The organism is Pseudomonas sp. COW5, assembly GCF_026240005.1.
Lineage (GTDB): Bacteria > Pseudomonadota > Gammaproteobacteria > Pseudomonadales > Pseudomonadaceae > Aquipseudomonas > Aquipseudomonas kribbensis.
Genome location: NZ_JAPHVP010000001.1, coordinates 2,009,571 through 2,124,913 on the forward strand (window position 1 = coordinate 2,009,571; position 115,343 = coordinate 2,124,913).

At 60.6% G+C, this 115,343-nt stretch carries 103 protein-coding genes and 1 tRNA gene (1 of these 104 only partly in view); 47 read left to right on the forward strand and 57 right to left on the reverse strand.

The features are described 5' to 3' along the window. The 4 genes from OQ248_RS09110 to OQ248_RS09125 form a co-directional block, all read left to right on the forward strand. Window positions 1–554, forward strand: partial view of a LysR family transcriptional regulator gene (locus tag OQ248_RS09110; protein ID WP_085712727.1) — the 3' portion only. The gene continues 334 nt to the left of window position 1, outside the view; 554 of the gene's 888 nt are visible here — the last part of the coding sequence; its start codon lies off the left edge, out of view; its stop codon occupies window positions 552–554. A gap of 92 nt (window positions 555–646) precedes the next feature. After that, window positions 647–1,486, forward strand: coding sequence for a formate dehydrogenase accessory sulfurtransferase FdhD (gene fdhD / locus OQ248_RS09115; RefSeq protein ID WP_265812639.1), 840 nt, complete (start codon window positions 647–649; stop codon window positions 1,484–1,486). After that, window positions 1,483–3,831, forward strand: coding sequence for an FdhF/YdeP family oxidoreductase (locus OQ248_RS09120; RefSeq protein ID WP_114881025.1), 2,349 nt, complete (start codon window positions 1,483–1,485; stop codon window positions 3,829–3,831). The genes fdhD and OQ248_RS09120 overlap by 4 nt, the downstream gene beginning before the upstream one ends. A gap of 210 nt (window positions 3,832–4,041) precedes the next feature. Further along, on the forward strand, window positions 4,042–4,521 hold the full coding sequence (locus OQ248_RS09125; RefSeq protein ID WP_265812640.1) for a glycine zipper domain-containing protein: 480 nt from the start codon (window positions 4,042–4,044) through the stop codon (window positions 4,519–4,521). A gap of 64 nt (window positions 4,522–4,585) precedes the next feature. Here the strand turns inward: OQ248_RS09125 and OQ248_RS09130 are convergent, their stop codons facing one another. From OQ248_RS09130 to OQ248_RS09145, 4 genes are all read right to left on the reverse strand, one after another. Continuing rightward, window positions 4,586–5,017 (reverse strand): thioesterase family protein, encoded by a 432-nt coding sequence (locus tag OQ248_RS09130; RefSeq protein WP_265812641.1) that lies wholly within the window; start codon window positions 5,015–5,017, stop codon window positions 4,586–4,588. A gap of 31 nt (window positions 5,018–5,048) precedes the next feature. Continuing rightward, window positions 5,049–6,272, reverse strand: coding sequence for a 3-hydroxyacyl-CoA dehydrogenase (locus tag OQ248_RS09135; RefSeq protein ID WP_265812642.1), 1,224 nt, complete (start codon window positions 6,270–6,272; stop codon window positions 5,049–5,051). A gap of 109 nt (window positions 6,273–6,381) precedes the next feature. Next, window positions 6,382–8,310: an ATP-dependent DNA helicase RecQ gene (locus OQ248_RS09140; RefSeq protein WP_265812643.1), complete on the reverse strand. Its 1,929-nt coding sequence runs from the start codon at window positions 8,308–8,310 to the stop codon at window positions 6,382–6,384. A 386-nt stretch (window positions 8,311–8,696) separates the two neighbouring features. Further along, window positions 8,697–9,200, reverse strand: coding sequence for a polysaccharide deacetylase (locus OQ248_RS09145; protein ID WP_265812644.1), 504 nt, complete (start codon window positions 9,198–9,200; stop codon window positions 8,697–8,699). Between the two features lie 303 nt (window positions 9,201–9,503). Here OQ248_RS09145 and OQ248_RS09150 point away from each other — a divergent pair, with 303 nt between their 5' ends. The 5 genes from OQ248_RS09150 to OQ248_RS09170 all read left to right on the forward strand — a co-directional run bounded on the left by OQ248_RS09150 (window position 9,504) and on the right by OQ248_RS09170 (window position 12,724). Next, window positions 9,504–9,785, forward strand: a complete 282-nt coding sequence (locus OQ248_RS09150; RefSeq protein WP_265812645.1) for a hypothetical protein — start codon at window positions 9,504–9,506, stop codon at window positions 9,783–9,785. A 102-nt stretch (window positions 9,786–9,887) separates the two neighbouring features. Continuing rightward, a complete protein-coding gene (locus tag OQ248_RS09155; protein WP_265812646.1) occupies window positions 9,888–11,015 on the forward strand; it encodes a hypothetical protein in 1,128 nt (375 codons plus the stop codon). Window positions 11,016–11,362: 347 nt separating this feature from the next. Then, the gene (locus OQ248_RS09160) at window positions 11,363–11,662 is read left to right on the forward strand and encodes a hypothetical protein (protein ID WP_265812647.1); all 300 of its coding nucleotides are present in this window, start codon (window positions 11,363–11,365) and stop codon (window positions 11,660–11,662) included. 292 nt (window positions 11,663–11,954) lie between these two features. Then, entirely contained in the window at window positions 11,955–12,125 is a 171-nt protein-coding gene (locus OQ248_RS09165) for a YhfG family protein (protein ID WP_096821911.1), read from the forward strand. Then, entirely contained in the window at window positions 12,125–12,724 is a 600-nt protein-coding gene (locus OQ248_RS09170; protein ID WP_265812648.1) for a Fic family protein, read from the forward strand. Before OQ248_RS09165 ends, OQ248_RS09170 begins: the two co-directional genes overlap by 1 nt. 121 nt (window positions 12,725–12,845) lie before the next feature. Here the strand turns inward: OQ248_RS09170 and OQ248_RS09175 are convergent, their stop codons facing one another. After that, window positions 12,846–14,387, reverse strand: a complete 1,542-nt coding sequence (locus tag OQ248_RS09175; RefSeq protein ID WP_265812649.1) for a phosphoenolpyruvate carboxykinase — start codon at window positions 14,385–14,387, stop codon at window positions 12,846–12,848. A 181-nt stretch (window positions 14,388–14,568) separates the two neighbouring features. Further along, window positions 14,569–15,471 (reverse strand): Hsp33 family molecular chaperone HslO, encoded by a 903-nt coding sequence (hslO, locus tag OQ248_RS09180; protein WP_085712714.1) that lies wholly within the window; start codon window positions 15,469–15,471, stop codon window positions 14,569–14,571. Window positions 15,472–15,575: 104 nt separating this feature from the next. Here hslO and OQ248_RS09185 point away from each other — a divergent pair, with 104 nt between their 5' ends. Further along, entirely contained in the window at window positions 15,576–16,376 is an 801-nt protein-coding gene (locus tag OQ248_RS09185; RefSeq protein ID WP_265812650.1) for a phosphatase PAP2 family protein, read from the forward strand. A gap of 69 nt (window positions 16,377–16,445) precedes the next feature. Here OQ248_RS09185 and OQ248_RS09190 read toward each other — a convergent pair whose 3' ends face one another. Beyond that, window positions 16,446–16,853, reverse strand: a complete 408-nt coding sequence (locus tag OQ248_RS09190) for a S4 domain-containing protein (protein ID WP_119428614.1) — start codon at window positions 16,851–16,853, stop codon at window positions 16,446–16,448. Window positions 16,854–17,104: 251 nt separating this feature from the next. On the opposite strand from OQ248_RS09190, the gene OQ248_RS09195 reads away from it, so the two are divergent. Together OQ248_RS09195 and rimK are read left to right on the forward strand one after the other, a co-directional pair. After that, window positions 17,105–17,551, forward strand: a complete 447-nt coding sequence (locus tag OQ248_RS09195) for an ATP-dependent zinc protease (RefSeq protein ID WP_169432582.1) — start codon at window positions 17,105–17,107, stop codon at window positions 17,549–17,551. Then, a complete protein-coding gene (gene rimK, locus OQ248_RS09200) occupies window positions 17,548–18,453 on the forward strand; it encodes a 30S ribosomal protein S6--L-glutamate ligase (protein WP_007949201.1) in 906 nt (301 codons plus the stop codon). Before OQ248_RS09195 ends, rimK begins: the two co-directional genes overlap by 4 nt. A gap of 233 nt (window positions 18,454–18,686) precedes the next feature. Here the strand turns inward: rimK and OQ248_RS09205 are convergent, their stop codons facing one another. Further along, the gene (locus OQ248_RS09205; RefSeq protein WP_085712711.1) at window positions 18,687–20,000 is read right to left on the reverse strand and encodes an ATP-binding protein; all 1,314 of its coding nucleotides are present in this window, start codon (window positions 19,998–20,000) and stop codon (window positions 18,687–18,689) included. 114 nt (window positions 20,001–20,114) lie between these two features. Next, window positions 20,115–20,855 carry a two-component system response regulator OmpR gene (gene ompR, locus OQ248_RS09210; RefSeq protein WP_007952694.1) on the reverse strand — a complete coding sequence of 247 codons (741 nt, stop codon included), beginning with the start codon at window positions 20,853–20,855 and terminating at the stop codon, window positions 20,115–20,117. A 360-nt stretch (window positions 20,856–21,215) separates the two neighbouring features. Here ompR and OQ248_RS09215 point away from each other — a divergent pair, with 360 nt between their 5' ends. From OQ248_RS09215 to OQ248_RS09255, 9 genes are all read left to right on the forward strand, one after another. Next, on the forward strand, window positions 21,216–23,540 hold the full coding sequence (locus OQ248_RS09215) for a Tex family protein (RefSeq protein ID WP_265812651.1): 2,325 nt from the start codon (window positions 21,216–21,218) through the stop codon (window positions 23,538–23,540). Then, window positions 23,540–23,923: a PaaI family thioesterase gene (locus tag OQ248_RS09220; protein WP_085712709.1), complete on the forward strand. Its 384-nt coding sequence runs from the start codon at window positions 23,540–23,542 to the stop codon at window positions 23,921–23,923. Before OQ248_RS09215 ends, OQ248_RS09220 begins: the two co-directional genes overlap by 1 nt. 317 nt (window positions 23,924–24,240) lie before the next feature. Further along, complete coding sequence (gshA, locus tag OQ248_RS09225) at window positions 24,241–25,824, forward strand: glutamate--cysteine ligase (RefSeq protein ID WP_265812652.1); 1,584 nt, start codon at window positions 24,241–24,243, stop codon at window positions 25,822–25,824. A 327-nt stretch (window positions 25,825–26,151) separates the two neighbouring features. Further along, entirely contained in the window at window positions 26,152–27,129 is a 978-nt protein-coding gene (gene tauA / locus OQ248_RS09230; protein WP_114881015.1) for a taurine ABC transporter substrate-binding protein, read from the forward strand. A gap of 16 nt (window positions 27,130–27,145) precedes the next feature. Then, window positions 27,146–27,940, forward strand: coding sequence for a taurine ABC transporter ATP-binding subunit (gene tauB / locus OQ248_RS09235; protein WP_265812653.1), 795 nt, complete (start codon window positions 27,146–27,148; stop codon window positions 27,938–27,940). Further along, window positions 27,937–28,776 carry a taurine ABC transporter permease TauC gene (gene tauC / locus OQ248_RS09240; protein WP_265812654.1) on the forward strand — a complete coding sequence of 280 codons (840 nt, stop codon included), beginning with the start codon at window positions 27,937–27,939 and terminating at the stop codon, window positions 28,774–28,776. Before tauB ends, tauC begins: the two co-directional genes overlap by 4 nt. Before the next feature lie 57 nt (window positions 28,777–28,833). Further along, window positions 28,834–29,676, forward strand: coding sequence for a taurine dioxygenase (gene tauD, locus OQ248_RS09245; protein WP_265812655.1), 843 nt, complete (start codon window positions 28,834–28,836; stop codon window positions 29,674–29,676). A gap of 134 nt (window positions 29,677–29,810) precedes the next feature. Next, the gene (locus OQ248_RS09250) at window positions 29,811–30,488 is read left to right on the forward strand and encodes a hypothetical protein (RefSeq protein WP_085712703.1); all 678 of its coding nucleotides are present in this window, start codon (window positions 29,811–29,813) and stop codon (window positions 30,486–30,488) included. A gap of 3 nt (window positions 30,489–30,491) precedes the next feature. Next, complete coding sequence (locus tag OQ248_RS09255; protein WP_085712702.1) at window positions 30,492–31,694, forward strand: XRE family transcriptional regulator; 1,203 nt, start codon at window positions 30,492–30,494, stop codon at window positions 31,692–31,694. 73 nt (window positions 31,695–31,767) lie between these two features. Here OQ248_RS09255 and mgrA read toward each other — a convergent pair whose 3' ends face one another. From mgrA to OQ248_RS09270, 3 genes are read right to left on the reverse strand one after another with little or no spacing between them, the layout of a single operon-like run. After that, window positions 31,768–32,805 carry an L-glyceraldehyde 3-phosphate reductase gene (gene mgrA, locus OQ248_RS09260; protein ID WP_265812656.1) on the reverse strand — a complete coding sequence of 346 codons (1,038 nt, stop codon included), beginning with the start codon at window positions 32,803–32,805 and terminating at the stop codon, window positions 31,768–31,770. Window positions 32,806–32,844: 39 nt separating this feature from the next. Continuing rightward, the gene (locus OQ248_RS09265) at window positions 32,845–34,164 is read right to left on the reverse strand and encodes an LLM class flavin-dependent oxidoreductase (RefSeq protein WP_265812657.1); all 1,320 of its coding nucleotides are present in this window, start codon (window positions 34,162–34,164) and stop codon (window positions 32,845–32,847) included. A 1-nt stretch (window position 34,165) separates the two neighbouring features. After that, window positions 34,166–36,391, reverse strand: coding sequence for a TonB-dependent receptor (locus OQ248_RS09270; protein WP_265812658.1), 2,226 nt, complete (start codon window positions 36,389–36,391; stop codon window positions 34,166–34,168). A gap of 206 nt (window positions 36,392–36,597) precedes the next feature. Between OQ248_RS09270 and OQ248_RS09275 the strand changes: the two genes are divergently transcribed. Further along, window positions 36,598–37,635 carry a LacI family DNA-binding transcriptional regulator gene (locus OQ248_RS09275; RefSeq protein WP_265812659.1) on the forward strand — a complete coding sequence of 346 codons (1,038 nt, stop codon included), beginning with the start codon at window positions 36,598–36,600 and terminating at the stop codon, window positions 37,633–37,635. Window positions 37,636–37,657: 22 nt separating this feature from the next. On the opposite strand, the gene OQ248_RS09280 is transcribed toward OQ248_RS09275, so the two are convergent. Next, a complete protein-coding gene (locus OQ248_RS09280; protein WP_085712796.1) occupies window positions 37,658–38,059 on the reverse strand; it encodes a type II toxin-antitoxin system HicB family antitoxin in 402 nt (133 codons plus the stop codon). Window positions 38,060–38,118: 59 nt separating this feature from the next. Further along, window positions 38,119–38,301, reverse strand: coding sequence for a type II toxin-antitoxin system HicA family toxin (locus OQ248_RS09285; RefSeq protein WP_065261145.1), 183 nt, complete (start codon window positions 38,299–38,301; stop codon window positions 38,119–38,121). Between the two features lie 269 nt (window positions 38,302–38,570). On the opposite strand from OQ248_RS09285, the gene OQ248_RS09290 reads away from it, so the two are divergent. After that, window positions 38,571–38,831 (forward strand): hypothetical protein, encoded by a 261-nt coding sequence (locus tag OQ248_RS09290; protein WP_265812660.1) that lies wholly within the window; start codon window positions 38,571–38,573, stop codon window positions 38,829–38,831. 24 nt (window positions 38,832–38,855) lie between these two features. Here the strand turns inward: OQ248_RS09290 and betT are convergent, their stop codons facing one another. Further along, a complete protein-coding gene (gene betT, locus OQ248_RS09295) occupies window positions 38,856–40,817 on the reverse strand; it encodes a choline transporter BetT (RefSeq protein WP_265815078.1) in 1,962 nt (653 codons plus the stop codon). A 464-nt stretch (window positions 40,818–41,281) separates the two neighbouring features. Continuing rightward, window positions 41,282–42,208, reverse strand: a complete 927-nt coding sequence (gene epsC / locus OQ248_RS09300; protein ID WP_265812661.1) for a serine O-acetyltransferase EpsC — start codon at window positions 42,206–42,208, stop codon at window positions 41,282–41,284. 190 nt (window positions 42,209–42,398) lie between these two features. On the opposite strand from epsC, the gene OQ248_RS09305 reads away from it, so the two are divergent. The 11 genes from OQ248_RS09305 (at window position 42,399) to OQ248_RS09355 (ending at window position 53,806) form a co-directional block, all read left to right on the forward strand. Further along, window positions 42,399–43,403 (forward strand): D-cysteine desulfhydrase, encoded by a 1,005-nt coding sequence (locus OQ248_RS09305; protein ID WP_265812662.1) that lies wholly within the window; start codon window positions 42,399–42,401, stop codon window positions 43,401–43,403. Window positions 43,404–43,717: 314 nt separating this feature from the next. Beyond that, a complete protein-coding gene (gene tcyJ / locus OQ248_RS09310; protein ID WP_085712693.1) occupies window positions 43,718–44,518 on the forward strand; it encodes a cystine ABC transporter substrate-binding protein in 801 nt (266 codons plus the stop codon). Further along, entirely contained in the window at window positions 44,518–45,183 is a 666-nt protein-coding gene (gene tcyL, locus OQ248_RS09315; RefSeq protein ID WP_114881003.1) for a cystine ABC transporter permease, read from the forward strand. The genes tcyJ and tcyL overlap by 1 nt, the downstream gene beginning before the upstream one ends. A gap of 4 nt (window positions 45,184–45,187) precedes the next feature. Then, window positions 45,188–45,937 (forward strand): L-cystine ABC transporter ATP-binding protein TcyN, encoded by a 750-nt coding sequence (gene tcyN, locus OQ248_RS09320; protein ID WP_114881002.1) that lies wholly within the window; start codon window positions 45,188–45,190, stop codon window positions 45,935–45,937. Window positions 45,938–46,410: 473 nt separating this feature from the next. Further along, window positions 46,411–47,175 (forward strand): hypothetical protein, encoded by a 765-nt coding sequence (locus OQ248_RS09325; RefSeq protein ID WP_265812663.1) that lies wholly within the window; start codon window positions 46,411–46,413, stop codon window positions 47,173–47,175. Between the two features lie 209 nt (window positions 47,176–47,384). Continuing rightward, entirely contained in the window at window positions 47,385–48,626 is a 1,242-nt protein-coding gene (locus OQ248_RS09330; protein ID WP_265812664.1) for an SfnB family sulfur acquisition oxidoreductase, read from the forward strand. Window positions 48,627–48,664: 38 nt separating this feature from the next. Continuing rightward, window positions 48,665–49,858: an SfnB family sulfur acquisition oxidoreductase gene (locus OQ248_RS09335; RefSeq protein ID WP_265812665.1), complete on the forward strand. Its 1,194-nt coding sequence runs from the start codon at window positions 48,665–48,667 to the stop codon at window positions 49,856–49,858. Further along, a complete protein-coding gene (locus tag OQ248_RS09340) occupies window positions 49,858–51,210 on the forward strand; it encodes an LLM class flavin-dependent oxidoreductase (RefSeq protein WP_265812666.1) in 1,353 nt (450 codons plus the stop codon). Before OQ248_RS09335 ends, OQ248_RS09340 begins: the two co-directional genes overlap by 1 nt. A gap of 25 nt (window positions 51,211–51,235) precedes the next feature. Further along, a complete protein-coding gene (locus tag OQ248_RS09345) occupies window positions 51,236–52,045 on the forward strand; it encodes a MetQ/NlpA family ABC transporter substrate-binding protein (RefSeq protein WP_265812667.1) in 810 nt (269 codons plus the stop codon). Between the two features lie 2 nt (window positions 52,046–52,047). Next, the gene (locus tag OQ248_RS09350; protein WP_265812668.1) at window positions 52,048–53,172 is read left to right on the forward strand and encodes an ATP-binding cassette domain-containing protein; all 1,125 of its coding nucleotides are present in this window, start codon (window positions 52,048–52,050) and stop codon (window positions 53,170–53,172) included. Beyond that, window positions 53,162–53,806, forward strand: coding sequence for a methionine ABC transporter permease (locus OQ248_RS09355; protein WP_096821885.1), 645 nt, complete (start codon window positions 53,162–53,164; stop codon window positions 53,804–53,806). Before OQ248_RS09350 ends, OQ248_RS09355 begins: the two co-directional genes overlap by 11 nt. A 12-nt stretch (window positions 53,807–53,818) precedes the next feature. Here the strand turns inward: OQ248_RS09355 and OQ248_RS09360 are convergent, their stop codons facing one another. Next, entirely contained in the window at window positions 53,819–55,138 is a 1,320-nt protein-coding gene (locus tag OQ248_RS09360) for a hypothetical protein (RefSeq protein WP_265812669.1), read from the reverse strand. A 274-nt stretch (window positions 55,139–55,412) separates the two neighbouring features. Here OQ248_RS09360 and OQ248_RS09365 point away from each other — a divergent pair, with 274 nt between their 5' ends. Next, window positions 55,413–56,039 (forward strand): class I SAM-dependent methyltransferase, encoded by a 627-nt coding sequence (locus tag OQ248_RS09365; RefSeq protein WP_265812670.1) that lies wholly within the window; start codon window positions 55,413–55,415, stop codon window positions 56,037–56,039. A 34-nt stretch (window positions 56,040–56,073) separates the two neighbouring features. On the opposite strand, the gene OQ248_RS09370 is transcribed toward OQ248_RS09365, so the two are convergent. The 3 genes from OQ248_RS09370 to OQ248_RS09380 are packed head-to-tail and all read right to left on the reverse strand — an operon-like array spanning window position 56,074 to window position 61,282. Then, window positions 56,074–59,121, reverse strand: coding sequence for an efflux RND transporter permease subunit (locus OQ248_RS09370; RefSeq protein WP_265812671.1), 3,048 nt, complete (start codon window positions 59,119–59,121; stop codon window positions 56,074–56,076). Then, on the reverse strand, window positions 59,118–60,182 hold the full coding sequence (locus OQ248_RS09375) for an efflux RND transporter periplasmic adaptor subunit (protein ID WP_265812672.1): 1,065 nt from the start codon (window positions 60,180–60,182) through the stop codon (window positions 59,118–59,120). The genes OQ248_RS09370 and OQ248_RS09375 overlap by 4 nt, the downstream gene beginning before the upstream one ends. Then, complete coding sequence (locus tag OQ248_RS09380) at window positions 60,179–61,282, reverse strand: efflux RND transporter periplasmic adaptor subunit (RefSeq protein WP_119428589.1); 1,104 nt, start codon at window positions 61,280–61,282, stop codon at window positions 60,179–60,181. The genes OQ248_RS09375 and OQ248_RS09380 overlap by 4 nt, the downstream gene beginning before the upstream one ends. A 144-nt stretch (window positions 61,283–61,426) precedes the next feature. Here OQ248_RS09380 and OQ248_RS09385 point away from each other — a divergent pair, with 144 nt between their 5' ends. Then, complete coding sequence (locus OQ248_RS09385) at window positions 61,427–62,587, forward strand: AAA family ATPase (protein WP_119428588.1); 1,161 nt, start codon at window positions 61,427–61,429, stop codon at window positions 62,585–62,587. A 207-nt stretch (window positions 62,588–62,794) separates the two neighbouring features. Here OQ248_RS09385 and OQ248_RS09390 read toward each other — a convergent pair whose 3' ends face one another. From OQ248_RS09390 to OQ248_RS09450, 13 genes are all read right to left on the reverse strand, one after another. Next, entirely contained in the window at window positions 62,795–63,673 is an 879-nt protein-coding gene (locus OQ248_RS09390) for a transporter substrate-binding domain-containing protein (RefSeq protein ID WP_265812673.1), read from the reverse strand. Next, window positions 63,670–64,467: an amino acid ABC transporter ATP-binding protein gene (locus tag OQ248_RS09395; RefSeq protein WP_265812674.1), complete on the reverse strand. Its 798-nt coding sequence runs from the start codon at window positions 64,465–64,467 to the stop codon at window positions 63,670–63,672. Before OQ248_RS09395 ends, OQ248_RS09390 begins: the two co-directional genes overlap by 4 nt. Beyond that, window positions 64,464–65,123, reverse strand: coding sequence for an amino acid ABC transporter permease (locus tag OQ248_RS09400; RefSeq protein WP_265812675.1), 660 nt, complete (start codon window positions 65,121–65,123; stop codon window positions 64,464–64,466). The genes OQ248_RS09395 and OQ248_RS09400 overlap by 4 nt, the downstream gene beginning before the upstream one ends. Beyond that, window positions 65,104–65,769 (reverse strand): amino acid ABC transporter permease, encoded by a 666-nt coding sequence (locus tag OQ248_RS09405; protein WP_248738688.1) that lies wholly within the window; start codon window positions 65,767–65,769, stop codon window positions 65,104–65,106. The genes OQ248_RS09400 and OQ248_RS09405 overlap by 20 nt, the downstream gene beginning before the upstream one ends. 471 nt (window positions 65,770–66,240) lie before the next feature. Next, window positions 66,241–67,038 (reverse strand): MetQ/NlpA family ABC transporter substrate-binding protein, encoded by a 798-nt coding sequence (locus tag OQ248_RS09410; protein WP_007952772.1) that lies wholly within the window; start codon window positions 67,036–67,038, stop codon window positions 66,241–66,243. A gap of 167 nt (window positions 67,039–67,205) precedes the next feature. After that, window positions 67,206–68,138 carry a sigma 54-interacting transcriptional regulator gene (locus OQ248_RS09415; RefSeq protein WP_248744109.1) on the reverse strand — a complete coding sequence of 311 codons (933 nt, stop codon included), beginning with the start codon at window positions 68,136–68,138 and terminating at the stop codon, window positions 67,206–67,208. A gap of 56 nt (window positions 68,139–68,194) precedes the next feature. After that, entirely contained in the window at window positions 68,195–68,776 is a 582-nt protein-coding gene (locus tag OQ248_RS09420; RefSeq protein WP_265812676.1) for an alpha/beta hydrolase, read from the reverse strand. Window positions 68,777–68,945: 169 nt separating this feature from the next. Next, complete coding sequence (locus OQ248_RS09425; RefSeq protein ID WP_003220570.1) at window positions 68,946–69,347, reverse strand: biopolymer transporter ExbD; 402 nt, start codon at window positions 69,345–69,347, stop codon at window positions 68,946–68,948. Window position 69,348: 1 nt separating this feature from the next. Next, window positions 69,349–70,074: a MotA/TolQ/ExbB proton channel family protein gene (locus OQ248_RS09430; RefSeq protein ID WP_007952775.1), complete on the reverse strand. Its 726-nt coding sequence runs from the start codon at window positions 70,072–70,074 to the stop codon at window positions 69,349–69,351. 45 nt (window positions 70,075–70,119) lie between these two features. Further along, on the reverse strand, window positions 70,120–70,932 hold the full coding sequence (locus OQ248_RS09435; RefSeq protein WP_265812677.1) for an energy transducer TonB: 813 nt from the start codon (window positions 70,930–70,932) through the stop codon (window positions 70,120–70,122). Window positions 70,933–71,312: 380 nt separating this feature from the next. Continuing rightward, complete coding sequence (locus tag OQ248_RS09440; protein ID WP_007952780.1) at window positions 71,313–71,639, reverse strand: hypothetical protein; 327 nt, start codon at window positions 71,637–71,639, stop codon at window positions 71,313–71,315. Between the two features lie 181 nt (window positions 71,640–71,820). Beyond that, on the reverse strand, window positions 71,821–73,164 hold the full coding sequence (locus tag OQ248_RS09445; RefSeq protein ID WP_265812678.1) for an aryl-sulfate sulfotransferase: 1,344 nt from the start codon (window positions 73,162–73,164) through the stop codon (window positions 71,821–71,823). 23 nt (window positions 73,165–73,187) lie between these two features. Beyond that, window positions 73,188–75,548 (reverse strand): TonB-dependent receptor, encoded by a 2,361-nt coding sequence (locus OQ248_RS09450; protein ID WP_265812679.1) that lies wholly within the window; start codon window positions 75,546–75,548, stop codon window positions 73,188–73,190. Window positions 75,549–75,713: 165 nt separating this feature from the next. Here OQ248_RS09450 and OQ248_RS09455 point away from each other — a divergent pair, with 165 nt between their 5' ends. After that, window positions 75,714–76,658: a LysR family transcriptional regulator gene (locus tag OQ248_RS09455; protein ID WP_265812680.1), complete on the forward strand. Its 945-nt coding sequence runs from the start codon at window positions 75,714–75,716 to the stop codon at window positions 76,656–76,658. 191 nt (window positions 76,659–76,849) lie between these two features. Next, entirely contained in the window at window positions 76,850–78,460 is a 1,611-nt protein-coding gene (locus tag OQ248_RS09460) for an alkaline phosphatase family protein (protein ID WP_265812681.1), read from the forward strand. 215 nt (window positions 78,461–78,675) lie between these two features. Here the strand turns inward: OQ248_RS09460 and OQ248_RS09465 are convergent, their stop codons facing one another. Beyond that, complete coding sequence (locus tag OQ248_RS09465; protein WP_265812682.1) at window positions 78,676–79,584, reverse strand: TauD/TfdA family dioxygenase; 909 nt, start codon at window positions 79,582–79,584, stop codon at window positions 78,676–78,678. A gap of 180 nt (window positions 79,585–79,764) precedes the next feature. Here OQ248_RS09465 and OQ248_RS09470 point away from each other — a divergent pair, with 180 nt between their 5' ends. Continuing rightward, window positions 79,765–80,685, forward strand: a complete 921-nt coding sequence (locus tag OQ248_RS09470; protein ID WP_265812683.1) for a LysR family transcriptional regulator — start codon at window positions 79,765–79,767, stop codon at window positions 80,683–80,685. A 96-nt stretch (window positions 80,686–80,781) separates the two neighbouring features. Here the strand turns inward: OQ248_RS09470 and OQ248_RS09475 are convergent, their stop codons facing one another. Then, window positions 80,782–81,795 carry an ABC transporter substrate-binding protein gene (locus tag OQ248_RS09475; protein ID WP_265812684.1) on the reverse strand — a complete coding sequence of 338 codons (1,014 nt, stop codon included), beginning with the start codon at window positions 81,793–81,795 and terminating at the stop codon, window positions 80,782–80,784. Window positions 81,796–82,099: 304 nt separating this feature from the next. Between OQ248_RS09475 and OQ248_RS09480 the strand changes: the two genes are divergently transcribed. From OQ248_RS09480 to OQ248_RS09490, 3 genes are read left to right on the forward strand one after another with little or no spacing between them, the layout of a single operon-like run. Further along, the gene (locus OQ248_RS09480) at window positions 82,100–83,698 is read left to right on the forward strand and encodes an ABC transporter permease (RefSeq protein ID WP_265812685.1); all 1,599 of its coding nucleotides are present in this window, start codon (window positions 82,100–82,102) and stop codon (window positions 83,696–83,698) included. After that, window positions 83,695–84,510, forward strand: coding sequence for an ABC transporter ATP-binding protein (locus tag OQ248_RS09485; protein WP_265812686.1), 816 nt, complete (start codon window positions 83,695–83,697; stop codon window positions 84,508–84,510). Before OQ248_RS09480 ends, OQ248_RS09485 begins: the two co-directional genes overlap by 4 nt. A gap of 14 nt (window positions 84,511–84,524) precedes the next feature. Continuing rightward, window positions 84,525–86,135, forward strand: coding sequence for an arylsulfatase (locus tag OQ248_RS09490; protein WP_265812687.1), 1,611 nt, complete (start codon window positions 84,525–84,527; stop codon window positions 86,133–86,135). 234 nt (window positions 86,136–86,369) lie between these two features. On the opposite strand, the gene OQ248_RS09495 is transcribed toward OQ248_RS09490, so the two are convergent. Then, the gene (locus OQ248_RS09495; protein ID WP_265812688.1) at window positions 86,370–87,443 is read right to left on the reverse strand and encodes a fatty acid desaturase; all 1,074 of its coding nucleotides are present in this window, start codon (window positions 87,441–87,443) and stop codon (window positions 86,370–86,372) included. A 100-nt stretch (window positions 87,444–87,543) separates the two neighbouring features. On the opposite strand from OQ248_RS09495, the gene OQ248_RS09500 reads away from it, so the two are divergent. Further along, the gene (locus OQ248_RS09500) at window positions 87,544–88,548 is read left to right on the forward strand and encodes an AraC family transcriptional regulator (protein WP_265812689.1); all 1,005 of its coding nucleotides are present in this window, start codon (window positions 87,544–87,546) and stop codon (window positions 88,546–88,548) included. Between the two features lie 3 nt (window positions 88,549–88,551). Here OQ248_RS09500 and OQ248_RS09505 read toward each other — a convergent pair whose 3' ends face one another. The 3 genes from OQ248_RS09505 to OQ248_RS09515 all read right to left on the reverse strand — a co-directional run bounded on the left by OQ248_RS09505 (window position 88,552) and on the right by OQ248_RS09515 (window position 90,803). Continuing rightward, on the reverse strand, window positions 88,552–89,775 hold the full coding sequence (locus OQ248_RS09505; protein WP_265812690.1) for a type II toxin-antitoxin system HipA family toxin: 1,224 nt from the start codon (window positions 89,773–89,775) through the stop codon (window positions 88,552–88,554). Then, entirely contained in the window at window positions 89,768–90,016 is a 249-nt protein-coding gene (locus tag OQ248_RS09510) for a helix-turn-helix transcriptional regulator (protein ID WP_265812691.1), read from the reverse strand. The genes OQ248_RS09505 and OQ248_RS09510 overlap by 8 nt, the downstream gene beginning before the upstream one ends. A gap of 94 nt (window positions 90,017–90,110) precedes the next feature. Continuing rightward, window positions 90,111–90,803 carry a Crp/Fnr family transcriptional regulator gene (locus tag OQ248_RS09515; RefSeq protein ID WP_265812692.1) on the reverse strand — a complete coding sequence of 231 codons (693 nt, stop codon included), beginning with the start codon at window positions 90,801–90,803 and terminating at the stop codon, window positions 90,111–90,113. Window positions 90,804–90,888: 85 nt separating this feature from the next. On the opposite strand from OQ248_RS09515, the gene OQ248_RS09520 reads away from it, so the two are divergent. Further along, window positions 90,889–91,413 (forward strand): Mpo1-like protein, encoded by a 525-nt coding sequence (locus OQ248_RS09520; RefSeq protein ID WP_265812693.1) that lies wholly within the window; start codon window positions 90,889–90,891, stop codon window positions 91,411–91,413. A gap of 53 nt (window positions 91,414–91,466) precedes the next feature. On the opposite strand, the gene OQ248_RS09525 is transcribed toward OQ248_RS09520, so the two are convergent. The 6 genes from OQ248_RS09525 to dibA form a co-directional block, all read right to left on the reverse strand. Continuing rightward, on the reverse strand, window positions 91,467–92,456 hold the full coding sequence (locus OQ248_RS09525; protein ID WP_085733384.1) for a sulfate ABC transporter ATP-binding protein: 990 nt from the start codon (window positions 92,454–92,456) through the stop codon (window positions 91,467–91,469). Between the two features lie 3 nt (window positions 92,457–92,459). Continuing rightward, a complete protein-coding gene (cysW, locus tag OQ248_RS09530; RefSeq protein ID WP_085733385.1) occupies window positions 92,460–93,332 on the reverse strand; it encodes a sulfate ABC transporter permease subunit CysW in 873 nt (290 codons plus the stop codon). 13 nt (window positions 93,333–93,345) lie between these two features. Beyond that, entirely contained in the window at window positions 93,346–94,164 is an 819-nt protein-coding gene (gene cysT / locus OQ248_RS09535; protein ID WP_007952818.1) for a sulfate ABC transporter permease subunit CysT, read from the reverse strand. Window positions 94,165–94,234: 70 nt separating this feature from the next. Further along, window positions 94,235–95,248, reverse strand: coding sequence for a sulfate ABC transporter substrate-binding protein (locus OQ248_RS09540; RefSeq protein ID WP_265812694.1), 1,014 nt, complete (start codon window positions 95,246–95,248; stop codon window positions 94,235–94,237). Between the two features lie 132 nt (window positions 95,249–95,380). Continuing rightward, window positions 95,381–95,563 carry a sulfur starvation response protein OscA gene (oscA, locus tag OQ248_RS09545; RefSeq protein ID WP_085712654.1) on the reverse strand — a complete coding sequence of 61 codons (183 nt, stop codon included), beginning with the start codon at window positions 95,561–95,563 and terminating at the stop codon, window positions 95,381–95,383. Window positions 95,564–95,753: 190 nt separating this feature from the next. After that, window positions 95,754–97,673, reverse strand: a complete 1,920-nt coding sequence (gene dibA / locus OQ248_RS09550; RefSeq protein WP_265812695.1) for a phosphodiesterase DibA — start codon at window positions 97,671–97,673, stop codon at window positions 95,754–95,756. A 146-nt stretch (window positions 97,674–97,819) separates the two neighbouring features. Here dibA and desA point away from each other — a divergent pair, with 146 nt between their 5' ends. Both desA and OQ248_RS09560 read left to right on the forward strand, forming a co-directional pair. Continuing rightward, the gene (gene desA / locus OQ248_RS09555) at window positions 97,820–99,004 is read left to right on the forward strand and encodes a delta-9 fatty acid desaturase DesA (RefSeq protein WP_265812696.1); all 1,185 of its coding nucleotides are present in this window, start codon (window positions 97,820–97,822) and stop codon (window positions 99,002–99,004) included. 144 nt (window positions 99,005–99,148) lie between these two features. After that, window positions 99,149–100,138, forward strand: a complete 990-nt coding sequence (locus OQ248_RS09560) for a sensor domain-containing diguanylate cyclase (RefSeq protein WP_265812697.1) — start codon at window positions 99,149–99,151, stop codon at window positions 100,136–100,138. A 25-nt stretch (window positions 100,139–100,163) separates the two neighbouring features. On the opposite strand, the gene OQ248_RS09565 is transcribed toward OQ248_RS09560, so the two are convergent. The 3 genes from OQ248_RS09565 to gabD form a co-directional block, all read right to left on the reverse strand. Then, on the reverse strand, window positions 100,164–101,375 hold the full coding sequence (locus OQ248_RS09565) for a response regulator (protein WP_114880967.1): 1,212 nt from the start codon (window positions 101,373–101,375) through the stop codon (window positions 100,164–100,166). 141 nt (window positions 101,376–101,516) lie between these two features. Beyond that, window positions 101,517–102,794 carry a 4-aminobutyrate--2-oxoglutarate transaminase gene (gene gabT, locus OQ248_RS09570; RefSeq protein WP_085684283.1) on the reverse strand — a complete coding sequence of 426 codons (1,278 nt, stop codon included), beginning with the start codon at window positions 102,792–102,794 and terminating at the stop codon, window positions 101,517–101,519. Window positions 102,795–102,980: 186 nt separating this feature from the next. Then, the gene (gabD, locus tag OQ248_RS09575) at window positions 102,981–104,423 is read right to left on the reverse strand and encodes an NADP-dependent succinate-semialdehyde dehydrogenase (RefSeq protein WP_085712649.1); all 1,443 of its coding nucleotides are present in this window, start codon (window positions 104,421–104,423) and stop codon (window positions 102,981–102,983) included. A gap of 444 nt (window positions 104,424–104,867) precedes the next feature. Between gabD and OQ248_RS09580 the strand changes: the two genes are divergently transcribed. Further along, a tRNA-Arg gene (locus OQ248_RS09580) sits at window positions 104,868–104,944 on the forward strand. A 66-nt stretch (window positions 104,945–105,010) separates the two neighbouring features. Here the strand turns inward: OQ248_RS09580 and OQ248_RS09585 are convergent. From OQ248_RS09585 to pgaA, 9 genes are all read right to left on the reverse strand, one after another. Then, on the reverse strand, window positions 105,011–105,280 hold the full coding sequence (locus OQ248_RS09585) for a hypothetical protein (protein ID WP_265812698.1): 270 nt from the start codon (window positions 105,278–105,280) through the stop codon (window positions 105,011–105,013). A 20-nt stretch (window positions 105,281–105,300) separates the two neighbouring features. Then, entirely contained in the window at window positions 105,301–105,912 is a 612-nt protein-coding gene (locus tag OQ248_RS09590) for a hypothetical protein (protein ID WP_265812699.1), read from the reverse strand. Beyond that, window positions 105,909–106,490: an RNA polymerase sigma factor gene (locus tag OQ248_RS09595; protein WP_265815080.1), complete on the reverse strand. Its 582-nt coding sequence runs from the start codon at window positions 106,488–106,490 to the stop codon at window positions 105,909–105,911. The genes OQ248_RS09590 and OQ248_RS09595 overlap by 4 nt, the downstream gene beginning before the upstream one ends. 29 nt (window positions 106,491–106,519) lie before the next feature. Further along, the gene (locus tag OQ248_RS09600; protein WP_265812700.1) at window positions 106,520–108,211 is read right to left on the reverse strand and encodes a VWA domain-containing protein; all 1,692 of its coding nucleotides are present in this window, start codon (window positions 108,209–108,211) and stop codon (window positions 106,520–106,522) included. 88 nt (window positions 108,212–108,299) lie between these two features. After that, the gene (locus tag OQ248_RS09605; RefSeq protein ID WP_085712643.1) at window positions 108,300–108,860 is read right to left on the reverse strand and encodes a YbhB/YbcL family Raf kinase inhibitor-like protein; all 561 of its coding nucleotides are present in this window, start codon (window positions 108,858–108,860) and stop codon (window positions 108,300–108,302) included. 103 nt (window positions 108,861–108,963) lie between these two features. Further along, window positions 108,964–109,494 (reverse strand): poly-beta-1,6-N-acetyl-D-glucosamine biosynthesis protein PgaD, encoded by a 531-nt coding sequence (gene pgaD, locus OQ248_RS09610; RefSeq protein WP_114880962.1) that lies wholly within the window; start codon window positions 109,492–109,494, stop codon window positions 108,964–108,966. Further along, window positions 109,491–110,846, reverse strand: a complete 1,356-nt coding sequence (gene pgaC / locus OQ248_RS09615) for a poly-beta-1,6-N-acetyl-D-glucosamine synthase (RefSeq protein ID WP_265812701.1) — start codon at window positions 110,844–110,846, stop codon at window positions 109,491–109,493. The genes pgaD and pgaC overlap by 4 nt, the downstream gene beginning before the upstream one ends. Window position 110,847: 1 nt before the next feature. After that, a complete protein-coding gene (pgaB, locus tag OQ248_RS09620; protein WP_265812702.1) occupies window positions 110,848–112,845 on the reverse strand; it encodes a poly-beta-1,6-N-acetyl-D-glucosamine N-deacetylase PgaB in 1,998 nt (665 codons plus the stop codon). Window positions 112,846–112,857: 12 nt separating this feature from the next. Then, entirely contained in the window at window positions 112,858–115,341 is a 2,484-nt protein-coding gene (gene pgaA, locus OQ248_RS09625; RefSeq protein WP_265812703.1) for a poly-beta-1,6 N-acetyl-D-glucosamine export porin PgaA, read from the reverse strand. Window positions 115,342–115,343 lie beyond the last annotated feature (2 nt).

Below are 115,343 nucleotides of genomic sequence, written 5' to 3' on the forward strand. Positions count from 1 at the left end.
TGCACGCTGCACACCCGGAGCTGCGTTTCGAACTGTCGGCACTGAGCTCCGAGCAGATCCTCGAACAACTGGCGGACAACCGGATCGACATCGGCGTGTCCTATCTGGATCGTCTCGACAACGAACGTTTCGAATCCCTGGCCTTTGACGAAACCCGCATGGGCCTGCTTTACGATCAGCGTTCCTTCAGTTTCGGCGAAGCACCGCTGAGCTGGCAGGCGCTGATCGAACTGCCGCTGGGCATGCTCACCAGCGGCATGCACTTTCGCCAGTCCATCGACCACAACTTCCACAGCCGCGGCCTGACACCGCAGCCACTGTTACAGACCGACGCCGTGCATCAATTGTTACAAGCTGTGCACGGCGGATTCTGCTGCGCGATCATGCCGCTGGACGGCGGCCTCGAAAGCCTCACCGATCACCTGCGCCTGCAACCGATTGAAAACGCCCAGACCCTCGCCCGTCTGGGCCTGATCATGCGCCGTGGCGCCCCGCGCTCGGCGCTGGCCGAGGCCTGTTTCGCGCTGTATCAGAAATCGCCAGCGGCCGCTTGATCGACGGCATCTATCGATAGATCGACACTAGCGATTAGACGCGACAAGTTGCCGCGCCTAGTCTTAACGTTGATCAATCCGTCGGTGATGCCATGAACGCCAAGCGCCCGGCCTGCGCGGCGCCTGCACTCGAAACGCCCGCGCCCGCCGCCAGTCAGACCTACAGCTACAGCGACCTGCCCCTGGCGGAGTCGGCCAGCACCGCGCTGGCCGAGGAAGTCGCACTGGCGATTGCCTATAACGGCATCAGCCAGGCCGTGATGCTGGTGACACCGACCGACCTCGAAGACTTCATCGTCGGCTTCAGCCTCGGCAGCGGCATCATCGAAGACGCCACCGACATCTATGACCTGCAACTGACCGGCTCAGGCTCGGCGCAGTACGCCCAGGTGACCATCGCCAACCGAGCCTTCTGGAACCTCAAGCAACAACGTCGGCAACTGGCCGGCACCAGCGGCTGCGGTTTGTGCGGCGTGGAGGCGGTGGAACAGGCGTTGCCCGATCTCAAGGTCTTGCCCGGCGCGCCTTTGCCGCCGGTCGAATGGCTCGACGGTCTGCGCCAGCGCATCAGCGCCTTCCAGCCGCTCGGCCAGCATTGCGGCGCTGTACACGCGGCGGTGTTCATGAACGCCAGCGGTGAATTGCTGCTGGGCCGTGAAGACATCGGCCGGCACAACGCTCTCGACAAACTGATCGGTGGCCTGATCCGGCAAAAGATATCCACAACCGGCGGCCTGGCGATTGTCACCAGCCGCTGCAGCCTCGAATTGATCCAGAAAGTCCTGCGCGCCGGGATCCAGACCCTCGTCAGTCTGTCCGCACCCACCGGCCTCGCCGTGCAATGGGCCCGTCGCCACAACCTCAATCTCATCCACCTGCCGCAGAAGAATGCGCCGCGGGTGTATAGCCCAGAAATGGAGAAACACCCGTGAGCCAACACCATCAAGCCGACCAGAAACCCGTCCCGCGCTACAAGCCTTACAAGGGCGCAGCCGGCGGCTGGGGCGCACTGATCAGCGTGGCCCAGGCCTGGTTGACCAGCGATAACGCGCTGAAAAACCTGCGCATGATGCTCAAGACCAACCAGAACGGCGGCTTCGACTGCCCGGGCTGCGCCTGGGGCGATTCGCCGGAAAGCGGCATGGTCAAGTTCTGCGAGAACGGCGCCAAAGCGGTGAACTGGGAAGCGACCAAGCGTCGAGTGGACGCAAAGTTCTTCGCCAAGCACAGCGTCACCGCTTTGCTGGAACAGAGCGACTACTGGCTCGAGTATCAAGGTCGCCTGACCGAGCCGGTGGTGTATGACGCCGAAACCGATCGCTACAAACCGATCAGCTGGGACGATGCCTACGCGCTGATCGGCAAACACCTGCAAGCGTTGTCGAGCCCGGACCAGGCCGAGTTCTACACCTCGGGTCGCGCCAGTAACGAAGCGGCGTATCTGTATCAGCTGTTCGTCCGCGCTTTCGGCACCAACAACTTCCCCGACTGCTCGAACATGTGCCACGAGGCCAGCGGCGTGGCGCTCGCGCAAAGCGTCGGTGTCGGCAAAGGCACCGTGACCTTCGACGATTTCGAACACGCCGATGCGATTTTCGTCTGGGGCCAGAACCCGGGGACAAACCATCCGCGCATGCTTGAACCGCTGCGCGAAGCGGTGAAACGCGGTGCTCAGGTGGTCTGCATCAACCCGCTGAAAGAGCGCGGTCTGGAACGTTTCCAGCACCCGCAGCACCCGATCGAAATGCTCACCAATGGTGACAAGCCGACCAACACTGCCTATTTCCGCCCGGCACTCGGTGGCGACATGGCTGTGCTGCGCGGCATGGCCAAGTTCCTGCTGCAATGGGAGCGGGATGCGCAGAAGGCCGGTGCGCCGGCAGTGTTCGATCACGACTTCCTCAATGAACACAGCGTCAACGTCCTGGAATATCTCGGCGTCGTCGATGACACGCCGTGGGAGCAGATCGTCGCGCAGTCCGGCCTGACCCTGGTCGAGATCGAGCAAGCGGCGCGCATGTACGCCAAAGGCAAGAACGTGATCATGTGCTGGGCGATGGGCATCACCCAGCACCGCCATTCGGTGCCGACCATCCAGGAAATCGCCAACCTGATGCTGCTGCGCGGCAACATCGGCAAGCCCGGCGCCGGTCTGTGTCCGGTGCGTGGCCACAGCAACGTGCAGGGCGACCGCACCATGGGCATCAACGAGCGTCCGCCGGTGGCGTTCCTCGATTCCCTGGAACGGCGCTTCCAGTTCAAGGTGCCGCGCCACAACGGGCACAACGTGGTCGAAGCGATCCACGCGATGGCCGAAGGTCGCGCCAAGGTGTTCATCGGTCTGGGCGGCAACTTCGCCCAGGCCACGCCGGACAGCCCGCGCACCTTCCAGGCCCTGCGCAACTGCGACCTGACCGTGCAGATCAGCACCAAGCTCAACCGCAGCCACCTGGCCCACGGCAAGGACGCATTGATCCTGCCGTGCCTGGGCCGTACCGACATCGACATCCAGACCGAAGGCCCGCAAGCCGTCACCGTGGAAGACTCGTTCAGCATGGTGCACGCCTCCAACGGTCAGTTGCAGCCGCTGTCGAACCAGATGCGCTCGGAGCCGTCGATCATCGCCGGCATCGCCGCCGCGACCCTGGGCAGCAAACCGGTGGACTGGAACTGGCTGGTGGCCGACTACCGGCGCATCCGCGAACTGATCGCCGACACCATCCCGGGCTTCAAGGACTTCAACGAGAAGGTCAAGAACCCGGGCGGCTTCTACCTCGGCAACAGCGCCGGCGCGCGCAAATGGAACACCACGTCGGGCCGGGCCAACTTCAAACCGAATATGCTGCCAAAAGACCTGATTCACGAGCGCACCCGCGCCACCGGCAAACTGCCGGATCTGATCCTGCAATCGATGCGTTCTCACGATCAGTACAACACCACGATTTATGGTCTCGACGACCGTTATCGCGGGGTGAAGGGACAGCGTGATGTGCTGTTCGCCAACGAGGCGGACATCATTCGCCTGGGCTTCAAACCGGGGCAGAAGGCAGACATCGTGTCACTGTGGGACGATGGCCGCGAGCGTCGGGTAAAAGGCTTCACGCTGCTCGCGTTCGATATTCCGGCGGGTCAGGCAGCTGCCTACTATCCAGAGGTGAATCCGCTGGTGCCGCTGGAAAGTACCGGTGACGGCAGCCATACGCCGACGTCGAAGTTCATCGCCATTCGTTTGGAAGCGGCGAGCGAGACGGGGCTGATCATGGCCAAGTCGGCCTGATACAAAACTTTTCTACGCCCACAAAAAAGGCCGCTTTTGCATAAAAGCGGCCTTTGTGAAGTAGCTAAAGACCGGCCAAAATCGGTTAAGTTCCACCCAAAAATCAGTAACTTGCATAATTGTATACAAGTCGTGTTATTCGTCGGATTTCGATTGTCAGCCTTGTTACACAGCCTCAGGATCGCGCCGTCATCCCTTTGAGGCTCCTCTATGAAGTTCTCCCAGATTCTCTTGTTGTCCCTTGGCCTGGTCAGTGGCTTCGCTTCTGCCGGAGGCACCACCGAAGCAGGTGTGGGCGGCGCATTGGGCGGGGTTCTTGGCTCGGTCGTCGGTCAGTCTTTGGGCGGCAGCACAGGTTCAACCATTGGCGCGGCCCTGGGCGGCGCGGGTGGTAGCGCGGTTGGCGCCAACAAACACAGCCGTGGCGAAGCCGCCATTGGCGGTGCGCTGGGCGCAGCCGGCGGTAACGTGGTCGGCCGCAGCATGGGCGGCACCACCGGCAGCCTGATCGGCGCCGCAGCAGGTGGCGGCGCCGGTGGCGCGCTGGGTAACTACATGGGCAACGAGAGCAATCGCGAAGACCGTCATTACGATCGCGGTCGTGACCGTGGCCGCTACTACCGCGACGACCACCGTGGTCGTGGTCATGCCTACGGCCATCGCAAGCATCACCGCTACTACCGCGACTGAGGTCTGACCTCGTTGCCGGTACAGCCAGATCGCAGCTCCCCCGAGCTGCGATTTTTTTTGCCTGTCAGACCGCCAGCCGTTCCAGCGCTCCACGCAAGCCCGCCGGAATCGCCACCGGCTGGTTCGACGCACGATCAACGAATACATGCACGAAACGCCCGGCCGCACAGGCTTCATGCTCGCCAGCCTTGAACACCGCCAACTCGTACTGCACTGAACTATTGCCCAGTTTGCCGACCCGCAAGCCGACTTCGATCAAGTCCGGAAATGCAATCGAGGCGAAGTAATCGCAGGACGAACTCACCACAAACCCCACCACCTCGCCATCGTGGATATCCAGCCCACCGACCTGAATCAGGTAGGTGTTCACGGCCGTATCGAAAAAGCTGTAGTAGGTGACGTTATTGACGTGACCGTAGGCATCGTTGTCGTGCCAGCGCGTGGTGATCGGCTGGAAATGCGGGTAGTCGGTGCGTTGCGGCATCGGGTTGGACATCAGTGTCGATTCCTTGAGTGATCGGGCCAGTCTAAAGGTAAAAACCCTTTCCTCGCGCCGCCAGCTCCCCAATCAATTGTGCCGGCCGCCATTGATCGCCCTGCCGCGTTTCCAGTGCCAGCAACCGCTTGTGAATGTCTGCCAGCCCCTGATCGTCCGCCCAGGCCATCGGCCCGCCCCTCTCTGCCGGGAAGCCATAGCCGTTCAGGTAAACCTGATCGATGTCATGGGCCGACTCGGCAATCCCTTCCTGCAGGATTTTCGCGCCCTCGTTGACCAACGCCAGAAGGCAACGCTCAAGGATCTCCTCGGACCCGATGTCACGGCGATGAAACCCCAGACCTTCGCTGACGCTCAACACCAGCGCGTCCACCTCGGGGTCATGCTCGGCCTGACGACTGCCCGGCTCGTAGTGGTAGTAGCCGTTACCGGACTTCTGTCCGAACCGCCCCAGCTCGCACAAACGGTTATCCACTTGAACCTCTGGCGCGTCCTGGCCCTTGCCGGCCAGCTCCCGGGCACGCCACTCCAGGTCGATGCCAACCACGTCGTACATGCGAAACGGCCCCATGGCAAAACCGAAGCCCTGCAACGTCACGTCGATCTGCTGTGGCCAGGCCCCCTCGAGCAGCATCTTGCGCGCCTCGAGCACGTAAGGATGAAGCATGCGGTTGCCGATGAACCCGTGGCAGTTACCCGACACCACACTGACCTTGCCCATACGCTTGCCCAGCTCGAGAGCCGCTTCCAGCACGGCTGGCGAGGTTCGCGCACCACGGACTATTTCCAGCAGTTTCATGATGTGCGCCGGGCTGAAGAAATGCAGGCCCAGCACTTGAGTCGGCCGTCGTGTCGCGGCGGCAATTGCATCGATGTCCAGCGCCGAGGTATTGCTTGCCAGCAGCGCCTCCGGCTTCAGCAAGCCATCGAGCTCACGGAAGATCTTCTGCTTGAGCTCGAGATTCTCGTACACCGCTTCGATCACCAGATCGACATTGCGGATCGCCACATAATCCGCCGCCGTGCTGACCCTGGCGATTCGCGCATCGGCCTCGACCTGATCGATCCGCCCCTGACGCACGTTATGCGCATAGGTATCGGCGACCGCCTTCAGCGCCTGTTCGAGCATCTGCGGATTGTTGTCGACCCATTGCACTGACACGCCGGCGTTGGCCAGGCACATGACAATGCCGCGGCCCATGGTGCCTGCACCGATCACGGCAGCCTGGCGGATTTCGAAGGATGTCTGGCTCATGTTGTTCTCTTGTTGGAGATCCAAAGACAGCCTTCACCATAGTCAGCCACCGGGCATTTTTGAAGTTTATTGCCGTGATGATCGACATTCAGCGGATGGATTCGCCGCTTCAGAGATGCGCCTGAGCCCACGTCCGAACACTCGCGTAGGGATACTCCTCAAGCGCCGCATACCCGGCAATCGTCCGCGCCTTGAGCCTGGTGAACAGCGGCACACTGATCCCGCACAGAAACCGCGTCAGCCGCTCCGCCGAAGGCGCACTTCCGGTCTGTTGCTCGTGCCTGTGGATAAAATCGCCGCATAACGCCGGGAAACTTTTATCCACAAGCGCCGGCAATTCCGGAGGCGCCGGCAACCGGGCAATCTGCCCGTGACACACCGAGCAATGCCCGCACTGCTCGGGGGCGTTGTGATCACCGAAGTACTCCGCCAGTCGATAGCCCAGGCATCGCTCGGTGGCGAACAATTCGAGCATCGCGTGAATCCGCGCCACTTCGGTCTGTTCGTGGCGGGAGAAGTAATCATGCAGTTCGCCACTCAAGACCTGGCTGTCGAAGCTGCTGTGCAGCACGTTGTAGACCTCGGTCATCTGTTTGCTTTCCAGCTCGACCCAGCCCTTTTCCTGGAAGTAATCCAGCGCCTTCACCACGCGGTTGCGCTCAGCGGAATATTGCGTGTACATCGCCTCGAAATTCACCGTGGCCCAGGTCCGTGCGCGGCTCGAAGTCTGGATGATCGCTGCGACGAAATCCCTGCGCTCGCCCTCGAAACGCTCAAGCAACGCCTCGGGTTCCAGCAGGTATTTGAAGCGGTATTCGGCGTAGTACGCGTAGCGCGGGGCAATCAGCCCTCGCAGCTCCAGCTGCACCAGCAACGTCTTCAATGGCAGCGCACGGATGTTGCTCTGATCCGCCAGCGGCCCGAGCAAAAACTCCCACTGACCTTCAGGTGCAGCGGCCTGCAACTCGTCCAGCACATGGCGAATGCCATCGCGCTCCGGCGTGTCGCCGTAGACGAAGTTTTCCAGCACATTGAGGCTGTCACGGTTGGCCAGCACCAGGCAGTCGGAAGGTTGCCCGTCACGCCCGGCGCGGCCGATTTCCTGGCTGTAGTTTTCGATGGATTTGGGCAGGTCGAAATGCACCACGTTGCGGATGTCGCTCTTGTCGATGCCCATGCCGAACGCGATGGTCGCAACGATGCAATTGGACTGCCCACCCATGAAGCGCTTCTGGATCGCTTCCCGTTGTTCGTGGGGCAACCCGGCATGGTAAGCCTCGGCCTGAATGCCATGGCGCCCCAGATGCTCGGCAATGTGTTCGGCGGTTTTTTGCAGGGTGACGTAGACGATGCTCGGCTGGCCCTCCCGCTCGGCCATCCACTGCACCAGCCGTCGACGCTTGTCCTCACCGCGCACCGGCTCCACCAGCAGATTGAGGTTGGGCCGATAGAAACCGGTGGTCACCACATCCTCGGCGGCGATAGCGAATTTCGCCTGCATGTCGGCGATGACTTTCGGCGTTGCCGTGGCAGTCAGCAGCAAGGTCTGCGGGATGTTGAACTGGCGCTGGTAGTCCGGCAGCTTGAGGTAGTCGGGCCGGAAGTTGTGGCCCCATTCGGAGATGCAGTGCGCCTCATCCACCACCAGCAACGAGATCGGCACCTGCTGCAAAAAGTTGCGGAAGCGCTCGTTTTTCAGGCGCTCGACGGAAATCATCAGGATCTTCAGCTCACCCGAACGGGCACGGGCCATCACATCATTGGCGTCTTCACGGCTCTGTGCCGAGTCGATGCTCCCCGCCGAAATGCCGTGACGACGCAAGAATTCGAGCTGGTCCTGCATCAGCGCCAGCAACGGCGAGACCACCAGCGTCAGGTGTGGCAGCAGGAGCGCCGGCACCTGGTAACAAAGGGATTTGCCGGAGCCGGTGGGAAAGATCGCCGCCGCCGAACGCCCGGCCAACACAGCGCTGATCGCCGCTTCCTGTCCGGGTCGAAATTGTGGATAACCGAAAACCTGTTCCAGGGTGTTGTGCATTCGCTGTCACTCCGTTGACCGCTGTGATGCCAACAGCCTAGCGGGCGATCGCAGCGAATCGAGAAAAGGTCGGGGGGCAAATCGATACGGGATGATACAGCGTCGGCGGCCACGCCACGGGATCAAACAAATGAAACACTTTGTTCATCGCCGCATGAATCGAACCAAGGGTAATGTCCGTCACGCCTCGAGCCAGGACGGCCGATGCCCATGGATTTTTATCAAGGAGTGAACATGTCGAACCGTTTGAAACTGCCCTTCGCCCTGATCTTTGCATCCCTGTTACTGAGTGGATGTACGCCCTCTCCCGACAACTTCCCACCGCCGTGGGCGTCCGCCGTGACAACGGGTGAAACCTCTTCGGCCTGACACCCGCAAAAGCAACGTCAGGGCCGCAGGACGGCCACCCGCAGTTGCTCATCCAGTACCCGCTCATGCACGTCCAGGCTCTTGCTTGCCCATTGTGCATGGGCCGGGCTGATATCACCGGTGAATGCTGCCGCCAGTTGGCGCAGATCGGCGACGCTGCGCACCCGCGGGCAAAACGCCTGTTCGTCGCAATTCTGACTGGCGTTGCGATAGTTAGTGAGCAAGCGATCCCACAGACCGTCGCGCACTTGCCGGATCGACTTGAGCTGCATTTGCTGCACGCCCAGTCGTTGCTTGAGTCCCGTTTCGTCCAGCGCTTCGCTTGCCAACAGGGCCTTGCCGAAGATCAGCACTTCCGCGCGGGAAGCCGTATCGATGTCGTCCCGAGTGGTGAGCGCGTCCGGCCAGCCGCTGCGTTCCAGATTGGCAAGCGCCAACCCGTTGGCCGTATCGGAGGCCACTGCCACGCGACAACCACTGGCCCACAGCAAAATGATCGAGGCCATTCGTAGCCACTGCATACCTAATTCCCTTTAAGCGTGTGTCGGACATCTGGAAACGCCCTACGGATTCTGGCGCGCACCATACAGAGGTTTAACGGGAATCGCCCGACAAACACGTGGGAAATTTCGTAGATCAGGGTTTGGCTGTGAAAAAGCTTGAAAAATGCGTAGGGCAAATGCCCGAACCCCGGAAAAACCCCTACGAATTCTGTCCATCGTGGCTGTCTTGTTCCGCTCGAGGGCGTCCTTCTATAGTGGCCGGCGCAACTGAAAACACTGTGTTGGCCCGCCACAGCGACTTCGTAAAGGACACACCCGATCATGAACATGTTCAAACCGCTCAACACCCGATACCGCGCACTCTCTAGCAGCTATAGCGACACGCCCGTGCTGGTCATTGATACCGAAGCGAGCCATCGCGACCTCCTCAATGCCGCCGAACAGCGACTGCGTGCAGCCAACAACCTGCTGGAAACTCTTTACTGCCTGTGTTTCAAACAGGCTGATGTGAAAGACATCCCCAACATCGTCAATGCGCTTTATTTATTGACGCAGGACGGTTGTGATTTGCTGGAAGTTGCCAGACAACGGATAAATAATTAACACCACCAGACAAACTTACAAAGTTCGCAACAACCCATCGCTTCCAATACTGCAAAGTTCAGAACTAGCCTGTTTACTCTTTCATCAACCAAGAGCAACAACATGACTACGCTGACTATTTTCTTTTGCGGTACAGGTTCCACAAAGTTTGATAACGCCCACGAAAATTATTGGGATGGCGAACTGGTTTCCACACTCGCTTCCCATCACGCCGGTCGCGAGTTTGCCGAATGGATCGTGGTCGATGGCCCCGGCACCAGCAACCTGCAGGCCGATGACCTGTTCACCAAATCCAAGGACTATGGCCTCAGCGGAACCCTGTTCGGCAAGGGCTGGGAGGAAAACGTCCAGCACGCGATGAACATCATCAAAGGCCAATGCGACTGGCAGCGCGAGCAACTGACCGAAGCGGAATACAACCGCCTCAAGGCTGCGGGCATTCCGATTGAAGATGTAAAGGTCGAGGGTTCCTGGCTGTGGCGCAAATACAACTATGGCGAACGCAGCATCACACAACAGAAGTTACAGGAACAAATCATTAAAACGTTCCGCAAGGATGGTGTAATTCCAACGAAGGTCAATCTGGTGGGCTGGAGCCGTGGCGGCATTAGTTGCCATATGCTGGCCAATGCCATGTTCAACGACAGTGCGCTGAAAAACATTCCGGTGAATATCTTCGCCATTGATCCCGTGCCCGGTATCGGTAACTTTCAGGAACACCGGGTAAAGCTCAACTACAACGTGAAAGAGTACGTGGGCTTTTATGCACGAGACGAACGCTCCAAGGGTTTCAGCTGCGTCATTCCGCAAACCGCGACCGGCACCAAAACCAGCATTTTCCCCATGCCCGGGCGTCATGCCACCTTGGTCGGCAATGCTTCTGCCGATGGCGTCAGTGGTCCGAAGGTTGTAGCCGAACCTGGCCTGATCGTCCGTCACTTTGCCGAGGTGTGCCTGAAACGCTGGGGCACCGTGCTCGACAAGAACCTCAACCTCACCGACGCCGACCTGCAAAAGCACACCGCCGCCATCGTCAACGCGGCGGCGAAATACAAGGCCATGGAGAAGTGCTCCTACACCTGGTTCACCGAACTGGATCAAGGTGAACGCTACGTGTCGCTGGGCAGCAAAGGCGTCCCGTTCTCGACGGTGAAAGGCACGATCTACACCCCGGCGACCGGGCTTACGACGAGTGTGCTGGATGTTGAGGCGTATAGAGCGATTCGTTGAAAACCGTAATTGATCTGTAGGAACGGCCTGCTCGAATCTGCATCCCGTTCCTACACGTAGCGGCGCCTTGTCTTCTATCGGCGCCGTTAGGTCGAAACCTATAGTTGTGACTGTCGCTGCCAATTCAGCGGCTCGGGCTTGGTCACCCGATTGGATCATGCATTCGCGTCCGCTGTATGCTGCCGGCACTCAATTGCCAGCAGCGTTATGGTGGCTGTGTTTGGGACGCTTTCGAGCGTGCCGGGTATGTGCATGATCCTCACCGGTTGACCAACCCGAACACAGTCGCCTCCAGTCGCTTGGTCACGATTTGGTGGCTTCATTCGAAGCAATTGAGGATCTAAAAAATGAAATCATGGAACGAGCTCCACTCCGATCGCTACCGTCCACTCGACTCCAACCTCACTGACACCAAGCCCCTGGTCATCGACACCGATGCCAACCCGCAAGACATCCTCGAATGCGCCGTCCAGCGTCTGCGTGCCTCCAGCGACCTGCTGCAAACCCTCTACTGCCTCTGCTTCAAACACGCCGACGTCGAAGACATCCCGCACATCACCCACGCCCTCTACCTGCTGACCAAAGACGGCTGTGACCTGCTGCAAGTCGCCCAGCAGAAAATGCTCAACTGGAAAGCCCCGGCCTGAAGCTGAGTGATCGAATCGCTCTCAGGCATTACCTGAGAGCGATCTAAAAACAGCAATCAAACAATGGAGATTCTCGTGAGCAATTTTTTTATGAGCTGATGGAAAGCGTCAAACAGGCAGATGAAATCTTTCGCCGCGAGCACCGAACCGACTGCCAATCGAGTATCGATGGATTTCCCAAAGAACCCCATCAACCCAATGATAGGCAACACATATGTAAGCATCGAAAATCCCGACCGATCCGGGAACACGATTGCGCTACACTGGAACCCAGCACAAAGAGGCATATGACATGAGCGAGTTGACGTTCCAGCAAAAACAGGCTTATTACGACAAGGTCCGCCGGTCCAACTATCTGGCGAGTCTGCGGCTTGAAGGCTTTGACACCACCCGTGCCGACGCTGAAAAACCGCTTCCTTCGCGGGAATCGGTTATCGAAAAATATCGTCAAAACGGCCGTTAATGGTGGACAAGTACGGGGTTGGGCAAGACCCTTATTGTTACCCTGGCACCGATGTTTTGCGTAATTTGCTCAACATCCATTGTGAAGAACAGCTTCAAAAAGCAGAGCGAGAGCTCTCTGAAATCGCAATCAGCCGATTTCATCTTCTCCCCCCTCCTTATGACCTCAGCCGCTTGCAGCACGTCCATGAAGTGCTTTTTTGCGACGTCTATGATTGGGCTGGACTGCTGCGTACCGTTAACATCCAAAAAGGTGAAACATTTTTTTGCACGGCGGAGAGGATCCTCCCGGAAGCTCACAAAATTTTTCTCTCTATGGAACGCTCCGCATGGTTCGAGGGGCTGGAAAGATCAGATCTCGTAGTAAAAGTTGCCGAAGCCTACGGCGATCTGAACGTCATTCATCCTTTTCGTGAAGGCAATGGTCGTGCCCAACGCATTCTTTTTGAGCACATCATCATCAATGCTGGTTTTGCAGTAGATTGGTGGTTAATCAAGGATGAAGCCTGGATTCCGGCAAACATCGATGCTGTGGCATGCGATTACCGGGGCCTTGAGGCAATTTTTGATCGCTGCATTGGCGAAAAGCTTGCATCTTAAGTAGCAAAATTCTGGCAGTTCACACCGTTTCGTGCGGGAATACTGGTACTTACTCGATAACTGAACACCCACAAAAAAGCCGCCCTCAAGAGGCGGCTTTTTCATTCACCAGAACTAAGTATTACAACTTAGGCCCGGCAGCCTTGATCGAGTCGCTCACGTCGAACTTCTTGAAGTTCTCGATGAACAGACCGGCCAGTGCTTTGGCAGCTTCGTCGTACGCAGCCTTGTCAGCCCAGGTGTTGCGTGGGTTGAGCAGGTTGGTTTCGACGCCCGGTACGGCCAGTGGCACGTCCAGGTTGATGGTGTCCAGGTGTTCGGTTTCAGCACCGATCAGCGCGCCGCTCTGGATCGCTGCGATCACCGCACGGGTGGTCGGGATGTTGAAGCGTTTGCCGACGCCGTAGCCACCGCCGGTCCAGCCGGTGTTGACCAGGTAGACCTTGGAGCCGAAGCCCTTGATGCGCTTGATCAGCAGTTCGGCGTATTCGCCAGCCGGACGCGGGAAGAACGGTGCGCCGAAGCAAGTGGAGAAGGTCGACTTGATGCCGCTGCCCGAACCCATTTCAGTCGAGCCCACCAGTGCGGTGTAGCCGGACAGGAAGTGGTAGGCCGCCTGCTCGTTGTTCAGGATCGACACTGGCGGCAGTACGCCAGTCAGGTCGCAAGTCAGGAAGATCACAGCGTTCGGCTCGCCGCCCAGGTTCTTCTCGGAACGCTTGGCAACGTGCTCCAGCGGGTAGGCTGCGCGGCTGTTCTGGGTCAGGCTGACATCGGCGTAGTCGGCGTGCTTGGCATCGTCGATCACGACGTTTTCCAGCACGGCGCCGTGCTTGATGGCTTTCCAGATGACCGGCTCGTTCTTCTCGGACAAGTCGATGCACTTGGCGTAGCAACCGCCTTCGATGTTGAAGACAACACCTTCGCCCCAGCCGTGTTCGTCGTCACCGATCAGGTAACGGCTTTCGTCGGCCGACAGGGTGGTCTTGCCGGTGCCGGACAGACCGAAGAACAGGGTCACGTCGCCTGCTTCGCCGATGTTGGCAGCGCAGTGCATTGGCAGCACGTCGGAAGCCGGCAGCAGGAAGTTCTGCACCGAGAACATGGCTTTCTTCATTTCACCGGCGTAACGCATGCCGGCGATCAGCACTTTCTTCTGGGCGAAGTTGAGGATCACGCAACCGTCGGAGTTGGTGCCGTCACGCTCAGGCACGCACTCGAAGTTGGCGACGTTCAGCACTTGCCACTCTTCACGACCGGCCGGGTTGTACTGGGCCGGGTTGATGAACAGGCAACGACCGAACAGGTTCTGCCAGGCAGTCTGAGTGGTCATCTTCACGGCCAGGTAGTGATCTTCGGCCGCGCCTACATGCACGTGGGAAACGAAATGCTCTTGCGCGTTGTTGAACGCCTCGACACGAGCCCACAGCGCGTCGAACTTGTCGGCCGGGAACTTGCGGTTGATCGGGCCCCAGGCAATCGCGTCCTGGGTGGAAGGCTCTTCAACGATGAAACGGTCGACTGGCGAACGGCCGGTGCGGTGACCGGTGCGAACAACCAGAGCGCCGGTATCGGCAAGCTCGCCTTCACCGCGTTTCAGGGCTTCTTTTACCAGATCATCAACACTCAGATCGGTGTACACGGCGTTATTGGCTTGCGTCATGAGGTTCCCCGTCGGCCAGTGGCCGAGTGTGCTCCAAACGTTTTGTAGTAGAAAGTCGTGCACTACTACCGCGAAAAAAGTGGGCCGGATTATGCCAGAAAAGCCCAAAAAGAGTAGGGCCCTCCCGTCGTAACGGCGTTATTCCGTCGTTGAGCAGTGAATTTACCTGCGCTGAACCGTTTTAGTGCCGGGTATCTGACGGCGTCTCGACGCCCGCGCCAGCGAACAATTGAGCGATATCTGCCGCATCGAACAGGTAGCGCTGGTTGCAGAACTGGCAATCGATCTCGACGCTGCCACCCTGTTCGGCCACCAATTGCTGCGCATCTTCCAGACCCAGGCTGACCAGCGCATTGCCCGAACGCTCGCGGGAGCAACTGCAGTGGAAACGCAGTTTCTGCACATCGAACAGACGAACCTGCTCTTCATGGTAGAGGCGATGCAGAACCGTTTCGTTGTCCAGGCTCAACAGTTCATCAGCGGTCAGGGTGTTGCCCAGGGCGGTGATGTGCTGCCAGCTGGCGGCGCGTTCTTCTTCGTCTTTCAGGCGATCGGCCGGCAGTTGCTGCAGCAGCAGGCCACGGGCACGACGGCCGTCGGCGCAGAGCTTGAAGCGAGTGCCGACCTGCTGGGACATGACGAAGTAGTTGGTGAAGCAGTCGGACAGGGTTTCGCCGTCGAGATCGACGATGCCCTGATAACGCTGGCCTACGGTCGGGTCGATCGTCAGGGCCAGAACGCCGTTGGGCATCAGGTCGGCGAGGGTCGCGTCGGGGGCGATCAGGTCTGCCTCGTAACGGGCCAGCCCACGGATTTCACGCTCACTGGAGCACTCGATCATCAGCAGCGGAATCGGGCCTTCGGAACGCGCCTGAAGAATCAGCAAGCCATCGAATTTCAGAGTGCCCACCAGCAACGACGCGGCAGCCATGAATTCGCCCAGCAATTGCGCGACCGGCTCCGGGTACGGGTGCTTCGCGAGCACTTCGGCGTAGCTGCGTTCCAGCGACACCAGTTCGCCGCGCGTGTCGCTGTCATCGAAGATGAAGCGTTGGGTGTAATCGGTATCGAGGAAATCGGTCATAGGTCTAGGTATCTGATTTTAATGACAAAAAGGTTACAAAGAATGAAAATCCCGCGCTTCTGGCATCCATTTTGATGCCTATGTTCAGCCACGGGAGGCATTTTATGAACAATCCGGGTTTGTTCCAATCAAGGTGGAACCTCGGCCGGCTGGTTCTGTGCAATGCGGTGCCATTGGCACTACTGGCTTTCTGGTTATGGCCTACAGGGCAGATGCTGTGTGTGGTTTTCGACGAGTGGCTGTTCCGCTCACTCAATACTCCGCTGGCCAGCAACCCCATATGGCTCCACATCTGGGCAATTGCAAGTCTGCGCCCGTTCGACGTTGTCGTCGGACTGATTCTGCTGACGCTGTTGATCAAGGGCGACTGGGTGTTCAAGGCGATTGACGTACGTCGCGCGTTCTTCGGATTTTTCTCGATCCTGCTGCTGATGGTGGTGATCCGCGCGCTGTTTTCCAAATTCGCCGACCACATGGGCTGGCAGCACAACAGCCCTTCCATGGTGCTCGAAGGCGCCATCCATATGAGCGACTACTTCCCGCATCTGGAGAAAACCTTTGAGCTGAAGGATCGCTCCAGCCAGAGCTTTCCCGGTGACCACGCTTCGGTGCTGCTGATCTGGGCGTTGTTCATGGGCGTGTTCAGTCGCTCAGCCGGCCAGTTGCTGACGGTCTGGGGCCTGGCGCTGCTGTTCATGCTGCCGCGGCTGGTGGCCGGCGCGCACTGGGGCCAGGACGACTACATCGGTGGCCTGCTGCTGGCGGTGTGGGCGTTGGGCTGGGGCTATTACACGCCGTTTGCCTATCACGCGGCGAACTTCTGGCTGAAGGTCACGGCGCCGATCTTCAGGCTGCTGGGCAAGTTGCCGGTGATTTCACGGATGACCGTCGTGTCCGCACGATAATCGACGACCGCTGAAAAAAAATCGCAGCCTTTGACGAGTCTTGAGTCAGGACCGGCAGGCTGCGATTTTCTATTCTCCACCACTGTTCCCACGAAATTTAAACAGATCCCGGCGCTGTTTCTTGCTCGGTTTGCCATCGGTAGTCACGCCCAAGGCGCCCGCCTTGCGCATCGCCGCAGCCGCCTCTCGCTTGGCGATACTGGCCTCGGTCTCGGCATACAGCGTCTGCGCTTCCGGCGCGCCACGACGCACGATCGACAGGGCTTGCACCACAACAGTCTTTTCATCGAAGCCGGTGCGAATCTCGAATTCATCGCCGATGCGTGGCTCTTTGCCAGGCTTGCAGCGCTCTCCCCGACAATGCACTTTGCCGCTTTCAATGGCGGCTTTGGCCAAGGCCCGTGTTTTATAAAAACGCGCGGCCCACAACCATTTATCGAGACGGACCTTGTCGTCCTCTTCGCTTTTTTGTGCCATGGAATTTCCTCATTCTGAAATATTGATGAACTGTACTACCGTTTCTGTCGTGCCATGAATTGCACCGTCCCGGATTACAATGCGCACATTCCGGGGCGTGCTTGAGATGGCGCCAATCCGGGCCGTAGATATCTGTCGCCTTTTAACCACTATTCTGCGTGAATACCGCAAATCCGGCCCCCTGCGGGCTGATCGGTTTTCACCGGTTGAGCATTTTTTTGAAGACATTTGACCATTTGACCGTTGTCGGTCTGCGCGAGTGGGTGGCGCTCCCGGATCTGGGAGTCGCGGGCCTTCGGGCGAAAATCGACACCGGCGCCAGCACCTCCAGCCTGCACGCCACCGACATCGAGCCGTTCGAACGGGACGGCGAGAAGTGGGTGCGCTTCACCGCGCATCTGGGCACGGTGGTGCAGTTGCGCCACCGGCGTTGCGAAGCGCCGCTGGTCACCCGCAAGACCATCAAGAGTTCCAACGGCCAGGCCCAGGTGCGCTATGTGATCAGCACCACCCTGGCCCTCGGTGATCGGGTCTGGCCGGTCGAGTTCACCCTCGCCTGCCGCAAGTCCATGCGCTATCGCCTGTTGCTCGGTTCCAAAGCCCTGATCGACGGCCAGTTGGTGGTCAATCCGGGCATCAAATATGTACAAGACAAGCCGGTGTTCCCGGTATCTACCTCCTCCACAGGTGTTGCATGAAGATCGCTGTGCTGTCGCGGAATCCGCGTCTGTATTCCACCCGCCGTCTGGTCGAAGCCGGAACCGAACGCGGGCATGAAATGGTAGTGATCGACACCTTGCGCGCCTACATGAACATCGCCAGCCACAAGCCGCAGATCCACTATCGCGGCAAGCCGCTGGAAGGCTTCGATGCGGTGATCCCGCGGATCGGCGCTTCGGTGACGTTTTATGGCTGCGCGGTGCTGCGTCAGTTCGAAATGATGGGGGTGTTTCCGCTCAACGAATCGGTGGCCATCGCCCGTTCCCGGGACAAGCTGCGTTCGCTGCAACTGCTGTCACGCCGGGGCATCGGCCTGCCGGTGACCGGGTTCGCCCACTCGCCGGACGACATTCCCGACCTGATCGACATGGTCAACGGCGCGCCATTGGTGATCAAGGTACTGGAAGGCACCCAGGGCATCGGCGTGGTGCTGTGCGAAACCGCAACGGCGGCGGAGTCGGTGATCGAGGCCTTCATGGGCCTGAAGCAGAACATCATGGTGCAGGAATACATCAAGGAGGCCGGCGGCGCCGACATTCGCTGCTTCGTGGTCGGTGACAAGGTGATCGCGGCGATGAAACGCCAGGCCAAGCCGGGTGAATTCCGCTCCAACCTGCACCGGGGCGGCAGCGCCAGCCTGATCAAGATCACTCCGGAAGAACGCATGACCGCATTGCGCGCCGCCAAGGTCATGGGCCTGGCGGTGGCGGGTGTAGATATCCTGCGTTCGAATCACGGGCCGCTGGTGATGGAAGTGAACTCCTCGCCGGGGCTGGAAGGGATCGAGACCACCACCGGCAAGAATGTGGCGGGGATCATCATCGAGCACCTTGAGAAGAATGGCGGGCCGAACATGACTCGCACAAAAGGCAAGGGCTAGAGCGAAGAGCAAGAGCCCCTCACCCTAACCCTCCCGAAGCGTCGGACCGCCCAAAGGGAGAGGGGACTGATTGGGGGATATTGAAGAAGTACGCCGACTTGAACGAGCACAGTTGAATCCATAATCGACCTGATTTTGCAGGTCGATACATGACGGAAGACTCCTCGGTCGGCCCCCTCTCCCTCCGGGAGAGGGCTGGGCGGGCGGCGTTCCGATGAGGGCGAGCTTTTGATCTACACCGCATCCCGCGGCAGCATCAATCCCAGCGGCAACCGAACCCGTGCTTCCAACCCGCCGCCGGAGCGGTTGCGCAACTCGACATTGCCGCCGTGCATCGAAGCAATCCGCTTCACGATCGCCAGGCCCAGTCCGGTGCCCTTCCCGCCCCGCGCCCGATCGCCTCGGGTGAACGGGTTGAAGATCGCTTCAAGCTCCGACGGGTCAATCCCCGCCCCACGGTCCATCACGCTCAGCACCACGTACGGCGCGCTGGTGTCGCCGGACACATAGGCTGCGACATCCACGCTACCGCCGGCATGGTTCAGTGCGTTGCCGATCAGGTTGTTCAGCAGACGCTTCATCGACACCCGACGCAGCGGGAACGGCTGGATCGGCTCCAGACGCAAGCGCACTTTCTCTTCGCTCTGGTTGTATGGTGCCGCGACTTCGCGCACCAGATCGCTCAGGTCCACTTCTTCCACGGATTCGTCCCGACCATCGCGAATGAACGCGAGGAACTGGTCGAGAATCGCATCCATGTCTTCAATGTCGCGCACCATGTCGTCGGTCAGGTCGGTGCGGTCGCCCATCAATTCCAGCGACAGTCGCAGGCGGGTCAACGGCGTACGCAAGTCATGGGAAACCCCGGCGAGCATTAGCTCGCGCTCACGCCCGGCCTGTTCGACGTCTTCAGCCATCTGGTTGAAGGCACGATAAACCTCGGTCATTTCGCTGGGTGTATCGCTGATCGGCAGGCGCACGCTGCGGCCCTGACCGAGTTGCCGGGCGGCATACACCAGACGCTTCAATGGCTGGTTGAGCTGACTGACAAAGATCCAGGCCGACGCGGTCGAGAGCAGACCGATGGCGAGGAACCAGCCGAGCACGTTCCAGATTTTCTGGCCGCGCAACGGATGGGGATACAACGGTACTTTCAGCCAGCCGTCACCCAGGCTCGGCGCGCGCACCCATAACGCCGGCGGCGAATGCATGCGCAGTCGAACCTCGGTGTCCGCCCCCAGTTCCGCCTGCATCTGCCGCTGGTAGATTTCACTGTACGGCCAGTGTTGTTCGCCTTCCGGCACACCGGCACCGACCACCCGGATCAGGGTCGCGGCATCGGCGATCTTCGCGCGGTTTTCTTCATCGGCGGCCCAATAGGCACGCAGCGTCAGGGCAACACCGTGGCTGTATTGGCGATCCACCAGCACGTCCTCGTTCATCAGCAGATAAACCAGGGTCAGTGCCTTGGAAAACAATACGACGATGAGCACCAGCCAGAGGGTGCGGGAGAAGAAACTTTGGGGGAACCAGACAGGGGTTTTCATGGATAACCGCTACGCACTTGCAGGAGCGAGCAATGCTCGCATATTGCGGATAACGAGTCTGCGGAGCCGGCGCTTTCGACCGTTTCCCGCAGACCCGCTCCTACAAATCACCCGTCACTTGGTGGAGTTGCCATCCGGCACGAACACATAACCCACGCCCCAGACAGTCTGGATGTAGCGCGGCTTGGACGGATCGGGTTCGATCATCCGGCGCAGACGGGAAATCTGCACGTCGATGGAACGCTCCAGAGCATCCCACTCCCGGCCACGGGCCAGGTTCATCAGCTTGTCGCGGGTCAGCGGCTGACGGGCGTTCATCACCAGGGCCTTGAGTACCGCAAACTCACCGGTGGTGAGCATGTGCACTTCGTCGCCGCGCTTGAGTTCGCGGGTGGCCAGGGACAGCACGTAGTCGCCGAACGTGACGTTCTCTTCTTCACTGCCCGGCGCGCCCGGCACCGGTGCGGCCTGACGGCGCAGTACGGCTTTGACGCGGGCCATCAGCTCGTCCGGGTTGAACGGCTTGGCCAGGTAATCGTCGGCGCCCAGTTCCAGGCCCTTGATCCGGCTCAGCTCGTCGCCCTTGGCGGTGAGCATGATGATCGGGATCTGGTTGTTCGCGCCACGCAGGCGACGGCAAGCGGTCAGGCCGTCTTCGCCCGGCAGCATCAGGTCGAGAACGACCAGGTTGAACACTTCACGGGACAGCAGACGATCCATCTGCTCGGTGTTCGGTACGGCGCGGGCACGGTAGCCCTTGCTGACGAAGAAGCGTTCCAGCAGGCTGCTCAGCCCCGGATCGTCGTCAACAATAAGAATTTTTTCGCCTTCAGCAGTTTGTGCAGTGCTGCTCATTGGATGCTCCTTTTAGCTCGGCGCGCATTATGGCGTAGCTGCCGTTATACGCACCGTGTGCATTGTTAGCAGATTTTTCCTTCACTGCCAGAAAACCGGGGCTTGAGCCTACAGACCGTGTCGCCCCCGAATGACAGAACGCCGGTTATAATGCGCGGCCTTTTGTGCCAGGCAACGTCTGAATCGTTACCGCAGGTGGCCGTCCTTTATTTTCCGGGTGGCCGCAGTAATTGTTCGATTTCACGGGTCAATGGGATGCCTTTTGACCCAGGCAGCGGCAAGCGTCAGGCCGCCCCACCAGACTCCGGGCCCTTATTTATGCGCCTGCGAGCCTGCTTTCACAATTTGTCAGGTGGTTTTATGGACAGCATCAACAGCCGCATCGCCGAGGAACTCGGCGTACGCCCGCAACAGGTCGAAGCGGCCGTCGCGCTACTCGATGAAGGCTCTACCGTTCCCTTCATCGCCCGTTACCGGAAAGAAGTGACCGGCAGTCTCGATGACACTCAGCTGCGTCATCTGGAAGAACGTCTGCGCTACCTGCGAGAACTCGACGAACGGCGCATCAGCATCCTTTCCAGCATCCAGGAGCAGGGCAAACTCACCCCTGAGCTGGAGCGCGAAATCAAACTCGCCGACACCAAGACCCGCCTCGAAGACTTGTACCTGCCGTACAAGCAGAAGCGCCGCACCAAGGGCCAGATTGCCCTGGAAGCCGGCCTCGGCGAGTTGGCCGACGGCCTGTTCAACGACCCGTCGCTGGCCCCGGAAGCCGAAGCCGCACGCTTCGTCGACGCCGAAAAAGGCGTGGCCGACGCCAAGGCAGCACTGGAAGGCGCCAAATACATCCTCATGGAGCGCTTCGCCGAAGACGCCAACCTGCTGGACAAACTGCGCAACTATTTGAAGCAGGAAGCCACCCTCAGCGCCCGCGTGATCGCCGGCAAGGAAGAGGAAGGCGCCAAGTTCCGCGACTACTTCGAACACGACGAACCACTGAAAAGCATGCCGTCGCACCGCGCGCTGGCGATTTTCCGTGGCCGCAACGAAGGCATTCTCAGCTCCGCGCTGAAAGTCGGCGAAGAACTGCCGGGCACCCTGCACCCGTGCGAAGGCATGATCGGCCAGCACGTCGGCATCCAGAACCAGAACCGTCCGGCCGACAAATGGCTGGGTGAAGTGGTGCGCTGGACCTGGAAAGTCAAGCTCTACACCCACCTGGAAACCGATCTGCTCGGTGAGCTGCGCGACGGCGCCGAAACCGAGGCGATCAACGTGTTCGCCCACAACCTGCACGACCTGCTGCTGGCCGCCCCGGCCGGACCGCGCGCCACCCTGGGCCTCGACCCGGGCCTGCGTACCGGCTGCAAGGTCGCGGTGGTCGACTCCACCGGCAAGCTGCTGGATCACGCCACGGTTTACCCGCACGTGCCGCACAACAAGTGGGATCAGACCATCGCCATTCTGGCCGCCCTGTGCGCCAAGCACTCGGTCGACCTGATCGCCATCGGCAACGGCACCGCCAGCCGTGAGACCGACAAACTGGCCATCGAGCTGATCAAAAAATATCCGGCGATGAAAATGACCAAGGTCATGGTTTCCGAAGCCGGTGCATCGGTGTATTCGGCATCGGAACTGGCAGCCAAGGAATTCCCGGATCTGGACGTATCGATCCGTGGCGCCGTGTCCATCGCCCGCCGTCTGCAGGATCCACTGGCCGAGCTGGTGAAGATCGATCCGAAATCCATCGGTGTCGGCCAGTATCAGCACGACGTGTCGCAGCTGAAACTGGCGCGCGGTCTGGACGCCGTGGTCGAGGACTGCGTGAACGCCGTGGGCGTGGACGTGAACACCGCCTCCGTGGCGCTGCTGGCACGGATCTCCGGCCTCAACGCGACCCTGGCGCAGAACATCGTGACTCACCGTGACGAGCACGGCGCGTTCAAGACCCGCGCCGCGCTGAAGAAAGTCGCGCGTCTGGGCGAGAAAACCTTCGAACAGGCCGCCGGCTTCCTGCGCGTGATGAACGGCGACAACCCGCTGGACTCCTCGGCCGTTCACCCGGAAGCCTATCCGCTGGTGCAGCGCATCGCCGCTGAAACCGACCGCGACATCCGCTCGCTGATCGGCGACGCCTCGTTCCTCAAGCGTCTGGATCCGAAGAAATTCACCGACGAGACCTTTGGTCTGCCCACCGTCACCGACATCCTGCAGGAACTGGAAAAACCGGGCCGCGACCCGCGTCCGGAGTTCAAGACCGCCGAGTTCCAGGAAGGCGTCGAGGACCTGAAGGACCTGCAACTGGGGATGATCCTCGAAGGCGTGGTGACCAACGTGACCGCGTTCGGCGCGTTCGTCGACATCGGCGTGCACCAGGACGGTCTGGTACACATCTCGGCACTGTCGGAGAAGTTCATCAAGGATCCGCGCGAAGCGGTGAAGGCCGGTGACGTGGTGAAAGTGAAGGTCATGGAAGTCGACATCCCGCGCAAACGCGTCGGCCTGTCGATGCGCATGAGCGACACGCCGGGCGAGAAGATCGACGGTGCCCGTGGTTCGCGTCCGGGCTCGGCGCCACGCCAGTCGCAGGGTTCGGCTCCGCGCAAGGAAAGCACCCCGGCGGCTCCGGCGAACAACGCCATGGCGTCGCTGTTCGCCAACGCCAAGCAATTGAAGAAACGCTGATGGAGATTCCGGCCGGGCTCGTCGAGAGCGCGTTTTTCAAGCTGTTGGGCTGCCGCCTGCACAGCCTGGAAACCGGGGTGGCGCAAGTCGCCCTGGTGCTGGAACCGGAACTGCGCAACCGCGGCGGCAAGCTGCACGGTGGCGCGCTGTTCAGTCTGGTCGATATCGCCATGGGGCTGGCCTGTTCCAGCACCCACGGCTTTGACCAGCAGAGCGCGACCATCGAGTGCAAGATCAACTACATCCGCGCCGTCTCCGAAGGCGAGGTGATGTGCACGGCGCGGGTGATCCACCCGGGCCGGCGCACGCTGGTGGTCGAAGCAGACGTGATGCAGGGCGACAAACTGGTCGCAAAAGCGCAAGGCACGTTCGCTGTCCTGTAGCTACTCGTCATCGATTTGAGTTAATTTCGGCGCTGTGATCGCAGCGTCGAGCTTTTCTGTGGGAGCGGGCTTGCCCGCGAATGGGGCGTATCAGCCAGTATCAACTTGTCTGACACACCGCTTTCGCGGGCAAGCCCGCTCCCACAGGGACTGCGTAATCTTCGCGTGCATCGGCCAGATTCAGGGAGTGAAGTTGGCGTTTCAACGGGGGCTTCAGAGCCCGATAAACCAGGCGAAAACGCCAGTTTCAACTTCACCCTTGTAGACCGTCCTGCCCACCCCCATATTGGGGCGACTGACGCGTGAAGGAATCCAAATTGAGCGAACTTCTCAACCGCCGCCTGGCTCTGCTCGGTGAGCGCGCCAACCTCTCTCTGCTCGAACAGTGCCTGCACGGCATCGAACGTGAATGCCTGCGCGTGACCGGCGAGGGTCGACTGGCGCAAACGCCGCACCCCGAAAGCCTGGGTTCCGCGCTGACCAACGAACAGATCACCACCGACTATTCCGAGTCGCTGCTGGAATTCATCACGCCTGCCCTGCCCGATCCGGCCGATACGCTGGCGAGCCTGGACAAGATTCATCGCTTCGCCTACAGCAAGCTCGGCAACGAGTACCTGTGGAGTCCATCGATGCCGTGCCCGTTGCCGGCCGAGGAAGACATCCCGATCGCCTATTACGGCACCTCCAACATCGGTCAGCTCAAGTACGTCTACCGCAAAGGCCTGGCCCTGCGTTACGGCAAGACCATGCAGTGCATCGCCGGGATTCACTACAACTTCTCCCTGCCGGAAAAGCTCTGGCCGCTGCTGAAAGCAGCCGAAGGCTTCGTTGGCACCGACCGGGATTTCCAGTCGTCGTCCTATATCGCGCTGATCCGCAACTTCCGCCGCTACAGCTGGCTGCTGATGTACCTGTTCGGTGCTTCGCCGGCGCTGGACGCGGGGTTCCTGCGCGGCCGTTCGCATCAGCTGGAACAACTGGATCCGGACACGCTGTACCTGCCCTACGCCACCAGCCTGCGCATGAGCGACCTCGGTTACCAGAGCAACGCCCAGGCCGGCCTGACGCCGTGCTACAACGACCTGGCCAGCTACACCGACAGCCTGCGCAAGGCGGTGGCCACGCCATACGCGCCGTACGTTGAAGTCGGCACGCACCAGGATGGCGAGTGGGTGCAACTGAACACCAACATCCTGCAGATCGAAAACGAGTACTACTCCAACATCCGCCCGAAACGCGTGACCTACACCGGCGAGCGGCCGATCCAGGCCTTGATGGCCCGTGGCATCCAGTATGTAGAAGTGCGCTGCCTGGACATCAACCCGTTCCTGCCGATGGGCATCGACCTCACCGAGTCGCGCTTCCTCGACGCATTCCTGCTGTACTGCGCGCTGAACGACAGCCCGCTGCTGACCAACATCAGCTGCGGCAACGCCACGTCGAACTTCCTCAGCGTGGTCAAGGAAGGTCGCCGTCCGGGCCTGCAATTGCAGCGTGACGGCCAACCGGTCGACATGAAGGAATGGGCGGCGGATCTGCTGGAAAAAATCGCTCCGCTGGCCGCGTTGCTGGATCAAAGCCATGGCGGCGATGCCCACAGCAAGGCCCTCGATGCGCAACTGGCCAAGGTCAAGGATTCGTCCCTGACGCCTTCGGCCCAGGTGCTGGCAGCCATGGCCGAGCACAAGGAAAGCTTCGCGCAATTCTCCCTGCGCCAGAGCCAGGCCCACGCCGAGTTCTTCCGCAGCGAGCCGTTGGCAGCTGACGAACAGGCGAAGTTTGAAGAACTGGCGCGCTCGTCGCTGGCGCAACAGGCCGAGCTGGAGCAGAACGAGGTTGGCGATTTCGACGTGTTTGTCGGGTCGTATCAGGCGAGTATTCTGGCGATCAGTAACTGAAAAGCCCCTCACCCTAACCCTCTCCCGGAGGGAGAGGGGACTGACCGAGTTGTTGGTGCGAAGTACGCCGACTTGAAATACCGAGTCGAACTCCGAATTTGAAAAGCCCCCGATCGGCTCCCTTTCCCCTCGCCCCCTGGGGGAGAGGGTTGGGGTGAGGGGGAAAAGATCTCAAGTCATACCCAAAACTCAAACGCCCCCCAATACCAGCGAGCCTTAGATTTTTCCGCTCATAAGCTAAGTCTAAAAAGTTATTTATTTTTAGTTTCTTAGATCATTTAGTCTCCTTTCACGCCGACGCTCGGTCGCCTGATATGGAGCTCTTCAATGAAACTGAATGTCCCGCTTCGCCTGCTGGCCGTGGCCTCTCTGGCCGCTGCGAGTTTCCTGGCCCAGGCCGCCGACCTTACCGTTGCCTACCAGACCACCGTTGACCCGGCGAAAGTCGCCCAGGCCGACGGCGCCTATGAAAAAGCCACCAAGGCCGACATCAGCTGGCGCAAGTTCGACAACGGTGCGGACGTTATCTCGGCCATCGCTTCGGGCGACGTGCAGATCGGCTACCTCGGTTCCAGCCCACTGACCGCAGCCGTCACCCGCAAAGTCCCGGTGGAAACCTTCCTCATCGCCACCCAGATCGGCGCCGCCGAAGCACTGGTCGCCCGCGACGGCTCCGGCATCAAGACGCCGCAGGATCTGGTCGGCAAGAAAATCGCCGTGCCGTTCGTGTCCACCGGTCACTACAGCCTGCTGGCCGCGCTGAAGCACTGGAACATCGATCCTTCGAAAGTCACCGTTCTCAACCTCGCCCCGCCGGCAATCATTGCCGCGTGGAAACGCGGTGACATCGACGCCACCTACGTCTGGGATCCGGCGCTGGGCGTGGCCAAGGAAAACGGCAAAGTGCTGATCACCTCCGGCGAGCTGGCCAAGTTCGGTGCGCCGACCTTCGACGCCTGGATCGTGCGCAAGGACTTCGCCGAGAAGCACCCGGAAATCGTTACCGCTTTCGCCAAGGTCACCCTCGACGCCTACGCCGACTACCGCAAGGATCCGAAGGCCTGGATCGCCAATCAGAGCAACGTCGACAAACTGGTGAAGCTCTCCGGCGCCAAGGCCAGCGACATTCCATTGCTGCTGCAAGGCAACGTCTACCCGCTGGCGGCGGATCAGGTCAGTGACCTCGGCGCGCCGACCACCAAAGCCATCACCGACACCGCTGCGTTCCTCAAGGAGCAAGGCAAGGTCGAAGCGGTACTGCCGGACTACGCGCCGTACGTCACCCCCAAGTACATCACCAACTGATCGGGAGTTAACTGCGATGGCCTTGCTACAGCTGGAGCGCATCAGCGCACAGTATCCCGGCAGCCCGGAACCGGTACTGTCCGACATTTCCCTGACCCTCGGCCCTCAGCAATTGCTGGTGGCCCTCGGCCCGTCCGGCAGTGGCAAGACTTCGCTGTTGAACCTGATTGCCGGTTTCGTCGAACCGAGCGCCGGGCGCATCACCCTCGACAACGTGCCGGTCAAAGGCCCGGGCGCCGAGCGCGGCGTGGTGTTCCAGGACGACGCCCTGCTGCCCTGGCAGGATGTGCTGGCCAACGTTGCCTTCGGTCTCGAACTGGCCGGTGTGGCCAAGGACAAACGCGAACAGATCGCCCGGGAAATGCTCGCGCTGGTCGATCTTTCGGGTTTTGAAAAGCGTCGCATCTGGCAGCTCTCTGGCGGCCAGAAGCAACGTGTCGGCCTCGCCCGCGCCCTAGCCGCCGACCCGCGCGTTTTGCTGATGGACGAACCCTTCGGTGCCCTCGACGCCTTCACCCGCGAACAGATGCAGGAGTTGTTGCTGCAAGTCTGGCAACGCACCGCCAAACCGGTGTTCCTGATTACCCACGACATTGAAGAAGCGGTGTTCCTCGCCACTGACCTGATTCTGCTCGCGCCGAATCCGGGGCAGATCGTCGAGCGCCTGCATCTCGACTTCGGCCAGCGCTACGCCGCCGGCGAATCGGCACGCTCGATCAAGTCCGATCCGCGCTTCATCGAAACCCGTGAACACGTGCTGGCCAAAGTGTTCTCGCAACGCAGCGCCGTTCAGCGGCAGGAGCGCGCATGAGCAGTTACGACGTTTCCGCCACCGCAGTAAAACCCGCCGCCACGTCGGTGGTGATTCCCGTGCGGCGCAGCCTCAGCACCCGCTGGATCAGCCTGCTGACCTTGTTCGCGTTGCTGGTGATCTGGTGGGCGGTGACCGCCACCGGTCTGATCGAACCGTTGTTTCTGCCGCCGCCCTCGGCCGTGTTGCAGAAAGGCTGGTTGCTGGCCACCAGCGGCTACATGGATTCGACACTGTGGCAGCATCTGGGCGCGAGCCTCAGCCGCATCGGTCTGGGCCTCGGTTTTGCGATTCTGACTGCGGTGCCGGTGGGCATCGCCATCGGCGCCAACCGCATCGCCCGTGGCGTGCTCGATCCGCTGATCGAGTTCTACCGGCCGATTCCGCCACTGGCTTATCTGCCGCTGATCGTGATCTGGTGCGGCATCGGCGAGTTGTCGAAAGTGCTGCTGATCTACCTGGCGATTTTTGCCCCGATCGCGATTGCCACCGCGACCGGCGTGCGCACCGTCGACCCGGCCAAACTGCGCGCCGCGCAATCGCTGGGCGCGACTCGCGCGCAACTGATTCGCCACGTGATTTTGCCCAGCGCTCTGCCGGACATTCTGACCGGGGTACGCATTGGTCTGGGTGTCGGCTGGTCGACTCTGGTCGCCGCCGAACTGATCGCGGCCACCAGCGGCCTGGGCTTCATGGTGCAGTCGGCCGCGCAATTTCTGGTCACCGATGTGGTGGTGCTGGGGATTCTGGTCATCGCCCTGATCGCCTTCGCGATGGAGATGGGCCTGCGCGCCATGCAACGCAAACTGGTGCCGTGGCACGGCCAGGCCCACTGATTTTTCAGCACTGACTACCCCGACAGTTTCGGGGCCCCGGAATTGAAGAGAACCACCATGAGCAGCCTGAACATCACCCCGTTAAGCTCAGCCCTCGGCGCACAGATCAGCGGCGTCGATATCAGCCAGCCGCTGAGCCTGGAACAGCGCGACGCCATCGAGCAGGCACTGCTCAAATATCAGGTGCTGTTTTTCCGCAATCAGCCGATCGAGCCGTCGCAACAGGCGCGCTTCGCCCTCTATTTCGGCGACCTGCACATTCATCCGATCTACCCGAACGTACCGGAACAACCGGAAGTGCTGATCCTCGACACCGCCGTCACCGACGTGCGCGACAACGCGATCTGGCACACCGACGTCACATTCCTGCCGACCCCGGCCATGGGCGCGGTGCTCAGCGCCAAGCTGTTGCCGGAGTTTGGTGGCGACACGCTGTGGGCCAGCGGGATTGCTGCGTACGAAGCGCTGTCGGCACCGATGAAAGCGATGCTCGAAGGGCTGACCGCGACTCACGACTTCACCCGCTCGTTTCCGCTGGAGCGTTACGGCAATACGCCGGAGGCACTGGCGCAGTGGGAAGAGGCACGGCGCAAGAATCCACCGCTGTCGCATCCGGTAATTCGTACACACCCGGTGAGCGGGCGCCGTTCGCTGTTCGTCAACGAAGGCTTCACGTCGAAGATCAATGAGTTGTCGGAAACCGAGAGTGAAGCGGTGCTGAAATTCTTGTTCGCCCACGCGACGCGGCCGGAATTCACCATTCGCTGGCGCTGGCAGAAGGATGACATCGCGTTCTGGGACAACCGCGTGACGCAGCATTACGCGGTGGATGATTACCGTCCGGCGCGGCGGGTGATGCAGCGGGCTACGGTGTTGGGGGATGTGCCATATTTCAGGTGAAAGCCTCGGCAAGAAAACTCGCCATTCTAAAATGTTCCGCTTGTCGGAGCACTGTACAAAAGAACAGCCACCGCTTTCATAACGAATAAAAATGACGTAAAAATCCGCTTACCGAATAGTAAGTGGTGAATCGCATGGTCACAAAAGAAGAAATCCAGGGTTTCATTCGTGCGCAGGTCGACAGGGAGTTCTTTGATGAACTTGAGGTCTTGATCCCACAAACATTTCAAAAGGCGGCCAAGGAGGTTGAAGACCTCCTGATTCACACGCCCCCGGAAGACTTGCGAGGTCATCTGCGCCATTCACTTGTTCAGGAAGCCTTGGCTGGGATGAAGCGCTGGAATCCTATCGTCAAGAGCACGGATCCAAAAGGGCATAACTACGTGCTTTTGGAATTGGGAAAGCTGCGCATCACAGCCGTTGTATTGCCTTGGCAGAAAGAAATCCGAGCTGCCAAACACCGCAATGAACTCAAAACGTTGAATGAGTCACTAGCCTCAATTCAAATGGATTGGATTGACGGGCTCGCGCACACGGTTACCGAACAACTGATTCATGCGCTTGTCGTAGTCCATGCACCACCACCTCGTTCAGCAGATCAATCAGAACCCGTTGCAATCATGATGGCGGTGCCCTATTTCAACGGGAAAGGTTTCCACATGGATTGCACATTTGAGGAGCTGCTTCAGAGCTATTCTGATAATCAGGCTACTGATCAGAAACCGATTGAATTGGTGAAATTGCGAGATAAGATGCGCCGCGCCGAAGACGTTGAAGATCAAATTGATGATGAGAAAAATTCCAAGAGGTGAAGCATGAGAACTGGAGTCGCGGGCTTCCAGTCCGAGCGTCTCAAGCAGTTACGGCTCACGTTTGGCATCACCCAAACCGCGTTAGCCGAAATGGTGGGGCGCGCCTCTGGAAACATCTCCAAATGGGAAAACGGGGTGCAGGTTCCTGAGGCCGATGCTTTCCAACGACTATGTGAGGTCTTCGGCGTCAGTGAGAATTGGCTACTTGAAGAACAAATCGTAACGAGTGAGCGTACGCCGTTCTTTTTTCGATCTCAGGTAAGTGCCACGGCAAACGCCAGGGAAATAGCGGAAGTACGCCTGGAATGGCTTCAGGACGTCTCGTATAAGCTTCAGGAAAGCCTGGAATTCGTCGCAGTAAATGTTCCTCATCTGGAAGAAAGTAACTGCTTGCTGATTTCGGACGAAGAAATCGAACGAATGGCCAGCGAATGCCGCCAAGCCTGGGGGCTTGGGACTGCTCCCATCCCCAATGTCATTCAGGTTCTCGAAAACGCAGGCATCGTCTGTACTCGGACCACATTGGGCCATTTGAAAATGGATGGCGTTTCAAATTGGTACGAGTTGGATCAGCGGCCTTATGTCCTCCTTGTAGCAGACAAGGCGAACGGCATACGAAACCGATTCGATGCTGCACATGAATTGGGGCATATCGTTCTACATCGTCATGTATCGAAGGAGCAGTACGAATCGAATTACGATCTGCTTGAGTCTCAGGCTCATCGATTCGCCAGCGCATTCCTGATGCCAGCGGAGAGCTTCCTGAGAGAAATTCGATGGCCTACCTTGGATACTTTGCTAGCGTTGAAACCACGCTGGAAAGTCTCTGTAGCAGCAATGGTTCGTAGATGCCAGGATCTGGAAATAATCAACGAAACCACTACAACAAGACTGTGGAAGGCTAGGTCAGCAAGAGGATGGGTCAAAGGTGAGCCGATGGACGCTGACTTCGACTTTGAAAGGCCTCAGTTGATTGCACGAGGCGTAAAAATGCTCGTGGAAAATAAAGTCCTTTCTCGATCTCAACTCAGACAGTTGCTCGGATTACCGCTACCCACACTGGAAAGCCTATGCAGTTTGGACAAGGGTTACTTCACCCTGCCAGATCAGTCACAGGTGATCGACATGCAACTGAGAAAACGAACCGCAAGAGATTCATTTTTCAGCGAGACCGCAGAAGTACTCGGGTTCCCGAGCAAAAAGTAAAACTACAAAAATTACGGAGAAACCTCGTCCAGTGAGGCTTCTCCGTAATGACGCTTCAAGTCTTCGAAACCACCTACACCGCCGTCGAAGGCTTCTCCCAAAGATTGATCCCGCCCTCCTGGGCAAACCGGTCGATCTCCGCCAACTCTTCCGCACTGAAACTCAGATTCTTCAACGCGCCGACGTTCTCGACAATCTGCTCCGGCCGGCTCGCACCGATCAGGGCCGAGGTCACCCGAGGATCGCGCAGCGTCCACGCCAATGCCAGTTGCGCCAAGCTCTGCCCACGACGTTTGGCAATCTCGTTCAGCGCCCGCACGTGAGCAATGTTTGCCTCGGACAAGTGCGAAGCCTGCAACGAACCACCGCCCGGACGATTGACCCGTGCATCCGCCGGCACGCCGTTGAGGTATTTGTCGGTCAGCAGACCTTGCGCCAGCGGGGTGAACGCAATCACGCCGGTGCCGAGTTGGTCGGTGGTGTCGAGCAGGTCCTTTTCCACCCAGCGGTTGAGCAGGTTGTAGGCCGGTTGGTGGATCAGCAGCGGCACTTTCCACTCTTTGAGCAGCGCGGCGATCTCGCGGGTTTTCACCCCGGAGTACGACGAGATGCCGATGTACAACGCCTTGCCCTGCTGCACCGCCGTGGCGAGGGCGCTGGCGGTTTCTTCCAGCGGTGTGTCCGGGTCGAAGCGGTGCGAATAGAAGATATCCACATAATCCAGGCCCAGGCGTTGCAGGCTCTGGTCGAGGCTGGCCAGCACGTATTTGCGCGAGCCGCCGCCCTGGCCGTAGGGGCCGGGCCACATGTCCCAGCCGGCTTTGCTGGAGATGATCAGTTCATCGCGGTACTGCTTGAAGTCTTCGCGCAGCAGGCGGCCGAAATTGGTCTCGGCGCTGCCGTAGGGCGGGCCGTAGTTGTTGGCCAGGTCGAAGTGGTTGATGCCCAGGTCGAACGCGGTGCGCAGCAACGCGCGTTGGGTGTCGATCGGCGTGCTGTCGCCGAAGTTGTGCCACAGGCCCAGGGACAGCGCCGGCAATACCAGACCGCTGCGTCCGACGCGGCGGTAAGGGATGGAGTCATAGCGGTTTTCGGCAGCGGTGTAAGTCATCGAATCCTCTCTTGTCGGTCTTGAAATGGGTGTCGATTGCTACGCAAAGCGATTGCCGGGCCGGGCAAGGCCAAGGTTCTGGCGCAAGGTCCGGCCCTCGTATTCGGTTCTGAACAGACCGCGCCGTTGCAGTTCCGGGACCACGCCATTGGCGAAGTCTTCGAGCCCGCCGGGCAGGTGCGGCACCAGCACGTTGAAGCCGTCCGCCGCGCCCTGCTCGAACCATTCCTGCAAACGATCGGCAATCTGCGCCGGCGTACCGACAACACTGTAATGCCCGCGACCGCCAGCGATTCTGCGACCCAATTCGGCCAGGGTCAGATGCTCGCGGCCGGCCAGTTCGGTCAGCAGTTTCTGTCGGCTCTGCTGGCCGCTTTCAGTCAGCGGCAAGTCCGGCAGCGGCCCGTCCAGCGGGTACTTCGACAGGTCGAAGTTGCCCAGCATACGCCCAAGCAAGGCGACGCCAACCTCGGGTTCGACCAATTGCTGAAACGTTTCATATTTTTCCTGCGCTTCGGCTTCCGTCTGCCCGATCACGACGAACACGCCGGGCATGATTTTCAGCGAATCGGCACTCCGTCCGTACTTCGGCAAGCGCCCCTTGAGGTCGGCGTAGAACGCCTGGGCGCTGGCCAGCGAGGTCTGCGCGGTGAACACCACTTCGGCCGTTTGCGCCGCCAGCTCCCGCCCGGTTTCCGACGAGCCGGCCTGCACGATCACCGGCTGACCCTGTGGCGAACGTGCGACGTTCAACGGGCCCTTGACCCGGAAGTGCTCACCGACGTGATCCAGCACATGCAATTTTTCCGGGTCGTAATACGCTCCGCTGGCCTTGTCGCGGAGGAAGGCGTCGTCCTGCCAACTGTCCCAAAGTCCGGTGACCACCTGATGAAATTCCCGGGCGCGGCTGTAGCGTTCGGCGTGGCCGATGTGTTCGTCGCGGCCGAAGTTCTGCGCTTCGGCGGCGTTGTCCGAGGTCACCAGATTCCACCCCGCTCGCCCGCCGGACAGGTGATCGAGGGACGCGAATTTACGCGCCACGTGGTACGGCTCGTTGTAGCTGGTGGTGGCGGTGGCGATCAGGCCGATGTGCTCGGTCACCGCGCTCAAGGCCGAGAGCAACGTCAGCGGTTCGAAGTGATCCGAACGGGCCATGCGGCTGGCGATGTCGTGAGTTGGCGCGGCGACGCTGTCAGCGACGAACAAGGTGTCGAACTTCGCCGCCTCGGCAATCTGCGCCAGGTATTTGTAATGGGCGAAATCCAGTCCGGCGTTGGCCGGCACGTCCGGATGACGCCACGCGGCGACGTGATGCCCGGTGGCCATGAGGAACGCGCCGAGTTTCAGCTGTCTGCTCATCTCAGAAATCCTTGCGCAGTTGCACGCCGAAGTAGCGCTCGTCGTCGCGAGGCACGGCGCGGTAGATGTAGTTGCCACCGCTGGCGAGCAATGGCGAATAGGACTTGTCGGTAAGGTTCTTGCCGAGCAACGCCACGCGCCAGCCGTTGGTGTAATCGGCCAGGGCGACGCTGGCATTCCAGAGTCCGTAGGCGCCCTGCTTGGTATCGGCGTTCTGGCTGATGTCGTACTGCACTTCGCTCTGCCAGCTGTAGTCAGTGCCGAGCTCGACATCCAGGCCGTTTTCCAGCGGGATGGTGTAGTCGGCGCGCACGTAGCTTTTCCAGTCCGGGCTGAACGGCAGCGGCTTGCCGTTGACGTTGCACGACGCCGCCGCGCCCGCCGGGCAGGCGAACTGGTCGATGCGGGCGCGGGTGTAGGCCAGTGCACCGGAGAACTTCAGTTGTCGGGTCGCCTGCAGGGCGTAGTCGAGTTCCACGCCTTCGGTGCTGACGCTGCCGGCGTTGATCAGGCGCGTCACCACTTGCCCGGCGACGGTGTCGAAAAAGTTCGCCTGGTAGTTGTCGTAGTCGCTGTGGAAAACCGCGAGGTTGGTGGTCAGGCGATTGTTCCACGACGAAGCTTTGATCCCCGCCTCCCAGGTGTTGGAGGTTTCCGGTTTCAGTGCTTCGGTATCGCGCGGCTGCATGTTGAAGAACACGTTGTAGGCCGGGCCTTTGTAGCCGCGCGAGTAGGTCAGGTAGGTGGTGACGGTATCGCTCAGGTCGTATTGCAAACCGAGCCGGCCGGACCAGCCGTCCTCGTCCACCGAACCGGAGCTGCTGGTGGCCGGTTGAACGCCGCTGACGGTGGTGGCGGAAGTGGAGACGCGACGGTGATCGTATTCCAGATCGTCGTGGGTGTAGCGCAGGCCGGCGATGCCTCGGAAGTCCGAGGTGAAATTCAGCGTGCTTTCGCCGAACACCGCGTAGCTGTCGCTGGTGGTGCTGTAGTCGGCGACGCCACGGTCAGTCCGCGTGGTGGTGGTCAGCGTGCGCTGATAGGTCTCGTCATCCTTGCCGTGCATGTAGAACAGGCCGCCGACGTATTCGAGGAACCCGCCTTTCGGCGAGGCCAGACGCAGCTCCTGCGAGTACTGGTCGAATGCCAGGTCGCCCTTGTCCGCCGTGCCGGGGAACGCCGCCGTTACCGTGCCGAGGCGGTCGCCGTCCTGATACTGGGTGTTGTCCCAGCCGCGCCAAGCGGTGATCGAGGTCAGGGTGTAATCGCCGAGTTGCCAGTCGAGCTGGCCGGACAGGCCCTTGTTGGTGTCTTCGACGTGGGTGCGGGTGTCGGTGTTGATATCGCGGTTGTGGCTGGTGGCGCTGACCGGACTCAGCGCGTTGGCGAACGCCGAGGTCAGCGACTTGGTGACGACGCCATTGGGGCCGTCATCATGGGACTGCATGTAGTCGGCGATCAGGGTGAAGGTAACGTCGTCGTTAGGGGTGAATTCCAGTTTGCCGCGCACGCCACGGTGGTTGTAACCGTTGACCTCCTGGCCGTTGTGCTTGTTATCCACGTTGCCGTCATAGCTGCCGAACAAGGTGCTGATCGAGCCCTTGAGCGTATCCGGAATCAGACTTCCACCGATGCCGAAACGGGTGCGGCTTTCGTTGCCGCTGTAGTACGACTGATCGATGTAACCGTGGGTCTCGGCGGTCGGCGCCTTGCTGGTGATGTTCAACACGCCGGCCGAGGCGTTTTTGCCGAACAGCGTGCCTTGCGGGCCGCGCAGAACTTCGACGCGCTCCAGATCCAGCAGATCGAGGGTCGACTGGCCGGGACGGGCATAGACCACGCCATCGATCACCGTGGCCACGGTCGGCTCGACGCCCGGTGAAGTGGAAATCGTTCCCACGCCACGCACGAACAGCGAGGTGTCCTTGTTCGATGCGCCGGTGCGGAAATTCAGCGACGGCACTTGCTGGACGATGCTCGCCACGCTGTTGCGGTTGTCGCGCTCCAGTTGCTCGCCGTCGATCACCGACACCGCCACCGGGACCTTTTGCAGCGACTCTTCGCGGCGGGTGGCGGTGACCGTGACGGACTTGAGTGTCGGCTCCTGATCGGTGCTGTCGGCGGCGAACGCGGCGGGCAGCGGCAGCGCGGCCAGCCCGGTGAGTAGCCAGCCCGCAGCGCGGATCGATTGCGCCAGTTTGTGTGTCGCCCCAGGAATGTTGTGCATGTTTGCCCGCTCGAAAAGTTGCCCTGAACCGCTGCCGTTCTGCGACGACAGCGCCTGTCTCGGTGTCTTGGGCATTCGCTCGAGCGAGTAGCAGACAACACGCTTTGTTAGCGCTAACATCGCCAGTATTGGCAAGCCGGACATAGACCGTCAAATACTGAAAAATTACTTTTATATGCGTTTTGGTTTTTAAGAAGGATCGAGCCTTGAGCGAAGAAAAGCCCCGCAAACGCCGTGGCGCCGGTCGCGTGACCCTCAACGCGGTGGCGCGCCAGGCCGGTGTTTCGGCGATTACCGTGTCGCGCTATTTCAACCAGCCGGAACAGGTCTCGCCCGAACGCCGCGAACGGATCGCGGCGGTGGTCGCCGAGCTGGGTTACGTGCCGAATCTGGTGGCCGGCGGGCTCGCCTCGGCGCGGGGGAAGATCGTCGGCATGGTGATCCCGAACATCTCCGGGCCAATCTTCGCCAATACCATTCAGGGCTTCAGCGACACCCTCAGCCGTCACGGTTATCAGCTGTTGCTGGCCTCGAGTTACTTCAGCACCGAGCAGGAAGAGAACGCCGTGCGGGCCTTTCTTGGCTGGTCGCCGGCAGCGCTGGTAGTGACCAGTCACTTTCACAGCCCGGGCACGGAAAAGATGCTCGCAGAGGCGGATATCCCGGTGATCGAAACCTGGGATTACCAGCCGGATCGCGAGCCGATGCAGATCGGCTTTTCGCACTTTGAAGTGGGGGTCAGCGCCGCACGTTATCTGCACGGCAAGGGCTATCGGCGGATTGCGTTTGTGCAGAACAGCGCGCCCGGCGACTTCAGTGCGCTGGAGCGTCGCGACGGTTACACCACGACCGTTCGCGAGTTGGGTCTGGAACCGTGGGTGTTCGCACCGGACGCCGATCGCGCCCCGTTCGAGGCCGGCAAGCAAGCAATGGAAGCACTGATGAACGCCTCACCTCGCCCGGACGCCATCATCTTCGCCAACGACAACCTCGCCGCCGGCGGCCTGCTCGCCGGGCAACGGGCCGGCCTCAAGATCCCCGAAGACTGCGCCGTCCTCGGCTTCGGCGACTACCCGTTCGCCGAGATGCTGCTGCCGAGCCTGAGCACCATCAAACCGCCGGCGCTGGAGATCGGCGTACTGGCGGCAACGCGGGTGCTGGAAAGCCTTGGCGTGTTGCCGAGCGATGAAGTGCAGCGACTTAATCTGCTGCAATGCCAAGTCATCGAGCGAGAAAGTACCTGACCCAGAATTCTGTAAGTCGGCCCTAAGCCGACAATTCGCGCAAGGCCGCAGCCGCCAGGAATCCGGAGCGAGAACTGTAGCGTTGGTCACGCCGAACCGTCTGATCAATACGCTCCAGCAACTGCTCCGGCAGCGTCGCGTTGAAGCGCACCGACTTGCCGAAATAGGGAGTGATATCAAACTCGACCACACCCCAAATACCGCCGGCGTAATCCGGATTCTCGAGATGGGCATCAATGTCCTGAACCCGAGGCAACGGTGCGCCATCAGCGACCAGTCCCTCATAGTGCAAGGCCAGTGCCTCCTGAGTATTGTCAAAAGCTTCGGCTACCGTAGTGCCTGCGGAGAAGCAGCCCGGTACATCCGGGACGATCACTCCGTAGTCTGAGTCGGCATCCTTGTGCAGAACGACCGGGAATTTCATGTAAGTGAATCCTTCCTCTGACATGTCCATTAAGGGACTTTCGTTTCCAATGACGGGCTTCATTTCAAACCCGCCTGTTTCAAGATGCTGTTGATCGTTCCCTTGGGAAGATCCGAATCCGGATGCTTGATCGTCACCCTCCCTGGTTTGCCCGGATGTTTGTATTGGTGGTGACTGCCTTTCACGGCGACCAGATACCATCCATCCTCCTCGATCATCCTGATCATTTCCCGACTACGCATTTCCTTCGCCCTGTTCGACAGCAAGAGCTGCGTACTTTAAGAGCTGTCCTTCTCCATCAATACACACCATACACACTTGGAGAAATATTAGCCTAGTGGACAGGCGCGTGTTTAATCGCCAGATGGGCGGTGGACGCGCCCTGGCACACAGCTCTCATAAACAGATGTATACGTGGCGAAATGTGTCGATCAGCATGAGCCCGACAGCTGACCTATGCTCAACATGAGCAAAGCCAGGCTGACTCCTATCAACAGGCAGATCCCAAACCATGCACACCGCAATCATCATCTTCTTCGGCCTGATCCTGCTGGCGCTGATGCTCTACATCGGCGAGCGCATCGGCTTCAGTCGTCAGACCATGGCCTACGGTTTCGCGGCGTTGTGGCTGGCGTTGACGGTGATCAACGGCGCGGTCGGCGTGGTGCACGCCGGGCAGCCGCTGGGGTCGGAGATTGCGATTGGCAGCGCCGTGTTTGGCGTGCCGATCGCGGCATTGGTGTTGTTCATGGTGCTGAGCGCCGAGACCTGAAACCGTCCCGGCGCCCTGCCCCGATCAACGCACCAGATGCAGGAACTGCATGTGCCGTTCGTACTGGTCGAGGATGTCGTTGATGATCTGCTCCTTGGTGTAACCGACCAGATCGTAGTCCTGACTGCCCTCGCTCAGATGCACTTCGGCGCGGTAGTAGCGACGGTTGTTGAGCTGCTTGGAGCCCATCCCGCCACGAGCGAACGATGGCGTGAAGTAACCACGCATCTGCACCTGATAGATGAACGGGTGCAGCTCGCCGTGACCGATTTCCAGGCTGACGCTGTCGTGAGCCGGATCGGGTTGTGTAACGACATTCAGCCCCTTCTCGACGAACACCGCTGTCACTTCTTCGATGGCCGGTTTCACCGTGGTATCCATGAAGCGGTACACCTCGTCCCGCGACGGGAAGTGCACAGCCTGGCTCAGACGCTGGCGCCAGCCGCCCTTGCCACGCCGCGAGCCAGACACCGGCGCCAGCGAATGCAACTGCGCGATCTGCTTCTGCGACTCCAGATAGAACGCCTTGTGCAGGCCCCACATCATCAGCAGCAGAATCAGCGAGAATGGCAGCGAGGTCAGCACCACCGCAGACTTCAGCGCATCGATGCTGCCGGAGAACAGCAGCGCACTGGTGATCAGCGCGGTCATCGCGCCCCAGAACACCCGCAACCATTTCGGCCCGTCTTCATCCGGATTGCCACCCTTGGCCGACAGGGTCGAGAGCACTACGGTGCCGGAGTCGGCGGAGGTGACGAAGAACACGAAGCTGATGAACACCGTCACCGCGATGACGGTTTTGCTCCACGGGTAGGTTTCCAGCAGCAGGTAAAGGGTCATCGACGGGTTGTCGAGGGCCGACATGCCCAGTGCCGACATCCCGTGGTTGAGCACCTGATCGATGGCGCTGTTGCCGAAGATCGACATCCACGCCAGGGTGAAACCGAGCGGGATCAGCAATACGCCGAAGACGAATTCGCGGATGGTCCGGCCACGGGAAATCCGTGCGATGAACAGGCCCACGAACGGCGACCATGCAATCCACCAGGCCCAGTAGAACACCGTCCAGCCGCCGAGCCAGTCGCTCGGTTTGTCGTAGGCGTAGAGGTCGAAACTCTTCGTCGGCAATGCGCCGAGGTAGTCACCGAGGTTCTGGATCAGGGTGTTGAGCAAATGCTGGGTGGGGCCGGCGAACAACACGAACAGCAGCAGCGCACAGGCCAGCAGCATGTTGATGTCGGACATGACCCGCACGCCCTTATCCACACCGGAGACGGCGACGAGGATCGCTGCGCCCATCATCAGCGTGATCAGGCCGACCTGAATCCACTGCGTGTGGGCGATGCCGAACAGGTAGTCCAGACCGGAGTTGAGATGGAGCACGCCGAAGCCCATGTCCGCACCGAGGCCGAACACCGTGGCGATGATGCCGAAGCCATCCACGGCATAGCCGATGGGCCCGTTGATGCGTTTGCCGATCAGCGGATACAGCGCCGAGCGCAGGGCCAGCGGCAGGTTGTGTCGATAGGCGAAATACGCCAGCGCCATGCCGACGAAGGCGAACACGCCCCAGCCGTGCAGGCCCCAGTGCAGAAACAGGATCTGCATCGCCTGACGCGCCGCATCCGCCGTGCCGGCCTCGCCTTGTGGCGGCTGGAGCATGTGGGTCAGCGGTTCGGAGACACAGAAGAAAAACAGCGTGATGCTGATCCCGGCGGCGAACAGCATGCCGGCCCAGGACAGGTAACTGAATTCGGGTTCGTCGTGGTCGGCACCGAGTTTGATCTTGCCGTAGCCCGATAACGCGGTGACCACCACGAAGACCAGATACAGGGTCATCGCGAGCATGTAGTACCAGCCGACCGTATTGGCCGCCCAGTTTTGCGCTTCAAGGAGCCAGGCACCGGCCTGTTCCGGCATGGCGATGACCGTCAGGCCAAACAGCAGGATCACCGTCGCGGCGAACCAGAACACCGGCGGATTCATGCGTACCAGACCGCTGGCGGGGGTGGACGATGCACTCATGAACGGTGCACCTCAAGGGGTTGGAAAATGGCTGAAATGATCGGACTCAGCAAAGGCAAGCCTCCTGTTGTGAGCGGGCAGCGAGCTACCGGTTTAACTTGAATGAACGTTCAAGTTAAACATGGATAGTACGCTCAGGACTAATCGCAGGGCTCAGCGGTACCTTTCGTACGCTGGCTCAGGGAGGGGTATGACGTGGGTTGGGGCAGTTCGTTCACAGAAAAAGCAAAAGCACCCTCACCCTAACCCTCTCCCGGGGGGAGAGGGGACTGATTGGGGAATATTGGAGAGTTACGCCGACCTGCTCTTTCTGTACCGAATCCATAATCGACTGTTTTTTTCAGGTCGATGTATAGCGCCAGACACCTCGTTCGGCCCCCTCTCCCTCCGGGAGAGGGCTGGGGTGAGGGTAGCCTTTTCTTGCCTTACTTCTGCGTCCCGTCATCATGCTGCAGATTGGCCTGGGTCAGGTTGCACCCCGCCGGCACGCTGCGGGTCAGCCACACGTTGCCGCCGATGGTCGAGCCCTTGCCGATGGTGATCCGCCCGAGAATCGTCGCGCCGGCATAAATCACCACGTCGTCCTCGACGATCGGGTGGCGTGGATGGCCCTTCTGCAACTGGCCGTCCTCGTCCGCCGGAAAGCGTTTGGCGCCCAAGGTCACTGCCTGGTAGATCCTGACGCGCTCGCCGATGATCGCGGTCTCGCCGATCACCACGCCGGTCCCGTGGTCGATGAAGAAACTGCGGCCGATCTGCGCGCCGGGATGGATATCGATGCCGGTCGCCGAGTGGGCGATTTCCGAACTGATCCGCGCCAGCAGCGGCAGGCCTGCGCGATACAAATGGTGGGCCAGACGATGGTGGATCACCGCCAGAATCCCCGGATAGCACAGCAGCACTTCATCGACGCTGCGCGCCGCCGGGTCGCCGTGGTAGGCGGCCAGCACATCGGTGTCGAGCAGGCTGCGCAGGCCCGGCAGTGCGAGGGCGAAATCCTGGATGATCCTGATCGCCTGCGCCTCGACTTCAGTGTCAACCTGAGCGCTGTGGCGGGCGACGTAACGCAGTTCGAGTCGCGCCTGGGCCAGCAATGCATTCAATGCAACATCGAGGGTGTGACCGACGTAAAAATCCTCGCTCTCTTCACGCAGATCCACCGGCCCCAGACGCATCGGGAACAACGCGCCGCACAGGGCTTCGAGAATCTGCGCCATCGCGTCACGGGACGGCAACTCGCGCCCGCCCTGCTCGCCGCTGGCGCGGCCATTTTGCGCACGCCACTGATCCCGCGCGGTACGCAGCTGGCTGACGATGGTCTGCAATTGCCAATGGCTGGAACGCTCGCTCACGGTAAAGACTCCTCACGGGCGGCCGGACTGTCTGGCCGCGTCAACGGCCACTACTTTACGGCAACGCCCCGGAGGCGAATTAAGAACCGATAGTGCTGGTCTAAGCACATTTGGCTATAAGCGATTGACGGTTGCCCCGGTAAATCGGCGTGCCTATAGTCCTGTGATCTTCCTCCGCCAGTACGGAACCATGTCCACACAACCGATCAAACAACAGCTGCAACGCTTTAACCGTCTCGACCTGCTTGGACAACCGACCCCACTGGAAAAACTCGAGCGCCTGTCCACATGGCTCGGCCGCGATGTCTACATCAAGCGCGATGACCTGACGCCACTGGCCATGGGCGGCAACAAGCTGCGCAAGCTCGAATACCTCGCCGCCGATGCCCTCGCCCAAGGCGCGGACACCCTGATCACCGCCGGTGCACTGCAATCGAACCACGTCCGCCAGACCGCTGCGCTGGCCGCCAAACTCGGCCTGGGCTGCGTGGCGCTGCTGGAAAATCCGCTGGGCACCGATGATGGCAACTACACCGGCAACGGCAACCGCCTGCTGCTGGATCTGTTCGACACCAAGGTCGAACTGGTCGACAACCTCGACAACGCCGACGAACAACTGGCCGCCCTCGCCGTACGCCTGCGCAGCAACGGCAAGAAGCCGTATCTGGTGCCGATCGGTGGCTCCAACGCCATCGGCGCGCTGGGTTACGTACGGGCCGGTCTGGAACTGGCGCAGCAGATCGAGGACACCGGCCTGCAATTTTCCGCCGTGGTCCTGGCTTCGGGCAGCGCCGGTACTCACAGCGGCCTGGCACTGGCCTTGAGCGAAGTGCTGCCGCAACTGCCGGTGATCGGCGTGACGGTATCGCGCAGCGAAGAAGATCAGCGCCCGAAAGTTCAGGGTCTGGCCGAACGCACTGCCGATCTGCTGGGCGTGGCGCTGCCGGAGAGTTTCAAGGTCGAGTTGTGGGACGAATATTTCGGCCCGCGCTACGGCGAGCCGAATGCCAGAACCCTGGCGGCGGTGAAACTGCTGGCCAGCCAGGACGCCGTGCTGCTCGATCCGGTCTACACCGGCAAGGCCATGGCCGGGTTGCTCGACGGCATCGGTCGCGGGCGTTTCGACGACGGCCCGATCATCTTCCTGCACACCGGCGGCGCCCCGGCGTTGTTTGCCTACAAGGATTTTCTGTAGGCCGATGCGCATACTGCAGCGCTCGTTCCCACGCTCTGCGTGGGAATGCAGCCCGGGACGCTCCGCGTCCCATTTGAGAGCTGGAACGCGGTGCCAGGGAACGCTAGGAACACAAAAAACATATATTCCAGATATGAATAACAAACGGAAAATTCATTATTTTCCATTCTAAAAGAACAGTCTTATAGTCTCGCCGCAGGCGAATATCGCGAGAGACGCATAAGCTGCTTTAAGGCAGGATAGCGCTGTCGTCCAATTCCCGGATTCGCCAACTTTCCTTAAGCGTCTTCCATAAGAAAACACAGGGGCTTGTCATGATTCTTTCCGCACTACGTCGAAATCTGCTGGTAGGTTCGCTGGGCCTGGCACTGAGCGCCGGTCTGATCAGCAGCGCCGTTGCCGGTGAGCAACTGCAACAGATCAAGGACAAAGGCGTTATCAACGTCGGCCTGGAAGGCACTTACCCACCGTTCAGCTTCGTCGATGCCGACGGCAAACTGTCGGGCTTCGAAGTCGAACTGTCCGAAGCCCTGGCCAAGAAGCTGGGCGTCAAGGCCAAGATCCAGCCAACCAAGTGGGACGGCATCCTCGCCGCGCTGGAATCCAAGCGTCTGGACGTCGTGGTCAACCAGGTGACCATCTCCGACGAGCGCAAGAAGAAGTATGACTTCTCCGAGCCGTACACCATCTCCGGGATTCAGGCGCTGGTGCTGAAGGACAAGGAAGCTGCGCTGAACATCAAGACTGCCGCTGACCTGTCCGGCAAGAAAGTTGGCGTAGGCCTGGGCACCAACTACGAGCAGTGGGTTCGCGCCAACGTACCGGGTGCCGACGTGCGTACCTACGACGATGATCCGACCAAGTTCGCCGACCTGAACAACGGTCGTACCGATGCGATTCTGATCGACCGTCTGGCCGCCCTCGAGTACGCCAAGAAAGCACCGAAAACCGTAGCGGCCGGTCAGGCGTTCTCCCGTCAGGAATCCGGTATCGCCCTGCGCAAAGGCGAACCTGAGCTGCTGGCGGCCGTGAACAAGGCCCTCGACGAGCTGCGTGCCGACGGGACCCTGGCCAAGATCTCGGAAAAGTACTTCCAAGCTGACGTCACTAAATAATGGAAGCAGCTTTCCAACTCGCACTGGACTCCGCGCCCTTTCTGCTCAAGGGCGCGTACTACACGGTAGTCCTCAGCCTCGGCGGCATGTTTTTCGGCCTGCTGCTGGGCTTTGGCCTGGCGCTGATGCGCCTGTCGCGTTTCAAATCGGTCAGCTGGCTGGCCCGCATCTACGTGTCGTTCTTTCGCGGCACGCCGTTGCTGGTGCAGCTGTTCGTGATCTATTACGGCCTGCCGCAACTGGGGCTGGAACTCGACCCGCTGCCGGCAGCCCTGATCGGCTTTTCGCTGAACATGGCCGCCTATGCCTGTGAAATCCTGCGTGCCGCGATCGGTTCGATCGAACGCGGTCAGTGGGAAGCGGCTGCGAGCATCGGCATGACCCGCGCGCAGACCCTGCGCCGGGCCATTCTGCCGCAAGCCATGCGCACGGCGTTGCCGCCGCTGGGCAACAGCTTCATTTCACTGGTCAAGGACACCGCACTGGCCGCCACCATTCAGGTGCCGGAGCTGTTCCGTCAGGCACAACTGATTACCGCCCGGACTTTCGAAGTCTTCACCATGTATCTTGCCGCCGCGCTGATCTACTGGATTCTGGCCACAGTGCTGTCGCACTTCCAGAACAAGCTGGAAGAGCGGGTCAATCGGCACGACCAGGAGTCCTGACCCCATGATTGTCGTGGAAAAACTGACAAAGCAGTTCAAGGGTCAAGTCGTGCTCAACGGCATCGATCTTGAAGTGAAGGAAGGCGAGGTCGTGGCCATCATCGGCCCCAGCGGCTCGGGCAAGACCACGTTCCTGCGCTGCCTGAACTTCCTCGAACAACCCACCAGCGGCCGGATCAAGGTCGGCGATATCGAGATCGATACCGGCCGCCCCTTGAATCAGCAGCAGAATCTGGTGCGCACCTTGCGCCAGCACGTGGGCTTCGTGTTCCAGAACTTCAACCTGTTCCCCCACCGCACTGCTCTGGAGAACGTCATCGAAGGCCCGATCGTGGTCAAGAAGACGCCCCGTGACGCAGCCATTGCCCTGGGCAAGAAGCTGCTGGCCAAGGTCGGCCTGGCGGGCAAGGAAGACGCCTACCCACGGCGCCTGTCCGGCGGCCAGCAACAGCGCGTGGCGATTGCCCGGGCGCTGGCGATGGAGCCGGAAGTGATCCTGTTCGACGAGCCGACGTCGGCCCTCGACCCGGAACTGGTGGGCGAAGTATTGGCGACCATTCGCGGTCTGGCCGAAGAAAAACGCACCATGGTGATCGTGACCCACGAAATGGCGTTCGCCCGTGACGTGGCCAACCGCGTGGTGTTTTTCGACAAGGGCGTGATCGTCGAACAAGGCGAAGCCAAGGCGTTGTTTGCCAATCCGAAAGAAGAACGCACACGACAGTTTCTCAGCAAGTTTCGCAACAACGGCTGAAAACTTCTCCTGCACCCTCACTCACTTCCAAGGAAGGAAGTAGTGTTTTCCCCGACATAAAAAACACTCTCAAAACATAAACTACCCGCCCCTTGCAAAGGCAGTACATATATATGTCCTGCAACAACTCCCTGCGCATAAAATTGCGCCGCGACTTGATTCCATCCTTCACCAGAACGCACGGTCAAACACGCTGAAAACCGCGAAAACCTGTAGCTTCTTTCCGTTCCCTGCCTAGGCCGACTGCTACAACAATGTAGGAACCTTCTGATTAATCCGTAATTCACGGATTAACTAAACCACTCGCTTGACACCTCTTTCGGCGAACTCTTATCTAGTCGCCAACCGGCGCACGCTAGTTCAACAAGACATTTAAAACTTGTACGCAACTCCGATGTTTTATTTCCGGTTAATTCACGCCATTCGTTCTTTCAGATACGGACTTCGCTGCAAGGCTTCAAGGAGAGAAACCGATGACCTGCATTTCAAACATCCCGCTATTGCCACCACCGACCCTGGAGCAAACCCACGGGGATGGAATCAACCTCATGGCGGCCGCCAACCTGTCGGTCGAAATCGGACCTTATGACGATATGGACAGCGGCGATCTGATTGAGCTGTTCTGGGATGACTGCTATGTCGCTTCCCGTGTGCTGACTGCCGGCGATATCGGAAGCACGGTCAGCCTCAGGGTGCCGGAAAGCTTCATCGTCAACGGCGCACCCTGCGTGCACTATCGGGTCATGCAGGTCGGGAGAAACCCGGCGCTGTCAGCCGGCGCCCGGTTCCAGGTGAAGCTCGACTGCCCGGGCGGGCAATTCGCAACAGGCAGCGCAGAGGAAAACCAGTATTTGCTGCCGGTCAGCCTTCCAGACGTCATCCGCCGGCGCGGGGTCAACCCGAGTCAGATCAAGCGTGGCGTCCCGCTGACCATCGAGCCTTACCTGAACATGGCCGAGGGTGACGAAATCACCCTGCGCTGGGGTGATGCACGAATGGATCTGCCCCCTGTCACGCAAGCCGATGTCGGCCAGGGAATCCAGGTCTGGGTGCCACCGGCAGTCATCGTCGAAGCGGGTGAAGACCTGCGGCTTGACGTGACCTATTGCATCATCGACCGGGTCGGCAACAACTCTCGCTGGGCACCGCCACGCACCCTGAAGATTGGCTGCGTGAATCCTTATCTGAAAGTGCCCTTGAGGCAAATTCCCATGGCTGCGGAGCGCAAAGCCAGGTGAGCTTTCGATCTTCTATATATATTCCTAAAAGTTAGTTTATTTAAACTTTATACGCGCTTAGGGTATATGAACCGGACCACCGGACATTCTTTCGTTCGCCGCACTTTTGCGGCGTTTTTCATGAGATGTGAGGTAGGTAACATGGTCCGGAACCCAATCACCCCAGTGCAGATCGCCAGGGCATTGCGTGCAGCCAAGGAGTGGCACTGATGTCCAGTCTGGCAGACGCAAACGTCCAGAGTGACCTGGACATCGCCCCGCTGTTGTTGCCCGCACAAGTGCTGCGCAATGACGCTCAAGCCATCAAGGCTGCCCATGAGCTGGCGCAAGTCGCCCGCGTGCAGGCCGCCAAACGTGATCGTCAGCGCAAGCTGCCGTGGTCGGAGATCGAACAGTTCACCCGCAGCGGCCTGGGCAGTATCGCGATTCCGCGCGAGTACGGCGGCCCGCAGGTTTCCTTCGTGACCCTGGCCGAGGTGTTCGCGATCATTTCCGCGGCCGACCCGGCACTGGGGCAGATCCCGCAGAACCAGTTCGGCATCATCAACCTGATCCTCGGCAGCGCCACTGAAGAGCAGAAACAGCAACTGCTGCAGAGCGTGCTCGAAGGCTGGCGCATCGGGAATGCCGGGCCTGAACGCGGCACCAAAGACACCCTGGAGCTGAAGGCGCGCATCACCGCTGACGGCGATGACTACGTGATCAACGGCCAGAAGTTCTATTCCACTGGCGCCCTCTTCGCCCACTGGGTCGCGGTCAAAGCGCTGAACGATGACGGCAGGCAAGTGCTGGCCTTCGTCCGTCGTGGTACACCGGGCCTGCGCATCGTCGATGACTGGTCGGGTTTCGGCCAGCGCACCACCGCCAGCGGCACGATTCTTTTGCACAACGTGCGGGTCGATGCAGGCCTCGTGGTGGATAACTGGAAGATCAACGAAAAGCCCAACACCCAGGGCGCGGTGTCGCAGCTGATTCAAGCGGCGATCGACGCCGGCATCGCCCGTGGTGCCATCGATGACGCCATCGAATTCGTCAAGATCCGCGCCCGGCCGTGGATCGATGCCAAGGTCGAACGCGCCAGCGATGACCTCTACGTGATCGCCGACATCGGCAAACTGAAAATCGAACTGCACGCCGCCGAAGCATTGCTGCGCAAGGCCGGGCAAGTGCTGGATCAGGTGCACGGCGCACCACTGACCGCCGAGTCCGCCGCCCGCGCCTCGATTGCCGTGGCCGAAGCCAAGGTGCTGACCACCGAGATCTCGCTGCTGGCCAGCGAAAAGCTCTTCGAACTGGCCGGCAGCCGCGCCACCCTCGCCGAATTCAACCTCGACCGCCACTGGCGCAACGCCCGGGTCCACACCCTTCACGATCCGGTGCGCTGGAAGTATCACGCGGTCGGCGCTTACCGCCTGAACGGAAAACTTCCGGCTCGCCATTCCTGGATCTGACGACCAGAACACTTTTGACCAGATCTCTGGAGAAACACATGACTCTTTCCCATCCCGTCGCGGTCATCACCAGCGACGAGCAAGCCCTGATCGTCGCCAGCGACCTGGCCGAAGACTTCCAGCGTGACAGCAACCTGCGCGACCGCGAACGCCGCCTGCCGCTGCCGGAGCTCGACGTGTTTTCCCGCTCCGGCCTGTGGGGCATCAGCGTGCCCAAGGAGTGCGGCGGCGCCGGTGTGTCCAACGTGACCCTGGCCAAGGTCATCGCCCTGATCGCCCGGGCCGATGGCTCGCTGGGGCAGATTCCGCAGAACCATTTCTATGCCCTGGAAGTGCTGCGGGTGAACGGCAGCCACGAGCAGAAACAACGTCTGTACGCCGAAGTCCTCGCTGGTCAGCGCTTCGGCAATGCCCTGGCAGAACTGGGCACCAAGACCGCCCATGACCGCGTCACCAGTCTGAAACGCGACGGCAGCGGCTATCGCATCAACGGTCGCAAGTTCTATGCGACCGGTGCGATTTACGCGCAGCGCATCCCGACCTCGGTGGTCGATGAAAACGGCGTACAGCAACTGGCCTTCGTCCCGCGCGACAGCAAAGGCCTGACCGTGATCGACGACTGGAGCGGCTTCGGCCAGCGCACCACCGGCAGCGGTTCAGTGGTGTTCGAAGACGTGTATGTCGCCGCCGAAGATGTCATTCCGTTCCAGAGCGCTTTCGAGCGTCCGACCACCGTCGGCCCGCTGGCGCAGATCCTTCACGCCGCCATCGACACCGGCATCGCTCGCGCCGCCTACGAAGATGCATTGCACTTCGTGCGCAGCAAGACCCGCCCCTGGATCGATTCGGGTAACGACAAGGCCACCGAAGATCCGCTGACCCTCAAGAGCTTCGGCCACCTGAGTATCCGCCTGCACGCCACCGAAGCCTTGCTCGAACGCGCCGGCGAATTCCTCGATGCGGCCCAGGCCGAGACCACCGCCGAAACGGTGGCGGCAGCCTCGATTGCCGTCGCCGAAGCACGGGCCATCAGCACCGAAATCTCTCTGTCCGCCGGCAGCACGCTGTTTGAACTGGCCGGCAGCCAGGCCACCCTGATCGAACACGGCCTCGACCGTCACTGGCGCAACGCCCGGGTGCACACCCTGCACGACCCGGTGCGCTGGAAATATCACGCGGTGGGCAATTACTACCTCAACGATGAAAACCCTCCGCTGCGAGGGACCATCTGATGAGCAAGAAAAAGATCCTGCTCAATGCGTTCAACATGAACTGCATCGGCCACATCAACCACGGGTTGTGGACCCATCCACGGGACACCTCGACCCAATACAAGACCATTGAATACTGGACCGAGCTGGCGCGATTGCTGGAGCGCGGGCTGTTCGACGGGTTGTTCATCGCCGACATCGTCGGCGTGTACGACGTCTACCAAAACTCGGTGGACGTCACCCTGAAAGAGTCGATCCAGCTGCCGGTCAACGATCCGCTGCTGCTGGTGTCGGCCATGTCAGCGGTGACCAAAAATCTGGGTTTCGGCCTGACCGCCAACCTCACCTACGAGCCGCCGTATCTGTTCGCCCGGCGCATGTCGACCCTCGATCATCTGAGCCGTGGACGGGTGGGCTGGAACATCGTCACCGGTTATCTGGACAGTGCCGCCAAGGCCATGGGCCTGAGCGAACAGGTCGAGCATGACCGGCGTTACGACCAGGCCGACGAGTACCTCGAAGTGCTCTACAAACTCTGGGAAGGCAGCTGGGAAAACGGTGCGGTGCTCAACGATCCGCAACAGCGGATCTACGCGCAGCCGGACAAGGTGCACAAGGTCGAGCACAAGGGCGAGTTCTATCAGGTCGAGGGTTATCACCTGTGCGAACCGTCACCGCAGCGCACGCCGGTACTGTTCCAGGCCGGCAGTTCGGAGCGCGGTCTGCTGTTCGCCGGGCGTCATGCCGAGTGCGTGTTCATCAGCGGTCAGAACAAGCCGTCGACCAAGGTGCAGGTGGACAAGGTCCGCGCCAGCGCCGTCGAGGCGGGGCGCAATCCCGAAGACATCAAGGTGTTCATGGGCCTGAACGTGATCGTCGGCGAGACCGAGGAAGCGGCCTGGGCCAAACATGCCGAATACCTGAGCTACGCCAGCGCCGAAGCGGGCGTGGCGCATTTCTCGGCGTCCACCGGGATCGATTTTTCCCAATATGAAATCGACGAACCGATCCAGTACGTGAAGAGCAACGCGATCCAGTCCGCCACCAAAAACCTGCAGAACAATGACTGGACCCGGCGCAAGCTGCTCGACCAGCACGCCCTCGGCGGACGCTACATCACCGTGGTCGGCTCGCCGCAGCAAGTGGCGGATGAACTGGAATCGTGGATCGCCGAAACCGGCCTCGACGGCTTCAACCTGACCCGCATCGTGACCCCGGAAAGCTATGTGGATTTCATCGATCTGGTGATTCCGGAGCTGCAACGACGCGGCTCGTACAAGACCGCGTACGACACCGGCAGCCTGCGGGAAAAACTGTTTCACGGCGAAGCGCATCTGCCGCAGCAACACACCGGCGCCCACTACCGACACTAACCCTTGCACTGACTGGAAAACCACCATGACCAAGAAGCTCCTGTCCCACCCAGTCAAAGCACTGGCCCTGGCCTTCGGCCTGTTCAGCTCGGCGGCGTTCGCCGCCGACGCGCCGTTGAAAATCGGCACCACCGCCGCCTTCGCGATCCCGCTGGAAGCGGCCGTCGAAGAGGCTTCCAAACAAGGCCTGAAAGTCGAGCTGGTGGAATTCACCGACTGGATCGCGCCGAACGTCAGCCTCGCCGCCGGCGACATTGACGTGAACTACTTCCAGCACATCCCGTTCCTGGAAAACGCCAAGGCCGCCTCCGGTTTCGACCTGGTGCCGTTCGCCCCGGGGATCATCAACAACGTCGGCCTGTACTCGAAGAAATACAAAAGCTTCGACGAGTTGCCGGAAGGCGCCAGCGTCGCCATCGCCAACGACCCGATCAACAGCGGACGCGGCCTGCAACTGCTGGCCAAGGCCGGTCTGATCACCCTGAAACCGGGCGTCGGCTACAAGGCCACCGAAGACGACATCGTCGCCAATCCGAAGAAGATCAAGATCCTGCAGGTCGAAGCGGTGCAACTGGTACGCGCCTACGATGACGCCGACCTGGTCCAGGGCTACCCGGCCTACATTCGTCTGGCGAAAACGTTCGACGCCGGCTCTGCGCTGCTGTTCGACGGCCTCGACCACAAGGAATACGTGATCCAGTTCGTGATCCAGCCGAAGAGCAAGACCGATCCGCGCCTGATCAAGTTCGTCGACATCTACCAGCATTCGCCGGCCGTTCGCGCCGCGCTGGATAAGGCCCACGGCAAGCTGTACCAGGCCGGTTGGGAAAGCTGAGGATGACCGCTGCCATCCAACGGCGACTGGATCTTCCAGAGCCACCCGCGCTTGCGCAACGCACCGAACTGCATCCCGAGCTGAACCGCGCCCATGTGCGTTTCGTCGGGCTCGGCAAGACCTACGACGGCAAACAAGGCCCGGTCGCCGCCCTGCAAGGCATCGACCTGGCGATCCAGCACGGTGAAGTGTTCGGCATCATCGGTCGCAGCGGCGCCGGCAAATCGTCGCTGATCCGCACCATCAACCGCCTCGAACAACCGACCTCGGGCAGGGTGCTGATCGATCAGGTGGACATCGGCGAGTACGACGAGGATCGCCTCGTCGCCCTGCGCCGGCGGATCGGCATGATCTTTCAGCACTTCAATCTGATGTCGGCAAAAACGGTGTGGCAGAACGTCGAACTGCCGCTGAAAGTCGCCGGCGTCCCGAAAGAGCAACGGGAGAAAAAGGTTCGCGAACTGCTGGAACTGGTGGGCCTGCAAGCCAAGCACAAGGCTTATCCGGCGCAGTTGTCCGGCGGGCAGAAACAGCGCGTCGGCATTGCCCGCGCGCTGGTGCACGACCCGGACATTCTGCTCTGCGACGAAGCCACTTCTGCTCTCGATCCGGAAACCACCCAGTCGATCCTCGGCCTGCTGCGCGAGATCAACAAACGCCTGGGCCTGACCATCGTGCTGATCACCCACGAGATGGCAGTGATCCGGGAAATCTGCGACCGCGTCGTCGTGCTGGAACATGGCCGCATCGTCGAACAGGGCCCGGTCTGGGAAGTGTTCGGCAATCCGCAGCATGAGGTCAGCCAGACCTTGCTCGCACCGCTGCAACACGCCTTGCCCGAAGAGTTGCAAAGCCGTTTGCAGGCGCAACCGTCGTCGTCCAATGCAGCCGTGGTGCTGCGTTTGCAGTTCACCGGCAGCCAGCAGGACGAACCGGATCTGGCCGCACTGTTCACCGCCCTCGGAGGCCGGGTGAAATTGCTCCAGGGTGGTGTGGAACGGATTCAGGGCCACGCGCTCGGGCAACTGTTGCTGGCGGTGGCAGGCTCGAAGCTGAACGCCGAGGAATTGCGTCAGCGTGCCAGCCAATGGGCACAACGCACGGAGGTGCTGGGTTATGTGGTTTGATCGCTTGCTGCAGGGTTTTATCGACACGTTTCTGATGGTTGGCGTGTCGTCGCTGATCGCGTTGCTCGCCGGGATTCCCATGGCGGTGATTCTGGTCACCAGCGACAAGGGTGGTATCTACGAAGCGCCGGTGCTGAATCGTGCATTGGGGGCGTTCGTGAACCTGTTTCGCTCGATTCCGTTTCTGATCCTGATGGTCGCGCTGATCCCGTTCACCCGTCTGATCGTCGGCACCACTTACGGTGTGTGGGCGGCGGTCGTGCCGTTGACCATCGCGGCCACGCCGTTTTTTGCGCGGATTGCCGAAGTGAGCCTGCGCGAAGTCGACCACGGTTTGATCGAAGCCGCCCAAGCCATGGGCTGTCGGCGCTGGCACATCATCTGGCACGTGTTGTTGCCCGAAGCGCTGCCGGGCATCGTTGGCGGGTTCACTATTACGCTGGTGACGATGATCAACTCATCGGCCATGGCCGGAGCGATTGGTGCCGGCGGTCTGGGAGACATCGCCTATCGCTATGGTTATCAGCGCTTCGACAGCCAGATCATGCTGACCGTGATCGTGCTGCTGGTGGCGCTGGTGGCGGTGATTCAACTGGGCGGCGACCGTCTGGCACGAGGGTTGAACAAGCGATAACCGGGCCCTGTATCAGCTCTCCAACAGACCGATCAGCAATTGGCTATCGGCTGTTCTGGTCTGGTGCAGCGCCTGCATGCTTTTAGCGGCATAAATGATGCTGTCGGCATTTCTCGAGGCCATCCATGTCCGAAGAGACGGGATGACGTTGAACAGGTCGACGGCCGCCTGGACATCCAGTTTTCCGGAGAGCCCCAGACCGTCTCTGACTCCGTTCGTGAAACTGCTGTGGTCGCTCGTGAATCCCTCCAGATAGGCCACCGTCATGCCTCCTTGCATGATGGCTTCGGAAACACCTCGCTCAGCGATGTCGTAAACAGGCACAGGACGATCCAGTGCATTTCCCATACGCGCATCCAGGTAGAAGAAATCCAGTGCGCCGGGCCCAACGCTCTTGAATCGGTTGATTCTATTCGTATGGAGCATTTCATGACCCAGAACGGCCGCAAAATTACCCTCCTCAAGGTGATTCAAACTGATAAAGAACCGACCATGAAAATCGATCGAGTACATCCACGCCCTGCGATCCTGGTCAAATTTCACTCCCACGAATTTGTCCTGTCCCCACGGTCCCTGATACTCCGTTGAGAGCGCCTCGCCTCGCGACAGGCAATCGGCGAGCTGCGCTCTGACGAGCGCATGATGCTTGCCGAAATATCCCTGGAAAATGCTTCCGGCCTCAACGTAGTTCGCAGCGAGTCCATTGCCTGCATCGGAGAAGATCCGGTGCGTGGCGCTCAGTTCCGCACGCAATATGGCCGAGTGCTGTGGACCAAATTGACTTATTCCACGTGCAACGATCTCCACGGTGCGTGAAGCTCGACGTTCGAACACATCGTCCCGGCCTTCGTAAAGCCTACCGGGCTCAATTGCAGCCTCCGTGGCCATTGAGGGCTTGTGATCAGTCAGATCCGGATGGGGTCGAGCACTCATGACGTTATCGATCTCTCCCGGAATCGACATCTGTTCGGCTCCCCACAGCATCGTCCGGGGATCCAGGGCCAGCGTCGGCCCCGACGCAGTCGACTCGACTGAAAGCGTCGCCCGGTACTCACCCGTAATCGCATCCTGCCGGACCTGCACGATCTCGCCCGGGGCGACGTCAACGAATTCGCGTCCCTTGAATCGCCTGATGCCTTGGCCATCCGCGACCGGCAGATGGAGAGGCAGCCTCAGGCGATAGTTTTCAAGCGACCTCACCACGGACCGGATGGAAGCACTTTCTATCGTGGGCATTCCGGTGACAGTGATGCCCACATCGGAAGTTAACGGCATTGCCTGTTCCAACCCCAGAACATGCCGCACGACCTTGATCTCTGGAGCTTGAGTCATGGCTATGTCACCGGGCCGTTTGAGGCTCGGCATCGGGTCTGTCGCAAGACGATTGGGTGATGAAGTGAGAGGTGACTTACGACCGTTGACCATAGGAAATCCTGCTTTGAAGAAGCCGTGCTGAATGGGTCGGTATGGCGACAGTCGCCTGTCGCAAAGGCGCTATTTCAACTGTTACCGGACCGCTCGGTGCGGTAAATGGTTACCGCCCGCGCACGGGACTGATCCGGTATGGCGTATATTGGCCAGACCCACATCCCACCGCGCCCCGACCATGAAACAGACCCCCACCGACCTTGAGCAAATCACCGCCACCACCCTCGGCCACTACAACGCGGTGGCCGAAGATTTTCGTGAAGGCACCCGCGACCACGATGTCAGCCAGAACATCGACGCCCTGCTGCGGCATATTCAGGGCGAAGCGCCGTTTTCCATTCTCGATTTCGGCTGTGGACCGGGGCGGGATTTGCAGACCTTTACCTGGATGGGGCACATCGCTGTCGGCCTCGATGGTGCGGAAAAATTCGCGCAGATGGCTCGGGAAGACAGTGGCTGTGAAGTGTGGTGCCAGGATTTCCTGAAGCTGGATCTGCCGGCAGCGCGCTTCGACGGCATCTTCGCCAACGCGGTGCTGTTCCATGTGCCGTTGCAGGAATTGCCACGGGTGTTGAAGCAGTTGCACGGGACACTGAAACCGGGCGGCGTGCTGTTCAGCTCCAATCCACGTGGGGACAACCGTGAAGGCTGGAACGGGCCGCGTTATGGCTCGTATCACGATCTGGAGGCGTGGCGCGGGTTGCTGACGGCCGCTGGATTCTTGGAACTTGAGCATTACTACCGGCCGGCGGGGCTGCCGCGGGAGCAGCAGCCGTGGCTGGCGAGTGTCTGGCGCAAGATCTGACTCCCCTCACCCAAGGGTGAGGGAAGCTTTTGATCTAGTTTTTCTTCGGCTCGCGAATCTTGTACCAGGCCACATACAGCGCCGGCAGGAACAGCAGCGTCAGCAATGTCGCCACCACAATCCCGCCGATCATCGCGTAGGCCATCGGCCCCCAGAACACTTCCCGGGCGATCGGGATCATGCCCATGCTCGCCGCCGCAGCAGTCAGCAGAATCGGCCGGCGTCGGTGCTCGGTGGCTTCCACCACCGCATCCCAGGGCGAGTAGCCCTTGTGCTCGAACTCCTCGATCTGCGTCACGAGGATCACCGAGTTGCGGATGATGATGCCGATCAGCGCCAGAATCCCCAGGATCGCCACAAAGCCCATCGGCGTACCGGTCGGCACCAGCGCCAGCACCACGCCGATCAGCCCCAGCGGTGCGACGCTGGCCACCAGGAACAGCTTCTGCACACTGTGCAACTGGATCATCAGGAAGGTCGCCATCAGGAACAGCATCAGCGGCAAGACCTTGGCAATCGGCCCCTGGGCCTTGCCGCTCTCTTCGACCGTACCGCCGGTAGCGACCTTGTAACCCACCGGCAGTTTGGCGGCGAAGTCATCGATGGTCGGCTTGAGGACTTTCACCAGATCGGTCGGCTGAATTTCATCGCGCACCGAAGCCTTGATGGTGATGGTCGGCAAACGATCGCGACGCCACACCAGCGGCTGCTCCAGTTCATAACGCACGGTGGCGAAGGCCAGCAGCGGAATCGACGTGCCGTTGGGCGTGACGATCTGCAGGTTCTGCAGGGTTTCCGGCGTACCGCGCTCGGAATCCACCGCCCGCCCGACCACATTGACCAGGTAGATATCGTCATCGACCTGGGTCAACGGCGAGCCACTGACAATGCTGTTCATCAGGTTGGCCACATCCTCCGAGGACAGACCGAGCTGCCGCGCCTTGTCCTGGGCGATGTCGATGCGCAGGACTTTGCCGGGCTCGTTCCAGTCGTAAATGATCTCGCCGATGTGCGGGCTCTTGTCCAGTTCGGTGGCCAGGTCGATGGCGTGTTTGCGCACCTGATCGATGTCCTTGCCGCTGACCCGGTACTGGATCGGACGACCCACCGGCGGGCCCATTTCCAGGGCCTGCACGTAACTGCCGATGCCGACGAAGTCCTGGCGCAGGCGATCTCGCAGGCGCTGACTCAAGGCTTCGCGGGCCTTGAAGTCTTTGCTGACGATCACCAGTTGCGCGTAGTAAGGGTTCTGCAGTTGTTGATCCAGCGGCAGGTAGAAACGGATCGCACCCTGACCGATGTAAGTGCTCCAGCGCACGATGTCCGGGTCGCCCTTGAGCGTGGCTTCGAGCTTGTCGACGGCCTTGCGGGTTTCATCGATCGAGGCGTTTTGCGGCAGGTTCAGGTCGACCAGAATTTCCGGGCGGTCGGAAGACGGGAAGAACTGGTTCTGCACGAATCGCATGCAGAACACCGCCAGGACAAAGCACAGCACCGTGATGCCGATGGCCCACCAGCGATTGCGCATGCACCACAGCAGACCGCCGTTGAACGCCCGTCCGATGCGTCCAGGTTCAGCCTCGTGGGGCTTCACGTTGGTGCTGAGAATGTGCACGCCGATGACCGGCGCGAAGAACACCGCCACAATCCATGACACGATCATCGCCACCGCGATCACCGCAAACAGTGTGTAGGTGTACTCACCGGCGGAGCTGGCGTTGAGTCCGATGGGCACGAAACCGGCCACGGTCACCAGCGTGCCGGTGAGCATCGGGAACGCCGTCGAGGTGTAGGCGAACGTCGCCGCCTGCTCCTTGGTTTCGCCCATTTCCAGGCGCGTGACCATCATTTCCACGGTGATCATCGCGTCGTCCACCAGCAGCCCGAGGGCGATGATCAGTGCTCCGAGGGAAATCCGCTGCATGGTGATGCCGCTGTACTCCATGTACACGAACACCATGGCCAGCACCAACGGGATCGAGCACGCCACCACCAGACCGGCGCGCACGCCGAGGCTGATAAAGCTGACCACCAGCACGATGACCACCGCTTCGAACAGCGCACTTGTGAAGCCGCCGACGGCTTCTTCCACCACCACCGCCTGATCGGAAACGGTGTGTACGCCGACGCCTACCGGCAAGTCAGCAGTGAGTTGATCGATGCGTGCGTGCAGCGCCTTACCGAAGGCCTGGACGTTGCCGCCCTTCTGCATGGCGATTGCCAGACCGATGGCCGGTTTGCCGTCGAAGCGGAATTCCGGGGTCGCCGGGTCGACGTAACCCCGGCTGATTTCAGCGATATCGGCCAGTCGATAGAAGCGGTCATTGAGCTTGAGATTGACCTCGGCCAGATCCTTTTCCGAGGCGAACTGCCCGGAGGTTCTCACCGAGATCCGCTCGGGGCCGGCCTCGATCACACCCGCCGGGGTCACGGCGTTCTGCGATTGCAGGCTTTGCACCACTTGCCGCTGATCGATGCCCAGCGCCGCCAGTTTGCGGGTGGAGAAGTTCAGATAGATCACTTCATCCTGCTGGCCGACCATCTCGATCTTGCCCAGCCCCGGCACATTACGAATCTCGGCACGCGCCTGTTCCACATAATCGCGCAGTTGCCGCATCGTCAGGCCGTCGGCGGTGAACGCATAGACCGAGCCGAACACGTCACCAAACTCATCGTTGAATCCCGGCCCCTGAATCCCCTGGGGAAACTGGCCGCGAATGTCGTCGATTTTCTTGCGCACCTGGTACCAGATCTCCGGAATGTCCTTGGCGCTGGTGGTGTCGCGCAGGTACACGTAGACCGTTGATTCACCGGGGCGGGTGTAGCTTTTCACGTAGTCGAGGGAATCGAGCTCTTCGAGTTTTTTCTCGATGCGATCGGTGACCTGCTTGAGCGTTTCTTCCTGGGTCGCGCCCGGCCATTTGGTCTGGATCACCATGGTCTTGATGGTGAACGACGGGTCTTCCTCGCGCCCCAGATTGAAGTACGAGAACACCCCCATCAGCAGCCCGACGAACATCAGGTACCAGACGAACGACTGATGCTTGAGGGCCCATTCGGAGAGATTGAAAGACCCTTTCATTGACTGTCCTCGTCGAGTTTCACGGCTTGTCCGGGTTTGAGGCTGTTGACGCCGGCGCTGACCACACGCTCGCCGGACTTGACCCCGCCGGCCAGCACCACAGTGCTGTCGGTACGGCTGGTCACGCTGACGTCGCGCGGAGCAACGGTTTTGCTTTGCGGGTCGATCACCCAGATCCGGGTTTTGCCGTCGGCCTCCTGCAAGGCTGTCGCAGGCAATTCGATTCGCGGCTTGATCGCCGAACTGAGGGTCACGCTGATCGCCGTACCGAGACGGAAGCCCGGTGGCGTGCTGGCCAGGGTCAAGCGTGCGCGGCGGGTGCGCGTGGCGCTTTGCGCCTGTGGTTCGATCTCACGGATGACGGCGGTGGTGTTGATGCTCGGATCGAGTTGCGCGGCCACCAGAAACACCACGTCGCTGGGGATCTGATCGACCAGCGTGTCCGGCAGATCGATCACTGCTTCCTTGATGTCCGGTTGCGCCAGCGTCACCACTTGCTGCCCGGCGGTGACCACCTGACCGGCCTCGGCATTCCACGCGGTGACCACGGCTTTGTGGTCGGAGCGCAGTTCGGTATAGCCGAGCTGATCCTTGCTCTGATTGACCGCCGCCCGTGCCTGGTCGAGGGATGCCTGGGTGGTTTTCAGATCGGTGGTGGCGATGTCCAGTTGCGCCTGGGCGCCGACCCCGCGATCAAACAGCGCCTGCTGACGCCGGGCATTGGCCTGGGCGTTGATCAGTTGTGCTTCGACTTTCGCCAGATCGCCCTGGGCCGAACGCAACTGGTTCTGCTGGTCGGACGGGTCGAGGGTGGCGAGCAAGGTGCCCTTCTCCACCTCGGCACCCACGTCGACGTTACGGCTGGCAATCCGGCCGCCGACGCGGAATCCGGTGTTGCTCTCGTAACGCGCCTGAATGCTGCCGGCGAAACGACCGAGGGTTTCCTCGTTCAGCGCTTGGACCTTGATCGACAGCACCGGCCGCACCGGTTCGGGCGGTGGCTCGCTCTTGGAACAGGCAGCCAGCAGCAGCCCGACAGACATCACCCACAAAGGCTTCATGGCTGTGCTCCCGGTTGCAGTTCCTTGTAGGTGTTCTCGGCGATCTCGACTTTCATCCCCGGATGCAGCAACTGCCCACCAGCAACGATGACTTTTTCGCCGCCCTTGAGCCCTTCGCTGATGATCACGTGCCCGGTCAGGTAACGGCCGACAGTGACGTTGTGCAGTTGCGCCTCACCCTTGTCGTCGACCATCCATACGGCGGGTTCACTGATGTTCTTGGTCAGGGCCGACCAGGGTAACTCCACTGCTGACTTGCCGCTGCCCTTGGCGGTGGCACTGACTACCGAACCGAGCTGCATGCCCTGGGGCAGGCTGTCCAGGGTGACCTTGACCTGCACTGTGCCGGACTGCGCCGACACCGCCGGGGTGATTTCACGCACGGTGCCGGTGGTCTTGATGGCCGGGTTGTCGAGCAGGCTGACCACAATCGAACGCTCTGCCGGGCGTTCGGCCAGCAGAGATTCGTAAACGTTGAACACCGCGTCGCGATCGCCGTCCCGGGCCAGGCTGAAGATCGGCGCCGTGGCCTGCACCACTTGGCCGACCTCGGCCTGACGCTGGGTGATGATGCCCGGCGCATCAGCGATCAGCGCGGTGTAGCTCAGTTGATCCTTGGCGTTGGCCAACTGCGCCTGAGCCGCGCTCAACGCACTCTGGCTGCTGCGCAATGCCGCTTGCGCGGAATCGTATTCGCTCTGGCTGGTGTAGCCCTTGGGCAACAGTTTTTGCTGGCGGACGAACGCGGCAGCGCTCTGTTTGACCCGCGCCTGCTCGGCCAGCACCTGGGCCTGGGCGGAATCGACGTTGGTCTGCAAGTCCTTGGGATCGAGTTTGGCCAGTACCTGTTTGGCCGAGACGCGGTCACCGACATCGACCATGCGCTGGATGATCTTGCCGCCGACCCGGAACGACAACTCGGTCTGCACCCTGGCCTGAACATCGCCGGTGAGGGTCACCGACGCCGCGAAGTCCGCGGGCTTGACCTCTTGCACGAAGACGCGCGGCAGATACTCCTGGGGCGCCTTTTTTTCGCCGCAGGCGGCGAGCAAAGCGAGCAGGCCCAACAGGGCGGCTGTTTTCAATCCGGGACTCGCCATGCAGACTCCTTCCTGTGTACGAACGTGCAAGTGACGATACGACTGTGAGCTTAGAACAGGGTTCAACCTTCGTCCGGGCGATATATGCATTTATGTGCAGCAGGTATCCTGACCCGGATTCCGGAGCACCCAGGAAGGATTTTCATGCTCAAAACCCTCGCGGTGGCCAATTACCGCTCGATCAATAAATTGGTGATTCCGTTGGGTCGGCTGAACCTGATCACCGGCCCCAACGGCAGCGGCAAATCCAACCTCTACCGGGCGCTGAGGCTGCTGGCGGAAACCGCTCAGGGCGGCGTGGTCAATGCACTGGCTCGCGAAGGCGGGCTGGAGTCGACGTTCTGGGCCGGGCCGGAAACCATCAGCCGGCGCATGCGCAATGGTGAGGTGCCGATCCAGTCCACCGTGCGCCAGGGCGTGAAGCGTCTGAGGCTGGGTTTTGCCGGGGAGGATTTCAGTTATTCGATTGCGCTGGGCTTGCCCGAGCCGAGCCTTTCTTTCTTTTCCCTCGACCCGGAAATCAAAAAGGAATGCATCTGGGCCGGGCCGCTGTATCGCCCGGCCAGTCTACTGGTGGATCGCGACGGGCCGATGATCCGTACCCGCGAGGGTCGCAGCTGGGACGTGCTGGCGCAGCACACGCCAAATTTCGACAGCCTGTTCGATCAGGTCGGCAGCCTGCGCACTTCGCCGGAAGTGTTCCAGATGCGCGAGTTCATCCGCCGCTGGCGCTTCTACGATCACTTTCGCAGCGACGCCGACGCCCCGGTGCGCCAGCCACAACTGGGCACGCGCACACCGGTGCTGCATCACGACGGCCGCGATCTGGCGGCGGCGTTGCGCACCATCATCGAAATCGGCGATCCCGAGGCATTGCAGGCAGCGATCAGCGACGCATTTCCCGGCGCACGATTGAACATCGCACCGCTGGCCGGCGGACGCTTTGCCATCGAGTTCTTTCAGGAAGGGTTGTTGCGACCGTTGTCGGCAGCGGAATTGTCGGATGGCACGTTGCGTTATCTGCTGCTGGTCGCCGCGCTGCTGACGCCACGCCCGCCTTCGCTGATGGTGCTGAACGAACCGGAAACCAGCCTGCATCCGGACCTGTTGCCGGCGCTGGCGCGGTTGATCATCCGTGCTTCGCAGGAGTGTCAGGTGTGGGTGGTTTCACATGCGCGGCGATTGATTTCGGCGTTGCAGGAAGATGAGGAATGCAATTGCATCGTGCTGGAGAAGACCCTCGGCCAGACGGGAGTGGTCGGGCAGAGGGTGCTGGATGAGCCGGCGTGGAATTGGCCGGATTAGGTGTGCCAGTTGAAGAGCCCCTCACCCTAGCCCTCTCCCTAGCCCTCTCCCAGAGGGAGAGGGGACTGACCGAATTGTTCTTTCGAGTAACACCGACCTGAAAGATTTGAGCCGAACTCAGGATTTGAAAAGCATGAAGATCAGCTCCCTCTCCCTGGGGAGAGGGTTGGGGTGAGGGGGAAGCCTCACTGCCGACCTGTCAGACAATCACCCCTGCCACTTCCCACCTTCAACAATCACACTCTCAGGCTTGGTGTCATCACTCAGTTCTTTACGCACATACTGGTCATACAGCTTGAGCAGATATTTCTCTTCGCCAAGCTTGGCCAACTCCGCATTCACCCAGTCGCGCAATTCGATATTGCCCTTCTTCACCGCCGGTGCAATCGGGGCTTCGGCGCCGAGTTTTTCATCCAGCACGCGGTAGCCCGGGTTCTGCTTGGCCCAGCTGAACAACACCAGATTGTCCTGGGCGTAGGCATCGCCACGGCCGTTGGCCAAGGCTTGCAAGGACTCGGAGTTCTTCTCGAACTTCAGCAGTTTCCAGTCCGGATGGTTCTTGGTCAGCCAGATATCGGCGGTGGTGCCAGTGGTGACGATGGTGGTGCGGGTCGCCAGGTCATCGAGTTTCTTCACGTCGCTGCTCTGCGGCACCAGCGCCTGCACCGCGACCTTGAGGTTAGGGTTGGTGAACTCCACCGCTTCCTTGCGCTCCGGAGTCACGGTCATGTTGGCGAGGATCAGATCGACCTTGTCGCTTTGCAGGAACGGAATGCGGCTCGCCGGCTCCACGGCCACAAACTCGACCTTGTTTTCGTCGCCCAGCAGATCCTTGGCGAATTGGCGGCCGATGTCGGTATCGAAGCCGACGTAGTGCCCTGCTTCATTAACGAAACCGAACGGCGGTTTATCGGTGAACACGCCGACAATCAGTTTGTCGCGGGCCTTGATCTTGTCCAGGTAACCCGCCGGCGCAGTGCTTTCGCTGGCGACTTTCGGCTTGGCCGGTTCTTCGGACTTGTTGCAGCCGGCCAGCAACGCGAGGCTGATCAGCGGTAATGCGAATAAGGCTTTGGCAGTTTTCATGGCAGTTCCGGTTCCTTGGTTTGAATCGTTGTTGGCGAAGTCGTCGAAGGCAGGGCTTCGACGTAGGAGAACTTCTCCAGGAACTGCTGCGCGCGTGCGGTTTGCGGGTTCGTAAAGAAAAGCTCGGGCGGGTTCTGTTCGAGGATGCGCCCGGCATCCATGAACACGATGCGGTCGGCCACCGCGCGGGCGAAGGCCATTTCGTGGGTGACGATCAACAGGGTCATGCCTTCGCGGGCCAGGCCCTGAATCACTTGCAGCACCTCCTTGACCATCTCCGGATCAAGGGCGGCGGTGACTTCGTCGAAAAGCATCACTCGCGGGTTCATGCACAACGAGCGAACGATGGCGATGCGTTGCTGCTGGCCGCCGGAGAGCTGGCGCGGGAAGGCATCGCGTTTGTCCGACAGGCCGACGCGCTCGAGCAACGCTTCGGCTTGTTGCTGCGCTTCGCGGCGTTGGCGTTTCTGCACTTTGAGCGGGCCGAGCAGCAAGTTATCGAGCACGCTCATGTGCGGGAACAGGTGATAGCTCTGAAACACCATGCCGATCTGCTGACGCACTTCGCGCCAGTCGGTGGCCTTGTCCAGCAGCTCGCGGCCGGCGAATTTCAGACTGCCGCCGTGGGCGACTTCCAGGCCATTCAGGCAACGCAGCAGGGTACTTTTTCCGCAGCCGCTGGGGCCGAGGATGACGATGACTTCGCCGGACTTCACTTGCAGGTCGATGCCCTTGAGCACCTGCTGTTCGCCGAAGAATTTGTTGAAACCCTGAAACTCGATCAATGCACTCATGCTTGCGTCCAGCGCCGCTCCAGCACGCGCGAGGCGGCCGACAGCGGGTAGCAGATGAAAAAGAAAAACAGAAACAGCGCGCCGTAGATCAGCACCGATTCGTAGGTGCGCTCGATGATCTGCTGGCCGACCTTGATCACATCTACCACGCCGATCAGCACCGCCAGCGAACTGGTCTTGATGATCCGCGTGTAGACGTTGATGGTCGGTGGCGTCATGCGTTTCAGCGCCTGGGGCAGCAGCACGTAGCCGTAGAGCTGCGCCGCGCTCAGGCCGATCGACAACCCCGCCTCACGCTGCCCGCGCGGCAACGAATGCAGCGCACCACGCGCCACTTCGCCGACCTCGCTGGCACCCCACAGCGACAGCACCAGCACCGTGCACCAGAAGCTCGGCAGGCTCAGGCCAAAGAAAATCGGCAGACCGAAAAACAGCAGGTACAACCAGACCAGCACCGGGATTGCCCGGAACAGTTCCAGATAGATCCGCAGCACCGCGTTCAGCCACGTCACGTTGAGCGTGCGCAGCACACCGTAGAGCACGCCGCCGACGGTGCTGATGGCGATGCTGAGGAACGAGATCGACAGGGTTTGCCCGGCGCCCTTGGCCAATTGCGGTAAGGACACCCAGAGCAGTTCAAGACCCGAACTGGCCATGCTGGAGCCTCCTTTCCAGATGGCTCAACAGCAGCGACAGTGGCAGGAACAACAGCACGCAGATCAGCGTGAGCACGGCGAGCATTTCGTAGGTTTTGTAGTAGAGCGCGATGTAGCTCTTGGTGGTGTAGAGAATCTCCGGCACCGCAACGGCCGAGACCACGGTGGTCTCCTTGAGCAGGAAAATGAAATTGGCGAACAGCGACGGCAGGCTGAGGATCCCCGCTTGCGGCAGGATCACGTAACGAAGCAACTGACCGTGGGACAGACCGATGGAGCGGCCCGATTCAAGCTGCGCCTGGGGTACCGCATCGACGCCGGCGCGCAGCACTTCGGTGAGGTAGGCGCCGCCGAGAAACGTCATGGTGATGATCGCCGCCGTGAAACCGGAGACCTTGATCCCCAGGGCCGGCAAGGCGAAGTAGACGAAGAACAGCTGGATCAGCAGCGGCGTGTTGCGCGCCAGCTCCACATACAGCCCGACCAGTTTTTGCAGGTAAGGCGTGCGGAACACCAGAATCGTCGCGTTGAGCAGCGCTACCAGCAACGAGGTGCCAATGGCGATCAAACCGACCTGCAGCGTCACGCCCACGGCTTTGAGAAACGCCGGCAACGTGCTGAGGATAAATGCGTAATCGAAGGTCATGAAACATCCTGACGCCGCTCGGTAAGCGACGGTGGTGCAGTCCATGGACAGCGGGTAGCTGTCCTGCAGGCACCGACTTTAAAGGTATAAAAAGAAGAATTTAAATACCGTTAAAGCATATTGATATCACGCAAAAAACTAATCGGCGGGTTTGCCGGGAAGAAGGAGGAAGGCTATTGTCCCCAGCGCTGTAGGACGGATCTTTTTTGCATAAAAGCCCTCCAAGGACGAACAGCTTTTGGCCAGACTCCCCCGGCCGAACCCATAACAAGGAAGAGAACATGGACGTAAAAGTGCCGCAGCGACTGGATCCGCAGGAAATCGTGAAATTGTTGGTGGCGTTGCGCCGGGCGCTGAAGACCGGAATAGCCTGAGCTTAAAGACACCCTCACCTGCACACACAAAAACGCCGATGACCATCACTGGCCATCGGCGTTTTCATACCTGAAGGGGTTGTGTCGCTGCGTCAGATCAGAACGCCGGCAATACCGCGCCGTTGTACTTCTTCTCGATGAACGCTTTGACTTCCGGGCTGGTCAGGGCAGCGGCCAGTTTCTTGATGGCGTCGCTGTTCTTGTTGTCTTCACGGGCGACCAGGAAGTTCACGTAAGGCGAATCCGCGCCTTCGATCACCAGAGCGTCCTTGGTCGGGTTCAGCTTGGCTTCCAGCGCGTAGTTGGTGTTGATCATGTCCAGGTCGACTTCTTTCAGAACGCGCGGCAGCAGAGCCGACTCCAGTTCCTTGAACTTGAAGTTGTGCGGGTTCTTGGCGATGTCTTTCGGCGTGGCCAAAGCGTTTTTAGGATCTTTCAGTTCGATCAGGCCAGCCTTCTGCAGCAGGATCAGCGCACGACCACTGTTGCTGCCTTCGTTCGGAATGGCGATGGTGGCGCCGTCCGGCAGTTCAGCCAGGGTCTTGTACTTGCTCGAGTAGCCACCGAACGGTTCAACGTGAACGCCTTGTACGGTCACCAGGTACTTGGCCTTGTCGTCCTTGTATTTGCCCTGGTTGAAGCTGTTCAGGTACGGCAGGGTCTGGAAGTAGTTGGCGTCCAGACGCTTCTCGCCCACCTGCACGTTCGGCTGTACGTAGTCGGTGAAGACCTTGATTTCCAGATCCACGCCTTCTTTGGCGAGGGTCGGTTTGATCAGCTCGAGGATCTCGGCGTGTGGAACCGGGGTCGCGGCGACCACCAGTTTTTCGCCGGCCTGGGCCAGGGAAGCAGTCAGAGCAGCCGCCAATGCGGTAAACAACAGAACCTTTTTCATGCAGTGTCCTTAGTCGAAAATCACGGTCGTCATCGACGACGGCATCAATACGTGTGCCAGCGATGTGCTACTGCTGGCGTGAGTCGGACAATACCGGGATTTTTTATTCCCGGACAATAACGTTTATTCAGCTTCATATTCCATTTTGTTCATGTTGAACAGAATGGTTACAAAGCCTCGCTCAGGTTCAACAGTAATTCTTTCAATGCCTTACGTTCCCCGGCTGTCCCTTTGGCGCTGATGCTCGCCACCTGACGTTCGATCTGAACCAGCGACCCAGACACCTCGGGCAGGTTCAGGTGCTCCGGCAGGATTTCATCGCCAGTGCTCACCAGCAGCGCAAAGTGAATGACGTTTTCCAGCTCCCGGGTGTTGCCCGGCCAGCTGTGCTGCTCCAGCACCTCCTGCGCCGCTTCGCTGATCAGCGGCACCGGCAGATCCAGACGCTGGCTGTAGATGCCGAGGAAGTACTCGGCCAGCGACAGAATGTCACCGACCCGCGCGCGCAACGCCGGCAGTTCCAGATGCCCTTCGCTGAGATAGTGATAAAGCCGCTCGTGGAATTTCCCCGCCGCCACTGCTTGCGCCAGATCGATGCTGGTCGCCGCCACCAGGCGCACGTCCACCGGGCTCGGCTGATGCGCACCGACCCGGGTGACTTCGTGGTTTTCCAGCGCGGAAAGCAATTTGATCTGGATCGGCAGCGGCAGGTCGCCGATTTCATCCAGGTACAAGGTGCCGCCGTTGGCCGAGCCGAACCAGCCGGCGCGACTGCTGGCTGAACCGCTGTAACTGCCGGCGGCGTAGCCGAACAGTTCGGCATCGGCATACGTCGGGCTGATCGCGCCGCAGTTGACCGAGACAAACAAGCCGCTGCGATCACTGGCGCGATGGATGTGGCGGGCGAGCAATTCCTTGCCGGTGCCGGTCTCGCCGCGAATCAGCACCGAGATCGAGCGCGGTGCGAGTCGGGCCATTTCCTCGCGCAACTGACGCGAGCGTGGATCGACGAACACCAGCGCCTTGGCGCGAATGCTCAGGGGACTTTTTTCCGCATCGGGAAAGGTCAGCAACGGCTGGCCGAAGGTTTCGAAACTCATGGCAGACTCCCGCCCCAAATCGCCGGGAGACGGGGGCGCTGAAAAAATAAAAGTGGTCAGGCACGACGCCGGGCGTGGTGTTCCATGCGGTTCTGCAGGCGATACAGATACGCGAATCCCTGCTCCCAGCGTTGATGCCCGGACTTCACATTGATATGGCCGGCGCCCGCGAGAATCCCCGCCTCGGCGCCCCAGTTGCGCGCCAGTTCCAGCGCACGCGGCGCACTGACGGCGGCGTCGTTGTCGGAGCTGACGACCTGACTCGGGAACGGCAGCAGTTCGGTCGGAATCGGTGCAAAGTTGCGCAGTGCCGGCACGCAGGCCGGACGCTCCACATCCGCCGGCGCGACCAGTAGCGCACCGCGTACCTGACGCAAATGCTGCAGCGGCGCGGTAGCCGCCCAGTGCGCCACAGTGATGCAACCCAGGCTGTGAGCGATGAGAATCACCGGCGTGCTGTCGGCGGCAATCGCCTCGGCCAGCGCGGCGACCCAGTCTTCACGACGCGGCGTCAGCCAGTCGGCCTGCTCCACCCGCGCGCTGTTCGGCAGACTGTTCTGCCAATGGCTTTGCCAATGATCTTCTGGCGATCCTTGCCAGCCCGGCACAATCAGATAACGGATTGATTCGTTGCGCATGGGGGAGCTCTCCTGCGTCGTGTCTGTTCCTGATCGAGTATAGGGACGGGATTTATATTCGTTAAGGAATAAGAAGCTATTTATTAAGACCTGAAAAGAATATTAAGTATCAAGCAAAAAAAGGGGCCGCACCCTGCCAAGGAGACGGCCCCGGAAAAACGTGAAACCCTTATCGTGCAGTGATCACCGACAGTTTGGTGATGCCCGCCCGCTCAATCGAAGCCATGGCTCGCGCCACTTCGCCGTAATTCACCCCGTCGTCCGCCTGCAATTGCACACGCACTTCCGGGTCCTTGGCCTTGGCCGACTTGAGGTTGAACTCCAGCAGGTCCGGCTGGATTTCGTCCTTGTTGATAAACAGTTTTCCAGCACCGTCGATGCTCACCACCAACGGGTCTTTCTGCTCGACCGGCGCCACCGCTTCGGTCTTCGGCAGGTTGATCGGTATCGCGTTGGTCAGCAGCGGCGCGGTGACGATGAACACCACCAGCAGCACCAGCATCACGTCCACCAGCGGCGTCACGTTGATCTCGCTCAGCACCTCGTCGCTGTCTTGCGTGGAGAAGGCCATATCAGGACGCCTCCTTCACTTTTGTTGCGTTGCCCTGGGCCGCAGCCTTGTGCGCGGTCGGATGGATCAGCACGCGGAACGAACTCTTTTGCGCCAGGCTGTAGAAGTCGTGGGCAAAGTCGTCCAGGTCCGCCGCCGTCAGTTTCAGACGACGCAAAAAGTAGTTGTAAACCAGCACCGCCGGCACCGCGACCGCGATCCCCACACCGGTGGCGACCAGCGCCGCACCGATGGGCCCTGCGACCGTTTCCAGGCTCGCCGAGCCCGCCGCGCTGATGCCTTTCAACGCCTCCATGATTCCCCACACCGTGCCGAACAGGCCAATGAACGGCGAGGTGCTGCCAATACTCGCGACCACCGCCAGACCGGTTTCCAGCGAACGACGCTCGCGGACGATCTGCTGGCGCAAGGCACGTTCGAGGCGGTCCTGATGGTTGATCGCCTGGCTCAGGTCATTGGCCTGCGGCGCCTCGCCCACTTGAATCGCCGCGTAACCGGCCTGTGCCACCCGCGCTGCCGCGCCGGGCTGGGTTTCGCTCAACTCGGCGGCGGAGTCCAGACTCGACGCCGCCCAGAAGCGCTTGTGAAATTTGCGGTCCTGCGCCTTCAACCGGCCGAACTGCAGCGCCTTGAGCAATGCCAGGCCCCAGGTGGCGACAGAGAAGACCACCAGCAGCCAGATCACCGCGCTTTCGATGGATTCCAGTGGAGATGCCAGTAACGTCATGATGTGTTCCCTCGTGTAAACATTTCGCGCGAATTTGGTTTCGGTTTAGTGAATCTTGAAATCGATGGGCACGCTGACCCAGCCGTCCTGGGCGACATCACCCTGCTTGGCCGGTACGAAGCTCCAGCGCTTCACGGCGTCCAGCGCCGCGTCGTCGAGCTGTTGCCGGCCACTGCCTTTCTGAATCTGGATCTCGCCCGGTTTGCCGCTGGCCAGTACGTGCACCCGCAGTAACACCGTGCCCTCCCAACCGCGACGCTGGGCCAGCGACGGATATTCCGGCGCCGGGTTCTTCAGGTATGCGGCGTTGGCCGAGGCCGGGGTCACCGGAGCAGGTGCCGGTGGTGCGGGTGGCGCAGGCGCGGCGACCGGAGCGGCCGGTTGTGGCGGAGCCGGCGGTTGCTCGACAGCTTTGGGCGCCGGCTTCGGTACCGGTTTGGCGACCGGTTTTGGTTTGGGAATCGGCTTCGGTTTCGGTGGCGGCTTGGTTGCCAGTTCGTCCTCTACCGGCGGTGGAGGCTCGACCACAGGTGCCGGTGGCGGCGGTACAACCACAGGCGGCGCCGGGGGTGCCGGGCGCGAAAATTCGATGGTCATCGGTGGAATTTCCGGCGGCACGATCGGCAGCGCCGGTGTCGGATGCTGGTTGATCCAGTAGATCACCGCGCCATGCACCACCAGCGCCAGAACGCCGAGCAGAATCGTTTCGCGGCGGCTCAGAATGCCCTTCGGCGCACGCTGCAAACGCAGTTGCCCCAATGGCACGCGATGGGGCCGGCCGAGATCGACCAACTCGCCGCTCGGCGCCTGGCGCCACAGCACCTCCTGTGCACTGGCGGCGGTCTGGACATTGCCCATTGATTTACTCCCTGCGGTCTCTTTGCGTTTTTTCGCGTAGCAGATCCGCCGCTTGTTGAATCCCCCACGGCGTGATCGATGGGTCAATCATTGGGGCTGTAGGCTTATCTCCGAAAGTAATCTTTCATGTTATGAATAGATGTTTATGGAATATAAGAAACGGTCATTTCCGCCAAAGCCACGGCCCGCAAGGCTTTCAGCGATTCGCCCGAATCGACATGCTTTTGGGGCATAAAAAGTATTCATCCAAGGCATCGGGTTATTAATGACCCGGGATCCGGTGACAACTAATTCCAAGGTGATAGTTGACGAACTTTTCAAGAGACAAATAAAAAGGCCGATGCATGTTTAATGCATCGGCCTTCGACTTGCAGAATTTCTTATTGCTTCACAAACTCCCCGGCCAGACCGACTACATCACCGTCAAAGTTGGTGCGCGAACCCACTGCACGAACTTTCGAGTAGTTGTGATCCGGCGAGAACAGGGTCCAGGACTGATAGCCAGTGCCGTCATTCAGAGCCGCGAAAGTAATGATCGTAGGCTGCCCGGTGCTGTTCTGGAAGTGGTAGTGACCGTACGCGATGTCGTAGTTCACGCCGTTCTGGCTGAATTTTCCGCTGAAGGTGCCGTTGGAGTCGTTGCCATCGGTAATCGTCAGTTTGGCGCCAGCGTTAGCGTTTACATAGTTGCCATTAATGCTCGACATAACGAGATTTCCTTTATCGTTGGATAAGTGTCTTCCGATGAGAGCAAGTTTCCTCCTGGAAACTCACGACACTCAGAATGGTTCGCCATTCACTTATTGTCCACGGGACTTTTCAACGATATTGCTATATGCACTATTCATGTCGCTCATAACTTATTTCGATTCGGAAGAGCCTTAAGAACTAACGAATGGCATGGGTCTGTTGCACACCAATGGCCGGCGCAATCACGGCCGTCTCTGAACGCGGTGTTCCGGCCGGCACCCAGTCATAACTCACGGGCAGAGCCCGATAGACCCAGTTGCTGATCGCGTCGCTACCCGGTGCCTTGCCCAGATAGGGGCTGACGTATTCCCAGACGTTTTCGCCGCTGGCCGTCACCTGGAAAAACCGTCCGTTCATGCCCTCGTCGATCAGCGTGTTGCCGTTGGGCAAACGCCGCGCGCTGCTGATGAACGAGCTGTAGAACGCCCATCCCGGCTGCTTCGAATTGGCCGCGCTGTACTGCCAGACGATTTCGTTTTTCACCGGGTCGATTTCCAGCACCCGCGAGCCGGAAATCAGCCCCAGCGTAACGTTCGGATAACCCGCCGAACCCTGATTGTCGAACACCAGCAGATTGCCGGCGCCGGGCAGTCCGGCCGGGATGATGTGCGCGTCATGCTGACCTACAAACTGGTCCACCGGACGCGGAGTCTGCTGCGCGGTTTTCGGGTTGGCCAGCGGCAGGTTCGGCCCCAGGCGCCAGACCACTTTGCCACTGTGTTTGTCGATGATCGCGATGAAGTTGGCGTTGCGTGAATCGAGCAGCAGATTGTCCGGGTTGAAGCGTTTGTCGCCGGCATCGAACCACTTGTTCGGCCCGACCAGGCTGAGGTTGTTGATGTGCAGGTAATCCGGATTTTCACTGGCCCGCACCAGCTTCAATTGTTCGGCGGTGAAGCCGAACTCGTTCAAGTGATCCGACGCCAGCCACTGCCATTTCACCTCGCCCGTAGGGCTGACTTCGTAGATCGCATCGTCGATCACCTCGGGCACTTTGAAGCCTTTGACCTTGTGCACCTTGTTCGCCAACACCACGGTGTTGCCGTTGCTCAGGCGACGCTGGTCGTGATGCTGTTGCGCGGCGCCACCGGGCGCCTTGTCGCCCCACTGCCAGACGACTTTGCCGTTCCAGTCCAGCTCGCCGATGCTCTGATTGCCGAGGCCGTTGCCGGCGGAACCGAGCTTGCCCGGATCCTTTTCGCTCAGTTGCAGCAACACATGGCCGCGCTCGCCACCGACCAGTTTCGGGTCGATGATTGCCGACGGGAATCCGGCCTGAGGCCAGTTCTTCACTTCGTTGCCGTTCATGTCGATCAGGTGCGTCTGCTTGTCGGCACCGCTGAAGATCACATATTGATTGAAGGCCTTGGCCGGGTCGTATCGGGTGACACCGGTGGGATAGACGCTGGGCGCGGCGAGCGCCCCGGCGCTGAGCACTGCGCCGGACAACAACACCGGTAAAGCGGTTTTGATGCGCAACATGATGCAGCTCCTTGAGGGATCGATCAGAAGTCGTAGCGACCGGTGACGCCGAGGGTGCGTGGCGTGCCGAGCAGGCCTTCATAACCGCCGTTGCCGCCGGTCCACAGGGTCGTGTAGTAGGTTTTGTCGAAGGCGTTTTTCAGCCACAGCGAGACGTCCCACTGGCCCTGATTGAAATCGCCGCGCAGGCCGGTGGAGAGATTGACCACCGCGTAACTCGGGATCTGGCCGTAGTCGGAATCTTCGACCGTGCCCACCGCTTTGGAGCGGAATGCGTAGCTGCCGGTGACGTAAGGTTGCAGCCCGTTGGCCAGATTCCATTCGTACTTGCCGTTGGCGTTGCCGATCCATTTCGAGGCGCCGACCACCTGATGACCGCTGAGATCGCAAGAGGCTGGAGCACCCGGTGCCAGGCTGACTTCCGGCGGGCACGGCGCGTCCTTGTACGAGAGATAGCTGACGTCGTTGAACGAGCCGTTGAAGTTCAAAGTCAGGCCGCGCAGCGGGATCACGGTGCTTTCGAATTCCACACCTCGCGAACGCACCGAGCCGGCGTTTGTCAGGTATTGCACACGATTGACGTCGTCGTAGGCGTTGGTCTGGTAGGCGTTGACCTGAGTCCAGAACAGGTTGGCGTTGAGCTGCAGGCGGCGGTCCCACAGGGTGCTCTTGAAGCCAAGTTCGGCGTTGTTGGCGCGCTCCGTGCCGATCAGCAGCGAGTCGGCGCCGGCAGTTGGTGCCGAACCCACCACAAGGTTGACCCCGCCGGATTTCTCGCCGTGGGACAGCGTCGCGTAGCCGAGCAGATCATCGGTGATGCGATAGCTGAGGTTGAGCAATCCGGATGGGCTGGAGCTGTACTGGTTCAGATCGCCGGAATCGTAGGCGCCAGTCCGGCCGCGTCGCGCGGTGGCTGCGGCACCCGTGACAGCGGCGCCACCGACCGGTGCATCACGATTGACCCAGGCGTTCTTCTCTTCATAGGTGCCACGCACCCCGGCGGTGAAATCCAGACGCGGTGTCAGGTGCCAGGTGCCTTGGGCGAACAGCGCAAAACTGTCGGTCTGGATGTGGCCGCGACCGACACTGCCGACGTTGGCCAATGCGCCCCGTGGCGTGCCGTTCCAGATGTCGGCCTGGGGGCCGTAATAGGCGAAGGACTTGTTGTCCAGGTCCGAGCCGAAGTAGTACGCGCCGAGCACGTAATCGAAGGACTCGCCCTTGGGCGATGCCAGACGAAATTCCTGCGAATACTGTTTGTCCTCGACAGAAACCCCGGCGTTATAGGTCGCCGCAACGTTGAGGCCATCGTCGTTGGCCGGGGTGAAATTCCAGTAGCGATAGGAGCTGATCGAGGTCAGGGTGAAGTCGCTCGGCAGTGTCCAATTGGCCTCCACCGACGTGCCGCCCTGATGCACCGTGACGTGCTGGTCGTTGTCCAGATTGACCTTGCGGTGCGAGCCGTTGACCAGCGTCGCGCCGGCGGCGTTGGCCCGGGACTGATAGAGGTTGACGCCGTTGATGGTCGGCCCGGTGTTATACAGCACGCGGGTGCCGGCACTGGAATCCTCTTCGTTGTAATCACCGATCCAGCGCAGATTGAAATTCTCGTTGGGCTTGAACAACAGCTGTGCCCGGAAGCCGTCGCGGGAACCGCCGTTCAAGTCATGACCGTTGAATTCGTTTTTGATGTCGCCATCGCTGCGGGTGCGATAGGCGGAAATTCGGCCGGCCAGTTGATCGTTGAGCGGTCCGGAAAGCGTGCCCTTGGTCTGGAAGTAACCGTCCTCGCCGACCGAGGTTTCGATGCTGCGCTCCGGGGTAAAACTCGGCGCGCGGGTGCTGATGTTGATCACCCCGGCGGTGGTGTTCTTGCCGAACAACGTCCCCTGCGGCCCGCGCAGGACTTCGAGCTGTTCGATGTCCATCAAGTCGAACACCGCCATCCCCGGGCGGCCCAGATAAACGTTGTCGATGTACAGGCCGACGCTGCCTTCCAGGCCGTCACTGGCCGGGTTGTTGCCCAGGCCGCGGATCGACACGCTCGACTGGCGCGCATGCATATAGGCGACATTGACGCTGGGCACCAGTTGCTGCAGATCCTGGATGCGATAGACCCGCTGCGTCTCCAGGGTCTGGCCGCTGACCACGCTCATCGGCGTCGGTACATCCTGCGAACTTTCCTCGCGACGGCGGGTGGTGACCGTCACGGTTTCCAGTTGTGAAGTGGCGGTCGCTGTTTTGCCTGAGGTTGCCGAGACAGGGGGCTGGGCCTCATCGGCGTAACCCTGATTACAACTGGCACTCCCCGCCAGCAACAGGGCCAGGGGCAGACGTTTGAGCCGTCGTGGCGGCGGCGGTGAAGCGAGGTTCAACGGACTCATGGGGCTGCTCCTGGTCAAAAAACACGCAGACATCTTCTGTGCCGCATATTCTTTTGAGTTATTTATTTATGTTTTTACAAAGATTTACTGCATAAGAGATTGCCTTTATAAGGAGTCGACCTAATGCATATCCAATGCATTTCCCGGATATTTTTTATGTGAAAAATGCATATCGACTTGCGCCAGCTCAGACACTTCATCGCCCTCGCCGAACAACGCAGCTTCGTCGCGGGCGCGCAGGCGGTGAACCTGTCGCAGTCGGCGTTCAGCCGCAGCATTCAGGCGCTGGAACACAGCGTCGGTTGCCAGTTGGTGGATCGCGGCCGCAAGGAATTGCCGCCGACCAAACAGGGTCAGGTGCTGCTTGAGCACGCGCGGCGGCTGGTCAGCGGTGCGCAACAAATGGCCAACGAGATCACCCAGTTCAACGGGCTGGAGGCAGGAGAACTGCGCTTCGGTTGCGGCCCGGCACCGGCGGCAGGATTGATCCCGCGAGCGATCGGCAGCTTCATCGGCCGCTACCCGAAAGCACGGGTGCATTACCAGGTCGATGATTGGCAGAGCCTGAGCAAAAGATTGCTGAGCGAGGAATTCGAATTCTTCGTCGCCGACACTCGGCACTTCGAGGCAGATCCGGATTATCTGACCCATCGGTTGCGGCCGCGCAAATGGCATTTCTGCTGTCGCGCCGGGCATCCGCTGGCCGCATCGGATCGGGTCACAGCCGAGCAATTGATGAGTTATCCACTGGCCGTGAGCATTCGTCCGCCGAACCTGCGCAAGGTCATCGTCGACCTCAGCGGCCGCCCGGATTTTGTCCCGAACGTGGAGTGTGAAAATAGCGCCAGCCTGCTGGGCGTGGTGCTGCGCTCCGATGCGATCGGCATCGTCGGTGCCTATTCGGATGCGCTGCACCAGGCCCGTGGTGAGCTGGTGTGCTTGAAGATCGAAGGGATGGCGGATGATCTCGAGGAGCTTTACACCCGTTACGGAATTGTCAGTCGCGCGGGGTATCGGCTATCGCCGCTGGCCGAGGCGATGATCGAGCAGATCAAGGCGATTGACGCAGTGGATGAGGAAGTGTGTTCACTGGACAATCTTGCTGTCTGACGCACCGCCTTCGCGAGCAAGCCCGCTCCCACATTTGGAACGCGTACTCCTGTGGGAGCGGGCTTGCTCGCGAAGAGGCCAGTACAGGCGCCGATGCATTTCTTGCATGAAACACATTCCCCGAATGCACTTGCCGAACACCCTCGCCGAAAGCGAAAAACCTCGCCTGTCTTTCTGACTGGTGAACCCCCATGCCCAACCCGCAAAACCCCGTGCGCAACGTGCTGTACATCATGTGCGATCAGCTGCGCCGCGATTACCTGTCCTGCTACGGCCACCCGCATTTGCACACCCCGAACATTGATCGCCTGGCCGCCGCCGGCGTGCGCTTCAACCGCGCCTACACCCAGGGCACGATCTGCGGGCCGTCGCGGATGTCGGCCTACACCGGGCGTTATGTCAGCAGCCATCAGGTGGCGTGGAACGCCGTACCGCTGCCGCTGGAAGAACTGACCATCGGCGATTACCTGCGGCCCCACGGCATTCGTACTGCGTTGGTCGGCAAGACCCACGCCACGGCCAACGTGGATGCGTTGCAGCGGTTGGCGATCAACCCTGAAAGCGCCCAGGCCGAAGTGCTGAACGAAGTCGGCTTCGAGCCGTACTTCCGCCACGACGGCATCTTCCCTGACGACCCGCTGTTCGATGAAAAACGCGAATCCGCGCCGTACACCCATTACCTGCGCGAGCAGGGTTTCGAAGGGCGCAACCCCTGGCACGACTGGGCCAACGCCGCCGAAGGCGACAACGGCGAAATCCTCAGCGGCTGGAAAATGCGCCATGCCCATCTGCCGGCGCGAATTCCCGAGCAACATTCAGAGACTGTCTACACTACAAATCGAGCCATCGACTTCATCGGTGAGCAAGGTGAAAAACCGTGGTTTTTACACCTGTCCTATATCAAACCCCACTGGCCCTACATCGTACCGGCGCCGTACCACACTTTGTACAGTACGAAATCGATTCTCGAACCGGTACGTAATGCCTCTCCAAGCGACCATCCGGTCTATCAGGCCTTTCGCCAGCATGAGGAAAGCCTGAACTTCTCCAAAGACCCGGTACGACTGAACGTGATCCCGACGTACATGGGCCTGGTCAAACAGGTCGATGATCAGTTGGGGCGGCTGTTCGATTTCCTGCAAAGCAACGGACGCTGGGATGACACGCTGATCGTGCTCACCAGCGATCACGGCGACTTTCTGGGCGATCACTGGCTGGGAGAGAAGGAGTTCTTGCTGGAGCAAGCGGTGGGCGTCCCGTTGATCGTGCGCGACCCGCGTGCGGCGGCGGATGTCACTAGGGGAACGGTGGACGAGCGCCTGGCGGAAACCATCGACGGCGTGCCGACCTTTCTCGAAGCGCTGGGTGTGACGGGCGCCGAACATCGACTTGAAGGTCGCTCGCTGATTCCGCTGCTGCACGGCGAGAATCCCGAATGGCGCCGCTATGCGATCAGCGAATACGACTACGCCTTCCAGGCCCCGGCACGGGAGCGACTGGGCCAGCCGATCGACCGTTGCCGCATGACCATGGTGCGCAGCGAGCGTTGGAAATACCTGGCGTACGACGGCTTTCGGCCGCAGCTTTTCGATCTGTTAAATGATCCGCAGGAGCTGCAGGATCTGGGCGCGGACCCGGCATATGCGGCGGTGCGCGAGGAGCATGCGGGCTATCTGTTCGAGTGGGTGCGCGGGTTGAAACGGCGCACGACCATCAGTCATCAAGAGATTGATTTGCGTGGGCAGCGGTTTCGTTATGGCGAGCCGGAGACTGAGAAGATGGTTCAGATTGGCGTTTGGTAGAGCGAAGGCAAGAGCAAGAGCTCCCTCACCCTAACCCTCTCCCGGGGGGAGAGGGGACTGATCGCGGGATATTGGTGATTTACGCTGACCTGTTTGAGCTTTACCGAATCCACAATCGACACAGCTTTTACAGGTCGATGTATGACGTAACACACCTCTCAGCTCCCTCTCCCTCTGGGAGAGGGCGGGGGTGAGGGGCTTTTGATCTTTTGATCTTAATCGCGCCCTTTGATGGTCTGGCTACGCTGCCCATTCGCCCCGACCGGCACCTCCCCTTTCAGCGTCACCCGACGCACCACGCGATCCTGAGTGCCGTAATCATCAATCGCATAATGCTGCGTCGAGCGGTTATCCCAGATCGCCACATCACCGGTCTTCCAGCGCCAGCGCACGGTGTTTTCCTGACGAATCACATGACTCTGCAACAAGCCGAACAGGTGCGCCGAATCAGCCTGGGAGTAACCCTTGATGCGTTTGACGAAATGCCCCAGCAGCAAGCTTTTTTCGCCGCTGATCGGGTGTACGCGGACCACCGGATGTTCAGTCTCGTAGACGGTCGAGGTAAAGATCTTGCGATAGCGCTCAAGCTTCTCCGCCGACACATCCGGCTTCGCCCCGGCGTAGTCGTATTCGTTGCTGTGCACGGCCACCAGTTTGTCCGCCAGCTCACGCAATTCGGTCGGCAGTTCGTTGTACGCCGTCGCGGTGTTCGCCCAGAGGGTGTCGCCGCCGAATGCCGGGGCCACCACCGAGCGCAGGATCGAGGCCTTTGGGTAGGCATCGACGAAGGTCACGTCGGTGTGCCAGGAATTGGCGCGCTGCCCTTCGGCGCCGTCCAGTTCCAGCAGGTAACGGGTGCCCTCGCGGGACGGAACGGTCGGGTGCGCCACCGGTTCGCCGAGCAGATGGGCGAAGGCTTCCTGACGTTGATCGTCAAGCTGGGTCTGCTCGCGAAAGAACACGACCTTGTACTGGACCAGCGCCTGTTGAATGGCTTCAACCGTTGCGGCATCCAGTTCACCGGACAGGTGCACGCCACGGATTTCGGCACCGATACGGCCGGCCACCGGATGAATGTCCAGCGCGTGGACAGCGGGTTTTACAGCGAGTGCGGCATTGCTCATGGGTAGACCCTCATCGACTGCTTGCGGTTGGACGGCAGCGAAACAACGCTCTATCTATATTCCATTTACATCTAATAGATATTCACATGCTTCGTTGACGGAATAAGAGCTTGCATTTAAAACCTCAAGCAACCTCGTCGCAAATGCCTTCGAGCTATTTTTAGGATGCCGGAAAAGCATATGGATCTTCGCCAGTTGCGCTACTTCATCGCCCTCAACGAACACCGCAGTTTTGTCCGCGCGGCCGACGCCATGGGCATCACTCAACCGGCGTTCAGCCGCAGCATTCAAGGGCTGGAGCAGGAGTTCGGCTGTGTGCTGGTGGATCGCGGCAACAAGGATCTGCGCCCGACGCCCGAAGGCCAGGTGGTGTTGCAACACGCCCTGACGCTGGTGCAGGGCGCGGCATTGCTCAGCGCCGAGGTGACGCAGATGACCAAGCTCGACGCCGGCGAACTGCACTTCGGTTGCGGACCGGCGCCGGCGGTGAAACTGGTGCCGGATGCGGTGGCGCAATTCATCAATGCGCACCCGAAAGTGCGCACCTGTTTTCAGGTGGATAACTGGGAAAAACTCAGCCGCGCCTTGAGCCGCGAGGAGATCGAGTTCTTCATCGCCGACATCCGCCATTTCGAATCCGACCCGAACTTCCAGACCCAGCCGCTGACGCCCAAGCGCGGGGTGTTTTTCTGCCGGCCGGGGCATCCGCTGCTGGCCAAGGAAAGCTTGTCGACCAACGATATGTTCGACTACCCGCTGGCGACCACGCTGATCCCGCCGGGCATTCGCAAACTGCTGGCGAACCTCAGCGGGCGGATCGATTTTTCCCCGACCATCGAGACCGAGCATTTCCCCGCGCTGGTGAAAGTGGTGCTGCAATCCAACGCGATCGGTGTGGGCACTGAAGAGGCGTTTGTCGAGGACATCGCCCAGGGCTCACTGGCGCTGCTGCACTGGCGCAACCTGCCGCAGAATCTGGAAAGCATGAATGCGCAGTGCGGGATTGTGAGCCGCACGGGATTCCGGCTGTCACCGGCGGCGCGGGCGATGATCGAGACGCTGGTGGCGGTGGATAAACAGGAAATCAGCGTCGCGGTTTGAAGTCGTCATCGCCAGCAGGCTGGCTCCCACAGGAAAATGCATTCCAATTGTGGGAGCCAGCCTGCTGGCGATGAGATTTGTTCTGACGCTAAAAATTCAGAGCTTCGCAGCCGCCAGCTCAGGCGCCACCCACTCGTTCACCTTGAACGGTTTGCGGATCAGCTTCTGCTGCGCCGCCAGATCCACCTTGCCCTGCAGATTTTCGAGGAACAGCGGATCCAGTGTCGACGGGAATACTTCGCTCAGATTCTGATCCTTCAGATCCTGAGTCAGGATCACCGGCGGATAGCTCGCCAGCCCAGAAACCAACTGCACGTAAGCGTCCTTGTTGCCGTCCTGGGTCAGCCACTCCACCGCCTGTTGCTGCGCCTTGAGCAGCTTCGCCACGGCCTCCGGATGTTCATCGACAAACTTGCCGGTGCCCACCAGAACCGACTGCACACTGCCGGCGCCACCGAGATCCTTGGTGTTCAGAGGCAACTCGGCCAGACCTTTGGCCTGCAAGGCGGTCAGCCCGGAGCTGCCCCACGATGCATCGATCTGCTTCGCCGCCAGCGCCGCTACCGCTGCGTTGAAATCAAGGTTGATCACCTTCACGTCCTTCTCGCTCAGGCCCACGCTGGCCAACGCGGCATCGAATGACAACTGGGTCGCGGTGCCCCGGAAGATCGCCACGCGCTTGCCTTTGAGGTCCTGTAACGTCTTGATCCCCGAACCCGGCACCACGCCCAGATATTGCTTCACACCCCGGGCGCTGGCACTCAGCAGCCGTGTATCCAGCCCGTTTGACTTGCCGATGATGGCCGCCAGATCCCCCAGATAAGCCAGATCCACCTGGCCGTTGGCGAACGCCTCGTTGATCACCGGGCCGGCGCCCTTGAAGAAGCTCCACTGAATCTTGATGCCCTGATCGGCGAAGGCCTTTTCGAAGATCTGCTGATCGCGCAGCACGTCCACGATGCCCCCGCCGCTGTGTTGAGTACCCGCGCTCAGATCAGGCACGGCAATCCTGATTTCCTTGAGCTCGTCGGCCTGGGCAGAGAACGCCAGCAGGCCCGCCAGTGCCGGCGCGGCAAACAGACTGATGACACGTTTGAAGGGAAGGTTCATGGGTGCGGCTCCTGATCACGGCGGGCATTGAGGAGCCGAAAGTAGGCGCAATCCGCATCAGCACTTAAATACTTAAAAAGCACATTTTTATAGCTTTTCAAGCTAAGCCAGCAAAGTCGGGACATGCAGGCCGGTATGCATGGAGAGCATCGAAAATATTCTTCGAATGCATTGGATGCGTGCAGGGCTGGAGGCCTTAAATGGCGCTGCTTATCTCCAAAATGATTATTTTTTAATTTACTTATAACAATTAGTTCACCGCTAATTCCGCTGACACGATCCAACCCGACAACGGAGGTCACCCATGGCCCGTGAATCCCTGCTCAGCCTGCCACTGGCCGCACCGCCGTTGAAAAACCGGCGCACCTGGCCAAGCCTGAGTCATCGCGTTTTACCCTGGATATTGCCGCTCGGACTGTTCGCCCTGTGGTGGCTGGCGGCGCGCAATCAATGGATGAGCGAACAGATCCTGCCGGCGCCATCGCTGGTGTGGAACAGCGCAATCGAGCTGTCCCAGGGCGAGTTGTGGAGTCATCTGTGGATCAGCCTGCAACGTTTGTTCTGGGGCTTGTTGGCGGGCGTTGCCGCTGGCGCGGTACTCGGTGCGGCGCTGGGCTTCAGCCGTCGTCTCGAACGCCTGATCTTCCCGACTTTCGCCGGCCTGGCCCAGGTGCCGACGCTGGCGTGGATTCCGCTGTTCATGGTGTTTTTCGGCATCGGCGAGACGCTGAAACTGGTGGTGCTGGTCAAGGCCATCGTGGTGCCGGTGACCCTGCACACGCTGGTCGGCGTGCGCGATGCGCAACCGAAACTGCGCGAAGCCGCCGCTGTTTTACGTTTGCCGCCACGCCTGTTGATTCGCCGACTGGTGTTGCCCGCCGCCCTCCCCGCGTTCATGGCCGGCGTGCGTCTGGCGCTGGCCGCTGGCTGGACTTCGCTGCTCGCCGTCGAGCTGCTGGCCTCCAGCGAGGGCATCGGTTACCTGATGGTCTGGGCGCGACAGCTGTTCATGCTCGATATCGTGTTCGTGTGCATCGTGGTGATCGGCCTGATCGGCGTGGCGATGGATCGCGGCATCGGCCTGCTGGACAAAAAACTGGTGCACTGGCCGCACCCGGCCACGGCGGAGATTCGTCGCGGCCCGCGCTATGAAGGCTGGCAGCGCGTGCAGCCGTGGCTGTTGCCGTTGGGGTTGTTTGCGCTGTGGCAACTGGCGGTCGATCAGCAGTGGGTCGACGCCAATATTCTGGTCAACCCGTTGGCGGTGCTTGAGGCGACGAAAAACGGATTGCTCGACGGCACGTTGATCTCCGGCATGGCCCTGAGCCTGGGCCGCACACTCGGCGGCCTGTTGATTGGCGGCGGCCTCGGTCTTGTTCTGGGCTTGCTGCTGGGTCTTTCGCGCACCAGCGAACGCGCGTTCGGCCCGACCCTCGCCGCCCTGCGGCAGATCGCGATTTTCGCCTGGGTGCCGCTGCTCACCGCGTGGTTCGGCCTGGGCGAACTGGCGAAGTGGGTGTTCGTCGCCCTCGCCGCGTTTTTCCCTCTGTTCATCGCCACCCAACGCAGCGTCGCCAACCTTTCGCCGCAACTCAACGAAGCCGCGCAGGTATTGCGCCTGAGCCTCGCTCAACGCCTGCGTCGACTGGTGTTGCCGGGCGCTGCGCCGGGGATTTTCGCCGGCCTCAGATTGAGCCTGATCTATGCCTGGCTCGGCACCATCGGCGCCGAATATTTCATGCCGTCCAACGGCGGCATCGGCAGCCAGATGATCGGCGCCCAACAACTGCTGCGCATGGACCTGATCATGGCCGGGATGCTGCTGGTCGGCCTCACCGGCGCCCTGCTCAACCTCATTGGCCAACGCCTGGAAATCCGCGCCACCCGCTGGAGACACGCATGAACGCACCGATTGTCAGCTTCAACCACGTAGGCAAATCCTTCGACGTCGACGGCTTCGAACTGGAGGCGATCCGCGAATTCAACCTCGACATCTCCGAGGGCGAATTCGTCGCCATCGTCGGCTCCAGCGGCTGCGGCAAGTCCACCTTGCTGCGCTTGCTGGTGGGCCTCGACACCCAGTTTCGCGGGCAGATCAGCGTCGATGGCAAAGCCGTCAGCGGCATCGGCGGCGAACGCGGCATCGTGTTTCAGGAACACCGTTTGTTCCCGTGGCTGACGGTGGCCGACAACATCGGCCTGGGCCTGGTGAACGAGCCGCTTAGCGCCGCTGAAAAGCAGCAACGCATCAACGATTTCATCGAACTGGTGGGCTTGCGCGACTTCACCCGCGCCTACCCGCATCAACTCTCCGGCGGCATGGCCCAGCGTGTGGCGATTGCTCGCGGACTGGTGGCGAGCCCACGCATCCTGCTGCTCGACGAACCCTTCGGCGCCCTCGACGCGCTGACCCGCCAGCAGATGCAGGACGAACTGCTGGCGATTCGCGAGCGGGCAAAGATCACCACGATTCTGGTCACCCACGATGTCGAGGAAGCGATTTTCCTCGCCGACCGCGTGGTGGTGATGGAACCGCGTCCCGGCCGGATCAAACAGGTGGTGGACATCGCCCTGCCCCATCCACGCCAGCGCAGCAGTTTCGACTTCCACCAGTTGCGCGAAGAGCTGCTGCACGAATTGACCAGTGACGACCATTACCAACCGAGCGTGCCGGTACAGATCCGTGATCTGCCGTTGTCGTTCATTGCCTGCTGAACAGGAGCCTGTTGATGCCGCAACGTCCCAACTTTCTGGTGATTCTGGCCGATGATCTCGGCTTCTCCGACATCGGTGCCTTCGGCGGCGAAATCACCACGCCGAACCTCGATGCCCTGGCCAACAACGGTCTGCGCCTGACCGACTTTCACACTGCACCAACCTGCTCGCCGACCCGCTCGATGCTGCTCACCGGCACCGATCACCACATCGCCGGCATCGGCACCATGGCCGAAACCCTGACCCCGGAGCTGATCGGTAAACCGGGTTACGAAGGCTATCTGAACGACCGTGTCGTCGCGTTGCCAGAGCTGCTGCGCGAGGCCGGTTATCAGACCTTGATGAGCGGCAAATGGCACCTGGGCCTGACCGCCGAACTGGCGCCCCACGCCCGTGGCTTCGAGCGTTCGTTCTCGCTGCTGCCCGGCGCGGCGAACCACTACGGATTCGAACCGACCTACGATGAGCACACGCCCGGTCTGCTGAAATCCACCCCGGCGCTGTACATCGAGGACGACACGTTCATCGATGAACTGCCCAAGGATTTCTATTCCTCCGACGCTTTCGGCGACAAGCTGCTGCAGTACCTCAAGGAGCGCGACCAGAGCCGGCCGTTCTTCGCCTACCTGCCGTTTTCCGCACCGCACTGGCCGCTGCAGGCGCCCGCCGACATCGTCGAAAAATACCGTGGCCGCTACGACGCGGGGCCGGAAGTACTGCGCCTTGAGCGTCTGGAAAAACTTAAATCGCTGGGGCTGATCGAGCCGGATGTCGAACCGCATCCACTGATCCAGCTGACCGCGCAATGGGCTGCACTAAGCGATGAGCAGAAGCAGATTTCCGCCCGTGCGATGGAGGTCTACGCCGCGATGGTCGAGCGCATGGACTGGAACATCGGCCGCGTCGTCGACTACCTGCGTCAGCAAGGTCAGCTCGACAACACCTTCATCCTGTTCATGTCCGACAACGGTGCCGAAGGCGCGCTGCTGGAAGCCTTCCCGAAATTCGGCCCGGAGCTGGTGACCTACCTGAGCCAGCATTACGACAACAGCCTCGACAACATCGGCCGCGCCAATTCCTACGTCTGGTACGGGCCGAACTGGGCGCAGGTGGCGACCGCGCCGTCACGCCTGTTCAAGGCGTTCACTACAGAAGGCGGGATTCGCGTTCCGGCGCTGCTGCACTATCCGCAGCTGCCGCTGAAAGGGCAGATCAGCCATGGTTTCGGCACAGTGATGGACATCACGCCGACCATTCTCGATCTGGCCGGGGTGCGGCATCCCGGCAAGCAGTGGCACGGTAAACCGGTGGCCGCGTTGCGCGGTAAATCGTGGCTGGGTTTCTTGTCCGGCGAGACGGCGCAGGTGCATGACGAGCACACCGTCACCGGCTGGGAGCTGTTCGGGCGCCGGGCGATTCGGCAGGGGCAATGGAAGGCGGTGTGGATCCCCGGGCCGGTGGGGCCGGCGACCTGGCAGCTTTATGATCTGGGGAGTGATCCGGGGGAGATTCATGACCTGGCGTCGAGTCAGCCGCAAAAGCTAGATGCGCTGATCGAGCATTGGCAGCGGTATGTGGAGGAGACCGGGGTGATTCTCAGCGAGTCGCCGTTTCAGCCGGATTAAGGGGGCAAGATCAAGAGCCCCCTCATCGGAACGCCGCCCGCCCAGCCCTCTCCCCCAGGAGAGGGAGCAGACCGAGGTGTATTGCGTTATACGTCGACCTGGAAAACCGAGTCGATTATGGATTCGGTACATCAGGATCAGGTCGACGTACTTCTAAAATATCCCCCAATCAGTCCCCTCTCCCTCCGGGAGAGGGTTAGGGTGAGGGCTGGTTCTTCAGCCGAACATGCAAAGTCAGTTCACCTCAATTGCCTTACCCGCCAACCCTTCATTCTCCTTACGAACAAACCTGTTCGCCCGCCCAAACGTCCCGAAATCGTTGAACCGAACCCCCATCTCCCGCATCACCTTATGCGCCACCGGCACCGTCAACTGGCGAATGTAGAAAGGCTCCTTCACCACAAAATGATGAATCCCGTGGCTACTGCCAAAGTTGAAGCAGAACGCCTGCAACGGCCACAGCCACCACGGATTCAGCACCTGGCACTGCTGCAACACATTGCCCGGCTCCACATCGCCGTAGTAATGCATGTTCGAGCTGATGAAGTGCAGGCAAAACGTACGCAACACATTCGGCCCGATGATCACCACGGCGGCAATATCGATCACTTGCATCACCGACAACATGGTCGCTGACCATTCAATCGGCGAGCCAATCAGGTAAGCGATACCGTTGGCCGCGTGGAAGCCAAGAAACACATACCACGCGCCCCAATGCACCAGCGCCAGCGGCGCGTAGACCTTCAGCGAACGCTTGATGATGCTGAACTTGTGCGCCCAGGTCGTGGCCCGGAGCATGCGGATGAACGCCGACATTACGTTGTCACCGACCATCAGCAACCGCGCAACCCCCCAGGGCTCGCCGTTGGTGATCGCCCGTTCTTCCATGTCGGTTTCAGTACCGGAAACCTTGTGATGATTGAGGTGCAGATGGCGGCGGATCCACGGGTTGATGGTGCTCGGCCGCGCCAGCCACACCAGCCCCATCATCAGGTTGTGCGGCACGCGCTGTTTGCGGAAATACATGCTGTGGATCAGGTCGTGCTCGAGTTCGTGGGTCAGCGAAGCGAAGAAAGCATTGAGCAGCAGACACGCCCACCACGCCATGTGCCCGGTGATGTAGAGCGCCGCCGAACCGATCATCCCGGCCAGAGCAAAGGCCAGAATCGCCGCGCCGAGGGCATCCTGATGGTTGAGAATCGGGTAGCGCTCGCGCAGCTCGACGCCTTTGGCCAGCACCACTTCGCGAATATGCGCTGATCGCTGGGCAGCATTGTGTCGCTGGGGACTTGCAGAAGTACGGTCCATGCTTCCATCCTCTGGTTATTGATGTTCGCATCCTGCCCCGCGCGGGGTCCGGACGCGGTAGCCGAGAACGCCAACCTGTTGACCGGAAGCGCCAATCAGCATGAAGGAACCGACTTCTCTCGCCAGCTGGACCCGTGCCCTGCGCAAGCAACTCGACGCGCTGGGGCTGGACAGCACTGCCCTGTGCCAGCAGGCCGGGCTCGATCCGCAATTGATGGACGACCCGAATGCGCGCTATCCGTTGTCCGCGACGACACGCCTGTGGGAAATCGCGGTGCAGGTCAGCGGTGATCCGGCGATCGGTTTGCGGGTGTCGCGGTTCGTCAGCCCCACGACGTTTCACGCGTTGGGCTATGCGTTGGTGGCCAGCGGCAGCCTGCGGGAAGTGTTCGAACGGATCGTGCGTTATCACCAGGTGGTCAGCGACGCACTGGAGTTGGAGCTGACCCGCACCGAAGACCGCTACCGGTTTCGCCTGAAAATCCCGGCCGACAACCCGGCCCCGGCGTTCGAAGCCATCGACGCCTTCGCCGCAATCTACGTGCGCACCTGCCGCAATCGCCTGGGCCGCGACTACGCGCCACTGGCGGTGTATCTGCGTCGGCCTGCACCGGCCGATGAGCACCAGTGGCACAAAGTGTTCCGCTCGCCGGTGCATTTTTCAGCCGAAGAAGACCGCATCGAATTCGCCCTCACCGACTTCGACAGCCACCTCGACGACGCCAACCCGGAGCTGGCCGAGCACAACGAAGCCGTGCTCAAACGCACCCTCGCCCAGCTCAAGCCCCTGACCTGGGAGCGCAAGGTGCGCGACGCCATCGAAGAACAACTGCCCGAAGGCGAGCCCAGCGCCGAACGCATCGCCCAGGCCCTGCACCTGAGCCTGCGCAGCCTGCAACGTCACCTGGCGGACGAGGGTTGTCGCTTCGACACCCTGCTGAATGAAAGCCGCGAGAACCTCGCGCTGCTGCACCTGCGTGATCCGCAATGCTCGCTGAGCGAGGTGAGTTATCTGCTGGGATTTGCTGATACGAGCAGCTTCAGCCGCGCGTTCAAGCGCTGGACGGGGATGACGCCGGGGCAGTTTCGTGATCAGTTGCGTTGAGTTTCAACCTTTTAGCAAGCTGCGCTCTATTCCTGACGACCACTGTTCGATCATTGCAACACCTACCTCTCCAAACTCGGGATGGTGTTGGATGTACTCTGACATGTCGACCATCGCCGCCTGCATGCCTTGAGCAACTTGTTGCAGCAATTCATTACAACGGGCCTCCGTCAAATTGCATGCTGTACGACCGAAACGCATCAGCACTTTGTACTTTGGCCAAGCCTTCGAGCCGCCCAGCAGCAACGCCATGCTGTCGTTCTTGATATAAACCGAAGTGGTGATGATGTCGTAGGCCGGTGCCAGCCTGATTGAGGACTGTTCGCCGCAATTTTCATAAAGCACGCCGAAATTTTTCAGATGGGCGTCGCCGTTTTTCAATCCTGCTGACAACGCCACAATCTTGAAAAAAGCTTCCAGCGCCTGACCGAGCAGCTTTGGTGATACAAATGCCTTGATCTGTCGAGCTGCACCTTCGTACGAACCGTCGTACTTGGCTCTTGATGGCCAGCCGTTGAGCACACAGAAATCCTCGAAACCTAGATAGCCCGTATCGCTCAAATCAAATCGCTCAACTACCAAAAATTTGCCATGAGCACTGAGCTCAAACTTCGGCACCTCGAGACCACAGTATTGCGCAGCACACATACAGAAAAATTCGTTGGTCGCGAGTTCCGGATACTCATCAGCACGGAAGGCTTTCACCAAGTGTGTAGAACTCCGATGAGTCAAGCGATCGACGGCAGCGGCACTATCGCGCACCAATACTTTGGGTTGCACGCCTGACACTCCGGAATACTGACCGTAGGCTTGCAACAGATCATCGAACAGACCTTGGGCACCGTCATGGACCAGTAAATCGGCCAGTGATGTTTCTGGTGGGCGATCCATCTCCGGTGCACTGGCAATTGCCAACCGACCCAGTTGGTGCGGACCGACGATTGCCAACAAGGCAAAATCGTCAAAGCCGCGGACCGCTTTGCTGAAGCGACGGACCAACTCATCACGCAGTGCACCTTCGGGCAGGTTCATCTCGAAGACCGGATGAATACCACGCTCCCAGCCATAGCTTTCCAGGCGGGTCGGCATCGTCAGAGATACTGCGTTTTCAGCTTTGGCATCTTCTCTGTAACTGAAGACGCTATCCAATCGAGCCTGCCCGCGACCGAGTGTTCCGACCGCGTGACCACCGACACAGATGTGCAATCTGTCTGGAGACTCAGTCATGGAAGTTCACCTGCTGCAAAGTCTCCAGCGTTGGGCGTCGCGATTGTCGGGGCACTGCGGTGAGTTCGTAACCAAAACCATTGAGGATCGCTTCGACCTTACGCAGACCTATCTCAGAAACCGTATTGTTTTCTATCCCCGAGATCGTCGCGCGGCTCATGCCATATTGTTGAGCCAAAGCCTGCTGTGAAAGTTTTTGCGCCTTTCGAAGGCTTCTGATCAATTCACCGATTTGTTCCATTGCACGAACCTGCATTGTTTACAGTGCATAAGGCACACTTATTAATATATGCATCGTATTTAATACAATTCCAGCAAGTCTAGCCTATTTCATACTATGAGCTTCGGATCGTTGCCAAAGCCCGCAATCGGACGGCATCAAGGATTTCGATCTCGCCATAACTCAACCCGATAATCCCCTGCCCCTGCAGCTCCTTGAGGATCTGGTTGGTGGTCTGCCGCGACAGCGCCAGCATCGACGCCAACTGTTCCTGGGGCAGTTGCAGCACCCGGCGTGGCGGATCAAGTTCGCCGTAGCCTTCGGCGATCATCAGCAGGCGATGAGCCAGACGCGCCGGGGCCGGCAGCAGGCTCAGCTGTTCAAGATTGATGAAGGTCAGGCGCAGTTTGTGGCTCATCAACAACGCCAGATGCCGCCAGTACACAGGGTGTTCGTCGAGCAGCTTCAGCAGAGTGGCCTGAGGAATGTTCAGCAGGGTACAAGGCCCGACCGCGTAGGCATCATGGGTGCGGGGCTGGCCATCGAACAGGCAGATTTCGCCGAACCAGTGTGGCGCTTCCACCAGGCTCAGCAACGCCTCCTTGCCCTGCTCGCTGACCGCGCCGATACGTACCGCGCCGTCGAGCACCGCGTACAGCCCGCACGGCGCATCACCGCGCTGGAACAGCCGCTGCCCCACCGCCATCCGCCGCTCCTTCGCCGCCGCCAGCAGACTATCCTGAAAGGACGAAGGCAGATGACTGAACCATTGCCCGGTCAGCAGGCGCTCGCGCCAGACCTTATCCATGCGTTCTCCTAAAGATTGTCGCCTGCCTGACAGAGCGAACCGTTTGCCCGGGGCATGATTCGATCACCCTACAGGAGGAACAACAATGAAAAGCCTCGTCGATCATTTGAGTCAATACGCCGCTTACCACCGTGACCCGCGCAACATCGCCAGCCACTTTATCGGGATTCCGCTGATTGTGGTGGCAGTGGCCGTGCTGTTGTCGCGGCCGGAATGGTCGGTAGGCGGATTGTGGATTTCCCCGGCGGTTATTGCGGCCCTCGCTTCGGCGTGGTTTTACCTGCGTCTGGAACTGAAGCTCGGGGTTCTGATGACCGTGTTGATGGGGTTGTCGGTCTGGGCCGGACATGTTTTGGCGCAGCAGAGCACTCTGGTCTGGCTGAGCGCAGGCCTGACGATGTTTGTGATTGGCTGGGCGATCCAGTTTGTCGGACACCACTATGAGGGGCGCAAACCGGCGTTTGTGGATGACTTGAGCGGGCTGATTGTCGGGCCGTTGTTTGTGGTGGCGGAACTGGCGTTCATGCTCGGGATGCGCCATGAACTGAAAGAGCAGATCGAGGCGCGGGCGGGTGTGGTGCGGGTCAATCCGAATCGTGCGGCTGCCTGAACCACAGGATGATTCGCCCGTTCCCACGCTCGGCGTGGGAATGGGCGATGCTTTCAGAGGCTGGCGACTTTCTGCCAGACCTTCGGCTTGAAGAACAACGTCTCACCCTTGGCCAACCCGGTCAGGCTGTCGTGATCTTTCACCACTTCCGCCTCGATCAGGTCAGTCTGGCCTTCAACCTTCAACGTCACCCGCGTGGTCGCGCCCAGCGGACGGATGTCGCGCACTTCAGCGGCGTGGTGATCCTCCAGCTCATGTCGCGACAGCGACACTTCGTGCGGGCGGAACAGTACGTGGTTGTCATCCCCCAGATGCAGACGGTTCGAGTCGCCGAGGAAGTGATAGACGAAATCGCTGGCCGGGTTCTCGTAAACATCGCCCGGTGAGCCGATCTGCTCGATCACGCCCTTATTCATCACCACGATGCGGTCGGCCACTTCCATCGCCTCTTCCTGGTCGTGGGTCACGAACACCGAGGTCAGGTTGATGTCTTCGTGCAGGCGCGCCAGCCAGCGGCGCAGCTCTTTTCGCACCTTGGCATCAAGGGCGCCGAACGGTTCGTCGAGCAGCAGCACTTTCGGCTCTACCGCAAGGGCGCGAGCCAGGGCGATACGCTGACGCTGACCGCCGGACAATTGCTCCGGATAACGATCCGACAGCCAGTCCAGTTGCACCATGTTCAGCAGCTCGTGAACTTTGGTCGCAATCTGGCTTTCGCTCGGGCGCTGGTTTTTCGGCTTCATGCGCAGGCCGAACGCGACGTTGTCGAACACGGTCATGTGGCGGAACAGGGCGTAGTGCTGAAACACGAACCCGACGTTGCGATCCCGCACGTCATGGCCGGACACGTCTTCGCCGTGGAACACGATGTTGCCGTTATCCGGGGTTTCCAGACCGGCAATAATCCGCAGCAAGGTGGTCTTGCCGCAGCCGGACGGGCCGAGCAGCGCCACCAGCTCACCGCTGTGGATGTCCAGGCTGATGTTGTCCAGCGCCTTGAACGCATTGAAATTCTTGCTGACGTTACGCACTTCGATCGACATGAATTATTCCTCCGCGGCGCTGGCGCGCAGGCGGTTGATACGGTTTTCGCTCCACTGCTTGAGCAGCAGGATGAAGAGCGCCAGGATCAGCAACAGGCTCGCCACGGCGAACGCGGCCACGTGGTTGTATTCGTTGTAGAGGATCTCGACGTGCAGCGGCAAGGTGTTGGTCACCCCGCGAATGTGCCCGGAAACCACCGACACCGCACCGAACTCACCCATGGCCCGCGCGGTACACAGCACCACGCCATAGATCAGGCCCCATTTGATGTTGGGGACGGTCACGTGCCAGAACATCTGCCAGCCGTTGGCGCCGAGCAGGCGCGCGGCTTCCTCTTCCTGAGTGCCTTGTTCCTGCATCAGCGGGATCAGCTCACGGGCCACGAACGGCACGGTGACGAAGATCGTCGCCAGCACGATGCCCGGCAGGGCGAAGACGATCTGGATGTCGTGATCCTGCAGCCACGGCCCGAACAGGCCCTGGGCGCCGAACATCAACACGTAGACCAGACCGGCGATCACCGGCGAGACCGAGAACGGCAGGTCGATCAACGTCACCAGCATGCTCTTGCCACGGAACGAGTATTTGCTCACGCACCACGCGGCGCTGACACCGAACACCAGGTTCAGCGGCACCGAAATCAGCACGGCGATCACGGTGAGTTTCAGGGCCGACAAGGCATCCGGTTCAAAGATTGCGGTGAAGAATGCGCCGAGGCCGTTCTTCAACCCCTGCGACACCACGATGAACAGCGGCAACAGCAGAAACAGGAAAAAAATCAGCCAGCCGAGGCCAATCAGAACTCTGCGCGAAGTGGCGCTGCCACGGCGGGCGGCGTTGGCCGAGGAAGCGGCCGCAATAGACGATTGGGACATGGTTCGCGCCTCCTTATGGGGTTTCGATGCGCCGCTGCAGCAGGTTGATCAGCAGCAACAGGACGAAGGAAACCACCAGCATCAGCACGCCGATGGAAGTGGCGCCGGTGTAATCGTACTGGTCGAGCTTGACCATGATCAGCAGCGGCAGGATTTCGGTTTTCATCGGCATGTTGCCGGCGATGAAAATCACCGAGCCGTACTCGCCGACGCCACGGGCGAACGCCAGGGCGAAACCGGTCAGCCACGCCGGCAATAGCGCCGGCAGCAGGATGTGGCGGAACACCTGCAACGGCTTGGCACCGAGGCACGCCGCCGCTTCTTCGACTTCACGCGGGATGTCGGCAAGCACCGGCTGCACCGTGCGCACCACGAACGGCAGGGTCACGAAGGTCAGCGCCAGGGTGATCCCGAGCGGGGTGTAGGCAATCTTGAAACCGAGGTCGGCGGCGAACTGCCCGACCAGCCCGGTCGGCGTGTACAGCGCCGTCAGGGCGATACCGGCCACCGCGGTCGGCAGGGCGAACGGCAGATCGATCATCGCGTCGATCACCTTGCGTCCCGGGAACGTGTAGCGCACCAGCACCCAGGCCAGCAACGTGCCGATGATGCCGTTGATGATCGCGGCACACAGCGCGGTGCCGAAGCTCAGCTTCAATGCAGCGAGAACGCGGGGTGCGGAGATGATCGTCCAGAACTGATCCCAGGTGAGTTGGGCGGCGTGGACGAACATCGCCGCCAGCGGGATTAGCACAATCAGGCTGAGGTACACCAAGGTGTAGCCCAGCGTCAGCCCGAAGCCGGGTATGACGGGGGAGATACGACGCGACATAAAAGTCCTTGGTTTGAGAACGCGCAAAGCCCCGAACATAAATCCGGGGCTCGTTTTAGGCTATTGAAACTTACTGCGCCTGATAGATCTGGTCGAACACGCCACCGTCGTTGAAGAATTTCGGCTGTGCGGTTTTCCAGCCGCCGAAGTCCTTGTCGATGGTCACCAGCTCCAGTTTCGGGAACTGCTGGGCGTACTTGGCTGCCACGTCCTTGTCACGCGGACGGTAGAAGTTCTTCGCCGCGATTTCCTGGCCGGCCGGGCTGTACAGGTGCTTGAGGTAGGCTTCGGCGATCTGCTCGTTGCCCTTCTTCTCGGCGTTCTTGTCGACCACCGCCACCGGTGGTTCAGCGAGGATCGACAGCGAAGGCACGACGATGTCGAACTTGTCCTTGCCGCCGTCTTCTTTCAGCGCCAGGAAGGCTTCGTTTTCCCAGGCCAGCAACACGTCACCCTGACCGTTGTTGACGAAGGTGATGGTCGAGCCACGGGCGCCGGTGTCCAGAACCGGAACGTGCTTGAACAGGGTCTGTACGTATTCCTTGGCTTTCGCTTCGTTGCCGCCGTTGGCTTTCAGGCCGTAGGCCCACGCCGCGAGGAAGTTCCAGCGTGCACCGCCGGAGGTTTTCGGGTTCGGGGTGATCACCGAGACGTCGTTCTTGACCAGGTCACCCCAGTCCTTGATGCCTTTTGGGTTGCCCTTGCGCACCAGGAACACGATGGTCGAGGTATACGGGGTGCTGGCGTCCGGCAGACGCTTCTGCCAGTCGGCCGGCAGGGTCTTGCCGAGTTTGGCGATTTCGTCGATGTCGCCGGCCAGCGCCAGGGTCACGACGTCGGCGCGCAGACCGTCGATCACCGCACGGCCCTGCTTGCCCGAGCCGCCGTGGGATTGCTGGATTTTCACGGTGTCGCCGGCATGCTCTGCCTGCCAGTACTTCACGAATTCGGCGTTGTAATCCTGATACAGCTCGCGGGTCGGGTCATACGAAACGTTGAGCAGTTCGTAATCCTTGGCAACCGCGGAACCGGCAAACACAGCGCTGGCCAGGACGGCCAGAGCGTAACGGCGAATCGACGACATGGTGAAAGCTCCTGGAATTCTTGGTGGTGGCTTTTTCTTATGTATTGCTGGAATCGGATTGCTCATTCAGTGATCGCGCCTGCGGCAACTCCTGCGCATTGCCCCCTGCAGGAGCTGTCGCAGATGCGATCTTCAGGCCTGCTTGTTGCCCGGCTGCTGCAGACGGAATTTCTCTTTGCGTTCGATCTGGACGACTTGGGCGTTGTGCACAGTGATTTCCACCGCGCCGAAACGCAGGTCGCGCAAGGCGCTCTGGATTTCACGCAAGATGGTGGTTTCGTCCTGACCGTCAACGCTACGCAGGGATGCGCTCATGGTGCTGCTCCTTTGTATGGGATATGCCTGGCAGTGGGCGGCACTGCGTTCGGCGTGGGAGCAATATAAGAGAGGCGCAGATATTCTTAAAAAGACTATTTAAGAATGTTTATATAACTGGAAAACATTATGTGATGCAGCAAGGGTTTGCGGCGGATTTGCCCGTCCGCAAACCCGCTGCGCATATCCTTCAGCCGATTGCCGGCGCTCTGGCCCAGTCGATCTGTGCTTCAGGCACCGGCCGCCCGAACCAGTAGCCCTGTCCCAGATCGCACGCCTGCTCCAGCAGGAACGCCGCCTGCTCGGCCTGCTCGATGCCCTCGGCATGCACCTGCATGCCCATGCTGCGAGCCAGAGCGATGATCACCCGGACAATGGCGGCATCGTCCTCGTCCCAGGGCAGGCCGGCGACGAAACCCTGATCGATCTTCAGCTTCTGTACCGGCAGGCGTTTGAGCCGCAGCAGCGACGAATAACCGGTGCCAAAGTCATCGATGGCCAGACGAATCCCCAGTTCGCGCAGACGATGCATCTGCTCCAGCGCCACTTCCGGGTCATCCATGACTGCACTTTCGGTGACTTCCAGCTCCAGATACGCCGGATCGAGGCCGGTGTCGTGCAGCACCTGCGCCACCTGTTGATACAACTCGCGGCGGGCGAACAGTCGCGACGAAACGTTCACCGCGACAAACGACAGCACTACCCCGGCCTGCTGCCATTGGCACATCTGGCGGCAGGCCTGCTGCATCACCCAGGCGTCGATTTCCGAGATCATCCCGGTGCGCTCGGCAATCGGGATGAACTCCGCAGGTGACACCAGGCCACGCTGTGGGTGCTCCCAGCGCACCAGCGCCTCGACGCCGATCAGGCGGCTGGTCTGCAGGTCGTGGACGGGCTGGTAGTAGACCCGCAGCTCTTGTTGCTCCAGTGCGCGACGCAGTTCGAAGGCGATCTCGACCCGTTGCTGGGCGTGCGCCGTGAGTTCTTCGGTGTACAGCGCGTAGCCGTTGCGGCCGCTGCTCTTGGCCTTGAACAAAGCCGCATCGGCGTTGCGCAGCAGTTGTTCGGCGCTCAGGGCATCACTGGGAAACAGGCTGATGCCGAGGCTGGCGTTGATGAAGAGTTCATGGCCGTCGAGGCAGAACGGCTCCTTGAGTGCATCGAGAATCCGTTGGGCCAGAGCTGCGGCCTGCGCCGGCTGTGGACAACTTTCCATCAGTACCGCGAATTCATCGCCACCCAGCCGCGCCAGAGTGATTCCCGATCCGAACAGCGCCTGCAAACGCACGGCGACCGACTTGAGCAAACGGTCACCGATGTTGTGGCCGAGGCTGTCGTTGATCAATTTAAAGTGGTCCAGATCGACCATCAGCAGCGCGCAGCCGCGCTTGTGGGTCTGTGCCGAAGCCAGTGCCTGTTCGGCGCGGTCGCTGAACAGCAGGCGGTTGGGCAGGTCGGTCAGCGGGTCGTGGTGGGCCAGGTGCTTGAGCTCGTGCTCAGAGTCCTTGATCGCGCTGATGTCTGAAAACACCGCGACGTAATGACTGAGCCGGCCGTCCTCGTCGCGAATCACCCGGATGGTTTGCCACTGTGGATAAATCTCGCCGCTTTTTCGGCGGTTCCAGATCTCGCCGCTCCATTCATCCTGCGCCTGCAAGGTGGCGAACATCGCCTGATAGAAACCCGGAGGATGGTGCCCGGACTTGAACAGGCTGGGCTGCTGGCCAATGACTTCTTCACGCTGGTAGCCAGTGATTTCCATGAACGCGCGATTGACGTGCACGATCAGCCCCTGCCGGTCCGTGACCAGCACGCCTTCGCGGGTGCAATCAAACACCGCAGCGGCCTGACGCAGGCGTTCGCGATCGGCCTGGCGCTCACGCAACCGGGCACCGATACCCAGGCATTCGAACAGGCGCGCCCTGGCGAGAAAGATCAAACCGGCGCTGAACACCACAAAGGCATAGCCGTTGATCAGTTGCCAACGCAGCAACTGATCAGAGCTATCGAAGAAACTGTTCAATAAATAGCCAATGCCTTGCAGCCAGACAACGGCAAGAACCAGGTAAAGCAGCGCTGCACGCAAGGCATCGCGGTATGTGGCAGACATTCGGCCGTCCATGTCCCTACAAAAATGTCGGGATTATAGGTCAAGAAACATCCAGCCATCTCTTATCTGAAAGGGCGACTGGTTTTATCTGTGTGCTTGGTGATAATGCAACGGCTGTTTTTTCTCTATCGAGGGCCCTATAGCCTATGTGGTACGAAGGTTTTCTTGGCTTGTCGGCCTGGTCGCTGGTCGCCGTGACCCTGCTGATGACCCACGTGACGATTGTTGCCGTCACGGTCTACTTGCACCGCTACTCGGCCCATCGCTCCCTGGAGCTGAATGCCGGGCTTAAGCATTTCTTCCGTTTCTGGCTGTGGCTGACCACGGCGCAGAACACCCGCGAGTGGACCGCCATCCACCGCAAGCACCACGCCAAATGCGAAACCGAGGATGACCCGCACAGCCCGGTCGTCAAGGGCCTGTCCACCGTCCTGCGCAAGGGTGCCGAGCTGTACCGCGAAGAAGCGCAGAACCCCGAGACCCTGCGCATCTACGGCAAAAACTGCCCGGAAGACTGGATCGAGCGCAACCTCTACAGCCGCTATCGCCTGCTGGGCATCGCAATCATGGCGGTCATCGACCTGCTGCTGTTCGGCACCATCGGCATCACCATCTGGGCGATCCAGATGATGTGGATCCCGGTCTGGGCCGCAGGCGTGGTCAACGGTCTCGGCCATGCCATCGGCTACCGCAACTTCGAATGCCGCGATGCCGCGACCAATCTGGTGCCATGGGGCATCCTGATCGGCGGCGAAGAGCTGCACAACAACCATCACACCTACCCCAACTCGGCCAAGCTGTCGGTCAAGAAGTGGGAGTTCGACCTCGGCTGGGCCTGGATCCAGGTCTTCAGCTTCCTGCGTCTGGCCAAGGTGCAGCGCGTTGCGCCGATCGCCCACCGCGTCGAAGGCAAGGGCAGCCTGGACATGGACACCGCCATGGCGATCCTCAACAACCGCTTCCAGATCATGGCCCAATACCGCAAGCTGGTGATCGGCCCGCTGGTCAAGCAGGAACTGGCCAAGGTCGATCATTCGGTACGCCACCAGTTCCACCGCGCCAAGCGTCTGCTTTCCCGTGAAACCAGCCTGCTGGAGGATCGCCACCACGCGCGCATCCAGAGCATGCTCGAGCACAGCCAGGCGCTGAAGGTAATCTACGAGAAACGCCTGGCCCTGCAGCAGATCTGGGTCAAGACCAGCGCAAATGGCCACGACATGCTCGCCGCCATCAAGGAATGGGTTCACGAGGCCGAGGCCAGTGGCATCCAGTCCCTGCGCGAATTCGCCGACCAGTTGAAAACCTACTCGCTGCGCCCTGCCGCCGTCTGATGCCGTTGATCGGTGCGCCCGGCTCCCGGGCGCACCCTTCGGAACTTCACCCCCGATCCCCTATCTCAAAGACACTTCGCCACCCTGGCGGGCTGTCCCGTGGCCGTTGTCGACTTCCCGGCACGCCCTTTGAGATCCGTGTCGATGGTCAACAACAATCAAAAAGACTCATCCCTTCCCCAGTGGCCCGAGGCCGCACAGACCCTGATGGCATTGATGCACGCCCAGGGCGAAGTCGCGCGCCTGAGCGAACGCGAACAGTTGTTCAGCTCGCTGCTGGTCAGCGTCAACGCCGTGCTTTGGGCCTTCAACTGGGAAACCCGTCAGGTGCTGTACGTCAGCCCCGCCTATGAACGGATTTTCGGCCGTTCGGCCGCCCTGCTGCTGGCCGACTACAACCAGTGGCGTGACAGCATCTACCCCGACGACCTCGAGTACGCCGAACGCAGCCTCGCCGAAGTGCTGCACAAGGGCGCCGTGGAAGACCGCGAATACCGGATCATCGACGCTGACGGCCAGGTGCGCTGGATCAGCGACAAATGTTTCATCAACCGTCAGGAAGAACCGGGGCAACCGGTGATCATCGTCGGCATCGCCGAGGACATCACCGAAAAGAAACAGATGGAAACCGAGCTGCAACGCCTGGCCACCACCGATGTGCTGACCCAGAGCAGCAACCGTCGACACTTCTTCGAATGCGCCAATCGCGAGTTTGAAGAGGCCCGCCTGCAGGGGGCGCCACTGGCATTTCTGCTGCTGGACATCGATGACTTCAAGGTGATCAACGACACCTACGGTCACCCGGAAGGCGACATCGTACTGCAACGGATCGCCGAATGCGGGCGTGCCTCGCTGCGCCGGGGAGACCTGTTCGGACGGATTGGCGGTGAAGAGTTTGCTGCGGTTTTTCCGGGCTGCGCGCCGGACATGGCGATGCAGGTGGCCGAGCGGCTGCAACAGGAAATCCAGCGCTTGAGCTTCAGCCACGGCGAACAGACGTTCGGCATCACCGTCAGCCAGGGCCTGACCAGCCTCACCCCGGAAGACGAAAGCCTCGACGCCCTGTTCGCCCGGGCCGATGCAGCGATGTACGAGGCCAAGCGTCAGGGCAAGAACCGGATCATCTCGGCCTGAACAGCGTGCTGATGCGGGACAAGCGCTATTTGCGCATCCGCATCAGTTCCGGCAAGCCGATCTTGAGCAGGCGCGCCGTGCGGCTCTTCGCCAACTCCTCGACGCCCTCGTGCTCGGTCAGGCGCGCCATCTGCGCCGCCATGTTCATCACCAGCGCTTCGCGGGAGTACACCCCGCCACCGAGCTGGTATACGGATGCAATCAGCTCGCGCAGCTCCAGCGGCAAACGCCAGCGGGTGCGCAACGCCGAGCCGTACGCCGCACCGAATTCCGCCAGCGCATCGCCGACTTCTTCCAGTTCATCCAGCTCGCCGCCAGCCTGCTTCCACTCCTGCAAACAACGCAGCAATGCCAGATCGCCGAGACGATGGAGCATTCCGGCGCAGTAACAGCGCTCCTGATCCAGGTCGAGCAGACGCGCCAGGGTGCGCGCGTATTCAGCGGTGTGCAGCGACAGGCCCCAATAGCGCTCCGCGTAGTCCGCCAGACACGGATCGCTGAGTCGTGCACTGCGCTTGAGCGCCAGGCCGAGGATCAGATTCATGCTTTGCCCGGTGCCCAGGCGATGCAGCGCCTGGGCCAGGGTCTGTACCGCCGCGCCGTGGTGCTGAGCGGCGCTGTTGGCCGCTGCGATCAACACCGCAGTGATCTGCGGGTCGGTGCGGATTTCCTCTTCCAGCAGCTTCAGATCCAGCCCGTTGGGGTGGAGGCTGCGTTTGACCGCCACTTGCACGTCGGTCATCAACGGCGCGCCGTCGGCCTGCTCGCGACGACGCTCGAGGAACACCGACAGGGTCATGCCCGGCGCCAGTGCGGGCACTTCGCAGAAGACTTCCTGACCGGCATTGAGCAGCAGCCCCTGCAAACGCTCGGTCAGGCTTTCCATGTTCAGGGGTTTGGCCAGATAGGCCGTGGGGGCCAGCGGCAGGGCTTCGCGCACGCTGGCGCTGTCGTTGCGGCTGCTCATCAGAATGAACGGCAACGGCGGATTGCGTTTGCGCTGGCGGACACTGCGCAACACGTTCAAACCGTCGACGCCGGGCAACTCCCAGTCGACGATGGCCAGGTCATAGGGGACTTCGCCGAGCAGAGACATCGCCTCCTGACCATCAGCGCACAGATCCAGCCGCGCATCGCAGCGCACGTTGAGCAACACCTGTTTGAGCAGGTCACGAGACCAGGGGTCGGCCTCGGCAATCAGGACTCGGGGTACAGCGGGTAATTCGACGGCAGTCATGCTCGCCCTCCCTAGCAATGCTTGAACCTTAGCCAATGCTGGCGCTTCGATACAGCTCGAATGCGGGGTATGTGTTTCAGCAAGCGTAAAAAAACCCGCCGAAGCGGGTTTTTTGTCGATCCGATCACACAGTGCCCGGCATTACAGCTCCGAGAAGCACTCTTCGATGATCGCCAGACCTTTGTCCAGTTGCTCGTCCGGCGAGGTCAGCGGAACCAGTACGCGCAGAACGTTGCCGTAGGTGCCGCAGGACAGCAGGATCAGGCCCTTGTCGCGTGCCTTGGCCACCACCGCTGCTACGGCAGTCGGGTTTGGCTTGTGGCTGTCGCCGTTTTCGAACAGCTCGACTGCGATCATGGCGCCCAGGGCACGGACTTCGCCGATCACCGGGTACTTGGCCTGGATGGCCTTCAGACCGGTGACCAGACGCTCGCCGACAGCCTTGCAGCGATCCAGCAGTTTTTCTTCTTCGAACACTTCCATCACGGCCAGAGCAGCGGCGCAAGCGATCGGGCTACCGGCGTAGGTGCCGCCCAGGCCGCCTGGAGCGATGGCGTCCATGTATTCGGCCTTGCCGCACACACCGGCCAGCGGGAAGCCGCCAGCGATGGATTTGGCGAAGGTGGTCAGGTCGGCAGCAACGCCCATCTGTTCCATGGCGAAGAAAGTGCCGGTACGGCCAGCGCCGGTCTGCACTTCGTCAGCGATCAGCAGGATGCCGTGCTGGTCGCACAGGGCACGCAGACGCTTCATGAATTCTTTCGGCGCGACGTAGAAACCACCTTCACCCTGTACAGGCTCGATGATGATCGCGGCGATGTCTTTCGGCTCGGCGTCGTTCTTGAAAATGCGTTCGATGGAAGCGATCGAGTCGTCGATGCTCACGCCGTGCAGCTCGTTCGGGTACAGCGCACGGAAGATGCCGCCTGGCATCAGGCCCATGCCGGCCGAGTAAGGCACGACTTTACCGGTCAGGCCCAGGGTCATCATGGTACGGCCGTGGTAAGCGCCGGTGAAAGCGATCACGCCGGCACGGCCAGTGGCAGCACGGGCGATCTTCACGGCGTTTTCAACAGCCTCGGAACCGGTGGTCACCAGCAGGGTTTTCTTGGCGAAGTCGCCCGGCACGCGAGCGTTGATTTTTTCGCACAGCTCAACGTACGGCTCGTAGGCCAGAACCTGGAAGCAAGTGTGAGTCAGCTTGTTCAGCTGTTCGGTCACGGCAGCGATGATTTTCGGGTGCACGTGGCCGGTGTTCAGCACGGCGATACCGCCGGCGAAGTCGATGAACTCGCGACCTTCAACGTCGGTCACGGTGGCGTTCTTCGCGGACTCGGCGAAGATCGGGTGAATCTGGCCAACACCACGTGGAACAGCAGCGGTACGGCGGGCCATCAAGTCAGCGTTAGTCTTGCTCATTACAGTCCTCATTCACCGCTCATCGGGCGGCGTGGTTCAAGGATTAAGCGGGAGGAATCGGCGGTGGCAGCATGCGATGATCGACTGCCACGGCGTTCCCGGCCGCAGAGAAAATTCCGGTTTGAAACGACGCAAAGGGACAGCGCTCTCGTGCCCTTTGCGTTTACAGCGATCTACTACCGAGGCTTAGATGCCCAGGCAGAGGTATTTAATTTCCAGGTAATCTTCGATGCCGTACTTGGAGCCTTCACGGCCCAGACCCGAAGCCTTGATGCCGCCGAACGGCGCGACTTCGTTGGAGATCAACCCGGTGTTGACGCCGACCATGCCGTATTCCAGGGCTTCAGCCACACGGAACACACGGCCCAGGTCACGAGCGTAGAAGTACGAAGCCAGACCGAACTCGGTGTCGTTCGACATCGCGATCACTTCGGCTTCGTCTTTGAAGCGGAACAGCGGCGCCAGCGGACCGAAGGTTTCTTCCTTGGCCACTGCAGCATTTTTCGGCACGTTGGTCAGGATGGTCGGCTCGAAGAAGTTGCCTTCCATCTGCTTGCCGCCGGCCAGCACGGTGGCGCCTTTGGCAACGGCGTCGGCGATGTGCTCTTGGACCTTGGCTACAGCTTTCTCGTCGATCAGCGGACCGGTGGTGGTGCCGTCTTCCAGACCGTTGCCGATCTTCAGTTTGGCAACAGCCGCTTTCAGCTTCTCGGCGAAAGCGTCGTAGACCGAATCCTGAATGTACAGACGGTTGGCGCAGACGCAGGTCTGGCCGTTGTTGCGGTACTTGGAAATGATCGCGCCTTCGACGGCCTTATCCAGGTCCGCGTCGTCGAACACGATGAACGGCGCGTTGCCGCCCAGTTCCAGGGAAACTTTCTTGATGTCCTTGGCGCATTCCGACATCAGCTGACGACCGATTTCGGTCGAGCCAGTGAAGGACAGCTTGCGCACGATCGGGTTGCTGGTCAGCTCGCTGCCGATGTCGCCGGCGCTGCCGGACACCACGCTGAACACACCTTTAGGGATGCCGGCGCGCTGGGCCAGTTCGGCCAGGGCGAAAGCGGAGAAAGGAGTTTGCGAAGCTGGCTTGAGCACCATGGTGCAACCGGCGGCCAGCGCAGGACCTGCCTTGCGGGTGATCATCGCCGCCGGGAAGTTCCACGGGGTGATGGCGGCGGTCACGCCGATCGGCTGCTTGATCACGATCAGGCGCTTGTCAGGCTGGTGGCCCGGAATCACGTCACCGTAGATGCGCTTGGCTTCTTCGGCGAACCACTCGATGAACGAAGCGGCGTAGACGATTTCGCCCTTGGCTTCGGCCAGTGGCTTGCCCTGCTCCAGGGTCATCAGGCGAGCCAGGTCTTCCTGGTTTTCGATGATCAGCTCGAACCAGCGACGCAGTTTGCCTGCACGCTCCTTGGCAGTCAGTGCACGCCAGGCCGGCAGCGCTTTGTCAGCGGCTTCAATCGCGCGGCGGGTTTCGGCAGCGCCCATCTTCGGCACGGTGCCAAGGATTTCGCCGGTGGCCGGGTTGTTGACCTTGATCGTCTGACCGTTGTCCGCGTCGACCCAAGCGCCATCGATGAAGGCTTGCTGGCGGAACAACTGGGTGTCTTTAAGCTGCATGTCGGCTTTCCTTAACAGCACCGCGGCCAGCGCGGAGCAAAATTATGATTGTAGAAAGGCGCCTCGCAAGGCTGCCGTCAGGGAAATCATTCACCGGGCTCAAGCACCTGAATAGTGCACGGTTGCAAACACGTGCGGCTCGGCACCCGATCAAAGAGCGTTTGAAATCTCAAACGGATCCTAGGATCAAAGGGGGTAAAGGACAATAGGTCGTTCGAAAAAAAGAACAAAAACGCAGCTTTTGCCGGACTTTTCAGATCAACGAGCAACAAGCCTGCGCCGCAACGAAACCTTAGTTCAGTCCCGCCAAAGCGCCAAGCGAGCCTTTTGCAGGACGTTACAGCTTTATGGAATGCAGTGCTTTCGACCGACACGCGCACTGACAATAAGCGCCAAAACCCGGCATGGACGCCCCGAGCCGACCTAGGTATGATGTCGCCCGCTGCACCAGTAGCTCAGCTGGATAGAGTACTGCCCTCCGAAGGCAGGGGTCGTGGGTTCGAATCCCGCCTGGTGCGCCATGAACAGAAACGAAAAAGCCTCATGCCGAAAGGTCTGAGGCTTTTTTGTGCCTGCTGGTTGGCGAATCACTCCGTCGTCCAGTCAAACTCGTCGTATTCATCATCGTCTTCGTCGTCCTCGATCCACTCGTCATCAAGAACGTCTTCCTGCATATCCTCTTCTGCCTGCCTGGCCAGAAGAAACTCCTTGCGACTCTCGGTCACTGCTCGCCGCAGTTCTTCGCCCTTCACCGGGCAGTTGAGCATTTGGGCGATGCGGTCGATTTTTTGGGCCACGGCATCCTCCAGCGCATCGGCAATGCCCCGATAGTGCGCGTTTTTGTGGGGCAATGCCAAATGGCTGAGAGATCACCCGGTCAGTTCTGGTGGATTTGTTCGAGGCGCAGGTCCAGATTCACGCTCGGGTAACGCTTGTGCAGATTGTTGTACAGGGTGTCGGCAGCTTGTGATTGACCGGACTCGCGCAGGCGCAGGACTTCGCGCAGTTGCTCGTCGAGGCCATTGGCCGGGGCGGCGGCGCGCTTGCTGACTTTGGCTTCGTCAGCCCCGTCGGCGCTGATCGATTCGCTTTGCATCGGCGCGGCCATTTCCGCCATCGGTGCAGGCGCAGGCGCGGACAGCGCGCCAGCAGGGGCTGACAAGGTCCGGGACTCGATGGACTCCTTGCGGGCCAGTGGCGCAGCAGGTTTGGCAGCGGGGGCGAAATCGTAATGAGCCACAGGTTCCGGGGTGCGCTGCACCAGAGACAGCATCAGCGCGATGCCGACCAGACTGGCGAAAGCCACCTGATAACGCGGGATCTGACAAGTCTTGAGCCAGCGCTTCCACAGGCTCGGTTTCGGTACCGGGATCTGGCGATGCGCGCCGCTGATAATCAGTGCGTCGAGCTTCGCCGGGGGCTCGCCGTTCTGTTGCTCGCGGTAATGCTTGAGCAGTTGCTCTTCGGGTGTCTGGCGGGTGTCCGTCATGTCAGTACCTCCTCGGCCAGCAGCCGACGCAGTTTTTGCTGGGCGTAGCGCAAGCGGCTCTTGACGGTTTCCAGCGGTGTTTCGGTGAGGCTGGCGATTTGCGCCAGGTCGAGGTCGCCGTGGGCGCGCAGCAGGAACACTTCGCGCTGGTCGGCAGGCAGGGTTTGCAGCGCGCTGTCCAGGCGCAGGCTGTCGCGGCTGAGACTCAGCAGTTGTTCGGGGTCGCTCGCGTCGTCACTGACCGCATGGGTCTGTTCGTCGTAGCTGTCATGCAACGACTGATGGGCGCCGTTCTTGCGCCAGTGATCGATCAGACGATTGCGGGCAATCTGAAACAACCAGGTACGAAAAGTCGCCCGGCCTTGTGGCTGACTGGCGCTGCGGATCAGGCTCAGCCACGTTTCCTGATACACCTCTTCGGCCAGTTCCGGTTTGCCACTCAACCCGAGCAGAAACCGGTACAGGCTCTGGCGGTGGCGGGCGTACAAGATCTCGAACGCCTTGCCGTCGCCCTCGCGATAACGGGCCAGCAGCGATTCGTCGCTGCTGGCTTCAAGGCTGTCGGCGTTGGCAAACAGCTGACTGATAAACCCCTTCAGGCGGCTCACTATTCAATCCGTCGCTCAGTCGCCATCGTGTTGGACGCAGTCGAAGTCCGCAGGCTCTGCGCCAGTTCCACCAGTTGCACGAACTCGTTGCGCAGACCGAAGCGATCATCGCCACGGGCACCTCGGGCCAGTACTTCGGTGTCCTTGAGGCTGAAATCACCGGTGTAGCGGCCGTCCTTGAGTTGCTGGGAAAACGCGGCGACGGCGGCGGCAAATCGCAGATCCTCGCTGGCCGGCGCGACTTGATTGGCAATCGGCCGCTCGATCAGCAGACTTTTCCCACCTTCGGGCTTTTGATATCGCACACGCAGCATCGCCAATTCTCCGTTCTTCCCGGAAATAGCCGGCTCCGACTTACCGTAGCGCAGCGGTTCCAGCCAGCCCTTCTCGCCGGCCGGGACAATTTCATACAGCGCGGTCACCGTATGGCCTGCACCGATTTCACCGGCATCGGCCTTGTCATTGCTGAAATCCTCACGCTTGAGTGCGCGGTTTTCGTAGCCGAGCAGCCGGTATTCACTGACTTGCGCCGGGTTGAATTCCACCTGCAACTTGACGTTCTTCGCCACCACGGCGAGGGTCGAACCGAGCTGATCCACCAACACCTTCCGCGCCTCACGCAGGTTGTCGATGTAGGCGTAGTTACCGTCGCCGGCATCCGCCAGTTGCTCCATCAGGTGTTCATTGTAGTTATCCACACCGAATCCCAGGGTGGTCAGGGAAATCCCTGTCTTGCGTTTATCCACAGCCATTTGCTTGAGGCTGTCGAAGTCGCTGACGCCGACGTTGAAGTCTCCGTCGGTGGCCAGCAGGATGCGGTTGATGCCGTTGGGGATGAACGCTTGTTGAGCCATTTGGTAGGCCAGTTCGATGCCGGAAGCACCTGCGGTCGAGCCTCCCGCCGTCAACTGCTCGATGGCTGTGCGAATTTTCGCTTTTTCCCGTCCGGACGTCGGCTCCAGCACCACTCTGGATTCGCCGGCATACACCACCAGCGAAACGCGATCCTGCTCGCGCAGTTGATCGACCAGCAGCTTCAGGGTGCTTTTGACCAGCGGCAGCCCTTCGCGACGGTCCATCGAGCCGGACACATCCACCAGAAACACCAGATTGGCCGGAGCCAGCTCCGCCACGGCGCGGTCGGACGCCTTGATGCCGATGCGTAGCAAACGGGTGTGCGGATTCCACGGAGTGGCCGCCAGCTCCGTGGTTACACCAAAAGGTGAGCCGTCAGTGGGCAACGCATAGTCGTAGGGAAAATAATTGACCATCTCCTCCAGCCGTACCGCGCCTTCCGGCGGCAGGCGTCCCTGATTCAGCAGACGGCGGACGTTGGCGTAGGCGCCGGTATCCACATCGGCACTGAAGGTCGAGACGGGCGTTTCGGCAACGCTGTGGATCGGGTTATCGGCCAGGGTTTCGTATTGCTCGCGCGGCTCGGCGCGATAGTCCTGTGGATAACTTTCCCCGGCGGGCATCGGTGCAAAACTGGCCGTCGGCGCCGCCAATGCACTGCGCTTGGCCAAAGAGTGATCGGCCATGACCGCTTCTTGCTGCACCACGGGTTTCGAGGGGAGCTGTGCCGGTGGCCGCACGGCGGCGGATTCCGGGTTGGAGGAAACACCGCAACCGGCGACGACCAACAGCACACCGGCAGCCAGGGGTCGCAGAAGCGTCGATGGAAGAGACATGGGGGCTGACCTCGAGGAAGAATTGATCCATTCAACCTCTGAGACGGACAGCCCTATCAGTTCGGGTTAAACGCCGCCGACATTATTTTCAGCGGTGATAACGCCGCACTGCACTGCTGTTGCGCAGCACATGACCTTTGATTTTTTCCAGCAGTTGGGCGCGAGTCAGGCCGGCCGGCAAGGCGTCGGGGGCCAGGTCCAGGGCATAGATCTGAATGATGTAGTGATGTGCGCTGTCGCCGGTCGGCGGGCACGGGCCGACATAGGTGGTCGTGCCTTTGCTGTTGGTGCCGCCCAGGCCTTCGAAAGTCGGCTTGGTGCCGCTGCCGGCCGGGATCTGCCGGGTCGTGGCCTTGATGCCGTAATGAACCCAGTGATCGACGCCCAGGCCTTTCTGGCCGTCCGGATCGTGCATCACGATGGCATAGCTCTGGGTCGCGGCCGGGCCGGCGTTCCAGCTCAGCGCCGGGGACAGGTTCTTGCCGCCACAACCCGCGGCGTCACTGGCCGCCGCCGCGGTGAACAGACGGTTGTCCGAAACACCGGGAATGCTGAGGGTGAAACGCTCTTGGGCCTGCGCCGGAAACTGCACGCAAAGGGCGACGGCAACGGCCGCCAGCCAAGGGTTGAGAGAGGTCAATCGGGTCATTCCGGGAGCACCTTGTGCAGTTGGGCCGTCTTCGGCCTGCAGACTATAGCTGTACCGTTCGTGCCGTGGCAGTGGCAAATGACGCCCATTGGTATCACCGCGCTTACAGACGGTTCGTCGGCTCACGGTTATCGTCGTCCTCGGCATGCAGAAAAATCACCCGCGGATGCTCCAGCGGCGCCAGGGGTGGCGGCAGTTCCGCCGGCTCTACCGGCCACAGGTGCGGCACCACGTGGCTGACGTCACCGTCCTGATTGTTGTGGATGGTGATGACACCGGGGCTGCGAAGCTTCTGCAGGCGGTCATCGCACAGTTTGAAGCTTTTGCTCAGGCCGTCATCGTCGACCACCGGGGCGGCCAGGCGACGCTGGGCGAAACTGCGGCTCTTGCGCTGTTGATAACGGGCCCAGGAAATCAGGATCACGGCGTTGACCAGCGCCACCCACATATAGATCTGCAAGGTGCCAAGGGCTTCGAACGCCGAATTGTCGATGCGCGGCCCGCCGGCATGGGTTTCAATCAGCGGCCACAGCCCGCGCACCAGCAGATACAACAGGCCAACCCAGGCCAGCACCGTGAGGATCACGTCGATCACCACCAGGAATGGCCGCTGGCGGGTCCGGATGATTTTCATTTGATGACCTCCTCTTCGTCGTCGCCCGCCGGTTTGATGCCCCGGTCAGGACTGACCCAGCGCGCACGCTTCTGATGCTGGCCGAACAGCACCTTCGGAAAGCTGACCAGCGTGGTCAGCAGACTGATGAACCAGAACACCAACGGATACCAGACCACCCAGAACATGGTTCTGCCCAGACCCGGCTCGTAGCGTCGGTCGATGACGATGCTGACCGCGAACTGCACCAGGCAGACAAACGCCAGCAGCAGCCCGGTAAAGGCCGGCGGCATCAGGTGATGCACGGCAATGGCCTCGGGCATGACCATGAACTTGCCCATCCCCCAGAAAATCACCGACAGCAGGAATGTAAACGCCCAACCGGTCGACAGGCAGTATTCGAACAGCAGTGGCCACAGATAACGGTGACGGTACTGCCAGATCCCGCGAATGTTCTTGAACAGCACCTCGGCGCCGCCCTGGGCCCAGCGCAGGCGCTGCTTCCACAGGCCACGCAGGGTTTCCGGCATCAGGATCCAGCACAGGGCGCGGGGCTCGTAGAAGATGCTCCAGTGGTCCAGTTGCAGTTTCCAGCTGATATCGATGTCTTCGGTGATCATGTCCGGGCTCCAGTAGCCGACCCGGTTCAACGCCGTGCGACGGAACGCAACGATCACACCGGACACGGTGAAGATCCGCCCGAACACCCGCTGGGTGCGTTTGATCAGCCCGATAATCGACGAGAACTCGCCGACCTGAACCCGCCCGACCAGCGTCGAACGCGTGCGAATCCGCGGGTTGCCTGTCACCGCGCCAAGCCGCGCGTTGTCGAGCATCGGTGCCACGAGATAAGCAGCGGTGTTCGGCGCCAGCAGCGCGTCACCGTCGATGCACACCAGATATTCGCTGCGCGCCGCAATGGCGCCCATGCGCAGGGCCACGGCCTTGCCCTGGTTTTCCGCCAGGTGCAGCACCCGCAGCCGAGGGTCTTCCTTGGCCAGCGCGTCCAGCACTTGCGCGGTGTTGTCCTTGGAGCCGTCGTTGATCGCGATGACTTCGATGTTCGGGTAATGCTGGGCCAACGCCGCGTGAATGGTGTCGGCGGCGTTATCGCCCTCGTTGTAGCAAGGGATCAGGATTGAAATCAGCGGTTCGCCTTCCAGCGGCGGCGGCAGCGTGTCGTCTTTCCACGGCCAGTGCCGCTCCCAGTGCAGCCAGAAATACAGGCCGCCGGAAATCCACAACCCGGACATGAACAGCGGGTAGAAGAACACGAAGTCCATCAGGAATTGCCCGGTGACCAGGAAGATCAGCCCCAGCGGGACGCCGAGGACGATCGCCAGAACAAGCAGGGCCAGCAGTCTATCCAGCATGTCATGGGTTCCATTTGTTGGAGAGCGCAGGCCGCACGGTTTTCAGGTCCGGCAGGTTCTCGAGGAAGTTATCCGGGTAGTAGCCGAAACTCGTCGCGCCCTGACGCTTGAGGCGGCCCATCCAGTCGGCCAGTTGTGCACCGTCGATGTCGGCCTGGTCCTTTTTCGTCCAGTCCCGGGCCTGCAATTCGAACACCGTGCGATCCAGTGCACCGGGGCGCTGTTTGATCTTCGCCACCAGTTCTTCCAGCCACGGGCCGGATTGCGCATGGGTCTGTTTTTCCATGAGCGGCATGGCCATCGGCGCCGTCCAGTCGTAGCTCACGAGGAAGTCGTCGAGGTTCTGTGCGAACCACGCTTCGCTCTCGGGGTTGAGAACCGGCTCGGCGAAGATGTTGCGTGCGGTCAGCACCTGCGGGCCCCGGATCGCCCGGACCTTGGCGGTCAGTTCGTTGGTGAAGTCGATCAGGTAACGGCTCTTGAACCGGGTCCAGCGCTGCATGGCCGCCGGATCATCGCGCAGGGCGGCAATCGAGCCTGGCAGACCATGGGCAACATAGGCCTTCAACGCTTCGGGGCTGGCGTCTTCGAAATCCGACAGCACGGCGTCATCGTGGTAAAGGATGCCGTCCACCGAGGTCAGGCGCGCCACGTCTTCGTAGATCTCACCGATGATCCGCCGCACCTCTGGATCGAACGGCGACAGCCGCTTGTACTGATCCGGGTCGACCGACGTGGTGCCGGTCTTCGGGTCCCAGCGCGTGACCCGTGGCAATTTCGAATCCAACGCAAAACTCAGCACCGGCATCCAGGCGAACACTTTCACGTGAGCCCGGGTACGCAGTTGCCAGGCGACACGGTCAAAAATATCGGCACGCACCGGCAAGTGGCGGTTGGGGAAGTACAGCGAATGCACCAGGCCATCGCCCTTCGGGTCGGCGAAAGCTTGCAGGAATACGGTGTTGGCGCCCATGTCGGCCATGCGCTGGATCAGCTTGCCGAGGTTGACTTCCTGTTGCGCCGGGTCCGGGTCATAAACATTGTCCAGGTCTACGTGCACCACACGCATGGGAGAGTCGGACTGCACCGCTACGATGCTGTTGGCAAAGTGCTCGCCATCCGGGTCAGACGCAACCAGGAACCGAGGGCTGCTCATCAGGTTGTCGAGGGCATCGAGACCGTCATCGAGGGTCAGGGCCATTTCGTAGCCCTGCTCGCTGACCACAGTCAGTGAAGTACCGTCCGCGGTACCGTAGGGCCAGACCCAGACCCGTGGTTTCTTGCCAGTGGCCTTACGGATCTTTTCCGAGATGGTGGCCACGTCAGTGCGGATACGTGCCTGGAAATCCGCTTCGGACTCATAGCGTTTGGTCACAGGATCATAACGCCGGGTCGCGGCCGCCGGCTGCAGGTTGCCTTGCGGGTTGGCGAGGATGCCTTTGTGGCTGGCGTCGGTGTGGGCAGCGATTTCCACCAGGCCGGATTGCGAGATTTCCCGTATCTGATCCCAGGTCAGAAAGTCGGAGCGCTGACGCGGGGTACCGGCAAAATCCACCGGCTGATTCAGCGGTGTGTCGATCCAGACGCCCACCGGTGCCAGCAGCGCATGCCAGTTATAGGCGCGCAGCACTGGCAGCACGCGGGTGTAGAAGCTGGCATAACCATCGTCGAAGCTGAGCAGGATCGCCTTTGGCGGCAGTTCCGGCCCGCCCTTGCGCGCGGCCATGATCTGATCGACCGTCACCGGCTTGTAGTTGTTTTCCCGCAGCCACGCCAGTTGCTCGATCATGCGCTCGGTGCGCACCGCCACCACGGCCTGATCGGGATCACGATCCTCGACGTCGTGATAGGCGATGCCCAGCACGTGGTTTTTCGGCCATGGCTTTTCATTGGCCGCCACCGGGCGCTCGGACGGCGGCGCGAAGGCCGGGGCTTGCTGGGCGCAGGCGCTGATCAGCAGCACTCCCAGCAGAAGGATGAAACGCGAAATCAAAGGCATCTTCAAACTCTTCTAGAAGCGGAAAGTGAGGTCGACGAGCAGACGCAGATCGGTTTCCCGATCACCGTCGTAGGGCCGGTTGATCACACTGAACAAACCGCCCACCTCGAACACGTCGTTCCAGGCATAACGCTGGCCGTAGCCGAGCATCGCCATGCCACCGGTGCCGTGGTCACGTTGGCTGTACGTACCCGCACCGGCCTGGAACTGCTGGCTCCAGGAGGTTTCGTAGCGGTGGTAGAGCACGTGGTTGACGTTGACCGTCGGCATCACGCTGAAGTCCGCCTTCGGGTTGTAGTAAGGCACGTCTTCGGAATTCGAGTTGTGGCTGGTGCTGACTTCCAGACCGGCATCGACCTGCACATGAGTGGTGCTGTAGACGCCTTCGCGCCCGGTCAGCAAGGCTTCGACGCGGTTGTTGCCGTCGCTGAAGTGCGACGGGCTGACCGACAGTTTCCACTCGCGGCTTTCATTGGCGCGCCAGCGGATGAAACCGCTGCCGCCGTTGGCCTTGATGTTGCTGTTCAATGCGCGCAGCGGGGTATCCGCCGACAGGTATTCAAGGCTGCCGCCGTACTGCCAGTTGTCGTTGATGTCCCGGGCAATCGCCAGACGCGCGCCCTGCTTGTCGCCATAACCGTAGGAATGGTTGGAGACTTCCGCTTCGAGGGTCATGTCGCGGGTACGGCGCTCCAGACCGACACGCTGGAAGCGGTGATTGCCGGTGCCTTCAGCGAAATCGCCAGTGGCATAACCGATCCCCGCGAACACGCGCCAGTCTTCATCGATCGGCGGGCTGTACAACGTGCTCTGAATACCAAAGTCCCGGCTGCCGCTGACCGCGCCGGCATTGCCACCGCTGCCGCCATTGGCCTTGCCACCGTAGGCTTCGACGCGCAGCTCGGACATGTCATGCACTTCGCGCTCGCGGGCGGCACGCTGCACCTGACGGTTGTCCGGGAAACGCTCGACGACGTCGTCGGTCAGCGCATCCATCTGCCGCCACTCCTGAAGGGTCATGGCGGTGCGGGCCTGAGCGACTTCCAGGCCCATGTCCCGGGGCACCATGCTCTCGACTTCCTTGAGCTGGCTTTCGGCGCGACGCGGCCATTGGCGGGCCAGGTACAGATCGGCCTGGGACAGGCGCAAGCCGACGTTACCCGGCGCCTGGTCGACCAGGGTCTGCAAGCGATCCTCGCCATGGGGCAGGTCCGCGCCGTAGGTGCCGGCGGCCTGGGCCGACAACAGTTGAGCGTCCATCCAGTCGTCGCTGGGGTTGCCGATGGGCAGGCCCTTGAGTTCGACGCGCGGTTTCTCGTTTTTGGCCAGGTCTTCGGCAACCTTGCGTGCGTCCTCGGCACGGTCGCTTTCCAGTAGCGAGTAGTACAGCGCGGTAGTGTCTTCGAGGCGATCACCGGCATCGGCGTCCGGTGCCGAGAGCACCTGGCGATACAGGTCGGTGGAGACTTCCGGTTGCCGCTGATCCAGATAGGACGCGGCCACCCAGCGCAGGGCGTAGGTCGGAATCTTCACGCCTTCGGCTTGCAGCTTCTGGTATTCGGTAATCACGTCGGCTGTGCGCGCCCGGGCCTTGAGGGCGCCCATGCGGTCGATGCGCCAGCGGGTCACGTCATCGTGGGCGCTGGCGTCGGGGGTCCAGGTGGCGAGCAGTTTGTCGTAGTCGGCCAGTGCGCGGTCGGCGATCACGTAGCGTTCTTTTTCGCTGCGGGTGGCGAATTCGGCAAGGCGCACCCGTTCGGCGGCCAGGTCGCCTTCGAGACGGCGCAGGGTCACCGGGTCGATCAATCCCGGACGCTGGTTGGCCAGGCGCAGTGCAGGCTCGGGCAGGCGGGCCTTTTGCAGGGCGACCACGTATTCACGGGCGACTTCCGGTTTGCTGCCGGCGCGAACGAAGGCCTGATCGTATTCGAACAGTGCGTCGTATTGTTTGCCGACGCGGGTCAGGGCATAGCCCAGTGCGAGACGGCGAGAGGGATCGTCAGGCTTGGCGGCAACCAACGCTTTGGCGCGGGCCACGGCTTCATCGGGTTTGCCGGAATCAGCCTGAGTGAGCGCCAGACCCAGTTGCAGGTCGGCATTGTTCGGCTCCAGCGCCAGGGCCTTGTTGTAGACCTCGGTGGCCTGATCCCAACGCTTGAGATTGCGATAGGCGCGGGCAGTGGCGGTCAGGGCCTGAACAGGCAAAACACGGTTGCGGCCCTCGGTTTCATAAACCTTGACCACTTCGGCATCGAGCCCGGCCCAACTGGCGATTTGCAGGTGATCGCTGACCTGCCCCGTGGTCGACTGGCCCGGCGGAACCTGACGCAGCACGTTCAGTGCAGGCGTGGTCTGCCCGGCACGCGCATCACGCACCATTTGATCATAGGGCGTATCGGCCAGCGCCAATGCGGGCCAGAGCAACTGGCTGCACAGCGCGACTCGAAACAAAGGGCGTAAACCACGATGTAATACGGGAACATCAGTACGCGGCATTC

Coding starts and splice junctions, on each gene's coding strand:
- fdhD (WP_265812639.1), top strand. CDS start 647: ATGAACGCCAAGCGCCCGGCCTGCGCGGCGCCTGCACTCGAAACGCCC.
- OQ248_RS09125 (WP_265812640.1), top strand. CDS start 4,042: ATGAAGTTCTCCCAGATTCTCTTGTTGTCCCTTGGCCTGGTCAGTGGC.
- OQ248_RS09130 (WP_265812641.1), bottom strand. CDS start 5,017: ATGTCCAACCCGATGCCGCAACGCACCGACTACCCGCATTTCCAGCCG.
- OQ248_RS09135 (WP_265812642.1), bottom strand. CDS start 6,272: ATGAGCCAGACATCCTTCGAAATCCGCCAGGCTGCCGTGATCGGTGCA.
- OQ248_RS09140 (WP_265812643.1), bottom strand. CDS start 8,310: ATGCACAACACCCTGGAACAGGTTTTCGGTTATCCACAATTTCGACCC.
- OQ248_RS09145 (WP_265812644.1), bottom strand. CDS start 9,200: ATGCAGTGGCTACGAATGGCCTCGATCATTTTGCTGTGGGCCAGTGGT.
- OQ248_RS09150 (WP_265812645.1), top strand. CDS start 9,504: ATGAACATGTTCAAACCGCTCAACACCCGATACCGCGCACTCTCTAGC.
- OQ248_RS09155 (WP_265812646.1), top strand. CDS start 9,888: ATGACTACGCTGACTATTTTCTTTTGCGGTACAGGTTCCACAAAGTTT.
- OQ248_RS09160 (WP_265812647.1), top strand. CDS start 11,363: ATGAAATCATGGAACGAGCTCCACTCCGATCGCTACCGTCCACTCGAC.
- OQ248_RS09165 (WP_096821911.1), top strand. CDS start 11,955: ATGAGCGAGTTGACGTTCCAGCAAAAACAGGCTTATTACGACAAGGTC.
- OQ248_RS09170 (WP_265812648.1), top strand. CDS start 12,125: ATGGTGGACAAGTACGGGGTTGGGCAAGACCCTTATTGTTACCCTGGC.
- OQ248_RS09175 (WP_265812649.1), bottom strand. CDS start 14,387: ATGACGCAAGCCAATAACGCCGTGTACACCGATCTGAGTGTTGATGAT.
- hslO (WP_085712714.1), bottom strand. CDS start 15,471: ATGACCGATTTCCTCGATACCGATTACACCCAACGCTTCATCTTCGAT.
- OQ248_RS09185 (WP_265812650.1), top strand. CDS start 15,576: ATGAACAATCCGGGTTTGTTCCAATCAAGGTGGAACCTCGGCCGGCTG.
- OQ248_RS09190 (WP_119428614.1), bottom strand. CDS start 16,853: ATGGCACAAAAAAGCGAAGAGGACGACAAGGTCCGTCTCGATAAATGG.
- rimK (WP_007949201.1), top strand. CDS start 17,548: ATGAAGATCGCTGTGCTGTCGCGGAATCCGCGTCTGTATTCCACCCGC.
- OQ248_RS09205 (WP_085712711.1), bottom strand. CDS start 20,000: ATGAAAACCCCTGTCTGGTTCCCCCAAAGTTTCTTCTCCCGCACCCTC.
- ompR (WP_007952694.1), bottom strand. CDS start 20,855: ATGAGCAGCACTGCACAAACTGCTGAAGGCGAAAAAATTCTTATTGTT.
- OQ248_RS09215 (WP_265812651.1), top strand. CDS start 21,216: ATGGACAGCATCAACAGCCGCATCGCCGAGGAACTCGGCGTACGCCCG.
- OQ248_RS09220 (WP_085712709.1), top strand. CDS start 23,540: ATGGAGATTCCGGCCGGGCTCGTCGAGAGCGCGTTTTTCAAGCTGTTG.
- tauA (WP_114881015.1), top strand. CDS start 26,152: ATGAAACTGAATGTCCCGCTTCGCCTGCTGGCCGTGGCCTCTCTGGCC.
- tauB (WP_265812653.1), top strand. CDS start 27,146: ATGGCCTTGCTACAGCTGGAGCGCATCAGCGCACAGTATCCCGGCAGC.
- tauC (WP_265812654.1), top strand. CDS start 27,937: ATGAGCAGTTACGACGTTTCCGCCACCGCAGTAAAACCCGCCGCCACG.
- tauD (WP_265812655.1), top strand. CDS start 28,834: ATGAGCAGCCTGAACATCACCCCGTTAAGCTCAGCCCTCGGCGCACAG.
- OQ248_RS09250 (WP_085712703.1), top strand. CDS start 29,811: ATGGTCACAAAAGAAGAAATCCAGGGTTTCATTCGTGCGCAGGTCGAC.
- OQ248_RS09255 (WP_085712702.1), top strand. CDS start 30,492: ATGAGAACTGGAGTCGCGGGCTTCCAGTCCGAGCGTCTCAAGCAGTTA.
- mgrA (WP_265812656.1), bottom strand. CDS start 32,805: ATGACTTACACCGCTGCCGAAAACCGCTATGACTCCATCCCTTACCGC.
- OQ248_RS09265 (WP_265812657.1), bottom strand. CDS start 34,164: ATGAGCAGACAGCTGAAACTCGGCGCGTTCCTCATGGCCACCGGGCAT.
- OQ248_RS09270 (WP_265812658.1), bottom strand. CDS start 36,391: ATGCACAACATTCCTGGGGCGACACACAAACTGGCGCAATCGATCCGC.
- OQ248_RS09280 (WP_085712796.1), bottom strand. CDS start 38,059: ATGAAATTCCCGGTCGTTCTGCACAAGGATGCCGACTCAGACTACGGA.
- OQ248_RS09285 (WP_065261145.1), bottom strand. CDS start 38,301: ATGCGTAGTCGGGAAATGATCAGGATGATCGAGGAGGATGGATGGTAT.
- OQ248_RS09290 (WP_265812660.1), top strand. CDS start 38,571: ATGCACACCGCAATCATCATCTTCTTCGGCCTGATCCTGCTGGCGCTG.
- betT (WP_265815078.1), bottom strand. CDS start 40,817: ATGAATCCGCCGGTGTTCTGGTTCGCCGCGACGGTGATCCTGCTGTTT.
- OQ248_RS09305 (WP_265812662.1), top strand. CDS start 42,399: ATGTCCACACAACCGATCAAACAACAGCTGCAACGCTTTAACCGTCTC.
- tcyJ (WP_085712693.1), top strand. CDS start 43,718: ATGATTCTTTCCGCACTACGTCGAAATCTGCTGGTAGGTTCGCTGGGC.
- tcyL (WP_114881003.1), top strand. CDS start 44,518: ATGGAAGCAGCTTTCCAACTCGCACTGGACTCCGCGCCCTTTCTGCTC.
- tcyN (WP_114881002.1), top strand. CDS start 45,188: ATGATTGTCGTGGAAAAACTGACAAAGCAGTTCAAGGGTCAAGTCGTG.
- OQ248_RS09325 (WP_265812663.1), top strand. CDS start 46,411: ATGACCTGCATTTCAAACATCCCGCTATTGCCACCACCGACCCTGGAG.
- OQ248_RS09330 (WP_265812664.1), top strand. CDS start 47,385: ATGTCCAGTCTGGCAGACGCAAACGTCCAGAGTGACCTGGACATCGCC.
- OQ248_RS09335 (WP_265812665.1), top strand. CDS start 48,665: ATGACTCTTTCCCATCCCGTCGCGGTCATCACCAGCGACGAGCAAGCC.
- OQ248_RS09340 (WP_265812666.1), top strand. CDS start 49,858: ATGAGCAAGAAAAAGATCCTGCTCAATGCGTTCAACATGAACTGCATC.
- OQ248_RS09345 (WP_265812667.1), top strand. CDS start 51,236: ATGACCAAGAAGCTCCTGTCCCACCCAGTCAAAGCACTGGCCCTGGCC.
- OQ248_RS09350 (WP_265812668.1), top strand. CDS start 52,048: ATGACCGCTGCCATCCAACGGCGACTGGATCTTCCAGAGCCACCCGCG.
- OQ248_RS09355 (WP_096821885.1), top strand. CDS start 53,162: ATGTGGTTTGATCGCTTGCTGCAGGGTTTTATCGACACGTTTCTGATG.
- OQ248_RS09360 (WP_265812669.1), bottom strand. CDS start 55,138: ATGACTCAAGCTCCAGAGATCAAGGTCGTGCGGCATGTTCTGGGGTTG.
- OQ248_RS09365 (WP_265812670.1), top strand. CDS start 55,413: ATGAAACAGACCCCCACCGACCTTGAGCAAATCACCGCCACCACCCTC.
- OQ248_RS09370 (WP_265812671.1), bottom strand. CDS start 59,121: ATGAAAGGGTCTTTCAATCTCTCCGAATGGGCCCTCAAGCATCAGTCG.
- OQ248_RS09375 (WP_265812672.1), bottom strand. CDS start 60,182: ATGAAGCCTTTGTGGGTGATGTCTGTCGGGCTGCTGCTGGCTGCCTGT.
- OQ248_RS09380 (WP_119428589.1), bottom strand. CDS start 61,282: ATGGCGAGTCCCGGATTGAAAACAGCCGCCCTGTTGGGCCTGCTCGCT.
- OQ248_RS09385 (WP_119428588.1), top strand. CDS start 61,427: ATGCTCAAAACCCTCGCGGTGGCCAATTACCGCTCGATCAATAAATTG.
- OQ248_RS09390 (WP_265812673.1), bottom strand. CDS start 63,673: ATGAAAACTGCCAAAGCCTTATTCGCATTACCGCTGATCAGCCTCGCG.
- OQ248_RS09395 (WP_265812674.1), bottom strand. CDS start 64,467: ATGAGTGCATTGATCGAGTTTCAGGGTTTCAACAAATTCTTCGGCGAA.
- OQ248_RS09400 (WP_265812675.1), bottom strand. CDS start 65,123: ATGGCCAGTTCGGGTCTTGAACTGCTCTGGGTGTCCTTACCGCAATTG.
- OQ248_RS09405 (WP_248738688.1), bottom strand. CDS start 65,769: ATGACCTTCGATTACGCATTTATCCTCAGCACGTTGCCGGCGTTTCTC.
- OQ248_RS09410 (WP_007952772.1), bottom strand. CDS start 67,038: ATGAAAAAGGTTCTGTTGTTTACCGCATTGGCGGCTGCTCTGACTGCT.
- OQ248_RS09415 (WP_248744109.1), bottom strand. CDS start 68,138: ATGAGTTTCGAAACCTTCGGCCAGCCGTTGCTGACCTTTCCCGATGCG.
- OQ248_RS09420 (WP_265812676.1), bottom strand. CDS start 68,776: ATGCGCAACGAATCAATCCGTTATCTGATTGTGCCGGGCTGGCAAGGA.
- OQ248_RS09425 (WP_003220570.1), bottom strand. CDS start 69,347: ATGGCCTTCTCCACGCAAGACAGCGACGAGGTGCTGAGCGAGATCAAC.
- OQ248_RS09430 (WP_007952775.1), bottom strand. CDS start 70,074: ATGACGTTACTGGCATCTCCACTGGAATCCATCGAAAGCGCGGTGATC.
- OQ248_RS09435 (WP_265812677.1), bottom strand. CDS start 70,932: ATGGGCAATGTCCAGACCGCCGCCAGTGCACAGGAGGTGCTGTGGCGC.
- OQ248_RS09440 (WP_007952780.1), bottom strand. CDS start 71,639: ATGTCGAGCATTAATGGCAACTATGTAAACGCTAACGCTGGCGCCAAA.
- OQ248_RS09445 (WP_265812678.1), bottom strand. CDS start 73,164: ATGTTGCGCATCAAAACCGCTTTACCGGTGTTGTTGTCCGGCGCAGTG.
- OQ248_RS09450 (WP_265812679.1), bottom strand. CDS start 75,548: ATGAGTCCGTTGAACCTCGCTTCACCGCCGCCGCCACGACGGCTCAAA.
- OQ248_RS09455 (WP_265812680.1), top strand. CDS start 75,714: ATGCATATCGACTTGCGCCAGCTCAGACACTTCATCGCCCTCGCCGAA.
- OQ248_RS09460 (WP_265812681.1), top strand. CDS start 76,850: ATGCCCAACCCGCAAAACCCCGTGCGCAACGTGCTGTACATCATGTGC.
- OQ248_RS09465 (WP_265812682.1), bottom strand. CDS start 79,584: ATGAGCAATGCCGCACTCGCTGTAAAACCCGCTGTCCACGCGCTGGAC.
- OQ248_RS09470 (WP_265812683.1), top strand. CDS start 79,765: ATGGATCTTCGCCAGTTGCGCTACTTCATCGCCCTCAACGAACACCGC.
- OQ248_RS09475 (WP_265812684.1), bottom strand. CDS start 81,795: ATGAACCTTCCCTTCAAACGTGTCATCAGTCTGTTTGCCGCGCCGGCA.
- OQ248_RS09480 (WP_265812685.1), top strand. CDS start 82,100: ATGGCCCGTGAATCCCTGCTCAGCCTGCCACTGGCCGCACCGCCGTTG.
- OQ248_RS09485 (WP_265812686.1), top strand. CDS start 83,695: ATGAACGCACCGATTGTCAGCTTCAACCACGTAGGCAAATCCTTCGAC.
- OQ248_RS09490 (WP_265812687.1), top strand. CDS start 84,525: ATGCCGCAACGTCCCAACTTTCTGGTGATTCTGGCCGATGATCTCGGC.
- OQ248_RS09495 (WP_265812688.1), bottom strand. CDS start 87,443: ATGGACCGTACTTCTGCAAGTCCCCAGCGACACAATGCTGCCCAGCGA.
- OQ248_RS09500 (WP_265812689.1), top strand. CDS start 87,544: ATGAAGGAACCGACTTCTCTCGCCAGCTGGACCCGTGCCCTGCGCAAG.
- OQ248_RS09505 (WP_265812690.1), bottom strand. CDS start 89,775: ATGACTGAGTCTCCAGACAGATTGCACATCTGTGTCGGTGGTCACGCG.
- OQ248_RS09510 (WP_265812691.1), bottom strand. CDS start 90,016: ATGGAACAAATCGGTGAATTGATCAGAAGCCTTCGAAAGGCGCAAAAA.
- OQ248_RS09515 (WP_265812692.1), bottom strand. CDS start 90,803: ATGGATAAGGTCTGGCGCGAGCGCCTGCTGACCGGGCAATGGTTCAGT.
- OQ248_RS09520 (WP_265812693.1), top strand. CDS start 90,889: ATGAAAAGCCTCGTCGATCATTTGAGTCAATACGCCGCTTACCACCGT.
- OQ248_RS09525 (WP_085733384.1), bottom strand. CDS start 92,456: ATGTCGATCGAAGTGCGTAACGTCAGCAAGAATTTCAATGCGTTCAAG.
- cysW (WP_085733385.1), bottom strand. CDS start 93,332: ATGTCCCAATCGTCTATTGCGGCCGCTTCCTCGGCCAACGCCGCCCGC.
- cysT (WP_007952818.1), bottom strand. CDS start 94,164: ATGTCGCGTCGTATCTCCCCCGTCATACCCGGCTTCGGGCTGACGCTG.
- OQ248_RS09540 (WP_265812694.1), bottom strand. CDS start 95,248: ATGTCGTCGATTCGCCGTTACGCTCTGGCCGTCCTGGCCAGCGCTGTG.
- oscA (WP_085712654.1), bottom strand. CDS start 95,563: ATGAGCGCATCCCTGCGTAGCGTTGACGGTCAGGACGAAACCACCATC.
- dibA (WP_265812695.1), bottom strand. CDS start 97,673: ATGTCTGCCACATACCGCGATGCCTTGCGTGCAGCGCTGCTTTACCTG.
- desA (WP_265812696.1), top strand. CDS start 97,820: ATGTGGTACGAAGGTTTTCTTGGCTTGTCGGCCTGGTCGCTGGTCGCC.
- OQ248_RS09560 (WP_265812697.1), top strand. CDS start 99,149: ATGGTCAACAACAATCAAAAAGACTCATCCCTTCCCCAGTGGCCCGAG.
- OQ248_RS09565 (WP_114880967.1), bottom strand. CDS start 101,375: ATGACTGCCGTCGAATTACCCGCTGTACCCCGAGTCCTGATTGCCGAG.
- gabT (WP_085684283.1), bottom strand. CDS start 102,794: ATGAGCAAGACTAACGCTGACTTGATGGCCCGCCGTACCGCTGCTGTT.
- gabD (WP_085712649.1), bottom strand. CDS start 104,423: ATGCAGCTTAAAGACACCCAGTTGTTCCGCCAGCAAGCCTTCATCGAT.
- OQ248_RS09590 (WP_265812699.1), bottom strand. CDS start 105,912: ATGACGGACACCCGCCAGACACCCGAAGAGCAACTGCTCAAGCATTAC.
- OQ248_RS09600 (WP_265812700.1), bottom strand. CDS start 108,211: ATGTCTCTTCCATCGACGCTTCTGCGACCCCTGGCTGCCGGTGTGCTG.
- OQ248_RS09605 (WP_085712643.1), bottom strand. CDS start 108,860: ATGACCCGATTGACCTCTCTCAACCCTTGGCTGGCGGCCGTTGCCGTC.
- pgaD (WP_114880962.1), bottom strand. CDS start 109,494: ATGAAAATCATCCGGACCCGCCAGCGGCCATTCCTGGTGGTGATCGAC.
- pgaC (WP_265812701.1), bottom strand. CDS start 110,846: ATGCTGGATAGACTGCTGGCCCTGCTTGTTCTGGCGATCGTCCTCGGC.
- pgaB (WP_265812702.1), bottom strand. CDS start 112,845: ATGCCTTTGATTTCGCGTTTCATCCTTCTGCTGGGAGTGCTGCTGATC.
- pgaA (WP_265812703.1), bottom strand. CDS start 115,341: ATGCCGCGTACTGATGTTCCCGTATTACATCGTGGTTTACGCCCTTTG.